The organism is Pseudomonas monsensis, assembly GCF_014268495.2.
Taxonomy (GTDB): Bacteria; Pseudomonadota; Gammaproteobacteria; order Pseudomonadales; family Pseudomonadaceae; genus Aquipseudomonas; species Aquipseudomonas monsensis.
Genome location: NZ_CP077087.1, coordinates 1,343,320 through 1,458,662, shown reverse-complemented (window position 1 = coordinate 1,458,662; position 115,343 = coordinate 1,343,320). Strand labels below are relative to the sequence as shown.

The window sequence follows — 115,343 nt, the reverse complement described above, 5'->3', positions numbered from 1 at the left end:
GGTCGAGCCGGCGGCATCACCGTTGACCATCACCGCGTTCATCACACCGTTGACGTTGGCGATCAGACGATCGGCCGGGATCAGCGTCGGGTGTACGCGCAGCTCGATACCGGCCGCAGTGCTGCGAGCCACACCGAGGTGCTTGATGCGGTAGCCCAGCGCTTCGGCGTAGTTCACGTCAGCGGTGGTCAGTTTGGTGATGCCTTCGGTGTAAGCCTTGTCGAATTGCAGCGGAATACCGAACGCGATCGACGCCAGAATCGTCAGCTTGTGCGCGGCGTCGATGCCTTCGACGTCGAAGGTCGGATCGGCTTCGGCATAACCCAGCGCCTGCGCTTCGACCAGCACGTCTTCGAAGGTACGGCCCTTCTCGCGCATTTCGGTGAGGATGAAGTTGCCGGTGCCGTTGATGATCCCGGCAACCCAGTTGATGCGGTTGGCGGACAGGCCTTCGCGGATCGCCTTGATCACCGGAATGCCACCGGCCACCGCCGCTTCGAACGCGACGATCACGCCTTTCTCGCGCGCCTTGGCGAAAATTTCATTACCGTGAACGGCAATCAGAGCCTTGTTCGCGGTGACCACATGCTTGCCATTCTCGATGGCCTTGAGTACCAGCTCGCGGGCAACGGTGTAGCCGCCCATCAGCTCTATGACGATGTCGATCTCAGGGTTCGTGGCCACTTCGAAGACATCGGTGGTAATCGCAATACCGGTCGTCTGGAACTGAGGCTTTGGCGTGCGCATGGCAATTTGTGCCACTTCGATCCCACGCCCGGCACGACGAGCAATTTCCTCGGCGTTGCGCTGAAGTACGTTGAAGGTACCGCCACCGACGGTCCCTAACCCACAGATGCCTACTTTGACCGGATTCACTGTGAACTCCCCATAAAACGGCCGACGCTGGGTCGGCCGGAAAACAACCGCGTGCTCGCGGCCCTCTATTGATGGCCCGGCGATGCTGCTGCCGGACCATGATCGTCAACGGCTGACCGTGACGATGCGAATTACTTCGCGCCCAAGGCCAGTTTGGCGACTTGTGGCGCCGGCTGGTAGCCCGGAATGACTTGTCCGTCGGCCAAAACGATGGCCGGTGTGCCGTTCACGCCGATCGACTGACCGAGGGCGAACTGCTTCGAAACCGGGTTCTCGCACTTGGCGGCCTTGATTTCCTTGCCATCGACCATTTTGTCCATGGCGGCTTTCTTGTCTTTCGAGCACCACACGGCTTGCAACTGCTCGTCACCCGGTGAGCCGAGGCCCTGACGCGGGAAGGCCACATAACGCACTTCGATGCCGCGCTTGTTCAGCTCGGGCACTTCGGCGTGCAGCTTGTGGCAGTACGGGCAGGTGGTGTCGGTGAACACGGTGATGTGCGATTTGGTCTCGCCCACAGCCGGGTACACCACAGTCTCGGCCACCGGGATGGCGTTGACCAGTTTGGAGATGCCCAGGCGTTCGGTCTTCTCGGTCAGGTTGACTGGTTTGCCGTCCTTGAGCTGGAACAGATAGCCCTGAACGATGTACTGGCCATCGGCGCTGGCGTATAGCACGCGGCTGCCCTTGAGCTTGACTTCATACATGCCCGGCAACGGGCTGGCGCTGATGCTTTCTACCGGAACCTCGAGTTCGAGTTTTTCCAGGCTTTGACGAATGGCTTTGTCGGCCGCGTCATCGGCGACGGCAAAGGTGCTGACCAACGCAATGGCTGCGGCGGCGAAAATCTGGGTCAGACGCATGAGAACTCCTGAAGGCGGACAAATGAAGCGGTCAGAACGCCCGTGCCGGAACACCGGGTCATAACCGTCCATCGTGCAAACCGGCAAAGCCTAACACATAAGGTCACGGTGGCCGAATGCGCCTGACACAAGACACTCAAGGCCAACTGACACACATTATTGTGGCGAGGGGATTTATCCCCTCACCACAGGTACACACTCCACCATTGGAGATTTCATCAGCCGCGCGGGTGGTGTTTGGCGTGCAGGTCCTGCAAACGGGCGCGGGCAACGTGAGTGTAGATCTGCGTAGTGGAAAGGTCGCTGTGCCCGAGCAACATCTGCACCACGCGCAAATCCGCGCCGTGATTGAGCAGGTGCGTGGCAAATGCGTGACGCAAGGTGTGCGGCGACAGCGACTTGCCAATCCCGGCGACCTTGGCCCAATGCTTGATGCGATGCCAGAAGGTCTGGCGGGTCATCTGTTCGCCGCGCTGGCTGGGAAACAGCACATCGCTGGGCCGGCCACCGAGCAGCTCGCTACGGCCATCGCGCATATAACGCTCGACCCAGACGATCGCCTCCTCGCCCATCGGCACCAGCCGTTCCTTGCTGCCCTTGCCCATCACCCGCAACACGCCCTGGCGCAGGTTGACCTGCTCCAGCGTCAGGCTCACCAGTTCGGTCACCCGCAGCCCGCAGGCGTAGAGCACTTCAAGCATGGCGCGGTCACGCTGGCCGATGGCTTCGCTCAGATCCGGCGCCTTCAGCAAGGCTTCCACGTCGGCTTCGGACAGGGATTTGGGCAGCGGTCGGCCAAGTTGTGGCATGTCGACGCGCAAGGTCGGATCGACACTGATCAGCTTTTCCCGCAGCAAATAGCGATAAAAGCCACGCACACCGGAGAGAAATCTCGCGGTGGAACGTGGTTTGTAGTTCTGCTCCAGACGCCAGGCCAAGTGGTCGAGGATCAATTCACGACCGGCGTTGATCAGCTCGAGGTTTTTCTCCTGCAGCCAGCCATTGAACAGCGCCAGGTCGCTGCGGTAGGCGCCGCGGGTGTTTTCCGACAGGCCCTTCTCCAGCCATAAAGCGTCGAGGAATTGGTCAATCAGCGGATGGTCAATAGCAGGCATGGGCGCTCAAGACACGCAACCTCGGGGATTGCGCGCAAATGTAGAGTGAACTGTAGGAATGGGCGCTAGTCTTTCATAGCCCGCTATTTCAAGGAACAGGGAGCTTCAATGAACGAGCAGCAAATTCTCTTGGCATTCGGCGGGATTGGCGCTGCTGCGCTGGGCTGCCAGTGGCTGGCGTGGCGCCTGAAGCTGCCGGCGATTCTGTTTCTGTTGCTGACCGGGATTCTCGCGGGACCGGTACTCGGCTGGCTCGATCCGCAGGAAATGTTCGGACCGCTGCTGATGCCTCTGGTGTCACTGGCGGTGGCATTGATCCTGTTCGAGGGCAGCCTGACCCTGCATCTGTCTGAATGGCGCGAGATCGGCAGCGTCGTGCATCGTCTGGTGACCATCGGCGCCCTCGCCACCTGGGCAGTGATCGCCGTCGCCACGCATTTTCTACTCGGTTTCGACTGGCTGCTCGCCATCCTTTTCGGCAGCCTGACACTGGTGACCGGCCCGACGGTGATCGTGCCGATGTTGCGGGTGGTGCGCCCCAAAGCGTCGATCGCCAACATTCTGCGCTGGGAAGGTATCGTCATCGACCCGATCGGCGCCCTGCTCGCCGTGGTGGTCTACAGCTTCATCATTGCCAGCGGCGAGGGCCAGGGACTCAAGCAGAGCCTGCTGACTTTCGGCGGCGTGATTCTCTGCGGCAGCGTGTTCGGGATTGTCGGTGGCTGGGTGCTCGGCACCATCATCCGTCGCCAGTGGCTGCCGGAGTATCTGCATAACCTCGCGTCGCTGGCGGCAGTGCTGGGGATTTTCATTGCAGCCAACCAAGTGATGCACGAGTCCGGCCTGCTGGCGGTGACGCTGATGGGCATGTGGCTGGCCAACATGAAGGGCGTGGATGTGCGGCACATTCTGCACTTCAAGGAAAACCTCAGTGTGCTGTTGATTTCCGGGCTGTTCATCTTGTTGGCGGCCCGTCTGGATCTGAATGCACTGATCGGCCTCGGCCCTTTGGTGCTGATCCTGCTGCTGGTGATTCAACTGATCGCGCGCCCGCTGAACGTACTGCTGAGTACCGCTGGCTCCAGCCTGAGCTGGCGCGAGCGCGCCTTGCTGTGCTGGATCGCTCCGCGCGGGATCGTGGCGGCGGCGGTGTCGGCAATTTTCGCGATTCGCCTGGACGAAGCCGGGCACGAGGGTGCGCTGCTGCTGGTACCACTGACGTTTGCGGTGATCATCGGCACCGTGGTTCTGCAGAGCGCCACCGCTCGGCCACTGGCCCGCCTGCTGAAGGTGGCAGAACCGGCGCCGAGTGGTTTCCTGATCGTCGGCGCCAACAGCCCGGCGCGGGCGCTGGGCAAATCACTGCAGCAACTGGGTAGCCGCGTGCTGCTGACCGATTCGAGCTGGGAAAACATTCGTGCGGCGCGCATGGAAGGTCTGCCGACCTACTTCGGCAATCCGGCCTCGCAGCACGCCGACGCACATCTGGATCTGGTCGGGCTGGGGCATCTGCTGGCGCTGTCGCCCTCCGGTGAACTCAACACCCTGGCGGCGATGCGCTTTCGCCACGACTTCGGCCATCAGCGGCTGTTTGGCCTGGCCAGCGGCCATGAAAGCCGTCGCAGCGACAAACACCGAGCGAGTCTGGAACATCGTGGCAATCAACTGGGCAGCGAGGCGTTGACCTACGCGAAACTGGCCAGCCAGATGGGCCAGGGGGCCGAGCTGTACAGCACGACGTTGACCGATGGTTTTGGCTGGGAGGATTACCGGGCGCTGCATGGTAATCGTGCGACTTTGCTGTTTATGCGCGATGACAGCGGGTGGGTGCATGTGGTGACGCCGGAGACTGCTTTGAAACCAGGATCCGGGTGGACGCTGCTGGCGTTGATTCAGCCTGAGGCCAGCAGCGCCTGACCTGACGCCTTCGCGAGCAAGCTCGCTCCCACAGGAAGTGTGTCGTTCACAGTTTTTATGTTCGACACGAACCCTGTGGGAGCGAGCTTGCTCGCGAACGGCTCGACTCTAATCTGGATCAGGCAGCAAACCCGGGCAGCACTGGCACCGGCCGCTTGTCATCATCAATGGCGACAAAGCTGAACTGTCCGTGGATTGCCTTCTCGCGGCCATCACAGCTCATGCTCTCGACAAACACTTCCACCTCGACCTTGAGGCTGGTATTGCCGACTTTGATCACCCGCCCTACCAACTCGACGATGGAGCCGGCCGGGATCGCGTGGTTGAAGTCGATGCGGTCGGTGGACACGGTCACCAGCGGCAACCGGCAGAAGCGCGTGGCGGTGATGAACGACACCTCATCCATCCAGGCGAGCGCCGTGCCGCCGAACAGGGTGTTGTGGTGGTTGGTGGTCGGCGGGAAGACAGCCTTGGTCACGCGGGTTACCGAGAGTTCGGTGCGGCGCTGGATTTCCTGGTCACGGGTGGTCATGGTTCTGGCCTGAAACAAAAAAGCTGTGGATAAATTGCGGGCAACAAAAAAGCAGCCCGTAGGCTGCTTTTTTCTGCATCGGAAGCTGGACTTAAGCCAGTTTTTCCTTGATGCGAGCTGCTTTACCCGACAGGTCGCGCAGGTAGTACAGCTTGGCTTTACGTACGTCACCGCGACGTTTAACAGCCATGCTGTCGATCTGCGGGGAGTAGGTCTGGAAAGTACGCTCTACGCCAACACCGTTGGAGATTTTACGCACGGTGAACGCACTGTTCACGCCGCGGTTACGCTTGGCGATTACAACGCCTTCGAACGCTTGCAGACGGGAACGATCGCCTTCCTTCACTTTCACCTGAACGACAATGGTGTCGCCCGGGGCAAAGGTAGGGATTTCTTTGGTCATCTGCTCTGCTTCGAGTGCAAGGATGATTTTGTTGGTCATGCTGTGCTCCTAAGGTAAATCGTCGGATCTACCATCGATACGTTGTTAACTATCGTCCCGCTCGCGGATGTATTCCTCGAGCAGCTTCTTCTCTTCTCCAGAAAGCGAGCGGCTTTCCAGAAGATCGGCGCGTCGTTCATAGGTCCTACCAAGGGACTGCTGTAAACGCCAACGCCGGATATGCGCGTGATTGCCACTCAGCAACACGTCGGGAACACGCTGATCCGCATACACCTCAGGTCGGGTGTAGTGCGGGCAATCCAGCAGACCATCCGTAAAGGAATCTTCCTCAGCGGAATCCGCATGCCCTAAAGCTCCAGGCAGCAGTCGTGTAACCGCATCGATCAGGACCATGGCCGGCAGCTCGCCGCCAGACAGTACATAGTCGCCAATCGACCACTCTTCATCGACATGAGCCTCAATAAAGCGCTCGTCAATGCCTTCATAGCGGCCGGCAATCAGGATCAGTGCATCCGATTGTGCCAGCTCGCGTACCGCCGACTGAGTCAGTTGACGGCCTTGGGGGGACAGGTAAATCACCTTCGCCGCCTCCCCGGCTGCTGCCTTGGCCTGAACCAGAGCATCTTCCAGGGGCTTGATCTTCATCACCATGCCCGGACCACCGCCAAACGGGCGATCGTCCACAGTGTGATGCCGATCCGTCGTGTAATCTCGCGGATTCCAACAGGTCAGCTGCAAGAGCCCCTGTTTGACCGCACGACTGGTGATGCCGTAGTCGCCAATGGCGGAAAACATCTCGGGAAACAAACTGATCACTTCTACGCGCAAATTAGCCACGTTTAGAAGTCCGCATCCCAATCCACCTTCATCTCGCCCGCTGCGAGGTCGACAGCCAACACGCATTGCTCCGTATAGGGCAACAGGCGTTCACGATCATCCAGGCTGCCAGCGCAAGGCTTGACTACCATTACATCATTGGCGCCGGTTTCCAGAAGATGATCGATTTTCCCCAGCAATTGCCCGAGGGTGTCGATGACCTTCAGACCTTCCAGCTGGTACCAGTAGTACTCGCCTTCGGTCAATTCAGCGAACAGGTTGCGCGGCACGCAGATCTCATAACCGGCCAGAAGACGAGCTTCTTCACGATCATCGAGACCCTTGAGCTTTGCGACCAGGAACTTATCGCTCCCGCGTCCACTGACCAGCTCGACCTGTTTGACATTGCCTTCGCGCTTGAGCGTCCAGGTTTTGTACTGCAACAGGTTTTCAGTCGGATCAGTAAAGGAATAAACCTTCACTTCGCCGCGAACGCCGTGAACAGAATAAATTTTGCCAATAACGATCAAATCATCGGCAACAGCAGGCGTCGCGTTCATATTGCTCAGGCCGCAGCCTTGGCAGATTCCTTCAACAACTGAGCAACGCGCTCAGAAGGTTGTGCACCAACGCTCAGCCAGTAGGCAACGCGCTCTTGGTTCACGGACAGACGGACTTCCTGACCACGGGCAACAGGGTTGAAGAAGCCAACCTGTTCTTTGTGGGAGCCGTCACGCGGGTTACGCGAGTCGGTTACGGTCAGGTGGTAAAACGGGCGCTTTTTGGAGCCGCCAAGGGCAAGACGGATTGTTAGCATGTGAACATCGTTCCTGTAGTCGGTGCTGCAAATCTAAATGCACAGCGGGCATGGGTGCCCGAAAGGCCGCATATTCTAAGGAATATCCGGACTTTTGCAAATGACTTTTTCCGGCGCCTATGGCATGCCGTGCAGATTTGCATAGAGAGCCGTCGATGAAAACGGCCAGTCAGCTCCCGCCGAGTGCGGGTTTGCTGTTGATCCTGCGTCCTTGCAGGGTCTGCGCCGGTGCGACGACCGGCGAAGTCTTAGTGTCCCGCCTCACCCATTTCACTCGCCATAAGCGAGCAGAATGGGTGAGACGGGGCACCTTACATTTTTGGCATGCCGCCGCCGGGCAACATACCGCCCATGCCGCGCATCATTTTTGCCATACCGCCTTTGGCGGTAAATTTCTTCATCATCTTCTGCATCTGCTTGTGCTGCTTGATCAAGCGGCCGATGTCCTGCACCTGGGTGCCGGAACCCATGGCGATCCGGCGTTTGCGCGAACCGCTGATCAGCTCAGGGTCACGGCGCTCGGCCGGGGTCATGGAATTGATGATGGCTTCCATCTGTTTGAACTGCTTCTCTGCAGCATTCTGGGCATTGCCCATCTGCGACAGGTTGACGCCGCCGATGCTCGGCAGTTTGTCCATGAGGCCGCCGAGACCGCCCATGTTCTTCATCTGTTGCAGCTGATCGCGGAAGTCTTCGAGGTCGAAGCCCTTGCCCTTCTTCAGCTTCTTGGCCAGCTTGTCGGCCTTGTCCTTGTCGAGCGTCGCTTCAGCCTGCTCGATCAGGCTGAGCACGTCGCCCATGCCGAGAATCCGCGAAGCAATACGCTCGGGGTGGAACGGATCGAGCGCTTCGCTCTTCTCGCCCATACCGATGAACTTGATCGGCTTGCCGGTGATGGCGCGCACCGACAGGGCGGCACCGCCACGGGCGTCGCCGTCGACCTTGGTCAGGATCACGCCGGTCAGCGGCAGCGCATCACCGAAGGCCTTCGCCGTGTTGGCGGCGTCCTGACCGGTCATGGCGTCGACCACGAACAGGGTTTCGACCGGGTTGATCGCGGCATGCAACGCCTTGATCTCGCCCATCATCTCTTCGTCGATGTGCAGGCGACCGGCGGTGTCGACGATGACCACGTCGATGAATTTCAGTTTGGCTTCTTTAATAGCCGCGCTGGCGATGTCGACCGGCTTCTGGCTCAGATCGGACGGGAAGAACGTCACGCCGATGTCGTTGGCCAGGGTTTCCAGCTGTTTAATAGCCGCAGGACGATAAACGTCCGCCGACACGACCATCACCGACTTCTTCTTGCGCTCTTTGAGGAAACGCGCGAGTTTGCCGGCGGTGGTGGTTTTACCGGCACCCTGCAGACCGGCCATCAGAATAACGGCTGGCGGAACGGCGCTCAGGTTCAAGTCTTCGTTGGCCGCGCCCATCAGGCTTTCGAGTTCGGCCTGGACGATTTTCACGAACGCCTGACCCGGCGTCAGGCTGCGCGACACCTCGGTGCCGACAGCGCGCTCCTTGACCGAATTGACGAAGTCCTTGACCACCGGCAGGGCGACGTCGGCTTCGAGCAACGCCATGCGCACTTCGCGCAGGGTGTCTTTGATGTTGTCCTCGGTCAGCTTCGCCTTGCCGGTGACATGGCGCAGCGTCTGCGAGAGACGGTCGGTTAAGTTTTCAAACATTGCGCGATCCTTTCAGGCCCTGTGTAGACCGGGATAATGGCGGCCCAGACCGGATTCAACTTGTGCTCGGCGAGCCTGCGGCGTGGGCAGGTCGCGGATTATAGCGAAGACTGCGGCCGGCGGACACCTCGCTGTCAGCTTCCTGAGTCTTTCGTGCCATGGCGGTTCTATGCCAAACTCAGCGCCTTTCGGGCTTGCCTAACAGGATTTATGCTCCCCTTGTCACCCAGTTTACTGACCACCCTCGCCGCCGCCCTTCTATATGCCGCTGCGACCCTTTATCAGAGCACCCGTCTGGCCACCGGCGCCAAGGCGAACAAGCGCCTGCTCGTTAGCCTCGGCGTACTCGCCGTGGTCGCCCATAGCGCCAGCCTGCTCACGCACCTGCTGACCCCGATCGGCCTGGGCCTGGATTTCTTCAGTGCCTCCAGCCTGATTGCCGCAGCGGTGATTGCCCTGACCCTGCTCGCCTGCTCGCGCATACCGGTGGAAAACCTGCTGGTGCTGCTGTTCCCGCTGGGCGCGGTGACCGTGCTGCTGGCGCAGTTCGCGCCGGCCGGCACCGTGCAGATCATTGATGAAGAGCCGGGCATCCTCGCGCACATTCTGTTGTCGATCCTCGCCTACGGCATGTTCACCATCGCGGTGTTTCAGGCTTTGTTGCTGCTGGTGCAAGATCACCAGCTCAAGCACAAGCACCCGTCCGGGCTGATCAAGAATTTCCCGCCGCTGCAAACCATGGAAAGCCTGCTGTTCGGCTTCCTCTGGGCTGGCTGGACGCTGCTGTCGCTGTCGCTGATTTCCGGCTGGCTGTTCGTCGAGAACCTGTTCGCCCAGCATCTGGTGCACAAGACCCTGCTGGCGTGCCTGGCCTGGGTGGTGTTCAGCGTGCTGTTGTGGGGCCGCAACCGTCTCGGCTGGCGTGGCCACAAGGCGATTCGCTGGACGCTCGCCGGTTTCTGCCTGCTGATGTTGGCGTACTTCGGCAGCAAACTGGTTCGTGAATACATCCTGCACATCTGACGGGCGGCATAAATGGACGGTTTGCCCATAGGGCCGATGCTTGCGGTATTTGTCCTGCTGGTTTTGTGGTCGGGGCTGTTTACCGCCGTCGAAATCGCGCAGCAACACCTGCTCGCGCAACGCGCCGCCTCGCGTGCCAGCGATAAGCCACTGGCGAAGCTGAGCTTCCCGCTCGACAGCCTGATCCTCTGCAACACCCTGTGCCGCGCCCTCGCGATGGTCATTGCCACGTTGCTGGCAATTTTTCTCTGTGAAGAAAACGGCCCTTGGGCGGCGTGCCTCGGTGCCGGTGCCATCCTGCTGGTGTTTGCTGATTACTTCCCGCGTACGGTTGCCCAACGCTACCCCGATGCCGTGCTCGCCTTCGGCAATACCCTGCTGGGCGTTCCGCTGAAGATCGTTTATCCGTTCGCCTGGCTGTTCAGCCGCCTCAGCGGCCTGTTGATGACGCCGTTTGTGCGCAAGGCCCAGGTGGTGCAACAGAGTGAAGATGAAGCGCCGGCCGACCGTTATGATGATCCGGAACACCCGGTCCGGGCACACCCGGTTGCGGGTATTCATGCGCTGGACAACATCACGGTCAACGACATTCTGGTGCCACGCAGTGACGTCGACGGCATCAACCTCGACGACTCGATCGAAGAAATCATCGAACAACTGCGGCATAACAAGCGCACGCGCCTGCCGGTGTTCCACAGCGACATCAATCAGGTCGAAGCGGTGCTCAATACCCGGCAGATCCGCCATTTGCTCAACGATGGCAGCCTGACCCGCGAAGCGCTGCTGGCCGCCAGTTATGAGCCGTACTTCGTGCCGGAAAGCACGCCACTGCAACTGCAATTATTGAACTTCCACAAGCAGCAGCGGCGCCTGGGCATGGTGGTGGATGAGTACGGTGAAGTGCTGGGCATCGTCACTCTGGAAGACATTCTCGAAGAGATCGTCGGCGAATTCGAAAGCGAGCACAGCCTCGACAACCCGCACATTCATCCGCAGGCGGATGGGCGGATGGTGATCGACGGCACCGCGTCAATCCGTGAGCTGAACAAATGCCTGGGCTGGCATTTGCCGAGCGATGGACCGAAGACGCTGAATGGTCTGGTGACCGAGGCGTTGGAGACGATTCCCGAGAGCGCGGTTTGCTTGAAGATCGGACGTTATCGCCTGGAGATTCTCGAGACCGAAGAGAACCGGGTGAGCAAGGTGTTGATCTGGCATACGAGCCTGGTGCCGGCCAAGATTTAAAGCTTTTATGGCGAGGGAGCTTGCGACCTCGCCACAGAATCACTGGACTGCAGATTGCGGTGATTTTTTATCCCTCTTGTTTGATCGTTAGCCCGCTTCCTATAATCAAGTCGCTTACCCAAGCACCGCCAAACCTCGTGCTTACCCCGCACCCGAAAGGTTTCGGCCATTTCCTCTGCATTCCGGCGACTGTTCCTACCTGAAACAGCGACCGCGCCTCATCCCACATCCCTGGGTGCTCGACCATAATAATTCGCTCCAATGGAGCTCATGACTGTCAGGGATCACCGCATGACAACCAGCACCGCTTACAGCGCCACCGCGCCTGCCCAACCGACCAACTCTGCCACACGCGTGGCCACGGCGAGTTTTATCGGCACGGCCATCGAGTTCTATGACTTCTACGTTTACGCCACCGCTGCCGCGCTGGTGATCGGGCCGGTGTTCTTTCCACAGACGTCCGGCACCGCGCAGATGCTCTCGGCGTTTCTCACGTTCGGCATCGCCTTCCTCGCCCGCCCTCTCGGCTCAGCGCTGTTCGGCCATTTCGGTGACCGTATCGGACGCAAATCGACGCTGGTCGCTTCTTTGCTGCTGATGGGTGTCTGTACGACGCTGATCGGCGTGCTGCCGGGCTACGCCAGCATCGGGGCCTGGGCGCCGATTCTGCTGTGCGTGCTGCGTTTCGGTCAGGGCCTGGGCCTGGGCGGCGAATGGGGTGGGGCGGCGCTGCTGGCGACGGAAAACGCACCGAAAGGCAAACGGGCGTGGTTCGGCATGTTCCCGCAGCTCGGCCCGTCGATTGGTTTCCTCGCCGCCAACGGCTTGTTTCTGACACTGGCCATGACCCTCAGCGATGAGCAATTCCGCAGTTGGGGCTGGCGGATTCCGTTTCTGCTCAGTGCGGCGCTGGTGATGGTCGGCCTGTACGTGCGCCTCAAGCTCCACGAAACCCCGGTGTTCGCCAACGCCATTGCCCGTCAGGAACGGGTGAAAGTGCCGCTGGTCGAGCTGTTCAGCCAGTATTGGGCGCCGACCCTGCTCGGTGCGGCGGCCATGGTGGTGTGCTACGCGCTGTTTTACATCTCGACCGTATTTTCCCTGAGCTACGGCGTGTCCACCCTTGGCTACAGCCGCGAGACGTTCCTAGGATTGCTGTGCTTTGCCGTGCTGTTCATGGCCGCAGCAACGCCGCTGTCCGCCTGGGCCAGCGACCGTTACGGGCGCAAACCGGTGCTGATCATTGGTGGCGTGCTGGCGATTCTTTCTGGCTTCCTGATGGAGCCGCTGCTGACTCAGGGCTCGACCTGGGGGGTGGCGCTGTTCCTGTGCATCGAGTTGTTCTTGATGGGCGTGACGTTTGCGCCAATGGGGGCGCTGTTGCCCGAGCTGTTTCCGACTCACGTGCGTTATACCGGCGCATCGGCCGCTTACAACCTGGGCGGAATCGTCGGTGCCTCGGCGGCACCGTTCTTCGCGCAGAAACTGGTGGCGATGGGCGGTTTGAGTTATGTCGGCGGGTATGTATCGGCGGCGGCAGTGCTTAGCCTGATAGCGGTGCTGTGCCTGAAGGAGACGCGTGGCAACGATCTGAATCAGGTTGCCTGACAGATCGCTATCGCGGGCAAGCCCGCTCCCACAGGGTTCTCAGTTGATCGCACATTTTGTGCACAACCAAAAAACCTGTGGGAGCGGGCATGCCCGCGATAGACACGCCTCGGTTTACAGCTCTACCACAACAGCCTGAGCAGCGCGGGTCGCCTTGGCTCGCGCAGCCTCGATCGACTCATCCCGCGCCAAGGCCACGCCCATGCGACGCTGACCATTGACCTCTGGCTTGCCGAACAGACGCAGCGCCGTATCCGGCTCGCTCAGCGCGGCGCCGAGGTTGGCGAAGGCAGTCTGGGTCGACTGCCCTTCCACCAGAATCACCGCCGAAGCCGAAGGGCCGAACTGACGGATCAGCGGCACCGGCAGGCCGAGAATGGCGCGTGCGTGCAGCGCAAACTGCGACAGGTCCTGGGAAATCAGGGTCACCAGACCGGTGTCATGCGGGCGCGGCGAAACTTCGCTGAACCACACCTGATCGCCCTTGATGAACAACTCGACGCCGAACAGACCACGACCACCCAGTGCTTCGGTGACCGCTTTGGCAACGCGCTCGGACTCGGCCAGGGCAATCGGGCTCATCGCCTGCGGCTGCCAGGACTCCTGATAGTCGCCCTTCTCCTGACGGTGACCGACAGGTGCACAGAACGTGGTGCCACCAATGTGGCGCACGGTCAGCAGGGTGATTTCGTAGTCGAAATCGATGAAGCCTTCAATGATCACCCGGCCCTTGCCGGCCCGGCCGCCTTCTTGCGCGTAATCCCAGGCTTTCTGCACATCATCGACGCTGCGCAGCAGGCTCTGGCCTTTGCCCGAAGAACTCATCACTGGCTTGACCACGCACGGGAAGCCCAGGTCCTCAACGGCTTTGCTGTAATCCTCGAAGGTGTCGGCAAAGTGGTACGGCGAGGTCGGCAGGTCCAGCTCTTCAGCGGCCAGACGACGGATACCTTCGCGGTTCATGGTCAGTTGCGCGGCACGGGCGGTCGGGATCACGGTGAAGCCTTCGGCTTCCAGTTCGACCAGGGTGGCGGTGGCGATGGCTTCGATTTCCGGCACGATGAAGTGCGGCTTCTCGGCCTCGATCACCGCACGCAGGGCAGCACCGTCGAGCATGTTGATCACGTGGCTGCGGTGGGCAACCTGCATGGCCGGCGCGTTGGCGTAACGGTCGACGGCAATCACTTCAACGCCCAGGCGTTGCAGCTCGATCACCACTTCCTTGCCCAACTCACCACAGCCACACAGCAATACGCGGGTCGCGGTCGGCGACAATGGAGTTCCGATACGGGTCATCTCAGGTCCTCAAAGAAGCGGATCATCGAGGAAAGCAACGCCAGACGCGCTTTCCATGGGGAGAAAGCGCGGCATTTTACATGAACCCGAGGGTTTGGCTTCAGCTGGCGACAGCCTGTTTGCGCTCGCGCCAGGCCATGATCAGCCAAACGGCGGTGACACCGGCGAACTTCGAGGCCAGCGCGGTGATGATCACCGGCGGAGTCATCAGGTCGATCATGCCGAAGAAGATGAAAGTATCAAGGGGAATGCTCAACGCCGAGCTGATCCACAAGCGGTCGCGCAGCGGGCGTTTGGTGATGCTGAACACCAGCCAGTCGATGATTTCGGACACCGCGAACGCGGTGGCGCTGGCCAAGGCAATGGATGGATCGGACGTCACGTAAGACAGCACCAGCGCCGCCAGCATCGCCACGAGGGCGCCGTGGCCGAAACGGGCCTGCACCATGTCGCGCAACACGAACACCAGGCCACCCCAGGCCGACCAGATGATGTCCAGGTGCGGCGCGGTGGAGAAGGCGAAATTGATCAGCACGACGCTGCTGATGTAGGCGATGAGGAAAATCATGGGGGGCGACCTGTCAGATTGGCGCACAGGTTACTTGACCGGCAAATCAAGAGCTACCCCCTCACCCCAGCCCTCTCCCCGAGGGGGCGAGGGGGAAAGGGAGCAGATCGGGGGCTTTTCAAACCTGAGTTCGACTCAATAGCTCAGGTCGGCGTATAGCGAAAGACACCTCGGTCAGTCCCTCTCCCCCTGGGAGAGGGTTAGGGTGAGGGCAACCACAAGCCGATCACGATTTCGAAGGGATCATCCACACCAACCCACTCGCCTTCGCCCGCTCATGACACAACCCCAGCACCACGCGGCGCTCGTCATTGGTCATGCGCCCCCAGCGAGTGATCTCCGCGACCGTACGCTGGCAGCCAGTACAAATGTCATCCTCATCCAGCGCACAAATATTCACGCATGGCGAAGCGACGGGTCTTTCGGGTGTGTTCATTCTTCTTGCTCAACCAGATCACGCGCGTAACGCTGTGCATTGTGCACATAGTGTGCGGCGCTGGCTTCGAGCATCTTCTTCTGCGGCTCAGTCAGCTCACGCACCACCTTGCCCGGCGAGCCCATCACCAGCGAACCATCAGGGATTTCCTTGCCTTCGCCAATCAGCGAATTGGCGCCGATGATGCAGTTCTTGCCGATCTTTGCGCCGTTGAGAATCACCGCGTTAATGCCGATCAGGCTGTAATCGCCAACGGTGCAGCCATGCAGCATGGCGTTATGACCGATGGTCACGCCGGTGCCGATGGTCAGCGGAAAGCCCATGTCGGTGTGCATCACCGTGCCGTCCTGAACGTTACTGTTCTTGCCGATCAGGATCAGTTCGTTATCACCGCGCAGCACGGCGTTGAACCAGACGTTGGCGCCCTCTTCCAGTCTGACCTTGCCCACCAGCACGGCATTGGGCGCGACCCAGCTCTGTGGATGGGTGTCGACACGGGCGTCGCCCAGGCGGTATTTCATCGTGTTTTTCCTCAGGGCCGGGCCATTCGAGCGATGGCTTCAGGGGTGTTTCACGTATTCAAAAATGTTTTGGGCGGTTGATGCAGGCTGATCCTGGCGTCATAGAGCAGGTTGATCAACTCGACGATCATGATCGCCGTCAGCCCCCAGATCTTGTACTCGCCAAACCGATAGCTCGGCACGTACCAGCTGCGCCCCTGGTAGTCGATGCGATGGGTGTGCTCGCGGGGATCTTTGCGGAAGAACTCGAGGGGGACAGTGAAAACGGCAGCAATCTCGGCGTCGTTGGCCAGGTACTCGACATAGTCGGGAATTACGCCGACATAGGGCGTGACCTTGATGCCATGCAAGGAGATCAGCGGGCTCAGGGGGCCAATGACTTGGACCAGTCCGGGGGGCAAGCCGATTTCTTCTTCGGCTTCACGCAGGGCGGTAAAGATCAGGTCCGGGTCCTCCGGATCGCGGCGTCCACCGGGGAAGGCGACTTCGCCGCCGTGGGTCGACAGCCCGCTGGCCCGCAGGGTCAGGACCAGTTCCGGCTCGTCACTGCGGGTGATCGGCACCAGCACGGCGGCCTCGGGGAAACGTTTATCGGTCTCCAGCGTGCGCGGTGTGTGGTTACTTACCCTATGCAGTAGCTCATCCAGCATGAGTGTTCTCGATCTGTGCCTTACCCTGCATCATGCACCAATCAATGCGCGTGCCCAAGCCCCCGAATCTCGCCATGTCGCGAAACGACAACTTGCCGACCGGCCTCGCTGCACGCCAAGATAGGCGCAGCATTCAGGAACCCGAGTATGAAATTTTGCAGCCAGTGCGGTAACCCGGTCACCCAGCGCATTCCCGAAGGCGATTCGCGGCTGCGATTTGTCTGTGACAGCTGTCAGACCATTCACTACCAGAACCCCAATATCGTCGCCGGGTGCGTACCGACCTGGGGCACGAAAGTGCTGCTCTGCCGCCGCGCCATCGAGCCGCGCCTCGGTTACTGGACCCTGCCGGCCGGCTTCATGGAGAACGGCGAGACCATCGAGCAGGCCGCCATCCGCGAAACCGCCGAGGAAGCCTGCGCCCGGGTACGCAACTTGAGTATCTACACCCTGATCGACGTGCCACACATCAGCCAGGTGCATGTGTTCTTTCGCGCCGAACTGGTGGATATGGACTTCGCCGCCGGCCCCGAGAGCCTCGAAGTGCAACTATTCGACGAAGCCGACATCCCCTGGGACGAGCTGGCTTTCCGCACGGTGGGGCGTACCTTAGAATGCTTCTTCGCTGATCGGCGCGCCGAAACCTACCCGGTTCGTTCCGAATCGATACCGCCGCTGACTCAGCCTGCGATCACCTGAGCTTCTATTAATAAAATATCTGCGTCACTCCCTGGGGAATTGTTTCAATGCGCTGGTTGTTTGCTCTGTTTTGCCTGTCGTTCGTCTCAGTCTCCCAAGCGTCTTTCGTGACCACCGTGACGCCGTCGAATAGCCCGATGATCGAAAAAATCCTGGTGCTCAAATCGGCGCATCAACTGCAACTGATTGCCGACGGCAAGCCGATCAAGACCTATCGCATTTCCCTGGGCAAGGGCGCGAAGAAGGGTCCGAAGCTGATTGAAGGCGACAAACGCACCCCGGAAGGTTTCTATTGGATCGACTGGCGCAAGGTCAGCGAAAAATTCAACCTGGCGATGCACATCTCCTACCCGAACATCAGCGATTCGGCGCGCGCCCGGCGTGAAGGTGTCGAGCCTGGCGGGATGATCATGATCCACGGCACCCCGGATTCGGAAGAAACCCCCGAAGACCTGTTCCACACCCTGGACTGGACCGACGGCTGCATCGCCATGCGCAACATGGACATGCGCGAAGTCTGGGGCCTGGTGCCGGACGGTACGATGATCGAGATTCGCCCGTAACCAGCAACCGCTGGTCACCCACAAAAAAATAAATCAAAAGATCGCAGCCTGCGGCAGCGCGTACAGGGTTGATACCACTTCCCACTGTAGGCGCTGCCGCAGACTGCGATCTTTTGCTTTTTGCACGCCACCTCTAATACCACTTCAAGACAACCCAGGCATAACCCGCCATTTCATTGGGCCACAGGTCAATTCCGTGCGTTGACATGGTATTCAAGTGGTATTAATTTCCGCCCCACAAGCGAGCCACAACAATCCAATACTCGCACCGGAAATGACCTGCATGAATGACCTCCAGGCCCTACGCCCGAATGACTCCCAGCCGACGCCGCTGTACCTGCAGCTGGCGCGCAATCTGGAAGCAGCGATCCATGCCGGGCAGTGGAAGGCCGAACAGGCGATGCCGTCAGAGCGCAACCTCAGCGAGCAGCTCGGTATCTCCCGGGTCACCGCCCGCAAGGCGCTGGAAGTGCTGCTCGATCAAGGTCTGATCCGCCGCCTGCAAGGTTCCGGCACCTTCATCACGCCGCGCCTCGAACAGCCGCTGTCGCGCCTTTCGGGCTTCAGCGAAATGCTCCGCCTCAAGGGGTTTGTACCCAGCTCGCAGTGGCTGGAGCGCGAAATCACCCTGCCGACCCACGAAGAACTGATCCGCCTGAGCCTGTCGCCGAACGACAAAGTGGCGCGCATGAAACGCCTGCGCAAGGCCGACGACACCGTGATGGCCATCGAAATGAGCACCCTGCCCGCCTCGATCATGCCCAAGCCGCAATTGGTCGGCGATTCGCTCTACGAATACCTCGACGGCATTGGCAAACCGATCGTCCGCGCCCTGCAGCACATCCAGGCGATCAACGCCTCGGACGAGTTCGCCGCATTGGTCGGTATCGCACCCGGCACCGCCATGTTGTTGATGACCCGGGTCGGCTACCTCGAAGACAACACGCCGATCGAAGTCACCGACACCTATTGCCGCAACGACTACTACGACTTTGTTGCAGAGCTTCGTCGATAAAAAGCTTCGTAGATCAAGAGCTGCGCCGCTGAGAGCGGCCCAAAGCGAGAACCGAAATGTCCGAAGACAACATCCTCACCGCTCACGGCTGGGTTCGCGGCCGGCTGATCCACGAACACGGCAAAGTCGTGTCGATCGAAGGCGTGCCCTGCGATCCGGCCGACAATGACCTGCCCTATCTGTTGCCGGGTTTTATCGACCTGCACGTTCACGGCGGTGGCGGCAAAGACATCATGGAAGGTGCCAGCGCCTTCGAAACCATCACCCGCACCCATGTGCGCTTCGGCACCACTTCGCTGCTGGCCACCACCATGACTGCGCCGAGCGCGGAGATCTCCAGCGTCCTCAAGGATGTCGGAACATTCTGCGAACAACGTCCGAAAGGTGCCGCCCGCGTCCTCGGCGTACACCTCGAAGGCCCGTACATCAATCCGGGAAAACTCGGCGCGCAACCGAACTTCGCCCACACCGCATTGATGGCCGAAGTCGAGGAATACCTGGCGCTGGCGCCAATCCGGGTGATCACCATCGCCCCGGAAATCGCCGGCCACGACGGATTGATTCGTGAACTGAGCAGCCGCGGCATCCGCATGCAGATCGGCCACACCCTCGGCAGCTACGAAGAAGGCGTCGCCGCCCTCGATGCCGGCGCGACCAGTTTCACCCATTTGTATAACGCCATGAGCCCGCTGCATCACCGCGAGCCGGGGATCGTCGGCGCCGCATTGGCCCACGCCAAATTCGCCGAGCTGATCCCGGACTTGCTGCACGTTCACCCCGGTGCGATCCGCGTGGCCTTGCGTTCGATCCCGTGCCTGTACTGCGTCACCGATTCGACCGCTGCCGCCGGCATGCCCGACGGTGAATACAAGCTCGGCAGCCACACCGTGACCAAATGCCTGGGCGGCGTGCGCCTGCCCGACGGCACGCTGGCCGGCAGCACCCTGACCATGGATCAAGCGCTGCGCAACCTGGTGAAGATCGGTTTGCCGATCGCCGAGGCCTCGCAACGCCTGTCGCAATTTCCCGCCGACTATCTCGGCATCACTGAACGCGGGCGCCTCGAACCAGGCGCCTGGGCCGACTGCGTGCGGCTGGATCGCTCACTCACACTGACCGCCGTCATGGTCGAAGGAGAAGACATTGACTTCAAAAATGCTTGAGGAGGCGCTGTCCTCGTTCGAGGCCGTGCAAGCCCAACTGCAACAGCTCGACCCGCAAATGATCGAAATTGCCGGGCGCCTGCGCCGTCAGCCGCCGCAAGTGGCAATGACTGTCGCGCGCGGCAGCTCCGACCACGCGGCGAGCTACTTCGCCTACCTGACCATGCAGCAACTTGGCGTCCCGGTGGCGTCGTTGCCGATGTCGGTGGTGACCATGCAGCAGGCGCCGTTGAAGGTCAGCGGTCAGGTCGCGTTCGCCTTTTCCCAGTCGGGGCAGAGCCCGGATCTGGTCAACAGCTTGCGTCTGTTGCGCAAGCGTGGCGCGTTAAGCGTGTCGATGGTCAACGCCGCCGATTCGCCACTGGAAGCGGCCTGTGAATTCAGCGTGCCACTGCTCGCCGGGACTGAAAGCAGCGTCGCCGCGACCAAAAGTTTTATCGCCACCCTCAGCGCCAGCGCTCGTTTGATCGCGCACTGGAAAGAGGACAACGAATTGCTCGAGGCCGGCAACGCCCTGCCTGAAGGCCTGCGCGAAGCGGCGAAACAGGACTGGAGCATGGCCATCGAAGCGCTGCGCGATTGCGAGCGTTTGATGGTCATCGGCCGTGGCGCCGGTTTTGCCATTGCTCAGGAAGCGGCGCTGAAATTCAAGGAAACCTCGGCGATTCAGGCCGAAGCGTTCAGCAGCGCCGAAGTCCGTCACGGTCCGATGGCGCTGATCGACGAACACTACCCGCTGCTGGTCTTCGCTCCGCGCGGTGCCGAGCAGGCCGGTCTGATCAGTCTGGCGGCGGAAATGCGCCAGCGCGGTGCACGTGTATTGCTCGCCGCGCCGGACGACGTCCTCGATCGCGACCTGACCCTGAGCCGCGCCGAACACCCGGCCCTCGATCCGATTCTGGCGATCCAGAGTTTCTACGTGATGGCCGCCGGCCTCGCCGTGGCCCGCGGCATGGACCCGGATCAGCCGCGCCATCTGAGCAAAGTGACCCGCACGCACTAAGTCCGAATGACTGCACACCTGATGAGACCGAGCCATGCACAACAACAATAAAGAGCTGACCCTCAGCGCCCCGCTCAGCGGCCCGGTGCTCACGCTCGCCAAAGTCCCGGACGCGGTATTCGCCAGTGGCGCGATGGGTGACGGCATCGCCATCGACCCGTTGAACGACACTCTGTATTCGCCGTGCGCCGGGCTGATCATCCACGTCGCGCGCACCGGGCACGCGTTGACAGTACGCGCCGACAACGGCGCGGAAATCCTTCTGCACCTGGGCCTCGACACCGTTGAACTGAACGGCGAAGGCTTCTCGATGCTGGTCAAGGACGGCACCCGTGTCAGCAAGGGGCAGCCGTTGTTGCGCTACGACCTGGACAAGGTCGGCCAGCAATGCAAAAGCCTGGTCAGCCTGTTGATCCTGACCAACAGTCAAGACTTCGAGGTTCGCCCGATCACCCTCAAAGCGGTGAAGGTCGGCGACCCGTTGCTGCACATCATTGCACGCAACAGTGCGGCAGCGAATGTTGAAGAACCTGGCGGGACTGAGGTGCATGGGCAGGTGTCGGTGGCGCATCGTGGCGGTTTGCATGCACGCCCGGCCGCGCTGATTCGGCAGACTGCGCAAGGTTTCAAAAGCCACTCGCAGTTGCACTTCGCCGGCAAATCGGCTCCGTGCAACAGCCTGATCGGTTTGATGGGCCTGGCGGTTGGCGAACAGGACGAAGTGCACGTCAGTTGTCAGGGGCCGGATGCCGAAGCGGCGTTGCAAGCGTTGCTCAGCGCCTTGGCCACGGCGCTGCCGGATGATCATCACGCGGCGGCGCCGGTCAGTGTTGCCACTCTTAAGCGCCCGCCCGAGGCTGGCGTGTTGCACGGTGTATGTGCTGCGCCGGGACTGGTCGCAGGGCCGCTGTTTCGCCTGAACACGATCAGTTTGCCGGCGGATGCGGGCAATCATGATCCGCTGCAGCAACAGCAGGTGCTCGACGCGGCGCTGAATCAGGTGCGCAGCGAAATCGACGCCACCCTCGCGCAAGCGAAAAAACACAAGAATGTCGACGAAGAGGCGATCTTCGCCGCGCATCTGGCGCTGCTCGAAGACCCGGCCCTGCTCGACGCTGCACAGCATTCCATCGTTCAAGGCGCAGCGGCGACTCACGCCTGGAGCCAGTCGATCGATGCCCAGTGCGAGGTGCTGCAACGCACCGGCAGCGCGCTGCTGGCCGAACGAGCCAATGACCTGCGCGACCTCAAGCAACGCGTGCTGCGCGCGCTGCTCGGCGAAGCCTGGCATTACGAGGTGCCGGCCGGCGCCATCGTCGCTGCGCATGAACTGACGCCGTCGGATCTGCTGCAACTCAGCGCCCAGGGTGTTGCCGGTTTGTGCATGGCCGCAGGCGGCGCGACGTCGCACGTGGCGATTCTGGCTCGCGGCAAAGGTTTGCCGTGCATGGTGGCTCTGGGTTCGGCACTGCTTGATCAGCCGCAAGGTCAACCGGTCGTGCTTGATGCCGACGGTGGTCGTCTGGAACTGTCCCCCAACGCTGAACGCTTGGCTGCAGTTCAGCAGGCGCAGATCGACCGCCAACAACGTCGCGACGCGCAACAAGCCAAGGCTAACCTGCCTGCCGAAACCCGCAATGGCGTGCACATCGAAGTCGTCGCCAATGTCGCCTCCAGCGGTGAAGCGGCAGATGCCTTTGCAAACGGCGCCGATGGCGTCGGCCTGCTGCGGACTGAGTTTTTGTTCGTCGATCGTCAGACCGCGCCGGATGTCGAAGAACAGCGTGCGGCCTATCAAGGCGTATTGGATGCGATGGGCGAACACTCGGTGATCATCCGCACCATCGACGTCGGCGGCGACAAGCAACTCGACTACCTGCCGTTGCCAATTGAAGCCAACCCGGTGCTCGGCCTGCGTGGCATTCGTCTGGCTCAGGCGCGCCCGGAAATCCTCGATCAGCAACTGCGCGCACTGCTGCAAGTCAGCCCGCTGCGCCGCTGCCGGATCCTGCTGCCGATGGTCACCGAAGTCGACGAACTGCTGCACATTCGTGAGCGCGTCGATGCGTTGTGCCTGGAACTGAACATCAGCCAGCGCCCGGAAATCGGCGTGATGATCGAAGTCCCCGCCGCCGCGCTGCAAGCCGAACAACTCGCCGAACATGCCGACTTCCTCTCGATCGGCACCAACGATCTGTCGCAATACACCCTGGCCATGGACCGCGACCATGCCGGCCTCGCCGCCCGGGTCGATGCCTTACACCCGGCGCTGCTGCGCCTGATCGCCATGACCTGCGCAGGCGCGGCAGTGCACAAGCGCTGGGTCGGCGTGTGCGGCGCCCTCGCCTCCGACCCGCTCGCGACGCCGGTACTGATCGGCCTGGGCGTGACGGAACTGTCGGTCAGCCCGGTGCAGATCGGTGAAATCAAGGACCGCGTGCGCCAGTTGCACGAGGCCGAATGCCAACGCCTCAGCCATGACCTGCTCAAACTGAACAGCGCCGCTGCGGTGCGTCACGCCTGCCACCAGCATTGGCCTCTGCACTAACAACAAGCTCTCTATAAAGAGCAGGGAGAAGCACCATGTATCAACTCTTCATCGAAGGCCTGCAGCGCCTCGGCCGTGCGCTGATGCTGCCGATCGCGATCCTGCCGATCGCCGGCCTGCTGCTGCGTCTGGGTGACACCGACCTGCTGAACATCGCGATCATCCACGACGCCGGTCAGGTGATCTTCGCCAACCTGGCGATGATCTTCGCCATCGGCATCGCCGTCGGTTTCGCCAAGGACAACAACGGCACCGCCGGCCTGGCCGGGGTGATCGGTTATCTGGTAATGATCTCCACGCTCAAGGTGCTCGACGCGAGTATCAACATGGGCATGCTCGCCGGGATCGTCAGCGGCCTGATGGCCGGCGCGCTGTACAACCGCTTCAAGGACATCAAGCTGCCGGAATACCTGGCATTCTTCGGTGGCCGGCGGTTTGTGCCGATTGTCACTGGCTTCGCCGCCGTCGGTTTGGGCGTGGTGTTCGGCTACATCTGGCCGCCGATCCAGCACGGCATCAACAGCTTCGGCAGCCTGATGATGGAAAGCGGCAGTATCGGCGCGTTCGTGTTTGGCGTGTTCAACCGCCTGCTGATCGTTACTGGCCTGCACCACATCCTCAACAACATGGCGTGGTTCGTGTTCGGCAACTTCACCGATCCAACGACCGGTGCTCTGGTGACGGGTGACCTGTCGCGCTACTTCGCCGGCGACCCGAAGGGCGGCCAGTTCATGACCGGCATGTTCCCGATGATGATCTTCGGCCTGCCCGCCGCGTGTCTGGCGATGTACCGCAACGCCCTGCCGGAGCGGCGCAAGGTCATGGGCGGGATCTTCCTGTCGATGGCGCTGACATCATTCCTGACCGGGGTGACCGAACCGATTGAATTCGCCTTCATGTTTTTGGCGCCACTGCTGTATCTGCTACATGCGCTGCTGACCGGGTTGTCGATGGCGATCACCAATGCGCTGAACATCCATTTGGGTTTTACCTTCTCTGGCGGCTTCATCGACATGGTGCTGGGTTGGGGGCGCTCGACCAATGGCTGGTTGGTGATTCCAGTCGGGCTGGCTTACGCCGTGGTGTATTACGCGGTGTTTGATTTCTGCATTCGTCGCTTCAATTTGAAGACGCCGGGTCGTGAGGATGTGGCGACGGCTGAAAAAGCGGTTTTCGCGGAAAACGAACGCGCCGGGGCTTACATCAAGGCACTCGGTGGTGCAGACAACCTTGTGACTGTCGGTGCCTGCACTACACGGTTACGACTGGAAATGGTGGATCGCAACAAGGCGTCCGATGCAGCCCTGAAAGCATTGGGTGCGATGGCCGTTGTGCGTCCGGGCAAGGGTGGCAGTTTGCAGGTGGTGGTCGGTCCGCTGGCCGACAGCATTGCTGATGAGATTCGCTTGGCGATGCCGGCCTTGGGGCGTGCGGTTCTTGCTGAACCTGTTGCGGTTGTCGAAGAGCCGAAAGCGGTTGTGGTCGCAGGCACCGAAGCTCAGCAATGGCTGAATGCGCTGGGTGGTGGCGACAACGTGCTGCAACTGGATTGCATTGCCATGAGCCGGATTCGCTTGCTGTTGGCGGATGGCAAGGCGTTGTCCGAGGCGCAGCTGAAAGAGCTGGGTTGTCAGGGTGTCAGCCAGTTGGAGGGTGGGGTTTGGCATTTGCTGGTGGGGGATAAGGCGGCGAGTTTGAGTGGAGCGCTGGAGGCGTTGGTCAATCGCAGCGAGGTCAGTGCCAAGGTCTGAGCCTTTACATCAGGCTCTACTCGAAACAACTGATACAAAAAACCCGGCGTTGGCCGGGTTTTTTCATGCTGCTCAAGTTCAGGGCATTCTTGCGCGCTGTTCCGCCTCGTAATGCCGAGTCTGGTACGGCATGAGCGCCTGAATCTTCAAACCCAGACTTTCCGTCAACCCCCAAGCAACCGCCAACTCGTCGCGGCGATTGCGTAATAAAACAGCTGGTTGAGAAACGACGTGTTGCTTGGGTGTTTTGGCGTTGAAAAGCTCGAGTGCATGGAGCGTTTCCAACACGCGACTATCCGATACACATGCGAAACGCGTAAATCGCTCCAGCAGATAAGCCGCTCGCCGCAGCTCGACTTCATCGCTGTGAAACTTGAGAAATGTTGATATCTCACTCTCAAGATCGGATTTTGAGTACCAGACCTCTTTGGCTGCATCGACCAGCGCCGTCCCATCCGCTTGATCCAGCGGTCTTCTGACCAACGTATCCAATGCCGAAGAAAGGACATGATCATCAAGAGAGTTCGACATCTGGTTCCTCCAGGTAGTCCTGCAAGATATTGAAGAGCACTGAGGCAGGTTGCTCTTTGTTGCCAACATATACATCAATTGCTTGCAATGCCAGACGCCGGAAATCACTCGTCAGAATGAAACCGGCTCTAAGAAGCGCCTTGATGTCCGCAACGTCGTGATCGGTAGCCCTGCCAAGTTTTGTAATTGCAATACCCACCGGAGCAGCGATGTGAATCTGGAGCGGGGACGTCTCCGGAAACTCAGTCATGGGAATACTTCGCACCCAGTAGTCTTCATGGATCGGGCCAAAACTAGTGTTGTATTGAAGGTCGTAGTTCAGCTCCATCACTCGAGCGGAGCGTTCGTCGATAAAAGGCTCCGGAACTTGAGCAAGAAGCGCTTGAAGGTCGAACCCTGGCGGAAGGCAAGCTTCATAAATCTCCGCATCGACATCCATGGAAATACGATGATTTGTGTAGAGATGTACGGCGCAACCACCAAAGACGATGATTTTGACTGCCCCCGGATCGGCATTTTCCTGCGCCAATTCTGCTTCGACTGATTTGAACATCGAAACCAATGCCTTCCCCAATGCAGTATTCGTGTTGATACGGGGAGTGACTACGGGCAGCAATTCCATTTTTGAACCTCAGAGTCATGTCGATGGCTAAAGCGACGCAACTTGTTGCCCTGCTCGCTGTTTGCCAGAGACAGATCAAGGTATGGATGCGACTTCCGAGGGACAACCTGAAAGAGTGGTAGGAAAATTCCCCGGTTTGATTGCGCTCTGAAGCTCGTCTGACGCCTGTTAATGCCTCATCGCTGGCAAGCCAGCTCCCACAAGGGAGTGCGTTTCAATTGTGGGAGCCAGCCTGCTGGCGATGAACGATGACGCGGACGTCAGGTTTGTGGGTCGACTCGATCCAGCGCTCGGTTTACCGCCAGTTCGGCGAGCATGACGATTTGCTGGATGCCTAATACCGTGCTGCGCTGCGAACCGCTTAGCTCATTGGCGAAGTTGCTGGCGGCGGTGCTTGCCGAGGCTAACGATTCGCAGGCGTGGGCGAGCAGGCTTTCGGTGTCGACCTCTGGGCGGACCATGAACATGGTGCTCGGTCGGCAGGGCTTTGCGGGTTCGGGGCACAGGTAGAAGTCGAGGGCGCGCTTGATGGCTTCGCGGTTTCGGGCCTGGTCTTCGGCGCGGAGGGCTTCTTCGAGTGGGGTGGTGGTTTCGTGGGGTGGGTCGGGGATCAGTTTGTCCAAAGTTCAACTCCTGCTACTGCAAGTGGGGATGCCATCGTTCGCCGGATCTCACGCGGCGAAGAGGTGGCAGCTATGTGCAGGGTGAGATCCACCGGAGCAGGCAACCGGCCAGACCGAAGTCTGCCCGCACACAGCCGCCATAAAACAGGCAGCAGATTGAGCTGGCGCCAATTATCGTGGTGTTGGCGCTAGTTGCAAGCATTCCGGGGATCTCACGCCCGGTCGCTGAATTGGCAGCGACAGACAAAGCCTAGAGAGCGGGCGTCCGACGGACAACCTGAAAACCTTGTGGGAACGTTCTGGTTATTCGACACATCATTAAACAACCAAAAACAAACCCTCACCCTAACCCTCTCCCAGAGGGAGAGGGGACTGACCGAGGTGTTTGGTGGATGTACGCCGACGTGAAATACCGAGTCGAATTCAGATTCTGAAACAGATCAAAAGCCCCTCACCCTCCCCTCACCCAGAGGAGAAGGGACTGACCGAGGTGTTTGGTGGATGTACGCCGACGTGAAATACCGAGTCGAATTCAGATTCTGAAACAGATCAAAAGCCCCTCCCCCCCCTCACCCAGAGGAGAAGGGACTGACCGAGGTGTTTGGTGGATGTACGCCGACGTGAAATACCGAGTCGAATTCAGATTCTGAAAAGCCCAGAAATCGGCCCCCTCTCCCTCGGGAGAGGGCTGGGCGGGCGGCGTTCCGATGAGGGGCGAATCCACCACAAAACCAACGCCGAACACCCGCTCTTCACCACTCAATAGGCCGAGTGTCAGCTCGCCTGCTCTTGATCTTGATCCACCGGCCCCGTCGGCAGGCTGAGTGGAGGGATTGATCCGGGGGTGGGAGCGCAGCGACCGTTCGACGAAGTCGAACACATCGAGAGGAGGTGCAGCGAAGCAAACCGGAGGCGATGCGCCCGGATCAATCCCGGAGCGAAGGAACCCCGAGCTTTAGCGAGTGGGCCGAACGTTGGGGCAAGCGTTTTTTGCTTACTTTTTTAGGCGCTCGGTACGTGTCAAGGTAACTGTCGCCTTGGTCTTACGGTTGCTAGTCCATTGCGCCCTTAATTTCAGGGCGCTCAGGATTTAAGTAAACGGCATCTGCCAGCTTCCAGTTGCGTGTGCGAGTGCTCCACCGGCTTGGGTTAGTTCGCCTGGCATCCTCATAAAGCTCTGCCCTGGCTTGTAATAGGGCGGTTGCTTTGCCCTCGTGCCGTTGGTTTGGCGTGACGTATTTCAGGGCACTGTGGCGGTGATCTTCGTTGTACCAATCGATGAAATTCTGCACCCAAAGCCTTGCATCAGTGACCGTATCAAATGGTTGATCCGGCCAAAGCGGGCAATACTTTGCGGTGCGAAAAAGTGCTTCGGCGTAAGCATTGTCATTGCTCACCCTTGGCCGACTAAAAGAAGGCTCTACGCCCAGCGCGACCATGCTTTCACGCAGCAAAGAACCTCTCATCACGTGTCCGTTATCTGAGTGCAACACCAGCGGACGACCTGCCGTCTGTTCGCGTAAACATCCCTTTCTGAGCAGTTCACAGGCGTGTTCGGCGCTCTCCACTTCGTGGACTTCATTGGCGACCAGTTTGCGACTGTAGACGTCCTTGACCATGTACCAGTAGAAAAAACGGCCCTTCACTGTGCTCGGCAACCAGGTGATATCCCAGCACCACACCTGATTGGGGCCATCAGCGCGATGCGTCGTCAGTACTCTTCGTTTTGGGGCTTTGGCCCGGCCGCGACGGACGTTTTGATTGGCGGCTTTCAACACACGATAAAACGTCGATTCCGAAGCTAGATAAATGCCTTCATCAGCCAGCTTAGGCACGATTTGGTGCGGGGTCAGGCTGGCGTAGCCAGCCTGATTGGCAGCATCCAGCACCGCTTGACGCTCCGTATCATTGAGCTTGTTAGCCGGAGCTGCACGTTGAGCCAGCTGTCGCCCGTCACATTCAGTGTGTTGCCAGCGTTGAACTGTGCGCAGGCTCAGACCCAGTTCATTGCAAGCGCGATATCGACGAGCGCCATTCAGCACTGCGTCGGCAATCAACTTCATGGCTTGCGTACGATCAGAGGCGTTGATCAGTCTTCCTTGTCCTTGCCCCAGATCGCATTGGCTTTTTTTCTGAGCTCCAGCAACGCCACCGCCTCTGCACGACTGGCATCAGACTGAATCAGTTGGCGCTCAAGTATTTTGATGCGCCGTTGCTCGGCCGTTTTTGAAGTTCGAGAGGTGAGATCAACAACGGGATTAGCGTTTTGGCATGCCACTCGCCACTGTTGGATTTGCTCAGGGTAAATGCCTTTGATTCGGCAGTATTGAGAGATCTCGACCTCGCTCAACGGCGCGGTTTCCATGACGGCATTGAATTTATCGGCGCTAGACCATTGGTCACTGGTCTTGCCGTTTCCCGGAACGATCAAGCCTTTATCTCTAGCCATTTGTCTCCAGTTTCGCAGTGACTGTGGCGTGAGATTGAGTGCAGCGGCAAGTTCCGCCACTGATCGATTGAGGGGCGGCATCATTTGCAGAACGACCCAATCTTTGAAGTCGTTGTCGTAGCGTTTGCCCATTTTGGACATGGTTATTCACCTTCGCCCTCTTGATTATTTGAGTCAATCAATAAGGGCGACAGGTAGCCTGACACGGAGGGCGCTTGTAAAAAAGTGAGTCGCCGTAAGGGCGAAACCGCCAGCCGCAGCACCCAAAAAAATGGATATTCACTCAGTCAACAAGAGCATGGTCGCCTATAAGGGCGCCATCGCCGGCAAGCCAACTCCCACAGTTAAATGAGTTAACCCCTCAAATCGTGGCCAACAAAAAACCCGCAGAATTTGCTTTCCGCGGGTTTACATTTTGCCTCTAGAAACTCATCTGCCACTGCCCGGTCAACGCTTGATTACGACTATTGCTACCCACCTCGGCGTTGTAACCAATACTCAGGGTTTGGCGTGCAGAGATCCCGACGTCCACACCTGCCCCGACTATCAGGCTGTCGCGATCCAAAGCACTGCCCTGGACATTGAACCCGGAGCCACCCAAAACAAAGGCCTGACGGGTTTCACTTTCTACGTCGCCGTAAGTGTGGCGCCAGCCAAGGCTACCCCTCGGCGTTACGCTGATACCGTTCTGCAACTGATTAAGCTGCGCCAGTCGCACGCCGAACGTGCTGCTGAAGTTATCCTGGGTCTGGGAGTCCACGGCCAACGCGGCCAAGCCGCCTTTTTCAGTGAACCCTTCGCGGTGATAACGCTGGTACCCCAGATTGGCGAATGGCTCGACGTTGAGCCGGCCACTGCCCAACAAATAGCCCAGTTCCGAAAAGGCTTGTTGGCTGTCGGCATCGTAGTTGCCTTTTGGCCGGTCGCTGAAGCCTTCGAATTCAACCGTTCGCTTATTATCTCCGTCATGGCCGCTGTAAGCCGCCCCCAGGCGTAACGCCAGAGGCCCATCCTGGCGCATGGCGTACGCGCCGACATGCCAACTGTGCAGCGTGCCCTCGAAGTTATGGCTGTCGAGGTCAGTCTTAGAATAACCACCGAGTACGCCCATGCGCCATTCGGGCGAAAGCGACCAATCCACGCCCAGCACAGTGCCAGCCGTTCGTTGCTCAAAACTGGAATTGCCCTGTTCGCCGTCGAGCTTGCCGTAGCTGCCAATGCCTTGCAGCCATACGCGGCCCGGTGCGCTTGGATCGTTCAGATTGCGAACAGTGTTCGCAACGTCAGTGGCCGCCAGAACTGGGGTCTGCGATGAATCAAGCCCCACCCGCAAGCCGCTATCGCTGCCCATTTGCTGCATCGCTGTACGCATGCTGGTCATTACCGACGAACTGGCGGCCAGTGTGGCGCTGCTCAAATTGGCATTGCTGCCAGCAGCGAGACTTTCGATGGCTGCACTAATGCCTGCAGCACCTTGAGAGATCGTCATGACAGCGTTATAAAGGACGTTGGACTTATCCCCATTGACCGGAAATCCAGACCCTGGAGGCCCGAAGATCGGGTCGAAATCGAGTGCAGGGCTTATCGTTTGGATACTTTCAGCGGCATGGATACCGTTCGCAGTTCGAGCATAACGACTAAGGTCCAGCTTATGAGGAACGTCCACGCGATTGAAGGCATCGCTGATCGTCTCTGCCGCTCTGACTTGATTGAAAAAACCTCCGGCAACAACCGAGGCCATACATACGGTGAAACGATGACGGGTAAGAAACATGCGAGAAATCCTTTTGTCGTTATGACTCGATCATCCTATATAGCGCTTTGGCATTACCAGCAAAAAGCAGGCAAAAAAAAACCGCTGAAATCACTTTCAGCGGTTCTTTTATCAGCGGCCAAAGACTCAGAAATCTTCCAGCCGCCACACCTCATAAGCCGGCGTCTCGTACGGATGACTGAGCTTCAACGCCGCCACAACAGCCACGATCAACTCATCCGCCACCACAAGCTCAACCTTCCATTCCTCAACCCGCTCAATATGCCCCGCCTCGCCAATGAACGGCTGACTGCCGTCCAACGGTCGAAACTGGCCAGACCCAAGCACCTGCCAAGCACAGTGGTCATAGTCACCGATCCGCCCACCACCGGCAGCGAACACAGCCCCTTTGACCACCTCGACATGACTGTCAGGAACAAAAAACGCCAGCTTGTACACAGGCCTTAGTTCACCCAGACGCGCGCGTTACGGAACATGCGCATCCAAGGAGCATCCTCGGTCCAGTCTTCCGAACGCCACGAGTTCTGCACCGCGCGGAACACACGCTCCGGGTGCGGCATCATGATCGTCACGCGACCGTCGCGGCTGGTGAGGCCGGTGATCCCGCGCGGCGAACCGTTCGGGTTGGCCGGGTAGGCTTCGGTGACCTTGCCGTGGTTGTCGACGAAACGCATCGCCACGCAACCCGACAGATCAGCTTCCAGCAGTGCTTCTTCGCTGGAGAACTCGGCATGCCCTTCACCGTGAGCGATGGCGATCGGCATACGCGAGCCGGCCATGCCCTGCAGGAAGATCGAGTTCGATTCCTGGATCTGCACCATCGCCACGCGGGCTTCGAACTGCTCGGAGCGGTTGCGCACAAAGTGCGGCCAGAACTCGCTGCCCGGAATCAGCTCGTGCAGGTTGGACATCATCTGGCAACCGTTGCACACGCCGAGGGTGAAGCTGTCGTTACGCTCGAAGAAGCCCTGGAACGCATCGCGGGCGCGGCTGTTGAACAGTGCCGATTTGGCCCAGCCTTCACCGGCGCCGAGCACGTCGCCGTAGGAGAAACCACCGCAGGCCACCAGACCTTTGAACTCGTTCAGGTCGACACGGCCAGCAAGAATGTCGCTCATGTGCACGTCGATCGCGTTGAAACCGGCGCGATCGAACGCGGCGGCCATTTCCACCTGACCGTTGACGCCCTGCTCACGCAGCACGGCCACCTGTGGGCGGATGCCTTTCTTGATGTAAGGCGCGGCGATGTCCTGGTTGACGTCGTAGCTCAGCTTGACGCTCAGGCCCGGGTTGTCTTCTTCCAGCAGCACGTCGAATTCTTGCTCGGCGCAGTCGGCGTTGTCACGCAGACGCTGGATCTGGTAGCTGGTCTCGGCCCACTGACGTTGCAGCAGACGACGCTGGCCTTCGAACACGGTGTCACCGTTGAAGGTGATATTGATCTGGCCATTGTTCATCGGCTGACCGATCACCGACACGCAGTCGCCCAGACCGGCCGCGCTGAATTGCGCGAGGATGTCTGGCGTTGCGTCCTGACGAACCTGGATCACGGCGCCCAGTTCTTCGTTGAACAGGATCGCAGCGATTTCTGCCGAGGACTCGGCAACGCTGTCGAGGTTCAGGCTCAGACCGCAGTGGCCGGCAAAGGCCATTTCCACCACGGAAGTCAGCAGACCACCGTCGGAACGGTCGTGGTAAGCCAGCAAGTGACCGTCGGCGTTGAGGCCCTGGATCACCGCGAAGAAGGCTTTCAGGTCTTCGGCGTCATCGACGTCCGGCGCGTGTTTGCCAAGCTTGCCGTGAACCTGCGCAAGGATCGAGGCGCCCATACGGTTCTGGCCGCGACCGAGGTCGATCAGGATCAGGTCGGTGGTGCCCTTGTCCATGCGCAGTTCCGGGGTCAGGGTCTGACGAATGTCAGCCACTGGCGCGAAACCGGTCACGATCAGCGACATCGGCGAGGTCACGGTTTTTTCTTCGCCGTTGTCGTTCCAGCGGGTGGCCATGGACATCGAGTCCTTGCCCACCGGGATGGTGATGCCCAGCTCAGGGCACAGTTCCATGCCGACCGCTTTCACGGTGTCGTACAGACGTGCGTCTTCGCCCGGGTGACCGGCAGCGGACATCCAGTTCGCCGACAGTTTGATGTCGGAGATCTTGTTGATGCGCGAAGCGGCAATGTTGGTCAGGGTTTCGCCGATGGCCATGCGGCCCGACGCCGGAGCGTCCAGCAGAGCCAGCGGAGTACGCTCGCCCATCGCCATCGCTTCACCGGTGTAGACGTCGAAGCTGGTGGCGGTGACCGCAACGTCGGCCACCGGAACCTGCCATGGGCCAACCATCTGGTCACGGGCCACGAGGCCGGTGATCGTGCGGTCGCCGATGGTGATCAGGAAGCTCTTGCTCGCCACGGCCGGGTGATGCAGAACGCGTTCGATGGACTCGGTGATGTCGAGGTTCGACGGATCGAAGTCATCGCCTAGTTCTGCTTCACGAACCACCGAACGGTGCATGCGCGGGGCTTTGCCCAGCAACACTTCCAGTGGCATGTCCACCGGGTTGTTGCCGAAGTGGCTGTCGGTCACGGTCAGTTGCGGTTCGGCGGTGGCTTCACCGACTACTGCAAACGGGCAGCGCTCGCGTTCGCAGATCGCCTGGAAGCGCTCGAAGTCTTCAGGGCCGACCGCCAGAACGTAACGCTCCTGGGATTCGTTGGACCAGATTTCGTGCGGGGCCATGCCCGGCTCGTCGTTTGGAATGTTGCGCAGTTCGAAACGGCCACCGCGGTCGCCGTCGTTGACCAGTTCCGGGAAGGCGTTGGACAGACCGCCCGCACCCACGTCGTGGATGAAGCTGATCGGGTTCTTGTCGCCCAGCTGCCAGCAACGGTCGATGACTTCCTGGCAGCGACGCTCCATTTCAGGGTTTTCACGCTGTACGGAAGCGAAGTCCAGATCTGCCGAGCTGGTGCCAGTGGCCATGGAAGAAGCGGCGCCGCCACCCAGACCGATGAGCATCGCCGGGCCGCCGAGCACGATCAGCTTGGAGCCGACCACGATCTCGCCTTTCTTGACGTGTTCTTCGCGGATGTTGCCCATGCCGCCGGCCAACATGATCGGCTTGTGGTAACCGCGAACCTCGTCACCGTGCGGGGTGCTGATCGACTGTTCGAAGGTACGGAAGTAGCCGGTCAGGGCCGGACGGCCGAATTCGTTGTTGAACGCGGCGCCGCCGAGCGGGCCCTCGATCATGATGTCCAGTGCGGTAACGATGCGCTCCGGCTTGCCGTACGGCACTTCCCACGGCTGTTCGAAGCCCGGGATTTGCAAGTTCGATACGGTGAAACCGGTCAGGCCGGCCTTTGGCTTGGCGCCGCGACCGGTTGCACCTTCGTCGCGGATCTCGCCACCGGAACCGGTGGATGCGCCCGGGAACGGGGCAATCGCAGTCGGGTGGTTGTGGGTTTCAACCTTCATCAGGATGTGCACCGGCTCCTGCACCGCGCCGTACTGGCGGGTTTCCGGATCCGGGAAGAAGCGGCCGGCGACGTTGCCGACGATCACCGAAGCGTTGTCCTTATAAGCAGACAACACGCCTTCGTTGTGCATCTGATAGGTGTTCTTGATCATGCCGAACAGGCTTTTTTCCTGGCTCTCGCCGTCAATATCCCAACTGGCGTTGAAGATCTTGTGGCGGCAGTGCTCGGAGTTGGCCTGAGCGAACATCATCAGTTCGATGTCGTGCGGGTTGCGCTTGAGACCGTTGAAGGCGTTGACCAGATAGTCGATCTCGTCTTCGGCCAGGGCCAGGCCCAGCTCGGTGTTAGCCTTTTCCAGCGCGGCGCGGCCGCCACCAAGGATGTCGATCGCGGTCAGCGGCTTCGGTTCGGCGTGGCTGAACAGACCGGCGGCCTGTTCCAGATTGCCCAGGACAATCTGGGTCATGCGGTCATGCAGCACGTCGGCAATCTGCTGCGCTTCGGTGTCGCTGAACTGGCCGGCCACGTAGAACGCGATGCCGCGCTCCAGGCGCTGGATCTTGCTCAGGCCGCAGTTGCGGGCGATGTCGCTGGCCTTGCTCGACCATGGCGAGATGGTGCCGAAACGCGGCAACACCAGAAACAGACGGCCGGTCGGCTCTTGTACCGGAACGCTTGGACCGTACTTCAGAAGGCGCGCAAGCACCTGCTGTTCGTCGCCGGTCAGGACGCCGGTGACTTCGGCGAAGTGAGCGAATTCAGCATACAGGCCACTGACAGCTGGAACCTTCTGGCTCAGTTGCTCAAGGAGTTTGCTGTGGCGAAAGGCAGAAAGGGCAGGAGCGCCGCGCAGGATCAACATCTTCGGGACAGCCTCGGGAAGGGGTGTGCTTTGAGGCCGTGCATTCTAGCCTAAACCGCCCTCAACATCACCCGAAACGCTACGCACGGTTGCACTCGGGTATCAATCTGTGTTTCTGCCTTTGAAGTCAGATTTATCGGCTGGGCAACGCCGGCTTATTTTTACTGTAACAAAATGCCCTTGAGCCCCATTTCTGCGGGGTTTCGTCCGGTTTTGTGATCTCTAGCAGACAAGCCCTTCACTGTCGAGATATGGCGCCCGCAGCCGTTTGCGTATACTGCGCAGATGTTTTTCCCAACGGCTTTGCGTCCGCGGTACGCCAAATGGCTGATCGCAACCGGACTCTTCCTGATGCTCGGTGGTTGTGTTGATAAACCCAACACACTCGAGCGCGTAAAGGAGGATGGTGTGCTGCGGGTGATTACCCGTAACAGCCCCGCCACCTACTTTCAGGATCGCAGCGGTGAAACCGGCTTCGAATACGAGCTGGTGAAGCGCTTCGCCGACGATTTGGGGGTCGAGCTGAAGATCGAGACCGCCGACAACCTCGACGACTTGTTCGACCAGATCGGTAAACCGAACGGCCCGGTACTGGCAGCGGCCGGCCTGGTCAGCAGTGAAGATCGCAAGAAGCAGGTGCGGTTCTCCCACGCCTACCTCGAAGTCACCCCGCAGATCATTTATCGCAACGGCCAGTCGCGGCCGACCGATCCCGGCGATCTGGTCGGCAAGAAGATCATGGTGCTCAAAGGCAGCACCCACGCCGAACAACTGGCCGAACTGAAAAAGAAATTTCCCGGTATCGAGTACGAAGAATCCGACGCGGTGGAAGTGGTCGATCTGTTGCGCATGGTCGATGAAGGTCAGATCGACCTGACCCTGGTCGATTCCAATGAAGTGGCGATGAACCAGGTGTACTTCACCAACATCCGCGTGGCCTTCGACCTCGGCGACGCGCGCAGCCAGAGCTGGGCAGTGGCCGCCGGCGAAGACAACAGCCTGCTCAACGAGATCAACGCCTACCTCGACAAGGTGCAGAAGAACGGCACCCTGCAGCGCCTGAAAGACCGTTATTACGGCCACGTCGATGTCCTCGGCTACATGGGCGCCACCACGTTCGCCCAGCACTTGCAGCAGCGTTTGCCCAAGTACGAGCAACACTTCAAGAACTACGCGAAAAAAGAGAAAGTCGACTGGCGCCTGCTGGCGGCCATTGGTTATCAGGAATCGCTGTGGCAACCGGCCGTCACGTCCAAGACCGGTGTGCGCGGGTTGATGATGCTGACCCAGAACACGGCGCAGGCGATGGGCGTGTCCAACCGCCTCGATCCGAAGCAGAGCATCATGGGCGGCGCCAAGTACCTGGCGTATATGAAGGATCAGCTCGACGATTCGATCAAGGAACCGGACCGCACCTGGTTTGCACTGGCGGCGTACAACGTTGGCAGCGGTCACCTCGATGACGCACGCAAACTGACGGCCAAGGAAGGGTTGAACCCGGATAAATGGCTGGATGTGAAGAAGATCCTGCCGCGCCTGTCGCAGAAGCAGTGGTACAGCAAGACCCGCTACGGTTACGCCCGCGGTGGCGAGCCAGTGCATTTCGTGGCGAACATCCGCCGCTACTACGACATCCTCACCTGGGTGACCCAGCCGCAGCTTGAAGGCGATCAGGTGGCCGAGGGCAATCTGCACGTGCCGGGGATCGACAAATCCAAACCGGCTCAAGAGCCTGCCCCGCTTTAACCAACACCCCAAATCAATTGTAGGCGTGAGCCTGCTCGCGCCTACAGGGGTTTTGTGTGGTTGCTTAGTGCTTGGCGGCAGCCAGAATCAGCGCTTTCATCTCGGACACAGCGGACTTGAAGCCGACGAACAACGCATGTGCCACCAGCGCATGGCCGATGTTCAGTTCGTTGATACCCTTGATCGCTGCCACGGCTTCAACGTTGTGATAGTGCAGGCCATGCCCGGCGTTGACGATCAGGCCCTGCGCCAGACCAAACGCCACACCGTCCGCCACCCGCTTCAATTCTTCAGCGACCTCGGTCGGTGTTTCGGCATCGGCATAACGCCCGGTGTGCAGCTCGATTGCCGGTGCGCCAACGCGCTTCGACGCGGCAATCTGACGCTCGTCGGCATCAATGAACAGCGACACTTCGCTACCCATCTTCGACAGACGCTCAACCGCTGCCTTGATGCGTTCCTCCTGCCCCGCTACATCCAGACCGCCTTCGGTGGTCAGCTCCTGACGGGTTTCCGGCACCAGGCAAATATGCGCCGGGCGGATGCGCTCAGCGAACGCCATCATTTCTTCGGTGACACCCATTTCGAAGTTCATGCGGGTCTGCAGCACGTCCTTGAGCAGCAAGACATCGCGTTCCTGAATGTGCCGGCGGTCTTCGCGCAGGTGCACGGTGATGCCGTCGGCGCCCGCCTCTTCCGCGTCCAGTGCCGCCTTGACCGGGTCCGGGTAGCGCGTGCCACGGGCCTGACGCAGGGTGGCGACGTGGTCGATGTTCACGCCAAGAAGAATGCGATTGCTGGTGGTCACGGGTGCGCTCCTGAAATGAGAGATTCGGCGCACAGCATACGGGGTGATCAGGGCTTGCGAAACAGTTCGCGGCTCACGAGCGGACGGCCGCCCAGATGCACCGCCAGTGCCTGACGCATCAAGCGCTTGGCGGCAGACAGTGCGCCGGGGGCGGACCAGTCGGCTTCGGCCATGGCCAGCAGCTCGGTGCCGTTGAACAGGCCTGGCTGCAACAGAAAGACTCGCTCAAGACCAGCATCGACTTGCAGACGATAGAGACCGTCTGGCGCGACAGACTCGCCATGGATGTCGGTGTTCAGGGCAAAGCCGTAACCGAGATCGTCGAGCAACCGCCACTCGAAGGAGCGCAGCAACGGCTCCAGCGGTCGGCCCTCGGCCAGAGCCAACAAGGTCGCCGCGTAATGATCGAACACGCCAGGGTGCGGATCTTCAGCCGGCAGCAGACGGATCAGCAATTCGTTGAGATAGAGGCCGCTGAACAGCGCCTCGCCGACCATCCAGGTCGCATTGCCGGCACTTTCCATGCGCCCGACATTCTTCAGTTCACCCTTGCCACGAAACTCCACTTCCAGCGGCACGAACGGCCGCGCCAACGTCCCGGCCTTGCCCCGTGCACTGCGCAACACCGCCCGCAGCCGCCCTTGCGGCGTGAGGAAATCCACCAAGGCGCTGGTTTCGCGGTAGGCGCGAGAATGCAAGACGTAGGCGGGTTGGGCGGGAGGTGGTGTTGAGGACATGGAGTTCTCATTGATAAAAACGCGGCTTTATATTCACCCCAAAAACCAATGTGGGAGCGAGCTTGCTCGCGAATTCGGTGTGACAGTCAACATCAATGCTGAATGTTACATCCTCTTCGCGAGCAAGCTCGCTCCCACAGTGGGTATCGGTGTTCTCTGGATCGGTGATTACAGGTCGCCGTAACCCAGCGAACGCAGTGCACGCTCGTCGTCGGACCAGCCGCCCTTCACCTTGACCCACAGGTTGAGCATGATCTTGGAGTCGAACAGCAGCTCCATGTCCTTGCGCGCTTCGGTGCCGATGCGTTTGATGCGCTCGCCCTTGTCGCCAATGATGATCTTCTTCTGCCCGTCACGCTCAACGAGGATCAGCGCGTGAATGTGCAGGGTTTTGCCCTGCTGCTTGAACTCTTCGATCTCGACGGTGATCTGGTACGGCAGCTCGGCACCCATCTGGCGCATGATTTTCTCGCGCACCAGTTCGGCGGCAAGGAAACGGCTGCTGCGGTCGGTGATCTGGTCTTCCGGGAAGAAGTGATCGTTCTCCGGCAGATGATCGGCAATGACCTTTTCCAGCGCTTCGAGGTTATGCCCGTGCTGCGCGGAAATCGGGATGATCTGCGCGTTCGGCAGCTGTTCCTGCAACCACGACAGGTGCGGCATCAGCTCGGCCTTGTCTTCGATGCGGTCGGTCTTGTTCAGCGCAACGATCAGCGGGCCGGTCACGTACTGCACGCGCTCCAGGACCATCTGGTCTTCTTCGGTCCACTTGGTGCGGTCGACCACGAAGATCACCACGTCGACGTCTTTCAACGCCGCCGAAGCGGTCTTGTTCATGTAGCGGTTCAGGGCCTTTTCGCCCCCCTTGTGCATGCCGGGGGTGTCGACGTAGATCGCCTGCACGTCACCCTCGGTCTTGATTCCGAGCATGTTGTGACGGGTGGTCTGCGGCTTGCGCGAGGTGATCGCCAGCTTCTGGCCGAGGATGTGGTTCAGCAGCGTCGACTTGCCGACGTTGGGACGGCCGACGATGGCAACGTAGCCACAGCGAGTTGCGTTTGTATCAGTCATTGCCATTCTCCACGCCCAGGGCAATCAGTGCTGCGGCGGCCGCTACCTGTTCGGCAATGCGACGGCTTACACCCTGACCCCGGCTTTTTTCATTCAGTAAGACCACTTCGCATTCGACGAAGAAGGTTCGGCAGTGCGGTTCACCCTGGATATCCACCACTTCGTAGCGTGGCAGTTCGCAACCACGCGATTGCAGATGTTCCTGCAGGCGGGTCTTGGGATCCTTGTTGGTGTCGACCAGCGTCAGGCCTTCGAACTCGCCAGCCAGCCAGGCCAGAACGCGTTCGCGCGCCATTTCCATGCCGGCGTCGAGATAGATCGCACCGATCAAGGCTTCGAGGGCATCGGCCAGAATCGACTCGCGACGGAAGCCGCCGCTTTTCAACTCACCGGATCCCAGTCGCAAGTAATCGCCAAGGTCGAAACCGCGCGCCAGTACGGCCAGCGTCTCACCTTTCACCAGGCGTGCGCGCAAACGCGACAACTGGCCTTCGCGGGCCAGCGGGAAGCGATCGAACAGCGCCTCGCCGGCGACGAAATTAAGGATGGCATCGCCGAGGAATTCCAGGCGCTCGTTGTTACGCCCGGCAAAGCTGCGGTGCGTGAGGGCCAGGAGCATCAGCTCCTGATCCTTGAAGGTGTAACCGAGCTGGCGCTCGAGACGGCTTAGAGAAACGCTCACGGTTTACCCACGCTGAGTTCGTGGCTGGATTCCACCGCCATCGCCGGGGTACGGCGCAGGCCTGGGACAATTAACGCTGTGTTCAAAAATGACGTCCTGAATATCGTGGCTTCATGCCCTGGCGCCGATTTGTGTCGACTCCAGAAATGCATTCGGCGCTGTGGTCAACAGCGCCGTGATTGATTACTTGATCAGGCCAACCCGCGAGAAATTCGGCAGGTGGCTGAGTTTCGGTTCCGGCCAGCTCATCCAGACAGCGAAGGCTTTGCCGACGATATTCTGGTCGGGAACCATGCCCAGCAGATCCTTGGGAATGTTCGGATCATCCCAGTAACGACTGTCGTTCGAGTTGTCGCGGTTGTCGCCCATCATGAAGTAGTGCCCGGCCGGCACTGTCCACGAACGGTCCGGGGTCGCGCGGTAGCGGCTCATTTCCTTGCGGATCAAGTGCTCGGCGGCACCGAGTTTTTCCTTGTAGAGCTCTGCGCTGCCCAGCGTGCCCGGCTCGGAGCCGACCAATTGCTCGGCAATCGACTCGCCGTTGACGAGCAGACGCTTGTCAGCGGTGTAACGCACCGTGTCGCCCGGCAGGCCGACTACACGCTTGATGTAGTTGACGTTCGGGTCGCTTGGATAGCGGAACACCATGACATCGCCACGCTGTGGATCACCGACTTCGATGATTTTCTTGTCGATCACCGGCAGGCGGATCCCGTAAGAAAACTTGTTCACCAGAATGAAGTCGCCAACGTCCAGGGTAGGTTTCATCGAACCGGAAGGGATCTGGAACGGTTCCACCAGGAACGAACGCAGCACCAGCACGATGAACAACACCGGGAAGAACGACTTGCCGTATTCAACCAGCAGCGGCTCTTTGTTCAGCTTTTCGACCACCACGGGTTCGGGCTGGCTGACACTGCCTTGATAAGAGGCAATGGCAGCACGCCGACGCGGCGCCAGGAACAGCAGATCGAGCAACGCCAACAGGCCGCAGACGAACACGGCGATGACCAGCAACAGCGGGAAATTTAGTGACATAGGACCTGACTATTCCAACCTGAGCACGGCAAGGAAGGCTTCTTGTGGAATTTCCACGTTGCCGACCTGCTTCATGCGTTTCTTACCGGCCTTTTGCTTCTCAAGCAGTTTCTTCTTACGGCTTACGTCACCGCCGTAGCATTTGGCCAATACGTTCTTTCTGAGCGCCTTGACGGTTGTCCGGGCGACGATCTGACCACCGATGGCGGCCTGGATCGCTACGTCGAACATCTGACGAGGAATCAGTTCTTTCATCTTCTCGGTCAACTGGCGACCTTTGAAGTGCGAGTTGTCACGGTGCACGATCAACGCCAGGGCATCGACCTTGTCACCGTTGATCAGCACGTCCAGTTTCACCAGATTAGCCGATTGGTAACGATCGAAATGGTAATCCAGCGAAGCATAGCCGCGGCTGGTGGATTTGAGACGGTCGAAGAAGTCCAGGACCACTTCGTTCATCGGCAGGTCGTAAGTGACCTGTACCTGATTGCCGAGGAACAGCATGTCGACTTGAACGCCGCGCTTCTCGATGCACAGGGTGATGACGTTGCCCAGGTGCTCCTGCGGCACGAGGATGTTGGCGCGCACGATCGGCTCGCGCATGTCCTCGATCGCCGAGACGTCTGGCAGCTTCGACGGGTTGTCGACGTAAATCGTTTCACCGGTTTTCAGCACCAGCTCGAAAATTACCGTCGGTGCCGTGGTGATCAGATCCAGGTCGTATTCGCGCTCGAGGCGCTCCTGGATGATCTCCATGTGCAGCATGCCGAGGAAGCCGCAACGGAAACCGAAGCCCAGGGCGTCGGAGCTTTCCGGGGTGTATTGCAGCGACGAGTCGTTGAGGGTCAGCTTCTGCAGGGCTTCGCGGAAGTCCTCGAAGTCGTCGGAGCTGACCGGGAACAGACCGGCGTAAACCTGTGGCTGGATGCGCTTGAAGCCGGGCAGTACCGGGACATCCGGGGTCGAACTCAGGGTCAGGGTGTCACCGACCGGTGCACCGTGAATGTCCTTGATGCTGGCGATGATGAAGCCCACTTCGCCGGCCTTCAGGTCAGCGGTGGCGGTGTGTTTCGGGTTGAACACACCGACGCTGTCGACCAGGTGCACCTTACCGGTGGACTTGACGAGGATTTTGTCGCCCTTCTTCACGCGGCCATGCCGCACACGCACCAGGGAGACAACGCCCAGGTAGTTGTCAAACCAGGAGTCGATGATCAGCGCTTGCAGCGGATCTTCGATATTGCCGGTCGGCGCAGGAATGGTGGCGACCAGACGCTCGAGCACTTCGTCGACACCCAGGCCCGTCTTGGCGCTGCAGGTGACGGCGTCGGTGGCGTCAATGCCGATGATCTTTTCGATCTCGTCTTTGACGCGATCAGGCTCGGCCTGTGGCAGGTCGATCTTGTTCAGCACCGGCATGACCTCGAGGCCCTGCTCGATGGCGGTGTAGCAGTTGGCCACGGACTGGGCTTCAACGCCCTGACCCGCGTCGACCACCAGCAAGGCACCTTCACACGCCGCCAGGGAACGGCTGACTTCGTAGGTGAAGTCGACGTGGCCCGGGGTGTCAATGAAGTTCAGCTGGTAGGTAACGCCGTCTTTGGCTTTGTAATAGAGGGTAACGCTGTGGGCCTTGATGGTGATCCCGCGTTCGCGCTCCAGATCCATGGAATCCAGTACCTGGGCTTCCATTTCACGCTCGGCCAGGCCACCGCACATCTGGATGAAACGGTCAGCCAGCGTCGACTTGCCATGGTCAATGTGGGCGATGATGGAGAAATTGCGGATATGACTCAAATCACTCACGGATCAACACTCAAAAAGGCTGCAGGCTTGGCCCGCCGAAAAATAGCCGGGAATTGTACCTGATACACGACGCAAGCGTCACGTTCGCCTGTCACCCGGATTGCATACGAAAACGCCCCTATCTGTCGACCGAGGCGTTTTCAAAGTCAAGGCACTGACAACAACAGGGCCATCAACCGGCCCGTCGCAGCAGCCAGACACCCGCCAGCCCACACACGCCGGCCGGCACCAGCACCGCGAACAGCGGCGAGAAACCGAATACCAGGCTTGAAGGCCCCAGCAGATCCTGAACGATGCGGAAGGTAAACCCGACCAGCACGCCGGTGAAGACCCGCTGGCCCAGGGTCACGGAACGCAACGGGCCAAAGATGAAGGAAATCGCCATCAGCACCAGGGCAGCGGTGACCAGCGGCTGCAACACCTTGACCCAAAATGCCAGCCAGTAACGACCGTTGCTCAGGCCCTGCTCGGCCAGATAGTGGATGTACCCCCACAGACCGCTGATCGACAGCGATTCAGGCGCCATCACTACGGTGCTGAGCAATTGCGGGCTCAGGGCAACATTCCAGCGTTCGGTCGGCGCATTCAGGACTTCAGTGCTGCGCTCATGAAACACAGTGGTCGCGACATCGGAGAGTTCCCAGTAAGTGCCGTCGAACTCGGCCTTTTTGGCAAAACTCGAACTCAGCAGATGACGCTCCTTGTCGAATTGATAACGGGTCACGCCATACAACAGGCCGTTGGGTTGCACGGCGTTGATGTGGATGAACTCGTCACCCTGACGGTGCCACATACCGTGCTTGGCGCTCTGCGCGTCGCCACTGCCCTGGGCCAGCGAGCGGTTGGCCTGGGCCATGCTCTCGGTGGCCGGCGCAACGTATTCGCCGATCAGCACGCCCGCCAGCATCAGGACGAACATCGGTTTCATCACCGCCCAGACGATGCGCCCGATGGACACACCGGCCGCACGCATGACCGTCAGTTCGCTGCTGCTGGCCAGACTGCCGAGGCCGATCAGACAGCCGATCAACGCCGCCATCGGCAGCATTTCGTAGAGACGGCGTGGCGCGGTCAGCAATACAAAGCTCAGGACATCGACCAGCGTGTAGGTTTCGCTGACATCGCCCATCTCGTCGATGAAGGCGAACAGCGTCGCCAGGCCCAGAATGATAGCCAGCACGGCGATGATCGCCACGAACACACTGCTGCCGATGTAGCGGTCGAGTTTAACCACGAGCCACCTCCAGCGCAGCGGAACGACGGCTGGCCAGCTTCAGGCGCAGAGGTTCCCAGTACAACAGGCCGAGGCCAATGACCAGGAAGATCGCGTGCACCCACCACAAGCCCAGGGCCGGCGGGAACTTGCCCTTTTCAAGGGCGCCGCGAGCGGCAATCAGGATGGTCAGGTAAGCCATATAAAGAAGAATCGCCGGCAGCAGCTTGAGGAAACGCCCTTGACGCGGGTTGACGCGCGACAGCGGCACCGCCATCAGGGTCACGATAAAGACCAGCAGTGGCAGGGACAGGCGCCATTGCAGCTCGGCCCTCGAGCGAATGTCATCGCTGCCCAGCAGAGTCGACGTCGCCATCGCATCGCGGTCTGTCACCTCTTCGCTGACTTCCGGCTTGGGCAACTGTACGCCGTAGGTTTCGTAGTGGATCGCCCGATAATCAGCCTGACCCGGGCTGCCGTCATAGCGGTAGCCATTGTCGAGAATCAGGTAACGGGTGCCATCCGGACGTGCTTCCTGACGACCCTTCTCGGCCACCAGCACGGAAATGCCGCGATCCTTCTGATCGGCACCGAGGTTTTTCTGCGAGATGAACACACTGCCGAGGTTGACGCGATCGTCGCTCAGGGTTTCGGTGTAGGTCACCCGGGTACCATCGCGCAGGGCCTGGAAGCGGCCCGGTTCGAGGGTATCGAATTCGGTCAGGGCGTCCTGCTTGTTCAGCAGCAACTGGAACTGGTTGGCGCCTTGCGGGGCCAGGCCCAGGCTCAGCCAGGCCACCACCAGCGCGACCAGCGTGGCCGGGAACAGGGTCATGCGAAACAGCTTCTGCTGGCTCATGCCGGTGGCCGAGAGCACGGTCATTTCGCTTTCCAGGTACAACCGACCGTAAGCCAGCAGGATCCCGAGGAACAGGCCCAGCGGCAGGATCAGCTGCAGAAAGCCCGGCAGGCGATAACCCATGATCAGGAACAGCGAGCCCGGATCGAGCTGGCCGGCAGCGGCCTGGGACAGGTATTTGATGAAGCGACCGCTCATGATGATGACCAGCAGCACGGCACTCACGGCGCTGAGGGTCAACAGGACTTCGCGGGACAGATAACGGAAGACGATCAAACCAGACACTCCAGGGTTGTCAGGCTAAGGCGGCCAAACAAGCAAACACTTCGACCGGCCCGCAACGCAGAGCCGTCGAAAAAAGATGCGGCATTATCCTGTGATTGAGGGCGCCTGTCACTGCGCACACTCATCCGCACGCGTAATACGTTGAAGATCGTACAACCGAGGGTTGTCAGGCGCGGGGAGCGAGGTTCAAACTGCGGCCCTTGTCGCAGGCTTTGGCCTGCGCCTCTTCTATCTATAAGCAGGCGGCTGCGGACACCGTCGAACGCCTGCGTGTTGACCATTCATTCAGGGATCCGGACATGGAACTGGTTGTAAAAAGCGTTAGCCCAGAAACGTTGAAAACCGCCACCCTGGTGGTTGCCGTCGGCGAAGGCCGCAAACTCGGCACCGCCGCCAGACAGGTCGACGAGTTGAGCGGTGGCGCGATCAGCGCCGTACTCAAGCGTGGCGATCTGGCCGGCAAGGTCGGCCAGAGCCTGCTGCTGCACAGCCTGCCGAACCTGAAAGCCGAGCGCGTGCTGCTGGTCGGCGTGGGCAAGGATGAAGAACTCGGCGACCGTCCGTTCCGCAAAATCGTAGCCGGCATCCTCAACACCCTCAAAGGCCTGGGCGGCAGCGATGCCGTGCTGGCGCTGGATGAAGTCATCGTGAAAAACCGCGACAGCTACGGCAAGACCCGTCTGCTGGCGGAAACCCTGGTGGACGGCAAATACACCTTCGACCAGTTCAAGAGCCAGAAAGCCGAACCGCGCGCCCTGAAGAAAATCACCCTGCTGACCATCAAGGCTGCTCAAGCCGAAGTGCAACGCGCCGTGAACCACGCCACCGCGATCGCCAACGGCATGGCCTTCACCCGTGATCTGGGTAACCTGCCACCGAACATCTGCCACCCGACGTTCCTCGGCGAACAAGCCAAGAACCTCGGCAAGGAATTCAAGGATCTGAAAGTCGAAGTCCTCGACGAGAAGAAGATCAAATCCCTGGGCATGGGCTCGTTCTACGCCGTCGGCCAGGGCAGCGCCCAGCCGCCGCGCCTGATCGTCATGCAGTACAACGGTGGCAAGAAGTCCGAGAAGCCATACGCACTGGTCGGTAAAGGCATCACTTTCGACACCGGCGGCATCAGCCTGAAGCCGGGCGCCGGCATGGACGAGATGAAATACGACATGGGCGGCGCCGCCAGCGTGTTCGGCACCCTGCGTGCCGTGCTTGAGCTGAAACTGCCGATCAACCTGGTGTGCATCCTCGCCTGCGCCGAAAACATGCCGAGCGGCAACGCTTCGCGTCCGGGCGACATCGTCACCACCATGAGCGGCCAGACCGTGGAAATCCTCAACACCGACGCCGAAGGCCGTCTGGTGCTGTGCGACGCGCTGACCTATTCCGAGCGCTTCAAGCCGCAAGCGGTGATCGACATTGCGACCCTGACCGGCGCCTGCGTCGTGGCACTGGGTGCACACACTTCCGGCCTGCTGGGCAACAACGACGAACTGATCGAGCAACTGCTCAGCGCCGGTAAAACCGCTGACGACCGCGCCTGGCAACTGCCGCTGTTCGACGAGTATCAGGAGCAACTGGACAGCCCGTTCGCCGACATCGCCAACATTGGCGGGCCGAAGGCCGGCACCATCACCGCCGCGTGCTTCCTGTCGCGCTTCACCAAGAACCTGAACTGGGCGCACCTGGACATCGCCGGCACCGCCTGGACCAGCGGCGGCAAGGACAAGGGCGCCACCGGCCGTCCGGTTCCACTGCTGACCCAGTACCTGCTGGACCGCGCCAAAGCCTGAAACCGATGACGTGCGGCGGCGTCACTGAACGGTGGCGCCGCCCGCACATCAGGAACCGTAATGACCAAAGTCGACTTTTATATCCTGCCCAGCGCCGATCCGTCCGCGCGCCTGGATTTTGCCTGCAAGCTCACCGAGAAAGCCTGGCGCATGGGCCACCGCATCTATCTGCATTGCAGCGATGTTGCCCAGCGTGATGATCTCGATGCGCGCCTGTGGGCGTTCAAGGGCGAAAGCTTCGTGCCGCACGGTCCCGCCGACAGCGAACCGGACGGCTTGATCGTATTGGGCCTGGGTGACGACTGCGGTCAACATCAGGACCTGCTGGTCAATCTCGACCTGAAAGTCCCGGCCTTCGCCAGCAAATTCGCCCGCGTGGCGGAGGTGGTGGTGGAAGATCCGACGATTCGCGCGGCGGCACGGGAGAGTTTCCGTTTCTACCGCGAACAGGGCTATCCTCTGCAAGACCACCGTTTACAGCGACTCTGAGTACGCCGATGGACACTCCAAAACCGCTGCAAAAGTCTGCGCACCTGCTGGACGATCTCGAATCGATCCGCCAGTTGCTCGGCGATGACAACCTGCAACCGCCGCTGCTGACCGATACGGTCGATGAAGGCGAACAGGAACAGATTCCGATGTTGTTCGACCCGGTCGTCAGCGAACCGCCAGCCGTCGAACCACCTCCCGCCCCCGTTGCACCCGCTGCACAACCTGCCGCGCCCGCTGCCAAGGGCCCGGACGCCCTGCTCCACCTGGACAGCGAACTGCGCGCCGCCGCGCAATTGATCATGCAAGACGTGATTGACGACTTCGCGCCGCACATCGAAACCGAAATCAAACGCCGCCTCGACGCGCGGATGGAACGGCTGCTCGCCGCAGCTACGAGCGGCAAGCTTTAAGCTGCAAGCCAAAGCTAAAGCCCAAACGTACCTGCCACCCTCCTCTTGCAGCTTGCGGTGGCTTGTAGCTTGCAGCTGTCCTCGCGGCTATACTTCCCGGCTTTTCCTGAATAAATGCCAATAGGGTCCCGCCGCGCATGGATAAGACCTACCAGCCGCACGCCATTGAAACTTCCTGGTACAACACCTGGGAGTCCGAGAACTATTTCGCACCGCAAGGCGCGGGCGATTCCTACACCATCATGATCCCGCCGCCGAACGTCACCGGCAGCCTGCACATGGGTCACGGTTTCAACAACGCGATCATGGACGCCCTGATCCGTTTCCGCCGCATGCAGGGTCGCAACACCCTGTGGCAGCCGGGCACCGACCACGCCGGTATCGCCACGCAGATGCTGGTGGAGCGTCAACTGGAAGCCACCGGCCAGAACCGTCATGACCTGGGCCGCGAAAAATTCCTCGAGAAAGTCTGGGAGTGGAAGGATCAGTCCGGTGGCAACATCAGCCGTCAGATCCGCCGCCTCGGTTCGTCCGTGGACTGGAGCCGCGAGCGCTTCACCATGGACGACGGTCTCTCGGAAGCGGTCAAAGAGGCCTTCGTGCGCCTGCACGAGGACGGCCTGATCTACCGCGGCAAGCGTCTGGTCAACTGGGACACCAAGCTGCACACGGCGATTTCCGACCTCGAAGTGGAAAACCACGACGAGAAAGGTTTCCTGTGGAACCTCAAGTACCCACTGGCCGACGGCGCGAAAACCGCTGAAGGCAACGATTTCCTGATCGTCGCGACCACCCGCCCGGAAACCATGCTCGGCGACTCCGCCGTCGCGGTTAACCCGAACGATGAGCGCTACAAAGCCCTGATCGGCAAGTTTGTCGAGCTGCCACTGCTTGGCCGCCGCATCCCGATCATCGCCGACGATTACTGCGACCCTGAATTTGGCACCGGCTGCGTGAAAATCACCCCGGCTCACGATTTCAACGACTACGAAGTCGGCAAGCGCCACAACCTGCCGTTGCTGAACATCTTCGACAAGAACGCCAACGTGCTGCCAGCGGCCCAGGTGTTCAACCTCGACGGCACGCTGAACGACAGCATCGACGGCAAGATCCCGGCTGAATTCGCCGGTCTCGAGCGTTTCGAAGCGCGCAAGCAGATCGTGGCTGCGTTCGACGCCGCCGGCCTGCTGGTCAGCGTCAACGATCACGCGCTGAAAGTGCCGAAAGGCGATCGCTCCGGCACCATCATCGAGCCGTGGCTGACCGACCAGTGGTATGTGTCGACCAAACCGCTGGCCGAGCCAGCGATTGCTGCCGTTGAAGACGGTCGCATCCAGTTCGTGCCGAAACAGTACGAAAACATGTACTTCTCGTGGATGCGCGACATCCAGGACTGGTGCATCAGCCGTCAGCTGTGGTGGGGGCACCGGATTCCGGCCTGGTACGACGAGTCGGGCAAGGTCTACGTCGGTCGCGACGAAGCCGAAGTGCGTGCCAAGCACAACCTCGGCCCGGACGTTGTGCTGCAACAGGACAACGACGTGCTCGACACCTGGTTCAGCGCGGGCCTGTGGACGTTCTCCACCCTCGGCTGGCCGGAAAAGACCGAGTTCCTGAAGAAATTCCACTCCACCGACGTGCTGGTGACCGGTTTCGACATCATTTTCTTCTGGGTTGCCCGGATGATCATGCTGACCATGCACCTGATCAAGAACGAGGACGGCACCCCGCAGGTGCCGTTCAAGACCGTCTATGTACACGGTCTGGTGCGTGATGGTCAGGGCCAGAAGATGTCCAAGTCCAAGGGTAACGTCCTCGACCCGCTGGACATCATCGACGGTATCGAGCTTGAAGCGCTGGTGCAGAAACGCACCTCGGGCATGATGCAGCCGAAAATGGCGAAGAAGATCGAGAAGCAGACCCGCGACGAGTTCGCCGACGGCATCGCCAGCTACGGCACCGACGCCCTGCGCTTCACTTTCTGCTCGCTGGCTTCCACCGGTCGCGACATCAAGTTCGACATGGGCCGCGTCGAAGGCTATCGCAACTTCTGCAACAAGATCTGGAACGCCGCGCGTTATGTTCTGGACAAGGGCGAAGACTGCGGCCAGAACGGCGAAGCCTACGAGCTGTCGCTGGCGGATCGCTGGATCATCTCGCAACTGCAACGCACCGAAGCCGAAGTGACCCGTCAACTGGATCAGTTCCGTTTCGACCTCGCCGCGCAAGCGCTGTACGAATTCATCTGGAACCAATACTGCGACTGGTACCTGGAACTGTCCAAGCCTGTGCTGTGGGACGAGAACGCGCCGGTTGAACGTCAGCGCGGCACCCGTCGCACACTGGTGCGCGTCCTGGAAGTTGCGCTGCGCCTGGCGCACCCGTTCATGCCGTTCATCACTGAAGAAATCTGGCAGCGCATCGCGCCGCTGGCCGGCATTCAGGGCAAGACGATCATGCTGCAAGCGTGGCCAGTGGCCAACGAAGAGCGCATCGATCCGGCCGCCGAAGACGACATCGAATGGCTGAAAGGCCTGATGCTCGGCACGCGTAACATCCGTGGCGAAATGAACATCGGCCCGGGCAAGCCGCTGCCGATCTACCTGAAGAACGTCAGCGCTGAAGACCAGCGCCGTCTGACCGAGAACGAAGCGCTGCTGAAGAAGCTGGCGCGTCTGGAATCGATCACCGTTCTGAAGGCTGGCGAAGAAGCGCCGCTGTCCGCGACCGCACTGGTTGGCGAGATGGAAGTGCTGGTGCCAATGGCCGGCCTGATCGACAAGGGCGCCGAACTGGCGCGTCTGGACAAGGAAATCCTGCGTCTGCAGGGCGAAGTCCAGCGCGTTGGCGGCAAGCTGTCGAACGCCGGTTTCGTTGACAAGGCCCCAGCCGAAGTCATCGAGAAAGAACGCGCCAAACTGGCCGAGGCTGAACAGGCTTTGGGCAAACTGGCCGAGCAACACGCGCGGATTGCCAGCCTCTAACTGGTAAATCGCATTAAAAAGGCGCGCCACCCGATCGGGTGACGCGCCTTTTTTATTGCCTACTTTCCTTCATCCACTGCCAATCCCTGTGGGAGCGAGCTTGCTCGCGAAGAGGCCGTATCAGGCGAAAGTGATGTTGACTGAGAGGACGCTTTCGCGAGCAAGCTCGCTCCCACAGAGATCGGTGGTGTTGCTGATATTGAGTTCGCAGCGGCTGGATGTGGGACAATACCCGCCACTTTCAGCCATACCCGAATCGACCACGCCCATGAACGCCCCCCGCACACCCAAACCTGCGCGCAAGAAGCCTGATTCCGCGACCCCGGCCAAGACCGTTGAGCCGCGTGAAAAGGCCAGCCTGCACCCGCGCAATCGCCATCAGGGTCGCTATGACTTCCCGGCGCTGATCAAAACCACGCCGGAACTGGCGAAGTTCGTGATCACCAACCCGTACGGCAAGGAAAGCATCGACTTCGCCAGCCCCGATGCGGTGCGCGTGTTCAACCGGGCGCTGCTCAAGGCGTTCTATGGCATCCAGCATTGGGACATTCCAGCGGACTACCTCTGCCCACCGGTGCCGGGTCGTGCCGATTATGTGCACTTCCTCGCAGATCTGCTGGCGAGCATGAACGACGGCAAGGTGCCGCGCGGTGCCATCGTCAATGTGCTGGACATCGGCATGGGCGCCAACTGCGTGTACCCACTGATCGGCAACAGCGAATATCGCTGGCACTTCCTCGGCTCGGAAATCGACCCGACCGCCGTGGCAGCCGCCAGAGCCATCGTTCAGTCCAACGATCTGAGCAAAGTGATCCAGCTGCGCCAACAGGAAAACCGCAAGCACATCCTGATCGGCTTGCTGGAGCCGGGTGAGCGCTTTGACCTGACCATGTGCAATCCGCCGTTCCACGCTTCGATGGAAGAAGCGACCAAGGGCAGCGAGCGCAAGTGGCGCGCACTGGGCAAGGCTGATCCGAAACGCAAGCTGCCGGTGCTGAACTTCGGCGGTCAATCGGCCGAGCTGTGGTGTGAAGGCGGCGAAGCACGGTTCGTGACGCAATTGATCGCCGAGAGCGCGAACTTCCAGCACAAGGTGCTGTGGTTCAGCACGCTGGTGTCGAAAGCCTCGAACCTGCCTGCCATCGAGACCGCGCTGAAAAAGGCCGGCGTGCTGGAAAGCCAGGTGGTGGAGATGTCGCAGGGCCAGAAGCAGAGCCGCTTCGTGGCTTGGACCTTCCAGACCAAGTCCGAACAGCAGATCTGGCGCCGCGAGCGCTGGGTTCGCTAAACATTGCATCGCCGGACACAAATCAATTGTGGGAGCGAGCTTGCTCGCGAAGGCAGTGTGTCAGTCAAAGTTGAATTGACTGATGCGCCGCATTCGCGAGCAAGCTCGCTCCCACAATGGCTTATGGTGCTCAGGAGTCGGCCATCAAATCACAGGCACAAAAAAACCGTGCCCGGATCGCTCCGGTGCACGGTTTTTTTATCGCTGCGTCTTACTTGTTCACAGCGTCGGTCAGGCCTTTGGCCACAACCAGCTTGATCACTTTCTTGGCAGGGATTTCGATGGCAGCGCCAGTCGAAGGGTTACGGCCAGTGCGGGCAGGACGCTCGGTCACTTTCAGCTTGCCGATACCTGGCAAGGTGATTTCGCCGCCGTTTTCCAGCTGATCGGCAACGATTTGGCCCAGTTGGTCCAGAGCGTTACGCGCGGTGGTTTTCGGCGCGTCGATAGCTTCAGCGATGTCGGCGATCAGTTGGTCTTTAGTAAGAGCCATGTAGTGTTCCTTCCCTATCAAATTCATATGGATTGCAGAGTGCAGTGTCAGCCATCGAGCCCGATCTTCTGGATCTGGCACCCTCGGCGATAACCACGACGAGTCGGGGTTATAGATGCCGAAATCAGGGTTTGGTTCGACCTGACAAATGCTGAATGCACGCTTAACGCAGTGACTTCGCGTAAGACCGGGCAAAACTAGCACAGAGACGGGGAAATATCCGCCTCTAGCTACCCATTTGGTCAGGTTTATTGCGCTAAATCGGTAAAAAACTGCATAAGGGCCGCCGCCCGCCCCGGATTTGCCCTTCACCCCGCGCCAAAACCAGTGGTTGCGGTACACTGGGCGCTTTTTCGGGGGAGCCTGCCCTCCTCCCTTCCAACAGCCGAGAAGCCCATGCCGATCCGTCATTGCATCGTCCACCTGATCGACAAAAAACCCGACGGCACGCCCGCAGTTCTGCACGCCCGTGACACTGAACTGGCCGAATCCGCAGCCATCGAGAACATGCTCGCCGACCTCAACGAGAGCTATAACGCCAAACAGGGCAAAGCCTGGGGTTTGTTCCATCCGGAATCCGGCGCGTTCCCGTTCAGCGGCTGGCTGAAGGAATACATGGACGGCGGCAAGGACTTCACCGCCTTCAGCAAAGTCGCGGTCGAACACCTGCAAAAGCTGATGGAAGAATCGAACCTGTCGGTCGGTGGCCATGTGTTGTTCGCCCACTATCAGCAAGGCATGACCGATTACCTGGCCATCGCCCTGCTGCACCACAGTGAAGGCGTGGCAGTGACCGACGAGCTGGACGTGACCCCGTCGCGCCACCTCGACCTCGGCCAGTTGCACCTGGCGGCGCGAATCAACGTCTCCGAGTGGCAGAACAACAAGCAGTCCAAGCAGTACATCTCGTTCATCAAGGGCAAGAACGGCAAGAAGGTCTCGGAATACTTCCGCGACTTCATCGGCTGCCAGGAAGGCGTCGACGGCCCGGGCGAGACCCGCACCCTGCTCAAGGCCTTCAGTGACTTCGTCGAAAGCGAAGATCTGCCGGAAGACGCCGCCCGCGAGAAAACCAAAACCCTGGTGGACTACGCCAGCAGCCAGGCCAAACTCGGCGAGCCGATGGGCCTGGAAGAGCTCTCGGAGTTGATCGACGAAGAACGCCCGAAAGCCTTCTACGACCACATCCGCAACAAGGACTACGGCCTGTCGCCGGAGATTCCGGCAGACAAACGCACTCTCAACCAGTTCCGCCGCTTCACCGGTCGCGCCGAAGGCCTGTCGATCAGCTTTGAAGCACACCTGCTGGGCTCGAAAATCGAGTACGACGAAGAGGCTGGCACCCTGGTAATCAAGGGCCTGCCGACGTCGCTCACCGATCAACTGAAGCGCCGCAACTGATGCTCGGCAATGTGCTGAAGAAGGTTGCTCTGGTTCTGCTGGTGGTCGTGGTCTATCAGAACTGGGGCAAGATCGAGCGGGTGTTCAACCCGTCGCAGATGGTTTCGGAGCAGACGCGGGCGCAGGCCAATGTTGTGCTCTACGCCACCGACTGGTGTGGCTACTGCAAGCAGACCAAACGCTTTCTCGACAGCAAGGGGATTCCATTCAAGGAGTTCGATATCGAGAAGGATGCCGAGGCGCGCAAGGCGTACGAGGCATTGGGTGGACGCGGGATTCCGTTGATCGACGTGAATGGCACATTGATTCGCGGATTCGACCCGGATGAAATTCTGGCGGCTTTGAAGTAACGCACACCCCTGTGGCGAGGGAGCTTGCTCGCTCGCCACAGGGTCGGTCGCTGTTACTTGGCTTCGATGCGGAAGCCGAAGCGCGGGAAGTGCACATGCACCACACCGCCACGCGGGTCTTCACGGCGCAGGATCAACTCCTCACGGCCGGCAAACAACAACTCGCCCACCACTGGATCCACCCCGTAATCGGTGGCGGCAATCGCCACTTGCTGCCCGGCCTTGAACCCGTTCGGGTCTGCAAACTGCTCATCCGGCAGCGCCGCCGGCGTCGAGCTACGCGCCACTTCCAGCGCCTCCTCGGCAGTCATCGCGCTTGCCGCACCATGACCGAAGCCCAGCACACGCCCGAGCCATGCCGCGACAGCCGGATAGTCATCGACCAACGGTGCGGTGACGTGCGTCGCCTTGAGGAACCAAAGGGGATGCGCCAGGGCGAAGTCGGCAATCGACGGCTCGCCGAACAGGAAGTCGCCCTGCTCGCGCTGCAACTGCTGCTCCAGGCGCGCCATGATCGTTGGCCACTGGTGCTTGGCCTGCTCGGCCGACAACCGGGTGGCGCTGCCGCCACTGAACAACCCGGCCCGATCAGCGATGAACGCCTTGATCGCTTCCGGCGGCAACTTGCCGAAACGCACCGCCACCGACTCCGGCTGGAACACCAGGCTGACGGCATGCTGGAAGACCACCGAATCAGCCCACGCTGCAAAACTGGCGCTGGTCATTTCCTGACCTTCCGGGAAAAACGCCGGCAGGGCTTTTTCCTGCTCCAGGCGACGCGCGATCAGCGAAGTGTCGCAGTAAATGTCGGCACCGATCTGCAGCACCGGGGTCTTGCGATAGCCACCGGTCAGGGCGGTCAGATCTGGCTTGGGCATTACCGGCGAGATGTGCACCGAACGCCAGGACAAGCCTTTGAACCCCAGCAGAAGGCGGGCCTTCTCGGCAAATGGAGAGGTCGGGTAATGATGGAGAATCAACTCGGACATGCTCGGCTCCGCCGCTCAGATAGTGAGCCAGCAGCTTAGCGTGCATTTGCTTAGCAGCCTACAGATCTGCCTGATGGGAACTGATCAGTCTGATTGATAAGACGCGACCAGGCATTCCTTGGCGCTCTTGCGCAGCTTTTTGATCAGCCGTTCCTGGCGCAAGGCGTCGCTCTTGTCGCGGCAACGCTCGGTGTAGACCAGTGCCATCGCCGGGCTGGAGAGGAAAAACCGTGCGCCTTTGCCGCTCTGATGTTTGGCAAAACGGCGCACCGGGTCGTCACTGATCCCGCAATACAACGAACCGTTGGCTGCGCGAACGAGATAGACGAACCAGGATTTGCTCACCGGTTCGGCAGTATCGACAGAATTTTCGCCAGGGCTGGTCACTTCGGGATCAAGACGTGTAGGAAACAGGCCGCGATCTTATCAGCGACTGGTCTGAAATGCCTTCAGCCCTTTCAACGCCTGCGCACGCACGGCGTTGCGTACCAAAGGCGTCCAGCCCAGCAGCAGGCCTTTGAAACCCAGGGCCTGGCGCGACCAGCGCCACAGGTCGAAATGATCATGATGCTCGCAGATCTTGCCGTCACGGAAGACGAAACGTGCCTGGATATCGTTGATCACCACGTTGCCGGTCTGACTGAACAGATACGTCGCCACCCAGTGCGCACCACCGCTGCGCTCATCGGCGCGGACATTGTCGAAGGTCAGCGAGAAGTCTTTGGCGCGGGTGGTGAGCATGCGCCACATGTCGCCGGCCTCACGCCCGCGCAACTCGCCGAACGCCGGGTCGCTGAACACCACGTCATCGGTGTAACAGGCGGCCATGGCTTCGGCGTCGAGGCGCTGGAAGGCCTGGTAGAAACGGGTGATCAGGGCGGCGTGGGCTTCGCTCATGGGCAAACTCCAAAATAGGTACAGAGTGCCAGCACCATAATCTGCAATGCGCAGAAACACTATCGGCATTCGTAAACCGAATACCACGCACGATCTTCAAGGCGCCCCAAAAACTGTGGGAGCGAGCTTGCTCGCGAAGAGGCCGGCACATTCAACATGATCTTTGCCTGAACCACCGTCTTCGCGAGCAAGCTCGCTCCCACATTGGATATCATTGGCCCCCAAAAAGGGTTACGCGTCAGATTTTTTCGCTTTGCACTTGCACGTACAGCGCCCGGCCCGCACCCAGCCCGGCAATGATCGCGCCGGTGCCGATGATCCCGAAAATCCAGCCCACCGCGTTCCAGCCACCGGTCCAGTCATGCACCACGCCGACCGCGAACGGCCCCATCGAGGCCAGGGTGTAGCCGAAGCCCTGGGACATGCTCGACAGGTTCGCCGCAACATGGGAATCGCGCGAGCGCAGCACGATCAACGTCAGGGCCAGGCTGAACGTGCCCCCCTGCCCCAGGCCCAGCAGAATCGCCCAGCCCCACAGGCCGTCGATCGGCGCATACAGACAACCGAACAAACCACCAAGGGTCAGGGCCATCACGATCACGATCGCCAGACGCTGATCCTTGCCGCGAGTCGCCAGCCACGGTGCCGCGAGGGAGCTGGCCAGTTGAATGATCACCGAACCGGACAACACCAGACCGGCCTGGGTCGGCGTCAGACCACGACCGATCAGGATCGACGGCAACCAGCCAAACACGATGTAGGCCAGCGACGATTGCAGGCCCATGTACAAGGTCACCTGCCATGCCAGCGGATCACGCAGCAGACCGCGCACACGATAGGCAACATTGTGCGCACCGTGTTTCTGCCCGACTTGCGGCAACCAGAACACTGCCGCAACCAGCGCCGGAATGACCCAGAAACCCAGGCCCATCGCCCAACTGTGATCGAAATGCTCACTCAACGGCACGCTGGACCCCGCCGCCATCGCCGCGCCCAGACACAGCGCCATGGTGTAGACACCGGTCATGGTCCCGGCGTGCCTGGCAAAGTCGCGTTTGACAATGCCTGGCAGCAATACCCCGACAATACCAATGCTCGCACCGCCCAATACACTGCCAGCAAACAGGCCGATCTCACCAAAGTTGCTGCGCAAAATGATGCCGCCGGCCAGCGTCAGCAGAATCCCCAACACCACCCGCTCGGCACCGAAGCGGCGCGCCAGAATCGGCGCGAGCGGTGCAAACAAACCGAGGCAGAGCACCGGCAACGTGGTCAGCAAACCGGCCTGAGCTGCCGACAAACCAAGGCTTTTCGACACGTCGCTGAGCAGCGGCGCCATGCTCGACAGCGCCGGACGCAGGTTCAGCGCCACCAGAATCAAGCCCAGCAGCAACAGCCATGGCCGGCGCACCAGCGGGTGGTTCTGCTGCACTTGTTCATCATCGGCTTCGGCGTCGATCAGCAGCTCTTCGAGTTCTGCCGTGCGCTTCGGGGTTGTGGATATCTCACTGCGTGACATGGTCTTCTCGGTTTCAAGGTTCATTGATCAACTGCCTCGACAAGGCTTTGGCCCGTTCCGGATCGCGTTGCTCGACCGCATCGAGCAGCTCGATGTGCAAGTCGAACACTTCCTGACGGCGCGGGACGATGTTCAGGGTCTGGCGCAATTGCGCGCCGACGATGCTGGAGAAATAGCGATACAGCTCGCTGAGGGTCGGGTTGTGCGCGGCGTCGACCAGACGGCGGTGGAACACCAGATCGCAAGCGATGTAGGTGTCGAGATCGCCGTGGTAGTGGCTGCCGCTGGTGCCAAGCGCCTCACGTAATGCGACGAGGTCCTCGTCGGTACGGCGCAACGCCGCCAGGCCGATGGCCTCGACTTCGAGGATATGTCGGGTTTCCCGTGCCTGATCGAGCGAGCAGCGCGACAAGGCTTTGAGCGTGTCGAGCGGATCAACCACGGCGCGCAAGTAACTGCCATCGCCCTGGCGAATCTCGATCAATCCGGAAAACGCCAGCACGCGCATGGCTTCGCGCACGGTGTTGCGGCTGATGCCCAGCTCGGCACACAGCTCCGGCTCGGTCGGCAGACGCTCGCCGACCTTCCAGGCACCGCTGTTGATGCGCTGGCGGAGTTGATCCAGGGCCTGATCGACCAAGGATCGTTTGATAAGTGGAGAAATGTCTGACATAGGATTCGCCCTTTCATCCAATCATAGGATGAATTTTCTGACATGTTAGTCAGACCCGTGTAGGACGGCAACCACCTAGGGTCAATCGGAGACACATGGAGCGGCATTTTCGATTGGTCAAAATTACCCTTTAAGGGTAATTTCAGGGACAGGGTTTTGGTTTCTTATGGAAAAGAACACACCCCATTATGAGCTGGCGGTAATCAAGGCTGAGGTGAGGCGGTTAGGTCAAAAAGCGTTCACAAAAGCTTCGGTCAAATCAGCGGAGAAGCTCGGCTTCAACCTCAGCGAAATGCTAGAGATCGTTTTCGAGCTACAAACCCGGATGTTGTACAAATCGATGACTACTTATGACGATCATCGAATCTGGCAAGACGTGTATCACATCAATTCACGAGATCAGGAGATTTACATCAAGGTGACCTACCGCCCCGGCGGCAGCCCACCGGCAATCTCCTTCAAGGAGAAAAACCCATGAAAACCCAGCAATGTGTCAGCTGCGGTGCACGTGAGGGAATGAGGCATTTCGAGGGTCGCGGAGAAACCCTGAGTGTCAAAGGCATGGAGCGCCGTGTAGACGATCTATCTGGTTGGGAGTGCCAGAAGTGCGGTGAAGTGGAATGGGATTTCGACACCGATAGTGCTGAGCGTTATTGTAATGCCGGTGACGAGTTGGTTCTCGCTGGCAGACAAATGATCGGCGCCGAGATGAAACGTATTCGACGCAAACTGCACCTGACGCAGAAAGAGACGGTGCAACTGCTCTCTGGTGGCGGGCATAACGCATTCTCTCGCTACGAACGCGGTGAGTTACTTCCACCCAAAGCATTGGTGCTGCTGATGCGTCTATTGGATCGTCATCCCTACATGCTCGTCGATATCCAGACCTTGGCTGAAGGCGCAGACCTGCGAGGTTTCACCCACACCGTGCACAAGGAACACGAAACCCTCACCGCTTCCTGACTCCAAAAAACAAACCCGGCACAAGGCCGGGTTTGATTTACGCAAAAACCATCAATGCAAAATCTGACTCAAGAACAACTTAGTCCGATCATTCTGCGGATTATCAAAGAAGTCATTCGGCGCCGCCTGTTCAACGATTTCGCCCTTGTCCATGAAGATCACGCGGTTGGCCACGGTGCGGGCGAAGCCCATTTCGTGGGTCACGCAGAGCATGGTCATGCCGTCTTCAGCCAGACCGATCATGGTGTCGAGCACTTCTTTCACCATTTCCGGGTCGAGCGCCGAGGTCGGTTCGTCGAACAGCATGATTTTCGGCTTCATGCACAGCGCGCGGGCAATCGCCACACGCTGTTGCTGACCACCGGACAGTTGCCCCGGAAACTTGTGCGCCTGCTCTGGAATGCGTACGCGCTCCAGGTAATGCATGGCGATTTCCTCGGCCTTGCGCTTGGGCATCTTGCGCACCCACATTGGCGCCAGGGTGCAGTTCTGCAAAATGGTCAGGTGCGGGAACAGGTTGAAGTGCTGGAACACCATGCCGACTTCGCGGCGGATCGCTTCGATCTGCTTGAGGTCGTTGGTCAGTTCCACGCCGTCGACGACGATGCGGCCCTGCTGGTGTTCTTCCAGACGATTGAGGCAGCGAATGGTGGTCGACTTGCCGGAACCCGATGGGCCGCACAGGACGATACGCTCGCCCTGTTTGACGTTGAGGTTGATGTCTTTCAGCACGTGGAACTGGCCGTACCACTTGTTCACGCCCTGCATCTGAATAATGCCTTCAGGACCTACAGGCTTTTTGATTGCTTCACTCATTTACAGAACTCCTAACGCTTGTGGCCAGTGTCGAGCTTGCGTTCCAGATGCATGGAATAGCGCGACATACCAAAACAGAAAATCCAGAACACCAGGGCGGCGAACACGTAGCCTTCGGTGGCCATGCCCAGCCATTTCGGATCGGCAGCGGCTTGCTTGACGCTGTTGAGCAGGTCAAACAGGCCGATGATGATCACCAGACTGGTGTCCTTGAACAGCGCAATGAAGGTGTTGACGATGCCGGGAATCACCAGCTTCAGGGCTTGCGGCAGAATCACCAGGCCCATCGCACGCCAGTAGCCGAGGCCCATCGCCGCAGCCGCTTCGTACTGACCTTTCGGGATCGCTTGCAGACCGCCGCGCACCACCTCGGCCACATAGGCCGACTGGAACAGAATCACGCCGATCAGCGCCCGCAGCAGTTTGTCGAAGTTCATGCCTTCGGGCAGGAACAGCGGCAGCATCACCGAGGACATGAACAGCACCGTGATCAACGGCACGCCGCGCCAGAATTCGATGAAGGTCACGCAGACCACACGAATCGCCGGCATGTTCGAACGGCGCCCCAGCGCCAGCACAATCCCCAGTGGCAAGGCCCCGGCGATACCGACCGTGGCGATCACCAGGGTCAGCATCAAACCGCCCCACTGGCTGGTCGCCACATTGCTCAGACCGAAACCGCCGTGCAGCAGGATGTAGGCAATGATCGGGTACAGCACCAGGAAGCTCAGCCCGTACACCGCTTTACGCGGGAAGCGCGAGATGAACAGTGGCGCCACGCCGATCACCGCCAGCCACACGGTCAGGTCCACGCGCCAGCGCAGTTCCGGCGGGTAGTAGCCGTACATGAACTGACCAAAACGCTGCTGAATGAACACCCAGCAGGCGCCGTCCTTGGTGCAATCGGCGCGAGTGGTGCCGACCCAGTTGGCATCGAGAATCGCCCAACTGAGAATCGGAGGAACCACCAGATAGATCAGGTAGAACGCGAACAGCGTCAGCAGGGTGTTGAGCCAGCTGGAGAACATGTTCGCGCGCATCCATGCCACCACACCGATGCTGCTGCTCGGTGGGGGCATGTCGGGTTTGAAAGTATGAGTACTCATGCGCTTTTCCTTACCGCTCGATCAGCGCAATGCGCTTGTTGTACCAGTTCATCAGCAGGGAAATGCTGATACTGATCGCCAGGTAAACGCTCATGGTGATGGCAATCACCTCGATCGCCTGACCGGTCTGGTTGAGCACGGTGCCGGCGAACAGCGAAACCATTTCCGGGTAACCGATACCGGCCGCCAGGGACGAGTTTTTCGCCAGGTTCAGGTATTGGCTGGTCAGTGGCGGAATGATCACGCGCAGGGCTTGCGGGATGATCACCTTGCGCAGGGTCGGACCGTTGCGCAGGCCCAGGGAGCGTGCCGCTTCGGTCTGGCCGTGGCTGACCGACTTGATCCCGGAGCGCACGATCTCGGCGATGAACGCCGCGGTGTACACGGTCAGGGCCAGCGTCAGGGCGAGCAATTCCGGGATCAGCACCCAGCCACCGACGAAGTTGAAGCCTTGCAGCTTCGGCATCTCCCAGTGCAGCGGGGCGCCGAAGATCAGCGCGCACAAGGCCGGGATCACCAGCATGATCGCCAGCCCCGTCCAGAACTTGTGGAACGGCACGCCGGTTTCTTCGAAGCGTTTGTTGGCCCAGCGGCACATCAGGACCGTGGCGATGATGGCCACGACGATGCTGATCACGAACGCCCAGAAGCCGTCGGCTGCCAGCGCGGCCGGCATGTTCAGGCCACGGCTGCTGACGAAGAAGGTGTCGCCGAAGTTGTGACTGTTGCGCGGCCCCGGCATGGTCAGGAACACCGCGAAATACCAGAACAGGATTTGCAGCAGCGGCGGAATGTTGCGGAACACTTCCACATACACGGTCGCCAGTTTGCTGATGATCCAGTTCTGCGACAGCCGCGCCACACCGATGATGAACCCGAGGATCGTCGCCAGGATCACGCCGATCACGGTCACCAGCAACGTGTTGAGCAGACCGATGACAAACACCCGGGCATAACTGTCCGCTTCGGTGTAGTCGATCAGGTGTTGAGCGATGCCGAACCCGGCACTGCGCTCCAGAAAGCCGAAACCGGAGGTAATGCCCCGGTGCTGAAGGTTGGTTTGCGTGTTGTCGAACAGGTACCAGCCCAGCGAGACCACCGCCACAACGGTGATGATCTGGAAGAGCCACGCACGCACTCGTGGATCGCTGAGGCTGAGCCTCTGCTTTGGTGCGCCGATTGAATTTTGCATGAAGTGCCCCGGAAGAAATGGAACAAGAACATCACCCGGCGGTTGGCCCGCCGGGCGATAGAACCATTAGCGCACTGGTGGTGCGTACTGAATGCCGCCGTTGTTCCACAGGGCGTTCAGGCCACGGTCGATTTCCAGCGGCGTGCTCTTGCCGAGGTTTTTCTCGAAGATTTCACCGTAGTTGCCGACTTGCTTGACGATCTGCACAACCCAGTCTTTCGGCAGCTTCAGGTCTTTACCGTATTCACCGTCAGCGCCGAGCATCCGCGCGACGTCCGGGTTCTTGGTCGACTTGGCTTCGGCTTCGACGTTCTTCGAAGTGATGCCGGCTTCTTCAGCGTTGAGCAGCGCGTAGCCAACCCAGCGCACGATGGCCAACCACTCGTCGTCGCCGTTACGCACGACCGGGCCCAGCGGTTCTTTGGAAATGGTTTCCGGCAGAACCACGTAGTCCTTCGGCGACGCCAGCTTGGAACGCTGGGCGAAGAGTTGGGATTTGTCCGAGGTCAGCACGTCGCAACGACCGGATTCCAGCGACTTGGCGCTTTCATCGGAGGTGTCGAAGGTGATCGGGGTGTATTTCAGACCGTTGCCACGGAAGTAGTCGGAAACGTTCAGCTCGGTGGTGGTACCGGCCTGGATGCAGATGGTTGCACCGTCCAGTTCCTTGGCACTCTTCACGCCCAGCTTGTTGTTTACCAGGAAGCCGATGCCATCGTAGTAGGTGATGAAGCCCGGGAATTTCAGGCCCATGCCTGCGTCACGCGAGCTGGTCATGGTGGTGTTGCGCGACAGGATGTCGATCTCGCCCGATTGCAGCGCGGTGAAGCGCTCCTTGGCGTTCAACTGACTGAACTTGACCTTGGTCGCGTCGCCGAATACCGCAGCGGCAACGGCACGGCAGACGTCAGCGTCGATGCCGAGGATCTTGCCGGTTGCGTCCGGAACCGAGAAGCCCGGCAGACCGTCGCTCACGCCACACTGCACGAAACCTTTCTTCTGCACGGCATCCAGGGTTGCACCCGCCTGAGCGAACCCGCTGACGCCGAGCACTGTTGCTGCAGTCACGATCGCCAGAGTGGATTTCAACATCTTCATTCAAACCTCCAGTTTTGCTCTTGTTGTGTCGGAGCTTGAGTCCAGTCGCACCCTTTTGAGGCGTTGTTGACCCGTGTTGGCTTTTTTTGGGGTCAACCGACGTAAGACCTTCGCTATGAGTCTAGTAGGAGAAAATCCACATCATGGACAACTCACTTCTCACCAATCGGCCGAACGGGCTGTAGCCCTTTCACGTTCGCTAAGCCCGTAGTGGCCATTGGCGAACATCCATCACCGGATTCGTTGCAATCCCGTCGCAAGTCGTACACTGATAGTGTTACCGCCGCGCGCAGGATGCTTCGTACAGAGTCCTCCAAAGCAAAGCCCGTACCACACCGCTTGCTTAAGCGATTGCGCGACAGGTCAATAGCAAAACTTGTAGCCTTGCGACATCTTCTTAACGGATCGACCGGGCGCGCACGCAAATCACGCACTCAATGAGCGCGCCCGCACACTATTGGAGCAGCCATGACCGAGCCCCTTATTCTTGAACCCGTCAAGCACGCAGACGCCTGCGTTATCTGGCTGCACGGCCTCGGCGCTGATCGCTACGACTTCCTGCCAGTGGCCGAAGCCCTGCAGGAAACCTTGCTGAGCACTCGCTTCGTCCTGCCGCAGGCGCCAACCCTGCCCGTCACCATCAATGGCGGCTATGCAATGCCGAGCTGGTACGACATAAAGGCCATGAGCCCGGCGCGGGCGATTGACCGCGAGCAACTGGAAGAATCGTCAGATCGCATCGTCAAACTGATCGACGTGCAGCGAGCTAGCGGAATAGACGCCTCGCGGATTTTCCTTGCCGGTTTTTCCCAGGGTGGCGCCGTAGTGCTGCACACCGCTTTCAGGAAATGGGAAGGCCCGTTGGGTGGCGTCCTTGCCCTCTCCACGTATGCCCCGACCTTTACCGACGAGATGGAGTTTTCCGCCAGTCAGCAGCGCATTCCCGCTCTGTGCCTGCACGGCCAGTTCGATAACGTGGTGCAGAACTCGATGGGGCGCAGTGCCTATGAGCATTTGGTGAAGCATGGTGTCACCGTGACATGGCAGGAATACCCAATGGAGCACGAAGTGTTACCCGAAGAAATTCGCGATATCGGCATCTGGCTGAGCGAGCGCCTGCGCTGATTCGGCCGCTTGGCGGACCGCTTTGATCATCCCACTACGCCGCGCCCGTTTCTTGCATTACACTGGCCGGCGTACATTCCTTAATCAATTGATGAGATGACCGTGCTCGAAGCACTCAAGAAAATGTTCGGTAAAAGCGAGGCTGAGCAGCTCGCGCCAGTTCCCAGTGCGCCGTCGCACGCCCCCGGCCCCCGCAGCGATGCGCCCAAGGCTGAACGTCCGGCTCCGGTAGCGATACCCGAGTCCGAGCCGCAATCTGCTATCGCCGCCGCACCTGTGCGCACCGAAGCACCGAAACCGGCCAGGCCGCGCCGCGAACCGAAGCCCAAGGCACCGGTCATTCCCTGGAAACTCGAAGATTTCGCCGTCGAGCCCCAGGAAGGCAAAACCCGCTTTCACGATTTCAAACTCGCTCCAGAACTGATGCACGCCATCCAGGACCTGGGGTTTCCGTATTGCACGCCGATCCAGGCGCAGGTGCTGGGTTTTACCCTCGCCGGCAAAGACGCCATCGGTCGGGCGCAGACCGGTACCGGCAAGACCGCCGCGTTCCTGATCTCGATCATCACTCAGCTGTTGCAGACACCGCCGCCGAAAGAACGCTACATGGGCGAACCCCGTGCGCTGATCATCGCGCCGACCCGTGAGCTGGTGGTGCAGATCGCCAAGGACGCCGCCGACCTGACCAAGTACACCGGCCTCAACGTGATGACGTTCGTGGGCGGTATGGATTTCGACAAGCAGCTCAAACACCTCGAAGCGCGGCACTGCGACATCCTCGTCGCTACCCCGGGCCGTCTGCTCGACTTCAACCAGCGTGGCGACGTGCACCTGGACATGGTCGAAGTGATGGTGCTGGACGAAGCCGACCGCATGCTCGACATGGGCTTCATCCCGCAAGTGCGGCAGATCATTCGCCAGACCCCACCGAAAAGCGAACGCCAGACCCTGCTGTTCTCCGCGACCTTCACCGAAGACGTGATGAACCTGGCCAAGCAATGGACCACCGATCCTGCGATCGTCGAAATCGAAGTCACCAACGTGGCCAACGAAAACGTCGAGCAGCACATTTACGCGGTAGCCGGTGCCGACAAATACAAACTGCTCTACAACCTGGTCAACGACAACGGCTGGGAGCGGGTGATCGTGTTTGCCAACCGCAAGGACGAAGTGCGCCGTATCGAAGAACGCCTGGTGCGTGACGGCATCAACGCCGCGCAACTGTCCGGCGACGTGCCGCAACACAAGCGCATCAAGACCCTGGAAGGCTTCCGCGAAGGCAAGATCCGCGTACTGGTGGCCACCGATGTCGCCGGTCGCGGCATCCACATCGACGGCATCAGCCACGTGATCAACTTCACCCTGCCGGAAGTGCCGGACGACTACGTGCACCGCATCGGCCGTACCGGTCGCGCGGGTGCCGACGGGGTGTCGATCAGCTTCGCCGGTGAAGACGACTCCTACCAGTTGCCGTCCATCGAAGAGAAGCTGGGCCGCAAGATCAGCTGTGAAACGCCACCGACGCATCTGCTGCGTGCGGTTGAGCGCAAGCGTCCACAGTAAGCGACGCCATTAAAAGAAGCGCAGCCGGCGACGGACTGCGCTTTTTTTTCGCCCGGCAGTTCATCAGGCGCTTGCTAGACAAAACTAAAAGTCCATAATGGACAAATTAGTTTACATCTAGACCGCGGAGCCTGACATGTCCAGTAAGCCCTACGTGATTGACCAAGCCGAGGCTCGTGCGCTGCTGGCGCGCATTGATGTGCCGCAGATCCTGCGCAAGCTGTTCCGCGATCTTGCCGCCGGCCATGCCGTGCAACCGGCGCAGCAACTGGTGGAATTCCCGCAGGGTGCCGGCGACTTCATCAATTATCTGGGCGTGCTGGCCGAGGACGGTGTGTACGGCGTGAAAACCTCGCCGTATATCGTTCGCGAGCAAGGTGCACTGGTAACAGCGTGGACACTGTTGATGTCGATGCACACCGGTCAGCCACTGCTGCTGTGCGATGCCGCTGAACTGACCACCGCACGTACCGCCGCGACCACGGCAGTGGCGGTCGATGCCCTCGCCCCGCTGGATGCGTCGCGACTGGCGATCATCGGCAGCGGCAAGGTTGCTCAGGCACATCTTCATTATGTGAAAGGCTTGCGCGACTGGCAGAGCATCAGCGTGTATTCGCCGAGCCTGTCGGAAGATGCGCGAACCCGGGCGCAGCTGAAAGCGATCTTCCCGGGCGTGAAAATTGCCGACAGCCGCGACACCGCCCTCGACGATGCTGACGTGATCATGCTCTGCACCTCGTCCGCCGGGCCGGTCATCGACCCGGCCACCTTGAGCAAACCGGCGCTGATCACCTCGATCAGCACCAACGCCCCGCGCGCCCATGAAGTGCCGCCGCAGAACCTGGGCGACATGCAGGTATTCTGTGACTATCGTCTGACCACGCCGGGTTCGGCCGGTGAGATGCTGATCGCGACCGAACAGCATGGCTGGAGCAAGGATTTGATCGTCGGTGACCTCGCCGACCTGCTCAGCGAGAAAGTGCCGCGCCCCGGTTACAACCGTCACGTATTTTTCCGTTCAATTGGTCTGGGCCTGGAAGACATCGCCCTGGCCAATGCGCTTTATCACTTGACCAACTAACACCCCAAATCCCCTGTAGGAGTGAGCCTGCTCGCGATAGCGCTTTTACATTCAACATTATCGTTGACTGATATACCGCTATCGCGAGCAGGCTCACTCCTGCAGGAGATCGCGAACTTCTCGATATCGCGTCCACCCCGGAGACATTCATGAGCCAGGCAGACTTCATCATCATTGGCGGCGGAATTGCCGGCGCTTCCACCGGTTTCTGGCTGTCGCCGCACGCCAAAGTGATCGTGCTGGAACGTGAGTCGCACCCGGCTTACCACTCCACCGGACGCTCGGCGGCGCTCTACACCGCCGCGTACGGAACGCCGCAGGTGCGCGCGCTGACCCTCGCCAGCCGTGAGTTTTTCGATCAGCCGCCGAGTGGCTTCTGCGAGCATCCATTGCTGACCCCGCGCGGCGAAATGACTGTCGATTTCACCGGCGACGCCGCTGAACTGAACAACCAGTACCTCAGCGCCAAAGCCACGGTACCGGAGATGCAATTACTCAGCGCCGACGAAGCCTGCGCCCGTCTGCCGATCCTGCGTCGGGACAAAGTCCATGGCGCGATCTACGACCCGACCGCCAGCGACATCGACACCGACGCTCTGCATCAGGGTTACCTGCGCGGCATCCGCCGCAACAACGGTGAAGTCCACACCGATTGCGAGGTACTGAGCCTGAGTCGCGACGCTGACGGCCAGTGGCAAGTGCAAACCAATAGCCAGACGTTCAGCGCCCCGATCATCATCAACGCCGCCGGCGCCTGGGCCGACAAGATCGGCGCATTGGCCGGCGCCCGCCCGCTGGGCCTGCAACCGAAACGCCGCGCCGCGTTTATCTTCGCCGGGCCCGAAGGCGTCGACATTCATCACTGGCCGATGCTGGTCAGCCTCGACGAATCGTTCTACATGAAGCCCGACGCCGGGATGTTCCTCGGCTCGCCAGCGAATGCCGATCCGGTCGAACCTCACGACGTGCAGCCGGAGGAGCTGGACATCGCCATGGGCATCTACCAGATCGAAGAAGCCACGACGCTGACCATCCGCCGCCCGACCCGGACCTGGGCCGGTTTGCGCAGCTTCGTCGCCGATGGTGACCTGCTCAGTGGTTTCGATCAGCAGGTGCCGGGGCTGTTCTGGGTCGCGGCGCAGGGCGGTTACGGTATCCAGACTTCACCGGCGATGGGCCAGGCCAGTGCGGCACTGGTGCGCGGTCAGTCGTTGCCGGAGCATCTGCAGCAGTTCGGCCTCAGCCGCGCCATGCTCTCCCCTTCACGGCTGCGCTGATGGCCCCTGCGGATGACGCGCCCAACGGATTGCGGCACACTCGCAGCGCCCCCGTGCACGGGGGCGCTGACGCCGCCTGGAGCTCAACAGTCATGACTGCCCCCGAATTCGATCCGGCACTGGATAACTTCCGTGCCATCGCCGACGCCATCGCCACGCTGTTCTTTCCCCACGCCGAAGTGGTGCTGCACGACCTGCGCACGCAAAAGGTCGACTACATCGCCAACAATCTGTCCAAGCGAGTGATCGGTGATGAGTCGTCGCTGGAAGACATGCTTAGCGAAGATGTCAGCGACCGCAACATCGGCCCGTACGAAAAGCTCAACTGGGACGGTCAGAAAATCCGCAGCCTGAGCACCGTATTGCGCGACAGCGAAGGTCTGCCGCTGGCGGTGCTGTGCATCAACCTGAATATTTCGCTGTTCGAAAATGCGAAGGCGGCGCTGGACCTGTTTCTGTCGCCGAGCAAACTGATCCCGCAACCGGACTCTCTGTTTCGCGATGACTGGCAGGAGCGCATCAACACCTTCCTCCACGCCTGGCTGCGCGAGCGGCAGCTGAGCCTGAATCTGCTGACCCGCGATCACAAACGCGAGCTGGTGCTGGCCCTGCACGCCGAGGGCGCGTTCAAGGGCAAGAGCGCGTCGAACTATGTGGCCAATGTGCTGAACATGGGGCGGGCGACGGTGTACAAGCACCTGAAGGAATTGAAGGGCTAGAGATCTGAATTGACAGTTGCGGCCCCATCGCTGGCAAGCCAGCTCCCACAGTTATTGAATCGAACACAGCGTTTGTGTCCACCCAAAAACCTGTGGGAGCTGGCTTGCCAGCGATAGCGGACGATCAGTCGCCGTAGATGTCGGACTTGAAATACTTCTCGGAAATTTTCTGATACTCGCCACTCGCACGAATCCCGTCGATGGCCGTGTTCAACTGGCTGACCAACTCGGCATTGCCCTTGCGCACCGCAATCCCGGCGCCCTCGCCCACATACTTCGGATCCTTCAGCTCCGGCCCGACAAACGCATAGCCCTTGCCGCGCGGCATCGACAGAAAGTCGTTCAACGGAATGGTGTCGGCAAAAATGGCATCGAGGCGTCCGGCCGCCAGGTCCATGTAGATTTCTTCGTTGTTGCTGTAGCGCTTGACGTTGATGCCCTTGGGTTCGAACACCTCGGTGGCATAACGGTCGGTGGTGGTGGCGCGCTGCACGCCGACGTTCTTGCCCTTGAGGCTGGCGTACTGATCATCGACGGTGGCGCCGTCCTTCATCACCAGCCGCGACGAAGTGAAATAGTACTTGTGGGTGAAATCCACCGACTTCTTGCGATCTTCGTTGATGGTCATCGACGACAGGGCCATGTCGATTTTCTTCACCTTGAGCGAAGGAATCAGACCGTCGAACTCACCCTCGACCCACACACACTTGACCTTCATCTGCGCGCACAGGGCATTGCCGATGTCGTAGTCGAACCCGACGATTTCGCCCTTGTCGGTTTTCGAGGCGAACGGCGGGTAAGCCGCTTCGATACCGATGCGCAGGGTTTGCTCGGCGGCGAACGCGCTGGTGCACGCCAACAGGCTCAGGGCCAGACCGGTGATGAGGGGGAATTTCTTCATGTTCGTTCTCTCGCGGGTTGTTGTTGGTTTGGCAAGATGAAGAAGAGCAGCTAGAAGCGGGGAGCTACGAGCGGCCAGACTGAAGCTGTTTTTTGTACTTGGAAATCCATATTGGACTCATAGGTACAAGTCGTCAATCAGGGAGAAGAGAGTGTCTGCGAGGTTTTTTGGTGTTGCAGATAGCCTCATCGCTGGCAAGCCAGCTCCCACAGTTTCAGTGGTGCGCAAAAAATATGTGCACGACGCAAAACCCTGTGGGAGCTGGCTTGCCAGCGATGGCGGATTCGAAGGCGCTAGAGGACTTATTTCTTCCAGCGATCGGCGGCGGCGTGATCGCTGTCACGCCCTTCGACCCAACGCGGGCCGTCGCTGGTGTTTTCTTTCTTCCAGAACGGCGCACGGGTTTTCAGGTAGTCCATGACAAAGGCGCAGGCATCGAATGCGGCCTGGCGATGGGCGCTGGCGGCGCCGACAAAGACGATCGGCTCGCCGGGCTCCAGCGCGCCGATGCGGTGCAGCACTTCCAGTTTCAGCAACGGCCAGCGCTGCTCGGCTTCTACAGCGATCTTGCCCAGGGCTTTTTCGGTCATGCCCGGGTAGTGCTCGAGGAACATCCCGGCGACATCGAGCCCATCGTTGAAGTCGCGCACATAACCGACAAAACTCACCACCGCCCCGACGCCGACATTGGCCGCATGCATCGCATTGACTTCGGCACCCGGATCGAACGGCGTGGCCTGCACACGAATCGCCATGCCTCAGCCTCCGGTCACGGTGGGGAAAAACGCCACTTCGTCGCCATCGACCACTGGCTCGTCGAGCTGGCAGAGATCCTCGTTGCGCGCACACATCAGGTTCTGCTCGCTCAACACCTCGGCGCCGTCACGTTGCGCGAGCAATGCGCGCACGTCATCGACAGTGGCGAAATCACCTTCGACCTTTACCGAATCAACCCCCAGCGCCTCACGGTAACGGGCGAAAAACTTCACGGTCAGGTTCATGGCTGCTCCGCCTGAAAGTGCCCGCTCTTGCCGCCGATTTTCTCCAGCAGACGTACGCTTTCGATGGTCATGCCGCGATCCACGGCTTTGCACATGTCATAGATGGTCAGCGCGGCGACGCTGGCAGCGGTCAGGGCTTCCATCTCGACGCCGGTCTGCCCGGAGAGCTTGCAACGGGCGACGATGCGCACGCTGTCATCGCCTTCAGCGCTGAGTTCGACTTTGACGCCGGTCAGCATCAACGGATGGCACAGCGGGATCAGATCGCTGGTCTTCTTCGCGGCCTGAATGCCGGCAATGCGCGCCACGGCAAACACGTCGCCCTTGGGATGGCCGCCGCTGACGATCATCTGCAGCGTTTCGGGGAGCATGCGCACCAGCGCTTGAGCCGTCGCTTCACGGAACGTCACGGCTTTTTCGGTGACGTCGACCATGTTGGCGCGACCTTGGGAATCGAGATGAGTCAGCACGGGGGCCTCCTTGAGGCAGCTGCAAGCGGCAAGCTACAAGCGGCAAGTTAAAAGCGCGGTAGGCAGGCGTCAGGAAAGCTCGCATTTAAACAGCCGAAAGCCGCAAGCTTCAAGCGGCAAGTGAAGTTCACTTGGACCACTTGCAGCTTGCGGCTTGGAGCTGCTCCTCTCAGAGGTGAGATTCGGCGTATTCGGCCAGGATCGAGCGAGGCACCCCTTGCAGGGTGATGTGCACACCGTTGGGGAAGTCCTTGAAGCGTTCGGTCAGGTAGGTCAGCCCGGAGCTGGTCGCGGACAGGTAAGGGGTGTCGATCTGTGCCAGGTTGCCCAGGCACACCACTTTGGAACCGGCGCCGGCCCGGGTGATGATGGTTTTCATCTGGTGCGGCGTGAGGTTCTGGCATTCGTCGATCAGGATCAGGCTCTGCTGGAAGCTGCGACCGCGAATGTAGTTGAGCGATTTGAACTGCAACGGCACTTTGCTGAGGATGTAGTCGACGCTGCCATGGGTGTTTTCGTCATCCATGTGCAAGGCTTCGAGGTTGTCGGTGATGGCGCCCAGCCAAGGCTCCATTTTTTCCGCTTCGGTGCCGGGCAGGAAGCCGATTTCCTGGTCCAGACCCTGCACGCTGCGGGTGGCAATGATGCGCCGATAACGCTTGCTGACCATGGTCTGTTCGATGGCTGCGGCCAGCGCCAGAATGGTTTTACCGGAGCCTGCGGCACCCGACAGGTTAACCAGGTGAATGTCCGGATCGAGCAACGCGTACAGCGCCAGACTCTGATAGATGTCGCGTGGCTTGAGCCCCCAGGCTTCCTGGTGCAGCAGCGGTTCCTGATGCAGATCGAGGATCAGCAGCTTGGCCTCGTCGATCTCCTTGATCCAGCCCACGAAGCCCTGTTCATCAATGATGAACTCGTTGATGTGCACCGCAGGAAGGTTGTCGATCAGTTGCACCTGGTGCCAGGTGCGACCGTGATCCTGACGGGTTTCGACCTTGCTGACGCGGTCCCAGAAGGAGCCGGTCATGTTGTGGTAGCCGTTGGGCAGCAAGGACACGTCATCGACCAGTTGGTCGGTGCTGTAATCCTCGGCATCAATCCCGCAGGCGCGCGCCTTGAGGCGCATGTTGATGTCTTTGGTAACCAGCACTACCGGTTTTTTCGGATCGCGAGTGTGCAGGTCGATCAGTTGGTTGATGATTTTGTTGTCGTTCAGATGCTCGGGCAGAATCAGACTCGATTCGGCCTGCTTGCTCATCAGAATTGACAGCAAGCCCTTCGGACCGCCCTTGCCACGCTGGATCGGTACACCCAGTTCAACGTCTTCCGGGGAAGCATCGCCCAGGGTCTTGTCGATCAGCCGGATGGCCTGGCGGCACTCGGCCGCGACGCTGTGATGCCCGCTCTTGAGCTTGTCCAGCTCTTCGAGCACGGTCATCGGGATCGCGACGTGGTGTTCTTCGAAATTCAGCAGGGCGTTTGGATCGTGAATCAATACGTTGGTATCGAGTACATAAAGGATTGGCTGGTTGGAAGAAGGGCTACGTCCGTGATCATCCATACTCGGTCACCTTTGTGGGAGCCATTCGACGCAATACCTCGGCGGTGCTGCGCCTCGAAGTGACTGCCGAATTCACCTGCGAAGCTCTTGTTCGAGGAGCAGATGAACTGCACACAAAATGGGTCTTGGGAGACGCCACCTGTGTTGCAGGTTTCGGCGGTCTGTCTTCGTAATACTCCAAAACCCATGACATAAAAAAGCACTTTGACGGTTTTTTTAAGTTTATTTTGCAAAGTGACGAAAAGCCCTTGGCGGACTCCCCCGACACCGTTAGAGTCGGAAGTCCGCCCGCATCGTTTTCTTCAAGAAAATCGCCCCAAGCCCAATGTTTCCGGGCTTTTTCCGCTTATCAGCGAAACGCGTCCTGACAATCTTCCCAGCCGATACCGCTTTGTGCGGTCTGCGTGATCAGCCACGGCAACGACGTCTTCACCGCATCCTGTTTCATGTTGAAATTGATCACCCCGTGCCGCCACAACAGCATCAGGGTCAGCACCCGCTGCGCACTCGCACTGCCCTTGAGTTTGCCGGCGCCGTCCTGTGCATCTATGTCCCACAAGGCCACTTGCAGGCCCTGGGTATTGAAGAAACCTTGTGCATCACTGCGGCGCTGCCCCTCCGGCGGCCGGAACAGCGGCACGTAGTTTTCCGGCAACTTGCTCTTCACCAGATCAGCACTGCGACGTACCGAGTCCTGCCAGTCCTGCCAATAGCTGTGGGAGCGGAACTCCCAGCCCTGCACGCCGACACACTGTTTCGAGAACTCTGCTTGCAGGTTGTTCACCGAGCGATCGGCCAGACGTGCCTGAATATCCTTGCCCAAGACAAAGAATGTCCCGCTCAGATTCGCCTTGCGCAGGTAGTCCGCGAGCCAGTCAGTGTTGTCCGGCTGGAGGTTTGCGGCGCTGTCGAAAGTCAGCAGAAACAGCCGGTCATGCATCTGGTCGCCATTGCGCTCGTAGTCTCCGAAACGATCGACTTCGCTGCTGGTCTGCGGCGACAGCGCGGCTTTGCGCATCAGTTCGTCGAGGTACTGCACATGGAAGATCCGGCTCGGTTCGGCCCATTTGGTGTAATAGCTGTCGTCACTGACCACAAACTTGGCAGCCTGCTCGCGCAGGGTCGGCAGGTCTTCGACGAGGAAACAGAACGACGCATCCTGATCGCAGCTTTGCTGGGCATAGTTGTAGTTGCTCAGCAGACGTTGCCACACGCGTTGGCGCAGGCTGTTGATCGCGTCGATATTGACCGTGCGCAGGCCCAGACGCTGGGCCAGTGCGGTTTCGTCCAGCGACTCGGTGCCGAGCAGGACTCGGGCGAACATCAGGATTTCCGCCCGTGACGCCACGTCGAACAAGGTCGGATTGCCGAGCTGTTCCGGCCAGGTACTGCGATCCAGCGTCGCAACATCGCCCGGTGCCGCTACGGCACCGAAGCTCAACAGCCACGCGGTGAAGAAAAGAACAATGCGCAAAGGGATGTCTCCATAACAAAACCCGCGCGGCACTATAGCTGATGTGCAAGGTTGAAGGACGCCGCCCTCACCCCAGCCCTCTCCCGGAGGGAGAGGGGGCCGATCTGTGTGGATTTCAAATTCAGCATTCAACTCAATAGCTCAGTTCGGCGTAAATCTACAGTCCTACGCGTTCAACTCCCTCGCCCTCCGGGAGAGGGCTGGGGTGAGGGAAAAATCCACCAGCCGTCGCAAATGCCGACCTTGGCACATACCTATAACCCCCATAGCTGGAGTCAACTCGGACAACCCCCTAGAATCGCCCCCACGATTAAAGGAGACGACTTCATGCTGATGGTGATTTCCCCCGCCAAGACCCTCGATTACGAAACACCGCCGGCGACCCAGCGCTTCACCCAGCCGCAATACCTCGATCACTCCCAGGAACTGATCCAGCAACTGCGCGACCTGACCCCGGCGCAGATCAGCGAATTGATGCACGTGTCGGACAAGATCGGCGGGCTCAACGCTGCGCGCTTCGGCAGCTGGACGCCGGCGTTCACCCCCGAGAACGCCAAGCAGGCGCTGCTCGCGTTCAAAGGCGACGTCTATACCGGTCTCGACGCGCAATCCTTCAGCGAAGCCGATTTCGACTATGCCCAAAGACACCTGCGCATGCTCTCCGGCCTCTATGGTCTGCTGCGTCCCCTGGACCTGATGCAAGCGTATCGCCTGGAAATGGGCACCAAACTGGCCAACGCCCGCGGCAAGGATCTGTATGCCTTCTGGGGCACACGCATCAGCGAATGGCTCAACGAAGCACTGGCCGAACAAGGTGATGACGTGCTGCTGAACCTGGCCTCCAACGAGTACTTCTCGGCGGTCAAGCGCAGTGCCCTGAACGCACGGATCATCAACACCGAGTTCAAGGACCTGAAGAATGGCCAGTACAAGATCATCAGCTTCTACGCCAAGAAAGCCCGTGGCCTGATGAGCCGCTTTGTGATTCAGGAACGCATCAACGATCCAGCCGCCCTCAAACAGTTCGATGTACAGGGCTATCGCTACAGTGCCGAGCAATCGAAAGTGGACAATCTGGTGTTTTTGCGCGACCACGCTCCGGAATAAAGCATGCCGGTTGCACGACGCTTTCTATAAAGAGTCGTGCAGCTCGCACGATGTCAAAAATCCCCCGCCGCATTTCGCCACTTTATTGGCGCCATAAAATCGTCCCCTCAAATTCTAATTTTAGTTTCACTCGACAGCCCCGCTTTTTTTCAGTAGTGGCACGTAAATTTTTTTACGGTAGTGGCACAAAACTATCTAGCGCGATTACACACCGATTAATAAAGGCCCAAGTCGAAAGTGCTATCAATTTGCGACCAGTGCCATCTTTATCAATATTTCAAAAAATTTCAGTTTTCGCGATGAGCGGGTAGGAACTATGTCCAAATGCATAGCTCATACCACCGGTAACGATTATCGCCGAGTTTGTACGAGATAACTTACGCAGTGCAGAAAACCATGTAACCAAGTTGTCACGGCAACTTGCCTAGATGGTTGACTCAACTGGACAACAAACGAAGGACAGGAGATACGCACCATTAATATCCCCTACAAGGCCATGGCCGCCCCCCTATAAACGTGCTCGCAAGAGCACCCAACCGCTTGATTTACGGGACTTTTCTCCTGTCATCAAGCGTGTAAGACGATTGCACGAGACTCTTCTGAAGAGAAGAGCGGCTGCATAACAGGGCAAGTCATAACAACAAGGCCTGTTTACGCACATCTTGAGTGCACCTATTTAGACACTCGAAACTTAGTCTGCCTGCACACGGCATTGTGGCGCCTGTATGCCGCACTTTCGAGTGCACTAGTGTCCGCTGCACACCATTAACTCCGGCCATCTAATGGCTTGATAAAACACAGAGGTAATTGCGATGCGCATCAGCATATTTGGTTTGGGTTACGTTGGCGCTGTCTGTGCCGGTTGCCTGTCTGCACGGGGCCATGACGTGGTTGGCGTCGATGTTGCCAAAGACAAGATCGACATGATCAACGCCGGCAAGTCGCCGATTGTCGAACCGGGCCTGGGCGAACTTCTGGAGCAAGGTATCCAGACCGGTCGTCTGCGCGGTACGACCAACTTCGCCGAAGCGATTCGTGACACCGACCTGTCGATGATCTGCGTCGGTACACCAAGCAAGAAGAACGGCGACCTGGAACTGAACTACATCGAAGCGGTGTGCCGCGAGATCGGTTTCGTGCTGCGTGAAAAATCCACCCGCCACACCATCGTGGTTCGCAGCACCGTGCTACCGGGCACCGTCGCCAACGTGGTGATCCCGATCCTCGAAGACTGCTCGGGCAAGAAGGCCGGCGTCGACTTCGGCGTCGCGGTCAACCCGGAGTTCCTGCGCGAATCCACCGCCATTGCCGACTACGACCTGCCACCGATGACCGTTATCGGCGAATTCGACAAGGCTTCGGGCGACGTTCTGCAATCGCTGTACGAAGAACTCGACGCACCGATCATCCGCAAGGACATCGCCGTTGCCGAGATGATCAAGTACACCTGCAACGTCTGGCACGCGACCAAAGTGACCTTCGCCAACGAGATCGGCAACATCGCCAAAGCCGTCGGCGTCGATGGCCGTGAAGTGATGGAAGTGGTCTGCCAGGACAAGACCCTCAACCTGTCCCAGTACTACATGCGCCCAGGCTTCGCCTTCGGCGGTTCGTGCCTGCCGAAAGACGTGCGTGCCCTGACCTACCGCGCCGGTTCGCTGGACGTCGAAGCGCCGTTGCTCAACTCGCTGATGCGCAGCAACGAATCGCAAGTGCAGAACGCCTTCGACATCGTTGAAAGCCACGACAAACGCAAAGTCGCCCTGCTCGGCCTGAGCTTCAAGGCCGGCACCGATGACCTGCGCGAAAGTCCGCTGGTGGAACTGGCCGAAATGCTGATCGGCAAGGGCTACGACCTGAGCATCTACGACAGCAACGTCGAGTACGCCCGTGTGCACGGCGCGAACAAGGACTACATCGAGTCGAAAATCCCGCACGTGTCGTCCCTGCTCAACTCGGACTTCGATTCGGTGATCGACAACTCCGACGTGATCATCCTCGGCAACCGCGACGAGAAATTCCGCTCGCTGGCCCAGGAAGCGCCGCATGGCAAGCAGGTCATCGACCTGGTGGGCTTCATGTCCAAAGCCACCAGCGCCGGTACACGCACCGAAGGTATCTGCTGGTAAAGCAGCGCCAAGCGACAAGCCTCGGGCTGCAAGCCAAAGCGTTTCACTTGCAGCTTGAGGCTTGCAGCTCGAAGCCTCTCTTACCTTGGATGACGTCGATGACCAAGCTCAAACATTTCTTTCTGCAATCCGCCGGCTGGCTGTTGTTTTTAAGCCTGCTGATGGGCCTGGCCTTGATGCTGCCCGCGTCCACATTCGACTCCGAGTCGAAGGACTTTATTTTCCTGATTGGCGCCGTGGGTATCTGGCGCTACTCGATGGGTGCAACGCACTTTGTGCGCGGCATGATTTTTCTCTACCTCGTTTACCCGCACCTGCGCCGCAAAGTGCGCAAGCTGGGTAAAGCGGCGGACCCGTCGCATGTGTTTCTGATGGTCACCAGTTTCCGTATCGACGCGCTCACCACGGCGCAGGTCTACAGCTCGGTAATCCGCGAAGCCATCGACTGCGAACTGCCGACCACCGTGGTCTGCTCGATCGTGGAAATGTCCGATGAGCTGCTGGTGAAAGCGCTCTGGGCGCGGATGAATCCGCCAGACCGCGTGAAGCTCGACTTCGTGCGCATTCCCGGCACCGGCAAGCGCGATGGCCTGGCCTATGGTTTCCGCGCGATCTCCCGTCACCTGCCGGACGACCGCGCCGTGGTGGCCGTGATCGACGGCGACACCGTGCTCGGCGAAGGCACTGTGCGCAAGACCGTGCCGTGGTTCCAGCTGTTCGGCAACGTCGGCGGCCTGACCACCAACGAGTTCTGCGAAGTGCGCGGCGGCTACATCATGAGCGAATGGCACAAGCTGCGTTTCGCCCAGCGCCACATCAACATGTGTTCGATGGCCCTGTCCAAGCGCGTGCTGACCATGACCGGTCGTATGTCGGTGTTCCGCGCCACCGTGGTGACCAACCCGGAATTCATCGCCGACGTCGAAAGCGACTCGCTGCAACACTGGCGCCTGGGCCGTTTCAAGTTTCTCACCGGCGACGACAAGTCGAGCTGGTTCAGCCTGATGCGCCTGGGTTACGACACCTTTTACGTACCGGATGCGGCGATCAACACCGTTGAACACCCGCCGGAAAAGAGCTTCATCAAGGCCAGCCGCAAACTGATGTTCCGCTGGTACGGCAACAACCTGCGCCAGAACTCGCGAGCGCTGGGCCTGGGGGTCAAACGCCTCGGCGCCTTCACCTCGGTGGTGCTGTTCGACCAGCGCGTGTCGATGTGGACCTCGCTGCTGGGCCTGACCGTGGCAATCATCGCCAGCTTCAAGTACGGCGGCGCGTTCATCCTCGCCTACCTGCTGTGGATCGGGATCACCCGCCTGATTCTGACCCTGCTGCTGTCGTGCTCGGGTCACCGGATCGGCCCGGCCTATCCCGTGATTCTGTATTACAACCAGATCGTCGGTGCGCTGGTGAAGATCTACGTGTTCTTCCGCCTCGACCAGCAATCCTGGACGCGCCAACCCACTTCCCTGACCCGTGATCTCGCCAGCTTTCAACGTTGGTTCAACACCTGGTCGTCTCGGACCATGACCTTCTCCGCCGGCAGCATTTTCGTCGCCGTGCTGCTGATGATGGTCTGACCTGCCCCTATTGAATTAACAAGGAAATCGCCCCCATGAATACCGCCGTCAACGCCAACGTAGTGCATGAATCCGAAGCCCAGCGCCAGCACGCCCGCGTGAAAATCCCGGCCAAGCTGCGGTTCTTCGGCCCCGACCGGACCCCGCTCGAAGCACGGGTCCTCGACCTGTCCGCCGGTGGTCTGGCGTTCAACGCCGGGCAAATGCCCCTGACCATTGGCCAGGTGTACAAGGCACGCCTGCAATTCGTCATCGACAACCTCGGCATCGGCATGGACGTTGAACTGCAAGTGCGCTCCTTCGACCGCCAGACCGGCCGCGCCGGTTGCCAGTTCCAGAACCTCGAGCCGCAGGATATTTCCACCCTGCGCCACCTGATCACGTCGCACCTGGCTGGCGACATCGTCAGCATCGGCGAAGTGCTGGCGACCCTGCAGCGCGACAACTTCACCAAGGCGCGCAAGGTCAAGGACGGCGGCAGCGGCATGACCCCGTTCGGGCGTCTGAAAGCGGTGACCTTCAGCGCCGGCATTTTCGCCATCGGCCTGGTGGCGTTCGGTTTCGTGTTCAAGTCGGTATACGGCATGTACTTCGTCAGCCACGCGCAGGCCGGTCTGGTCAGCGTGCCGGGGATGAACATCACCATGCCGCGTGACGGCACCGTGCAGAGCCTGGTCAAGTCCGACGGCGTAGCGGCCAAAGGCGCACCGCTGGCGACCTTCAGCACCAGCATGCTCGACGTGCTCAAGGGCCATCTGGACGAAGATCAGTTGCAACCGGCCAAGGTTGAAGAGCTGTTCGGCAAGCAAATGACCGGCACCCTGACCTCCCCTTGCGATTGCACCGTAGCCCAGCAACTGGTGGCTGACGGTCAGTACGCGAGCAAGGGCGACGTGATTTTCACCCTGGTTCCGCGCAACACCCAGGCCACCGTCGATGCGCGCTTCTCCTATCGCCAGTTCGGCGACGTGCGTCCGGGTACTTCGGTGAGCTTCCAGATCGCCGGCGAAGACCAGACCCGCACCGGCAAGATCGTCAGCAGCACCAGCCTGAAAAGCGCCGACCTGTCCTCCGACATCCGCGTGCAGATCCAGCCGGACCAGCCGCTGGACAGCAGCTTCGCCGGCCGCCCGGTGGAAGTGAACAGCGACCGTGGCCCGAACCTGAACTGGCTGATCGACAAAGCCATGGCTGCCGGTCTTTAAGTCGAGGACATGCCTGTGACCTTTTTTCTGAGAACACCACAATCCCTGTGGGAGCTGGCTTGCCAGCGATGGGATCAATGCGGTCTAGCTGAAAAACCGAGTCGCCTGAATCGCTGGCAAGCCAGCTCCCACAAGGGATCAGTGTGCGCGTTGGCATTGGCAGTCAGTCTGGCCGGTTGCGCCGGTCTGCCCGATCAACGCCTGGCCAACGAAGCGCTCAAGCGGGGCGACACCGCCACCGCCGCGCAGAACTACCGAGCCCTGGCAGATCTGGGTTACAGCGAGGCGCAAGTCGGCCTCGCCGATATCCAGGTCGACAGCCGCGACCCCGAGCAGATCAAACAGGCCGAAGCGACTTACCGCGCCGCCGTCAGTGTTTCGCCGCGTGCTCAGGCGCGTCTCGGCCGCTTGCTGGTGGCCAAGCCGGGTTCCACTGAAGCCGAGCACCACGAAGCCGAAAGCCTGTTGAAAAAAGCCGCCGCCCATGGCGAAGGCAATACGTTGATCCCGCTGGCGATGCTGTACCTGCAATACCCGCACAGCTTCCCCAACATCAACGCCCAGCAACAGATCGACCAGTGGCGCAAATCCGGTTACCCGGAAGCGGGTCTGGCGCAAGTGCTGCTGTATCGCACCCAGGGCACCTACGACCAGCACCTGGATGACGTGGAAAAGATCTGCAAAGCCGCGCTCAACACCACCGACATCTGCTACGTCGAACTGGCCACGGTCTATCAGAAACGTGCCCAGCCGGAGCAACAGGCCGAGCTGATCAAGCAAATGCAGGCCGGTTACAGCCGTGGCACCGTCACTGCGCAGCGTGTCGATTCGGTGGCCCGTGTACTGGCCGATTCGACCCTGGGCAAGACCGACGAGAAGACCGCGCAATCGCTGCTCGAACCGATCGCCCCGGGCTATCCGGCGTCGTGGGTGACCCTCGCGCAACTGCTCTACGACTTCCCGGAACTGGGCGACGTCGATCAGATGATGCAGTACCTGGACAACGGCCGCGCCGCCGACCAGCCGCGCGCCGAGCTGTTGCTGGGCAAGCTCTACTACGAAGGCAAACTGGTGCCGGCCGACGCGAAAGTCGCCGAGGAACATTTCCAGAAAGCCGTTGGCCGCGAGGTTGCCGCCGACTATTACCTCGGCCAGATCTATCGCCGTGGTTACCTGGGCAAGGTCTATCCGCAGAAGGCCCTCGACCATCTGCTGACCGCTGCGCGCAACGGCCAGAACAGCGCCGATTTCGCCATCGCCCAACTGTTTTCCCAAGGCAAGGGCACCCAGCCCGACCCGGTCAACGCCTACGTCTTCAGCCAATTGGCCAAGGCGCAGAACACCCCGCAAGCCGATGAACTGGCGACCACCCTCGCAGCGCAATTGCCGCCCGAGCGTCTGGCCGAAGCCCAACGCCTGCTGCAACAGGAACAGGCCAGCCGTGGCGCCCTGAATCAGAACACGCTGCAACTGCACGCCCTGCAAGAAGAAGACGGCGAGGAATCCCTATGAAGTTGAATCCCTTTGTGAAGGCCGGCATTGGCCTCACGTTCGCGCTGATCTGGTCTTGCCCGACACTGGCCGCGATCACTGAATCGAAGAACTTCGGCCTGGAAGTGAAAATCACCGGCCAGTCCGAAGACGACCGCGACCTCGGCACCGCCAGTGGCGGCGACGTCAACGGCTTGGGCCTCGACCTGCGTCCGTGGGTCTACGGCGAAAGCGGTGCGTGGAGCGCCTACGCCATGGGCCAGGCCGTGACCTCGACCGACATCATCGAAACCGACACCCTGCAACAATCCGACGGTGAACAAGCCACCGACAACGGTGATCGCAAAACCAAGAAAAACTATCTGGCGATGCGCGAATTCTGGGTTGGCTACAGCGGCCTCACCCCATACCCGGGCGAGATGCTCAAGTTCGGTCGCCAGCGCCTGCGCAATGACGACGGCCAATGGCGCGACACCAATATCGAAGCGCTGAACTGGACCTTCGACACCACCCTGCTGCGTGCCAACGTCGGCGTCGCCGAGCGTTTCAGCGAATACCGCACCGACCTCAAAGAGCTGGCGCCGAAAGACAAGGATCGCCTGCACGCCTACGCCGACGCCGCTTACCAGTGGACGCCAGGGCAATGGGTCGGCATTCGCGGTCATCACACTCACGATGACGGCAAACTCGATTACGCCGAGCCGGGCGTCCCGCGCGACTCGCTGGATAAAACCCAGAACGGTGACATCAGCTGGCTCGGCCTGACCGCCGACAGCGACGCCTACAACTGGCGCAACACCAACACCGTCAACTATTGGGGCAGCATCACCGGCATGAGCGGCGACCGTGACACGGTCAACGCCCTCAACGCCGATGGCTCGCGCCCGGCACAAGCCAAGCGCAGCGAAGACGTCAACGGCTGGGCCACCGACATCGGTGTGCGTCTGCGCATTGATCCGCAATGGCAAGTCGGCGGTGCCTATGCCCGCGCCAGCGCCGATTACGAGCAGAACGGTCTGGAGAGCAACCGCTCCAACTACACCGGTACCCGCTCGCGGGTGCACCGTTTCGGCGAAGCCTTCCGTGGCGAAATGAACAACATGCAGACCGCCACCCTGTTCGGTTCCTGGATGGTCAACGACGAGTACGACGCCAGCCTGATCTACCACAAGTTCTGGCGTGTCGACGGCAACAAGCCGGTCGGCAGCAACGGCATCAATGCGGTGGAAAACAACACCGACGACGCCACCGGCGCGATTCTTTCCAGCACCTCGCTGCCGCTTGAAGACGGCAACAAGGACCTCGGTCAGGAGATGGACCTGGTCGTCACCAAGTACTTCAAGCAAGGCTTGTTGCCGGCCGCCCTGAGCCAGTCGATCGACGAGCCGTCGGCCCTCGTGCGCTTCCGTGGCGGTGTGTTCAAGCCGGGCGATGCCTACGGCAAGCAGGTTGATTCGTACATGCACCGCGCGTTCATCGACGTGATCTGGCGCTTCTGATGCAAACCGCCAAGGGAGTGCCCGACATGATCAGCACCAGGACAGGCTCACTCAGCCTGCTGGCCGGCGCGATGCTGCTGGCCAGCGCCAGCGCCTTCGCGACTGTGGAACCGCTTAAGCCGGTGACCACCGCGAAAGAGCTGCAACAAGCCAAGACCTACACCGTCAGCAGCGCACCCACCGAGGCGCTGAATCTGGCCGCGCCGAAACTGCCGGACATTTCCGGCTACACCGCCGAAGCCGCCGCCGCGAAAATCGTTCGCAGCAAAGCAGGCAAAGTCAGCGTGCGCCGGATGATGCAGGAAGACGCGCTGAAGGACTTCATCGGCGGCGACAACAAGATGGCCGAATGGGTGGTGCGTCAGCACGGCATCCCGCAGGCGATCTTCGTCGACGACGGTTACCTGAACCTCAAGGATCTGGCGCAGAAACTGCCCAAGCAGTATTTCAGCGAGACCTCGCCGGGCGTGTACTTGTCGAAGTTGCCGATCGTGGTCGGCCGCAAAGGCATCCTCGAAATCGACGGTCAGACCCAGGAACTGCGCCTGTCGCAAGAGGCCGGTGCATTCATGGTCAACGACGGCCAACTGTTTGTGCGTGACACCAAAGTCACCGGCTGGCGCGAAAAGGACAACGGCCCGGCAACGTTCCGTTCGCCGAAGGAATTCCGTCCGTTCCTGCTGGCCTGGGGTGGCACCGAGACCTACATCGTCAACAGCAAGATGGCCAGTTTCGGCTACGCCAACAGTAAGTCGTACGGGGTGAGTATTTCCCAGTACACGCCGAACATGGCCAAGGTGCTCAAGCGTCCCGAGCCGACCGGCTGGATCGTCGGTTCCGAGTTCTCCGACATGTGGTACGGCTTCTACTGCTACGAGACCCGCGACTTTGTGGTCAAGGGCAACACCTACAAAGACAACATCGTCTACGGCATCGACCCGCACGACCGTTCCCACGGTCTGATCATTGCCGAGAACACCGTCCACGGTACGAAGAAGAAGCACGGGATCATTATTTCCCGTGAGGTCAACGACAGCTTCATCTTCAACAACAAGAGCTTCGACAACCACCTCTCGGGCCTGGTGATCGACCGTAACAGCGTCAACAACATCATTGCCTACAACGAGATCTACAAGAACCACACCGACGGCATCACGCTCTACGAGTCCGCCGACAACCTGCTGTGGGGCAACAAGGTCATCAGCAACAAGCGCCACGGCATCCGCATTCGTAACAGCGTGAACATCCGCCTGTACGAAAACGTCGCCATGGCCAACGGCCTGACCGGCGTCTACGGCCACATCAAGGACCTGACCGACACCGACCGTGACATCAAGCTCGACCCGTTCGATGCCCAGGTGTCGCTGATTGTGGTTGGCGGTGAACTGGCGGCCAACGGCAGCGGCCCGCTGTCGATCGACTCGCCCTTGAGCGTCGAGCTGTATCGCGTGTCGATGCTGGCGCCGACCAAATCCAGCGGCATCAGCTTCAACGGCATCCTCGGCGAGCGCCAGGATGAAATTCTCGACCTGCTGGTGCGCCAGCAGAAAGCCGTGCTGATCGACCCTGTCGAACGCCAGACCGAAATGCAGGACTGAGGATAATTTTATGCACCCACACTTGATCAGATTACTCAGCCTGTCGGCCCTGACCGTGGGCATTCTGGCGGCCAGCAACGGCGCCCGTGCGGACGAAGTGAAAGCGCCCGAGTTCACCGCCGAACCGTGCTGCAACCTGTGCCCGGCCGCGCATGACGCGAAGAACTACACCACGCGTTATCAGCAGAACTTCACCACCCTGGTGCAGGCGCAGGGCGACTGGCTGTTCCGCACACAAGAAGACTTGCGCACCGAGTTCAACACCACCCCGGCCGGTTACAAACGCCTGCAACAGCTGCACGATGCGTTCAAAGCCAAAGGCGTCGAACTGGTGATCGTTTACCAGCCGACCCGTGGCCTGGTGAACCGCAACAAGCTCAACCCGCAGGAAAAAGCCGCGTTCGATTACGAGAAAGCGCTGGGCAACTACAAGACCATGCTCGGGCGTTTCGCGCAGATGGGATACGTGGTGCCGGACCTGTCGCCGCTGACCAACGAGTCGCTGCCGGACACCCTGCCCGCTCACGATTTCTACTTCCGCGGCGACCAGCACTGGACCCCATATGGCGCCCAGCGCACGGCGAAAATCGTCGCCGAGAAGGTCAAGCAGATTCCGGCCTTCGCCGACATTCCCAAGCGTGAATTCGAGACCAAGCGCTCCGGGCGCATGGGCAAGACCGGCACCCTGCACAACATGGCCGGGCAACTGTGCGGCACCAGTTACGCGATCCAGTACATGGACCAGTTCACCACCGAGCCGAAAGGCGAAGCCGGTGACGGCGACCTGTTCGGGGATTCCGGCAACCCGCAAATCACCCTCGTGGGCACCTCGCACAGCGGCAAGAACTACAACTTCGCCGGCTTCCTCGAAGAGGCGATCGGCGCCGACATTCTCAACGTCGCCTTTCCCGGCGGCGGCCTGGAAGGTTCGATGCTGCAGTACCTGGGCAGCGACGAATTCCAGAAGACCCCGCCGAAAATTCTCATCTGGGAATTCTCGCCGCTGTACCGCCTCGACCAGGAAACCATCTATCGCCAGATGATGTCCCTGCTCGACAACGGCTGCGAAGGCAAAGACGCGCAAATGTCCGCCAGCACCACGCTCAAGCCGGGCGGCAAACAGGAACTGCTGGTCAACAGCAAAAACCTGAACCTGCAGAACAGCAGCCATCAGGTCGACATCCGCTTCGCCGACCCTTCGGTGAAAACCCTGCAAGCCACCCTCTGGTACATGAACGGTCGCCACGAGGACATCAAGATCGAGAAACCGGAAACTTCCGACACCGACGGTCGTTTCGCCTTTGAGCTGCGCACGGACGAAGACTGGGCCTCGCAAAACCTGCTGGCCGTCGAAGTCCAGGGCCCGGAAGCGGGCACCGCGCCACAAAAAGTCGAAGCGAAAATCTGCAAACGCAACGTATTCCCGGGCGCTGGGCAACAAACCGCTCAGGTCGGGCAATGAGGTCTGCTATGCGAAATCGAACGATCAAACACTTGCTTGCACCATCCCTGCTGACCCTGGCGATGTTCGCCGGGGCCACTCAGGCCGCCGCGCCACTGCGTCCGCCGCAGGGCTACTTCGCCCCGGTGGATAAATTCAAGACCGGCGACAAGAGCGAAGGCTGTGACGCGATGCCAACGCCCTACACCGGACCGCTGCAATTTCGCAGCAAATACGAAGGTTCGGACAAGGCCCGCGCGACACTGAACGTGCAGTCGGAAAAAGCCTTTCGCGACACCACCAAAGACATCACCACGCTGGAACGCGGCACCGCCAAACGGGTGATGCAGTTCATGCGCGACGGTCGCCCGGAGCAGCTCGATTGCACGCTGAACTGGCTGACCGCGTGGGCCAAGGCCGATGCGTTGATGTCGAAAGACTTCAACCACACCGGCAAGTCGATGCGCAAATGGGCGCTGGGCAGCATGGCCTCTTCGTACATTCGCCTGAAGTTCTCTGACTCGCATCCGCTGGCGCAGCATCAGCAGGAAGCGCAGTTGATCGAGGCGTGGTTCAGCAAAATGGCCGATCAGGTGGTCAGCGACTGGGACAACCTGCCGCTGGAAAAAACCAACAACCACTCGTACTGGGCCGCGTGGTCGGTGATGGCCACCGCCGTCGCCACCAACCGCCGCGACCTGTTCGACTGGGCGGTGAAGGAATACAAGGTCGGAGTCAATCAAGTCGACGCCGACGGCTTCCTGCCGAACGAACTCAAGCGCCAGCAACGCGCCCTCGCCTATCACAACTACGCCCTGCCGCCGCTGGCAATGATCGCCAGTTTCGCCCAGGTCAACGGTGTCGACTTGCGTCAGGAAAACAACGGCGCGCTGAAACGTCTGGGTGATCGGGTGCTGGCCGGGGTGAAAGACCCGGATGCATTCGAGAAGAAGAACGGTAAAGAGCAGGACATGACCGACCTCAAAGAGGACATGAAATTCGCCTGGCTCGAACCGTTCTGCACGCTCTACACCTGCCCGCCGGATGTGATCGAGAAGAAGCACGGCATGCAACCGTTCAAGACCTTCCGCCTGGGTGGCGACCTGACCAAGGTCTACGACCCTTCGCATGAAAAGGGCAACAAAGGCTCATGAAGCAAAAGCCCCTCACCCTAGCCCTCTCCCGGAGGGAGAGGGGACTGACCGAGGTGCTTTTGAGAAATCCGCCGACCTGAAATATCGAGTCGATCTCAGTTGAAAAACAATCGAGATCAGACTGCAAGGAAACACCGAGTTGATCTCAGGCTTTGAAAAAACGAGATCAGGCTGCAAGGAAATACCGAGCCGATCTCCATTTTTGAAAACCATGGAGATCAGGCTCCCTCTCCCTCCGGGAGAGGGCGGGGGGTGAGGGAGCTTTCAAGGCCCTGCACAACCCTGACAGCAACACCGTTTCACCCCTCCACTACCACGGGGGGTTTGGGGGGGCTTTGGCCCTTGACTGTTGGTTCAAACATGGAGAGATCGGGATGGTATTTTCATCCAACGTGTTCCTGTTTCTGTTCTTGCCGATCTTTCTCGGCTTGTACTACTTGAGCGGGCAACGCTATCGCAACCTGTTGCTGCTGATTGCCAGCTACGTGTTCTACGCGTGGTGGCGGGTGGACTTCCTGGCGCTGTTCGCCGGCGTCACCCTGTGGAACTACTGGATCGGCCTGAAAGTCGGTGCCGCCGGCGTGCGCACCAAACCGGCACAACGCTGGCTGCTGCTTGGCGTCGCGGTCGACCTGTGCATCCTCGGCTACTTCAAGTACGCCAACTTCGGCGTCGACAGCATCAACGCGATGATGACGTCGGTCGGTCTTGAGCCGTTCATCCTCACCCACGTGCTGTTGCCGATCGGTATTTCGTTCTACATCTTCGAGTCGATCAGCTACATCATCGACGTGTATCGCGGCGACACCCCGGCCACCCGCAACCTGATCGACTTCGCGGCGTTCGTGGCGATCTTCCCGCACCTGATTGCCGGCCCGGTCCTGCGTTTCCGCGACCTCGCCGACCAGTTCAACAACCGCACCCACACCCTCGACAAGTTCTCCGAGGGCTGCACGCGGTTCATGCAGGGTTTCATCAAGAAGGTGTTCATTGCCGACACCCTCGCCGTGGTCGCCGACCACTGCTTCGCCCTGCAAAACCCGACTACCGGTGATGCCTGGCTCGGCGCGCTGGCGTACACCGCGCAGCTGTATTTCGACTTCTCCGGTTACAGCGACATGGCCATCGGCCTGGGCCTGATGATGGGTTTCCGCTTCATGGAAAACTTCAAGCAGCCGTACATCAGCCAGTCGATCACCGAGTTCTGGCGCCGCTGGCACATCAGCCTGTCGACCTGGCTGCGTGACTACCTGTACATCACCCTCGGCGGCAACCGTAAAGGCACGCTGATGACCTATCGCAACCTGTTCCTGACCATGCTCCTCGGTGGTCTGTGGCACGGTGCGAACATCACTTACATCGTCTGGGGCGCCTGGCACGGCATGTGGCTGGCGATTGAAAAAGCGCTGGGCCTGAACACCTCGCCGCGCAGCCTCAACCCGATCCGCTGGGCGCTGACCTTCCTGCTCGTGGTCATGGGCTGGGTGATCTTCCGTGCCGAGAACCTGCACGTTGCCGGGCGCATGTACGGCGCGATGTTCAGCTTCGGCGACTGGTCGCTGTCGGAACTCAATCAGGCCAGCCTCACCGGTCTGCAAGTGGCGACGCTGGTGGTGGCTTACGTGACGCTGGCGTTCTTCGGTCTGCGTGATCTGTACACCAACCAGCCGCCGGCCAAGAGCAAACCTGAAGTCAACGTCGAGGCCAACGGCCCTGCCACCGCCACGCCAGGAATGATCAAAGCCGCCCCTGGCGAAAACCCGGCGAACATCCACGAGCCTGGCTACACCGTCGGCGTCGAAGCCCAGGTGCAACCGGCTTACTGGACGGCGGACTGGTCGCGCTACGTGATGCGCGGGCTGATCCTGCTGCTGTTCATCGCTTCGATTCTCAAACTTTCGGCGCAAAGCTTCTCGCCGTTCCTTTACTTCCAGTTCTGAGGGATCTGACATGACCCGCTCATTACGCATCTTCTACATCGCCCTGTTCCTGGTGACCTTGTTGGTCCTCGGTCTGTGGTCGGTTCGCAGCTTCTTCGGTTTCAGCACCAACGCCGACGCGACGGTGCTCAACGGCCGCTGGACCAAGGCTGTGGAAACCCACTACGACGACCAGTTTCCGATCAAGCGTCTGGGCACCAACCTCTGGGCCGCGCTGGATTTCAAACTGTTCAACGAGGGTCGTCCGGGCGTGGTGCTCGGTCGCGATCAGTGGTTGTACAGCGACGAGGAATTCAACCCGATCGTCAACGAAGAGCTGAACCTGCAAGGCAACTACGCGCTGGTTGAAGGCGTGCGCCAGACCCTGAAAGAGAAAGGCGTGAAACTGGTGATGGCGATCGTGCCGGCCAAGGTTCGTCTGTACCCGGAGCATCTGGGCGAAGTGAAACCGGCGAGCATTCACGAAAACCTTTATGAGGATTTCCACCACCGCGTCGCGGCGGACAAGATCCTTGCTCCTGACCTGCTCAAGCCACTGCAACAGGCCAAGCACAATGGTCAGCAAGTGTTCCTGCGCACCGACACCCACTGGACGCCGGAAGGCGCCGAGATTGCCGCCAACACTCTGGCGAAAACCATCGCCGACAAGTTCCCGCTCAGCGGCGAGCCACAGCGCTTCGTTACCACGCCGGCGGAGAAGGTCACGCACAAGGGCGACCTGCGTCTGTTCCTGCCGCTCGATCCGCTGTTCGAAAACCTGATGCCGGCGCAAGAGCCGCTGCAAAAGCGCAACACCGTGGCCGCCGAGCAACCTGCCGGTGACGACGCGCTGTTCGCCAGCAATGAGGTGCCGGTGGCACTGGTCGGCACCAGTTACAGCGCCAACCCCAACTGGAACTTCGTCGGTGCGCTGAAACAAGCGCTGCACAGCGACGTGGTGAGCTACGCCGAAGACGGCCACGGCCCGATCCTGCCGATGCTCAGCTACCTGAAAAGCGATGACTTCAAGAACAGCCCGCCACAGGTGCTGATCTGGGAGTTTCCTGAACGTTATCTGCCTGTGAACAACGAAATCGGCGACGCCGACCCGCAGTGGGTCGCAGAGCTCAAACAAGCCGGTGCTCGCCAACAAAACGTAGCTATCAACACTAAATCCGAGACGCCCGATCGGGCGCAAAACTGAAAGAGAGGTACACCATGACTTTCACTACTACTCCTCGTCGTCTCGCTAAAAGCTTCGCACTGGTTGCTGGCCTCAGCGTGCTTTCCGTCCCTGCCTTTGCCGGTGGCGACGCCGCGCTGTACGGCCCGACCGCACCGAAAGGCTCGACCTTCGTGCGGGTCTACAACGCCAGCAACGCTGAAGTCAGCGCGACTGTCGGCAGCACTAATCTGAGCGACGTTGCGCCACTGGCCAGCAGCGATTTCAGCTTCATGCCGGGCGGTGACTACAGCGCCAAAATCGGCAGCCAGACCCTGCCGGTGAAACTCGCCGGTGACCACTACTACACCCTGGTCAACAACGCGTCCGGCGCGCCGCAACTGATCGAAGAACCGCCGTTCAAGAACAAGCAGAAATCCCTGGTGCGCGTGCAGAACCTCAGCGACAAGCCGCTGACCCTGAAGACCGCCGACGGCAAGACCGACGTGGTGCCGAACGTAGCGGCCAAGGGCCGTGGCGAACGTGAAATCAACCCGGTGAAAGTCAGCCTGGCGCTGTATGAAGGCGACAAGAAAGTCGGCGACGTGAAACCGGTCGCCCTCGAGCGCGGTGAAGCCGCAGTGCTGTACGTCACCGGCAGCGGTAGCAGCCTGTCGCCAGTCTGGGTGAAACGCCCGGTGTCGACGCGCTAACAATTTTTCCTGACTGACGCATATCCCCTGTGGGAGCGAGCTTGCTCGCGAAAGCGGTCTGACATTCAACAGATGTGTCGACTGATACGCCGCCTTCGCGAGCAAGCTCGCTCCCACAATGATCGGGTTGTCAGCTCGGATACGAGACAAAAACAAGAGTGAAACGACACATCGTTCGTGCCTCTAACCCAATTGATTTTTATGGAGTAACAACATGATTCCGGTGATCTTGTCAGGTGGTAGCGGTTCGCGTCTGTGGCCGCTTTCGCGCAAACAATTCCCTAAACAATTCCTCGCCCTGACCGGCGAACACACGCTGTTTCAGCAAACCCTCGAACGCCTGGTGTTCGAAGGCATGGATACGCCGATCGTGGTCTGCAACAAGGATCACCGCTTCATCGTCAACGAGCAGTTGGCCGCTCGCAATCTGGAAACCCAGCGCATCCTGATGGAGCCATTCGGCCGCAACACCGCGCCAGCGGTGGCGCTGACCGCGATGATGCTGGTCAATGAAGGTCGCGACGAACTGATGCTGGTGCTGCCGGCCGACCACGTTCTCGATGATCAGAAAGCCCTGCAACGCGCCCTGGCGCTGGCCACCGTCGCCGCCGAAAACGGCGAAATGGTGCTGTTCGGCGTGCCGGCGACCAAACCGGAAACCGGTTACGGCTACATCAAGTCCACTGCCGATTCGCTGCTGCCCGAAGGCGTCAGCCGCGTCTCGCACTTCGTCGAAAAACCCGACGTCAAACGCGCCACCGAGTACGTCGAATCCGGTGGCTACTACTGGAACAGCGGCATGTTCCTGTTCCGTGCCAGCCGCTTCCTCGAAGAGCTGAAAAAGCACGATCCGGACATCTACGACACCTGCCTGCTGACCCTGGAGCGCAGCGTTCAGGATCCGGACACCATCACCTTCGACGAAGCCACCTTTGCCTGCTGCCCGGACAACTCCATCGACTACTCGGTGATGGAAAAAACCCAGCGTGCCTGCGTGGTGCCGCTGACCGCCGGCTGGAGCGATGTCGGTTGCTGGTCGTCGCTGTGGGAAGTCAACGAAAAAGACGCCAACGGCAACGTCAGCAAGGGCGACGTGGTCATCCAGGACAGCAAGAACTGCATGATCCACGGCAATGGCAAGCTGGTGTCGGTGATCGGCCTGGAAAACATCGTCGTGGTCGAAACCAAGGACGCGATGATGATCGCCCACAAGGACAAGGTTCAGGGCGTCAAACAGATGGTCGCAACCCTCAACGAACAGGGTCGCAGCGAAACCCAGAACCACTGCGAAGTCTATCGTCCGTGGGGCTCGTACGACTCGGTGGACATGGGCGGGCGCTTCCAGGTCAAGCACATCTCGGTGAAACCGGGCGCATGCCTGTCGCTGCAGATGCACCACCACCGCGCCGAACACTGGATCGTGGTCAGCGGCACCGCCGAAGTGACCTGCGATGACAACGTGTTCCTGCTCTGCGAAAACCAGTCGACCTACATCCCGATCGCCTCGGTGCACCGCCTGCGCAACCCGGGCAAGATCCCGCTGGAGATCATCGAAGTGCAATCGGGCAGCTACCTGGGCGAAGACGATATCGAGCGGTTCGAAGATATCTACGGTCGCTCCACCCCGGTTGAACGCGGCGTGTCGGTGAAAACCATCGCGCAGTAAAACGTCCGGCAACACAAAAAGCCCCCGCCCGCCCCATTGCGTCCCCTATCCGCAACGGGTCGGGCGGGGGCTTTTGTTCACCTAGCCGTAGGTCGACCCTCGACGAGGGCGCCTGGCTTCTCCGTCTCTGCTGTCCAGGTAATCGACCGCCTGCACAACGTCCGGTGCAGACGACACAAAGGCTGCATTAAACGCTTGCTGGACGAACGAACTCAGCCCTGCCGATTGATCCGGGACCGGTGCTCGCTGCGGTGCAGCAAATGTTTGCTGGAGCGTCTGAAAAGACGCTCTCGGCACATCCACGGTCGCAGACATCAGCACATTGGCAGGCGCACTCATCTGCTTGTACTGAACGCGCGTCTGCGCCTCTGAGGCCACCATGATGTTACTCATCGCGACAGAGGCCGCGCCGACAATTTGCAGCGCAGGATTTGCCGTGTGCATCAGCATTTTTCCGCTGAATTTAATGGTGGTGGCGACAGCCCCCCGCCTGGCGGCAAGTACTTGTGGGTCTTCGACAGGACTGTTGAAAATGTCCGACATCGGGCCCATGACCTGACTTGCAGTTTTTTCACCGAACACCGTACTGATGCCGGCCGAAAGCACCTCGCCGCCGTGATACATCACGGGCCCCGACGGCGGTGAAGTCTGGGTTTTCACGGCGGCCCTTACGTGAGCCTGGTGGGTGTTGAGCAGCGAATCGCTGGAGGCTCCAAGCCTGGCCAGTTCCACGGGAATTTCCCGTCGGTAATCCTGCACCCTGGGGTCTGGATTGTCGGCAAAATAATTGCGCACCGGTTGCATGCCGGCGGCCTGCACCGGGTTTACCAGTTTTTGCTTGCCCATATCGTGATAGGTCCGATCGTGAGGTTTCTTCTCTAGCGTGTTCGGATTACGCCCGTCACTGTCGCCGTAGACCAGCGGGTTGTTGCGCATCGCTCGATAACGGTTATGCCCATCAATAGCGCCCGCCGGATCCGGATTCAACCAGCGCTGCAACCAGGACAGGTAATAACGGTATCCGTAGTAATAAAGGCCGGTGGCATCGCGTTCCTTGGCGCAATAACGAACCGTTCGATAACTGACCTGCACCTCTTCACTCCACGCTGTCGCGCCGAACGGATAAAAATGCTCGCGGCTGACCACCGCTGCACTGGCGTCCAGTTCCAGCCCCATCGACCCCAAGTGATCGCTGAAACTGTAGCGGCAGTGGTCGTTGACACCCGAAGGTGGCGCCGTGTCCCAGTGCAGGATCCGTACGTGATTAAGACCGGTCTGAACCGTGATGACCTGCAACACCTCACCGGTGCCACTGTCCGTGCGCAACTCCAGTGCTGGCAGATAACGCACCTGCGCAACGACACGGCGGGCATTGGTCTGCAGCCAACGTATCTTGCGCCCCCGCTGTGCGTTGCCGTCATACAGGTAGACTTCGCGATCGTCCGCAGCGCTTTCGCGTTGCACTATCGCCACCGAATCCAGCTGATTGCGCCCATTCCAGTGCACCAGACGCCCTTGATCCAGCATGCGTAAATTGCCCCGTGCGTCGAACGCCGCCGCGATCTGCGCCTCGTCGGGCGGCACGCCATTGCGCCACGGCAGGCAGCGGTTGCTGTAACGCGCCGCTTGCAGTTGATGGCCATGATTTTGTGCGCCCACGTGGGTCAATTCGAGCAGGTTGCCGCCGGCGTCATACCGGTAGTTTTGGGTGTAATTGGCGATTGCCGCCGGCCCGGCACTGGCAGCGCCTGCTTCCCACCCGGTGGCCGCACAGATCTGGTAGAGGCTGTCATAGTAAAAGCGACTGACCGGGTCGATGCGCTGATTGGCGAAGTAGCGCACAGGCAGCGCCTTGTCTTCGATGCTCAGCACGTTGCCCGTCAGGTCATAGGCGTAGACCCAATGTTGCACGACTTCACCCGTGGCTCTGCTGGCCTTTCGTTGCTGCAGACGACCGTCCTCGGGTCGATAGCTCAGGGTAGTCAGCACCCCGTTGCCCGCGACTTCCTGCACAACCAGCCCGTCAGCGTTGTAGCGGATATCACTGACCAGCGTTGTCAAACCCGCGTGCGCCTGCAACTGCACGTGAATGGCCCGCAGGCGCCCAGCGATGGTCAACTCGAAACCCTGCCGATTGCCACACGCATCAACCTGTTCGAGGACATGGCCAAGCGCCCCGAAACGCCAGCCAGTCGTCGCGCCTTCGCCGGGTTCCAGCAGTTGCTCACGTTGATTGATCGGCTCCGGCCAATCCGGGTTAACCGGCTCCAGCGTGAAATGTCGGGTGTTCTGCAGACATTGGCCACCCAACGCATAAGCGTCGAATAGCAGGCTACCCAGCGGATCGTCGTGGCGAATCAACTGACCGCACTGGTTATGCAGCTCACCGACACCAGGCTCGCCGTAGATAAAACGCTCGGCGCAGCGTCGCGGTGCTCCCGCATCGGCTTCGAAAACGGCAACCGGGCGTAACAATAAGTCATGTTCAACTTCGCGCAGGGTGCCCCGACTGTCCCAACTCAACAGCACTTCATCGCCCAGCCCCTGCAAGACGACCTGCGTACCGGCATCGACGCTGTCCGAATGCAATACCTGACCACTCAATGTGTAAACCATCGTCAGGTTGGCAGGCGCCAGCGGATCGCTCATCTGCAGCAACCACAACCGCGGATCCCATTGCTCGACTGCATGCCCGGCCGCATTAAAGCCAGTGCGGTTGATGCGGGTTTGCGCAGACGTGCCCTCCACCTCACGCCAATAATCGACCGCACGCACAGACAGCCCTCGCGGGTCGTTGGCCGAAAGTCGCGGTGTTTTGCTGTGCATGCTCATAAGTCCGCTCCGCACGACGACGGCGTCCTGTCTGCGGTCATCTGAACAGCCGAACACATGGGAGGCTACTGTCAGAAATTACAGTGCCGACCAACGGTAGGAAGGTTTGCTCGACGAATGTCCATTCCCGCCCCCCTTAGGTAGGATGGTGTTCACGAATTCAAGGAGTATTCCGACATGTTCATCGGCGTCCTGCTGATCATCACCTGGCTGGTCCTGTTGCTGCGGTACCCGGCCAAGGCTGTGCCGGTGTCCGTGGCCGCTGCTGTCGGTCTGGGCCTGGTGGCGGTGTGGGTGGTGTGGCTGGACAACCGCGAGATCAAGCAACTGGCGCGGCTGGAGATGCGCATCACCTACGCGCCTGAACAATGCCCGGCGGATCGTCCACTGCAACTGAAAATGAACAACGGCAACGATGTCCCGCTGACCGAATTGCGCTGGCGCATCGCTGCCTACGCACCGGGCGACACGGTCAATCTGGCCGACAACCAATACACCGCCCCGCGCTATCGCGGCCCTGGCGAATTGCAGGCGGGCGGCAGTTGGGAAGATTGCCTGCCGATGCCACCGCTGCGCCCCGGATATCGCCCGCAAACCCTGGAGTTTCGCTCCGAGCGATTGCAGGGTAGTTTCTCCGACTGATCCCCTCCTCCACTGTTAGCACAAGGAATGCGCCATGCCCGTTGCGTTGATTACCGGTTGTTCCAGCGGCATCGGCCGCGCACTCGCCGACGCCTTCAAAGCCGCCGGTTTCGAAGTCTGGGCCAGTGCGCGCCGGGCCGAAGACGTAGCGACTCTGGCCTCGGCCGGCTTCACCGCCGTGCAACTCGACGTCAATGACGCGATGGCACTGGAGCAATTGAGTGAGCGCATCAACCAGCAACACGGCGGCCTCGACGTGCTGATCAACAATGCCGGTTACGGCGCGATGGGGCCGTTGCTCGACGGCGGCGTGCCGGCCATGCAGCGCCAGTTCGAAACCAACGTGTTCTCGATTGTCGGTGTCACCCGCGCACTGTTTCCCGTGTTGCGCCGGGCCAAAGGCCTGGTGGTGAATATTGGCAGCGTGTCGGGGGTGCTGGTCACGCCGTTTGCCGGTGCGTACTGCGCTTCAAAAGCGGCGGTGCATGCGTTGAGCGATGCCTTGCGCATGGAACTCGCGCCGTTCGGTATTCGCGTGATGGAAGTGCAGCCAGGGGCGATCCAGTCGAGCTTCGCCAAGAATGCCGGGCATGAGGCGGAGCAGTTGATCAACGAGCAATCGCCGTGGTTTCCCGTGCGCGAAGGTATTCGCGCACGGGCCAAGGCTTCACAGGACAAGCCGACGCCGGCCCGTGAGTTTGCTGCCGAGTTGTTGAAGGCTGTGCAACAGAGCAAACCGCCTCGGTTGGCGCGAATCGGCAATGGCAGCCGGGCGTTGCCGTTACTGGCGACGCTGCTGCCAAAGGGCTTGCTGGAATCAACGCTGATGAAGCGCTTCGGCCTGCACGGCAAGCTCTGATCCCGGGGATAGCCCGTTCACCGCTGCATGGCAATGAAGCGTCCGGGTCAGCGTGGCGCGGCCATGAGGTTGGGCAGGGATTCGAACTCAGGCGCTTGTCCCGCCGCTGCCGGGTAGAGCAGCTGGATCGAAATCGGCAGTTCCTTGCCCGGCTCCAGCAGATACTGGTCACCCGGTGGCGTCACCAATTCGATGATGCCCTCGGTTGCATCATGCACAACATCGAGCCAGGGTTGGGTGTAGATTTTCGTGCCCGCCGGTAACCCTGCACTGGAAAATTTCCACTGACTGAATGGCTGGCTGTTGGACGTGACCTTAACGTCGTAACTGTAAATCCAGCCGCCCGAGGCATCCTGCCACTTTGCGGCGAATGCCTGTCGCGTTGAAATAGCCTGCTCTGCACCCGTCTGAACGAACACCGGCCAATAGCCATCCTCATACTCTGGCTGGTAATAAACCATGCCGATTACTTCGGTAACTTTCGACAGTTCGACATCGCGATCCGTTGTGAAGGTAAGTGTTCGTCTTGGGTTCCAGCCGGTAACTTGCGGCTCAGTAATAGTCAGGTTGCTGTAACCGGATGAGTGGCTCAAGGTTGCGCCCGACTGGGGCATTGACGCATGCAAAAAAGTGGCGCCATGGTAAGTCCTGAACTGCAGGCGCGAGCCCACGGGTGGGGGTGTACCATCGGTTTCAAGAGTAAAGCCGAGCGTCACCGGTTCGCCGGCAACAATACGGCTGACAGAATTATCCATCCTGATTTCAATCACTTCCATTATCTGAAACTTCCATTTTAAAAATAATAAACAACACTACATCCGCCTAACATTGAACAATGCCAGTCCGGGTGAAAAGTTGACTAATTAACGCCATCGACAGATGACAGGAAGAACACTAACACATCAAAAACGCAGTAAACACAAATTCAACAGATACTTACAATCAACCAACTCAAACAACTATCGTTAGTTACTTAAAACAATAAGCATTACTCGCGAAGACTCCCTTCCTCGCGAGTAACTTCTTATTCCAACGGACTGACCACCACTGTGCACGTAATCCCTGCCGCCAACAAAACGCCCTCCGGCACTTGATCAATGTGAATCCGCACCGGCACTCGCTGCGCCAGACGCACCCAGTTGAACGTCGGGTTCACATCGGCGATCAATTCACGGCTCTCCGGGTTGTCGCGGTCGTAGATGCCGCGCGAGATGCTTTCCACATGGCCCTTCAAGACTTCGCCGCTCATCAGTTGCATGTCGGCCTTGTCACCCACACGCACATGCGGCAGTTTGGTCTCTTCGAAGAAGCCGTAAACCCAGAACGAATTCATGTCGACTACGGCCATCTTCGCCTCGCCGATACGCGCATAGTCACCGCGATGCACATTGAGGTTGGTCACGTAGCCGTCCACCGCCGCGCGCACTTCGGTACGTTTGAGATTGAGTTCGGCCGCCTCGAGCTGCGCCTGCGCGTGTTGATAGTCAGCCAGTGCCGAATCGGCGATGTTGCTGGCGTCGTCGCGGTTTTCCTTGGAGATCACCAGATTGTCGAGGTCGGCGCGGCGATGGGCGTTGACCTTGCGCATTTCCCAGGTGGCCTTGCGCGAGGCGACCAGCGACTGCGCCTGCTTCACTGCGATGCGGTAGTGCTCGGGATCAATCTGCATCAGCAAATCGCCCTTCTTCACCAACTGGTTGTCGCGCACCGGCACGTCGATTACTTCACCGGTGACGTCGGCAGCGACATTGATGATGTCCGCACGCACCCGACCATCGCGGGTCCACGGGGTGTTCATGTAGTGCTCCCACAACGAGCGACCGATCCACAGCGCCAGGGCCAGCACCAGCAGGGTCGCGAGCAGGCTGAAAAACTTTTTCATCAGGGCCTTCTTCAGAGATAGAGAGTCAACGATAAACAGTCAGCGCCATCGCGCCGAACAAACAGGTAAACAGGCTCAGGCGCAGCAGCGCCGGGTGCCAGAAGAAGCGGTACAGGTCGAACCCCGAGAGGAACCGGTCCAGCGCCCAGGCCAGCGCCGCAGCGATGAAAAACATCAGGGTCATGGTCGGCATGTACACGCCGTGGAAGGCGATTTCACGAGGCATGGGCAAGTCCTTCGGGCTTGGCGACGGCGTAGGCCGCGAGTGGGGATTGCGGGTCGAGCAACGAGGTGCGGATAAAGTGCAGGTAGCTCTTCACCCGACGCAGGGCCGAGGTGTCGAAGTGCGGCGCGAACGGCTCGTCGGTGGCGGCAACCCGGCTGATCGCGTGATCGACCGCCACCAGTGCGCGCTCCAGATTGCTCTGGTTCGGTTGCAGGAACAGTCGCACCAGCGCCCGGCCCATCACGCGGATCGCCTGGCGCCACGGCTGCGATTCGGCATAGGCCGGGTGCACCGGCAGAATCGCCTGCTCCTTGCGTAACTCGATGATCGCGTGGCCGACTTCGAGCACCACGAACATCCAGCGCAGCAGGTTCTTTTGCACGGTCGGCTGCCCGGCGGCGAGCCCATACGCCTGATGCAGCAAATCGCGGGTGCGGCTCTCGAAACTCGACGCCAGGCCCTTGAGCTTGCCGCTGATCGCATACACCACCTGACCGCGCAGATCCTGCTCCAGCCGCCGCCATAACCAGCGACTGTTCGGCGGCAGAATAATTGCGCCCGCTGCCGCGCAGACCAGCATGCCCATGACCATCGCGATGTAGTCGTTGATAAAGGTGTAGGGGTTGTAGACGGTCAGATTGTCCGGCACCGAACCGGTGCTGAAGAAGATCAGCAGACCGAGGCCGACCCCGGCGTACTGCGGCCGCGAAGTGAGGAACGAACCGAGTACGATCACCGGTGCGAGCATCATGCACAGCAGCGCAAAACCGTCGATCCACGGGAAGATGAAAAACATCTCGACGAAGCCGATCAACGCACCAAGGAAGGTGCCGCACGCCATCTGGAACGCCATGCGTTTCGGGTTGGGTGTGGCGGCAGACAAGCCTACGGTGGCGGCGGCAATCAACGTCATGGTCGCGCCGCTCGGCCACGCGGTGGCAACCCAGTAACTGCCCAGCACGATCAGGATGAACGAGGCGCGAATCCCCGAAGCCGCAGCGGCCCACCAGTTGGTTTGCGGGGTGAACGGCTCGTCCCAACGCTCGCGTTCGTGGTGGTGATCGGCCAGCGACGCGTGGGTCTGGGCGTAACTGTGCAGGTCGTCGACAAAGCGATAGAGCAGTTCGTACGCGGTGTGGAAATCCAGTTGCTCGGCGTCGCTCGGTTCGCGCTCCTGAAAGATGGCGCGCAAGGTTCGCACCCGCGTCGGCAGGCCTTCCTTGTAGGTCGCCAGCGCCATCGCCAGGCGTGCGGCGTCGGGGCTGGTCAGGGCACGGCCGCTGAAACCGTCGAGCACTTCGGCCAGGTCCTGCAGGCCCGGTCTGATCGCAGCCACCACGTGCTCTTCGCCGTTGCCGCGCAGGCGTTCGAGCAACTGATGCAAGGCGTTGAAGCGTGTGGTGATGCCCATGAACTCGCTGTTCAAGCGACTGAGGCGACCGTTGCGCCGACGCATGTGCGGGTCTTCGAACACCGTCACGCTGCGCAACCCTTCCAGGCCCACCGCTTCGGCGATGAAGCGCACGTTGCTGGCTTCGAAGGCCTCGGCCTTGCTGCGTCCGCGCAAGCCATCGGTGACGAACAGGGCAAACACGCCGAAGCGCTGATACAAGGCGTTGCGCATCGCCGCACTGGCGGTTTGCGGCAGAATTGCGGCGCTGATCACGGTCGAGCAGAGAATCCCCAGCGAGATCTCCAGCACGCGCCACACGGCGGCCATGAACGCGCCGTCCGGGTGCGCCAGCGCCGGCAACCCGACCATCGCGGCAGTGTAGCCGGCGAGGACAAAACCGTAGGCGCGGAAGTTACGGCAGCGCGCGGCGCCGGCCGAGCAGATCCCGACCCAGATCGCCAGCGCCCCCAGGAACAGTTCGGTGTTCTGCGCGAACAGCGCGATCAGCGTGACCATCATGGCCGACCCGGCCAGGGTGCCGAGGAAGCGATAGAAACTCTTGGCAAACACCTGCCCGCTCTGCGGCTGCATGACGATGAACACCGTAATCATCGCGGTGCGCGGCTGTGGCAGTTCCAGACGCATCGCCAGCCACAGCGTGAGGAACGCGGCGAGCAATACCTTGAAGATGTAGACCCAGGTCACGCCATCGCTGCGTGCCCAGTCGAAAAAACCACGGCGCCATTCCAGGGCGTAGAGCCAGCGCAAAGGTGCGGGCAAGGGAGTCATGAATTCTGCTCAGAAAAGTCGGGTCGGACCGGGATCCTGTGGGAGCGAGCTTGCTCGCGAATGCGGTGAGTCAGGCAACCAATGTGCTGGCTGACACTCCCTCTTCGCGAGCAAGCTCACTCCCACAGGTTGTGTGTTCAACGCAGGAGAACCGGGGTTTTCGGGGCCTGGGTTTGCTCGGCAGTCGGTACATCGTTGCCAGCCCCGAGACCGCCACCCAGCGCCGTCACCAGCTCGGCATGCGCCGTTAACCGCGCCGCCTGCACCTGCTGCTGCACTTGTTGCTGCTTGAACAGCAACGTCTGCGCATTGAGCACGTTGAGGTAATCGGTGAGGCCACGCTGATAGGCAATCATCGCGATGTCGTAGGTCTTCTGCGCCGTGGCCACCGACTCGGCGGCAAAGCCTTGCTGCTTGTCCATCGACTCGCGGCGGATCAACTGGTCGGAAATGTTCTTCAGCGCATTCACCAGCGTCTGGTTGTAATGCGCCACGGCGATGTCATACCCGGCAGATGCCTCACCCAGTTCGGCACGCAGCCGCCCACCGTCGAAAATCGGCAAGGAGATCGCCGGGCCGACGTTGTAGTTGAGTTTCTTGCCGGTCAAAAACTCCAGTGCCCCACCGCCGGTGGCCATGTAGCCGAGGCTGCCGACCAGATCGACGTTGGGATAAAACCCGGCGTGCGCGACGTCGATCCCGCGCGCCTGCGCTGCCACCTGCCAGCGACTGGCAACCACGTCCGGGCGCTGCCCCAGCAACTCGGCGGGCAATGCCGACGGCAATTTCAACGCAGCCCCCAGCGACAGCGTCGGCCGCAGCAACTGCGCGCCCTCGCCCGGGCCTTTACCCGCCAACGCAGCGATCTGGTTGCGGCTCAGGGCGATTGCTTCGTCCAGTGCATCGAGTTGCCGATGGGTTTCCGGCAACGGCGTTTGCGCCTGGCTGACTTCGAAGTGCGTACCGATGCCGCCATCCAGACGTTTCTGCGCGAGGTCGAGAATCTGTTGCTGCTGCTTGAGCGTCGCGGCGACGATGTCGCGCTGGGCGTAATGCAGCGACAACTCGATGTAGGCGCGCACGATGTTGTTCTGCAATTCCAGTTGCGCCAGCCGCGCTTCGGCCGCGCTCATGTGCGCCAGGTCGACAGCCCGCTCGCTGCTGTTGCTTTCACGGCCCCACAGATCGAGGGCGTAGCTGAAACCCAACGCCGCGTTGTTGTCCCACGTCGTGGTATTGGCCAGCTCACCCGGCCCATAGAACTGATCGGTTGGCCAGTTGTGCCGTTTGAGGGTTGACTCACCCTTGATCTGTAGCGACTCGGCGGCTTCGGCGACACCGGCCATGGCTTTGGCCTGACGCACCCGCGCGGCGGCCATGGCCATGCTCGGGCTGCCTTGAACGGCAAGGTCGATCCAGCGGTTCAGTTGCGGGTCGCCGTAGGCTTGCCACCATTGTGCGGTGGGCCAGTGGGCGTCACGGGCGGCGTGGGCGATGGCGTCATCGGTGACCAGCGCACTGGCCTCCAGCGCCTTGTCCTGAGGGGCAATTCCTTCGGTTGAAATGCAGCCGCTGAGACCCAGGGAAAAAGCCAGAACACTGAGCGGTAAAAGCGCTCTGTTGATGCGACGCGGCACAGCTGCGAATTCCTGAAAGAGGGGGAAAAACCAAAACCTGTGGGAGCGAGCTGGCTCGCAAAAGCGGCACCTCGATTGAACTGACCAACCGGCGTATCCGTCCCGATTCCCACAACGGCGCAATTCTAGGGGGACGTCCCAACGGCGATAAGCTGGGAATCCTGTGAATCTTTGTTACCGTTAACGAGATAATCCCTTGGTCGGGGGTCTCAGCCCCTGAAACTTCGTGTCACAATTTGCCATCTCCCTTGAGAGCACCCCATGGACACTTTGCAAAACATGCGCGCCTTCAGTTGCGTGGCCGAAGCGGGCAGCTTCACCGCTGCCGCCGTGCAACTCGACACCACCACCGCCAACGTCTCGCGCGCGGTCTCCAACCTGGAAGCCCATCTGCAAACCCGCCTGCTCAACCGCACGACCCGGCGCATCGCCCTGACCGAAGCCGGTAAACGCTACCTGCTGCGCTGCGAACAGATCCTGGCCTATGTCGAAGAAGCCGAAGCGGAAGCCAGCGAAGCCCACGCGCGGCCGGCCGGGCAATTGAAAGTGCACACCATGACCGGTATCGGTCAGCACTTCGTCATCGACGCCATCGCCCGCTACCGCAAGACCCACCCGGACGTGACCTTCGACCTGACCATGGCCAACCGCGTGCCGGACCTGCTCGATGAAGGCTATGACGTGTCCATCGTGCTGGCCCGCGAACTGCCAGACTCAGGCTTCGTCTCGCAACGCCTGGGCATCACCTACAGCATCGTCTGCGCCTCGCCGGCCTACGTGAAAGCCAACGGCTGCGCGCAAAAGCCCAGCGACCTGCTCAACCACGCCTGCCTGCGCCTGGTCAGCCCGGTGATCCCCTTGGAAAAATGGGCCTTCGACGGCCCGGAAGGCCAGGAAATGGTCACCATCAACAGCTCGCCGTTTCTGGTGAACTCGGCCGATGCGATGAAAACCGCGATCACCAGCGGCATGGGCGTTGGCGTGCTGCCGGTGTACGCGGCGATCGAAGGTTTGCGTAACGGCACGTTGGTGCGGGTCATGCCGAACTACCGCTCGCAAGAGCTGAACCTGTATGCGATCTACCCGTCACGGCAATATCTGGATGCGAAGATCAAGACGTGGGTTGAATACCTGCGCGGGTCGTTGCCGGAGATTCTGGCGGCGCATCAGGCTGAACTGGCGGCCTACGAATTAAGCGGCAGCCTCGCCGGCGCGCGTGTCGCCAACTGATTTTCAACACACCGCTTTCACTGCAGGCGCTGCCGCAGGCTGCGATTTTTTGTCCTTGATGTTTAATCGCAGCCTACGGCAGAGCCTACAGAAACGGCGATTTCGCGGATGTTTCCGACAGGTTTTGCAGGTTGTCCGTCGGAAGTGCGGTGGCTAGGATTTGGGTGTCGCTGACGCATCAGCGACCGGGTCTGGAAAACCCGATTTCAACTACCAAAGCTCATGGCATACTGCGGCGCTTTTTAGCTCGCAATGTTATGGCGGCTGTGCGCGGGAGGCCCTAGGGCCTGCCGGTTTTGGCTAAGTTGACCGGTTTTTCCAGTCCGCGCACAGTTGCCACCCTTTCGCCTGGAAAACGAAAAGTGGCAGCTTCAACTCAACTTGCCACGAGTATGTTTCCTATGTTCAAACCAACGCCTAATCCACCTGAAACCGACGACACCACCCCCTACGAATTCCCCGGCTCAAAGAAATTCCACGAAGCCGCCGAACGCGCCCTCGACCACTACCTCAAACCCAACGCCCTCACCCTGCGCTTTCACAAGCCCAGCACGATGTTCCAGGTCGCCCCCGATCAGGACAACGAAAGCCTGCTGGTCCACGCCTGCGAATCCCTGGCACAGGCCAGCCTCATGACCAGCGACATCGCCGCCTACATTGAGCTGCCGCAACGGCGGACGATCCTGGCGATCCAGCAAATCATCATGCTCGCCGAACTGGCGGTGAATCGGGTGCTGGATAACCACGAAATCCCCCAACCTCCGCCACACAGCTAAAAGCCCCTCACCCTAACCCTCTCCCGGAGGGAGAGGGGACTGACCGAGGTGTTTGGGAGAATGACGCCGACGTGCGATACCGAATCGAATTCAGATCTTGAAAAGCCCACAAATCGGCCCCCTCTCCTAGGGGAGAAGGGACTGACCGAGGTGTTTGGGAGAATGACGCCGACGTGCGGTACCGAATCGAATTCAAGTCTTGAAAAGCCCACAAATCGGCCCCCTCTCCTAGGGGAGAGGGGACTGACCGAGGTGTTTGGGAGAATGACGCCGACGTGCGATACCGAATCGAATTCAGGTCTTGAAAAGCCCACAAATCGGCCCCCTCTCCTAGGGGAGAGGGCTGGGGTGAGGGGGTAGATTCACCGCAAAATAAAAGCCCTCACCCTGTGCTCTCACAAGCCCAGCACGATGTTCCTGGTCGCCCCCCGATCAGGACAACGAAAGCCTGCTGGTCCACGCCTGCGAATCACTGGCGCAAGCCAGCCTCATGACTAGCGACATCGCCGCCTACATTGAGTTGCCGCAACGGCGGACGATCCTGGCGATCCAGCAAATCATCATGCTCGCCGAACTGGCGGTGAATCGGGTGCTGGATAACCACGAAATCCCCCAATCCCCGCCACACAGCTAACCCCCCTGTGGGAGCGAGCCTGCTCGCGAAGGCGTCAGCACATTCAACCTTGAAGGTGCCTGACACAGCGTTTTCTCGAGCAGTTTCGCCCCCACACCTATCCACTGTCCGCCTTTATTTCGAGCCACCGCTCACGCCACGCCTTGAGACTTTCGGCTCCCATTAGGCTCTGTACGAAATCATCTGAAACTCATTTGAACCCAGCAAACGCCGGGAGTCAGTAAAGTCCGCGTCCATCAACGGCAGGAGCCCACGATGGCCAAACGGTACGAACTCCCCGACGCAGCCTGGGATTTGGTTGCAGACATCTTCAGTGAACCCCGCCGTAACAGACGCCCACGGGCAAATGATCGGCTGATGCTCAACGGCGTGCTCTGGGTGCTCTGCTCGGGTGCTGCCTGGCGCGACATGCCCGAGCGCTTCAGCCCATGGTCGACGGTCTATCAGCGCTTTCGTGACTGGCGCAATCGCGGGACGTTCGAGCAGATGCTTGCGGCTTCATATCAGGTTGAACGAGCAAGGATTAATTGATCTGGAGACCTGGATGCTTGACTCCACGGCGGTACGCGCAACTCTTCTGGTGCTGGGAAAAAAGGGGGCCTGAAGAACCGCAAGACCACGCCCTCGGTCGAAGCCGGGGCGGCCCGACGACGAAGATCCATATGCTGTGCGACGCCAATGGCGTACCGCTAAACCTTTTACTGTCAGATGGGCAAGCCAGCGACATTACCTATGCGCAACCGCTGCTGGATAACGCTTACATCCCGAGTTTGCGCGGTCGCCCGCGCAAATGCTGTCGCTGGTTGCTGGCTGATAAGGGCTATGACGCCGAAGCGTTGCGTCGCTACTGCGACCGCTATCGGATGCAGCCGGTAATCCCGCTACGCACGATGAAGCGCAAACTCAAGCCGGGATTACCGAGACTGTTTGATCGCCCCAAGTGTCGGCAGCGCAACATCATCGAGCGCATGTTCGGCTGGTTGAAGGAGAGCCGTCGCATCGTTACGCGCTTCGACAAACTCGCAAAAAGTTATGCGGCGATGGTCTCTCTGGCTTGTGCCATGCGGTGTTTGAGTCAGTACTTTTTGTACAGAGCCTAGCTATCTCCTTTGATATTCCATTAATACTAAAAGTGACTTAATACATATTTTTAATAGCCAAACGACATAGCCAACCTGTCATATATGACAGTTACCAAGCCCAGCATTGCAGTGAACAATAAGCCCGCACCAGTGTACAAACTTCCTATTTAAAAAGCTCATTCCTCAACAAAGGCAGATAAAAATGGCTACGACATTTGAAAAAGAAACAACACAAGGTATTGGCAATGCAACCGGAACCGGTGTATTCCACACGAAGATTGAACTGCCAGAAGTGCGAGTATTTGTCATCGCATTCCCAGAGGAAGTGGTCTACTGCAATCTATACAAAAGAGTAAACGACACCTTTGACGGAAGTTCGCTGAGCCTACAATTCCAAAGTAATATAAAAAATGGCAGACACTTCTTCACCGCGGACAGCCCAATCGATTTTATTAAATACACTGACTCAGCGTTCGAAGGCCCCTCGTATGTGGGTATCAAAAACGGAAAGGGTTATGTGGACATCACATTTGATCGACAAGCGGGCACACTTTCCGCTCACATCTTCAATGTCGACCTCGTACGGGAAGAAGGCTATGACGAACTTAATCTCAATGTAACCATTGAAGCCTCAGGACTTGAAGAGGTAAATATTCAAAAGTCCTGATATCACTCGTTATCATTTTTCGAACCAGTTCGCATCAACGGGCGCGCGGCAACGCGAGCCCCTTCTACTACACTTGAGAGAATGTTAGCTTGCTTGGCAATCCAGTCCCGCCGAGCCCAAGCCCAATGAAAAAAACAGTCCTGGCCTTCAGCCGCATCACCCCCCCAATGATCGAGCGCCTGCAACACGACTTCGACGTCATCGTCCCCAACCCGAAAAACGGCGACATAAACGCCCAATTCAATGAAGCCCTGCCCCACGCCCACGGCCTGATCGGCGTCGGCCGCAAACTCGGCCGCGCGCAACTGGAAAGCGCGACAAAACTGGAAGTGGTCTCAAGTGTGTCGGTGGGCTACGACAACTACGACCTCGACTACTTCAACGAACGCGGGATCATGCTCACCAACACCCCGGACGTGCTCACTGAAAGTACCGCCGACCTTGCCTTCACCCTGATCATGAGCAGCGCCCGCCGCGTCGCTGAACTCGATGCCTGGACCAAGGCCGGCCAATGGCAAGCCAGCGTCGGCGCGCCATTGTTCGGCTGCGACGTCCACGGCAAAACCCTCGGTATCGTCGGCATGGGCAACATCGGCGCGGCCGTCGCCCGCCGTGGCCGCTTCGGTTTCAACATGCCGATTCTCTACAGCGGCAACAGCCGCAAGACCGAACTGGAACAAGAACTCGGCGCGCAATTTCGTAGCCTCGACCAGTTACTGGCCGAAGCTGACTTCGTCTGCCTGGTGGTGCCGCTCAGCGACAAGACCCGTCACCTGATCAGCCACCGCGAACTGGCGCTGATGAAACCGGGCGCGATCCTGGTCAACATCTCTCGCGGCCCGGTGGTCGATGAACCGGCCTTGATCGAAGCCCTGCAAAACAACCGCATCCGTGGCGCCGGCCTCGACGTCTACGAAAAAGAACCGCTGGCCGAATCGCCGCTGTTCCAGCTGAAAAATGCCGTGACCCTGCCGCACATCGGCTCAGCCACCCATGAAACCCGCGAAGCCATGGCCAACCGCGCCCTCGCCAACCTGCGCAGCGCCTTGCTCGGCGAACGCCCGCAGGATCTGGTCAACCCGCAAGTCTGGCGCGGCTAAGCGCTGAAACCACAACGGGCAGGCGCTGCGAAACATCTGCCCGTTGTTCCCTTCCGTTGCCTCAGGCCAGTTTGCCAGCAGCGGATACCGGCGCCACCCGCGGTTTGCGAAACACCAACACGTTGCCCAGCATCACCAGCACCAGCCCGACCAGCGCCGGCGCGGTCCACTGGTAACCTTCTGCGAACGCCGAAACGTTCAGTGCCACCACCGGGAACAGCACCGTGCAGTACGCCGCACGCTCCGGGCCCATGCGCCCGACCAGCGTCAGATAGGCCGTGAAGCCGATCACCGAACCCGGAATCACCAGATACAGCAATGCGCCGACGTAGCGTGGCGACCAGTCCATGTCGAACGGAATGCCTTTGACCAGGCACCACACCGAGAGCATCGCCGCGCCATAGGCCATGCCCCAGGCGTTGGTGGTCAGCGGCTTGAGGCCGGCCTTCTGCTGCAGGCTCGAGAGCATGTTGCCCGCCGAGAAACACAAGGTGCCGCACAGCGCCAGACCGAGGCCGAGCAAGGTTTGCGGGCTGGCTTGATGGCCCGCCAGTTCCGGCCAGAACAACATGCCCAGACCGAACAGCCCCAGCGCCCCCCCCATCAGCACGTTACGTGCAATGCGCTGGCCGAAGAACACCCGCGCATTCAGGGCGTTCCACAACGTTGCGGTGGAAAACACCACGGCCACCAGACCGCTGGGAATCCACTGGCTGGCGGTCAGGAAGCACATGAAGTTGACGCAGAACAGGCACAGCCCCTGCGCCACGCAGATCAGATGCCCACGACGGTTCATCGGTTGCAGACGACGGCTGAGCAACAACAATATAAACAGCACCAGTGCGGCGAGGCCGAAGCGATAGACGATCGACACCGGAATCGCGACCACGCCCAGTTGCCATTTCAGGGCAATCCAGGTGGTCCCCCAGATCAGCACGGTCAGCAGATACAACGACAGATTCATGGCAAATACTCCCTGATGCGACACAGCAAAACGCTTTTGCGTGGCGAGCGAGCTTGCTCGCCACAGGGTTTGCGCTTAATTGAGCGTCAGGGTGCTGCAACACGGGTCAAGGCACTTGCATAATCTTGCGCTTTTGTCTGACGGCAGGCTGGCAGCGCGAAGGCTACGGAGTAGGATGCAAGGCGTTGAAGAGAACCGATCATGGCAGCCATTGATACCCTGCAAGTCTTTCAAGCACTAAACAGTTCGCCGAACGCACGCCTCGTGCACAGCGCCGAGCTCGGTGACGGCTTGTCTGCCGCTTTGTGGACCAACCACCACGATGCGCAGGATTATGAAGCGCCGAGCCACCACACGTTGTCCTGCTACATCGCCGGAGGCACCGGCACCTTTCGTCGTGATCAACCTGGTCAAAAAGGCGGGCCGGACAAATTGTGCATCCTGCCGGCCGACCATGAATCGGGCTGGGTGATCAATGGCGATATCCGCCTCGCGCATCTGTATTTCAGCGCCGAACAATTTGCCCTCGGTTGCGTGACCCTGCTTGATCGCGAGCCTCGGGAAATGCAACTGCGCGAGCAAACCTTTCTCGAAGACCCGCAACAGGCTCAACGCTTCCGACAGTTGCTGACGCTGAACTGGGACGAGCCCGGCGAACGCTTATTGACCAGCAGCCTGGCCCATGAACTGATCAGCCATACCTTGCTCAGCCAGGTGGATGCGCGTCAGGGCCTGCGTTTGAAGGGCGGGCTGGCAGCGCATCAGCGTCGGCAACTGGTGGAGCTCATCGACAGTCAGTTGGCCGAGCCGATCAGCCTGGGGCAACTGGCCGGGTTATGTGCGCTGTCGGAATACCACTTTGCGCGGATGTTCCGCACCAGTTTCGGCCTACCGCCGCATCAGTATGTGTTGGCGCGACGTTTGAGTCGGGCACGGGAATTGTTGCGCGCGACGGCGTTGCCGTTGGGCGAGATTGCGCTGGCGTGCGGGTTTGCTAGCGCGAGTCATTTCACCAATCGGTTCAGGCAGGTTCTGGGCGGGACGCCGGGTGAGTATCGGCAAGCGTTTTTGCGTTGAACCCTCCTCCCCTCACCCCAGCCCTCTCCCGGAGGGAGAGGGGGCCGATTGGGGGACGCTCAAGCATTACGCCGATCTGAAAGTGCGGTTCTGAATCCAGAATCGATTCGATGTTTCAGGACGACGTATCACGCAACACACCTCGGTCAGTCCCCTCTGAGGGAGAGGGGACCGATTGGGGGAGGCTCAAGCATTACACCGACCTGAAAGTACTTTTCTGAATCCATAACCGATTCGATGTTTCAGGTCGACGTATCGCGCAACACACCTCGGTCAGTCCCCTCTGAGGGAGAGGGGGCCGATTGGGGGAGGCTCAAGCATTACGCCGACCTGAAAGTGCTGTTCTGAATCCATAAGCGACTCGATGTTTCAGGTCGACGTATTGCGCAACACACCTCCGTCAGTCCCCTCTCCCTCCGGGAGAGGGTTAGGGTGAGGGGCTTTTGATTTTGCCTTAAAACTCCAGGGTGCTGGACAGCGAAACCTGCCGCGCATCACCCATCGACACAAAGAACCGGCTCGCCGCCGAGGTGTAATAGGTGCGATCAAACAGGTTCTTCACGTTGAGCTGGAACTTGACCTTCTGCCCTTCGACCTTGGTGTCGTAAGTGGCGAACGCGTCAGCCACGGTATAGCTCGGCAGGTCGAAATCATTCACCGCGTTGCCCGCGCGCTCGCCGACATACCGCGCCCCGGCGCCGACACGCAATTGATCGCCGCCGATCACGCTGCCGAAGTCATACACCGCCGACAACGAGCCGGAATTCTTCGCCACGTTTTGCAGGCGCTTGCCTTTGTAGTCCGGGTCTTCGGTGACTTCGGCATCGGTATAGGCATAACTGCCGATCATGCTCCAGCGGTCGCTGAGCTGTCCGGTCAGGTCCAGTTCCAGGCCGCGGGAACGCACTTCGCCGGCCGCGCTGTAGATCGTGGTCGGGCCTTCCGAGTTGGCCACCAGCACATTGCGTTTCTTGATGTCGAACAGGGCGATGTTGCCGGTCAGGCGCCCCGGTATATCCAGCCGCGCCCCCAGCTCCCACGACTTGGCTTCTTCTGGCGCAATGCTGCCGTCGAGCACGGTGCTGCTGCCGCTCAACGGGGCGATGGTCGAGTTGGGTTTAAACGACTCGGTATAGCTGCCGTAGAACGACAACTCGTCGGTGTAGCGATACACCAGACCGGCGCGCGGTACGAACTTCTGTCCATTGCTGTCAGTGTTGGCCTTGAACGGCACGCCTTTGCCGGCGTACTGGTCGTACTCCTGGAAGCGCCCGCCGGCGACCAGAATCCACTGATCATCAAGATGAATCGAGTCCTGCATGAACACCGAATCACTGCGCAGCAAATCAGTCTGGGCGCTGTCCGCCGGGCTGACCGTGGTGCCTTCCACTTCGCGGCCATACACCGGGTTGGTGTAGCTGAAGGTGCTCAGGCTTTTCTGACGGATCAGGTCAGCACGATAGATCTTGCGGTACTCGTCATCGACACCGAACACCAGATCATGCTGCATGCCCAGCACATTGACCTTGCCTTCGAGGCTGGCGGTGGTGAAGCGGTCGGTGCTGATCGCCCCATGCGTGCCGTCCATGCTGCGGGTCAGCGTGCCTTTCTTGGTGTCGATCGCGGTCACGCGCACCTGACTGGCGTCGTAGGTTTCGCGGTTCCAGCTGTAGCCGAAGTGAGCTTTCCAGTCGTCGGTGAGCTCGTGGTCGGCTTCGAAATGATAAAGGTCCGAACGGCCTTCCATGTCGTTGAACGGCTCGTCGAGGCGCTGCTTGCGCGAGATGTCCAGCGGGTGGTTGGTGCTCGGATCGATCAACGTGCCACGGTCGAACGGGGTGAGAAATTCGCGATGCTCGTAGCCGAACGACAGTTGGGTGCGCTCGCCGAACCAGGCCAGCGACGGCGCGATCAGGGTCTCGCGGTGGGTACCGTAATTGCGCCAGTAATCTTCGTCTTCGTGATCGAGCACCAGCCGGTAGGCCAGGCCGGATTCACCCAGCGCACCGGTGCTGTCGAAGGTACCGCCACTGCCATTCTTGCCGTCGCCGTAGGTCGAGCCGCGCAGGGTCAGGGCGTTGTATTGAGTCAGTTCAGGTTTCTTGCTGACCAGATTGACCACGCCGCCCGGGTCCTGAATCCCGTACAACAACGAGGCCGGACCCTTGAGCACTTCGACCCGATCGACCGTGGCGTTCATGCCCCGCCCCTGAACGATCGGCATGCCGTCGCGCATGATCGAGCCATTGCGGTTATCGCCAAAGCCGCGAGTCATCACCGAATCCTGGGTGCTGCCCAGCGTGTTGCCTTGGGTGATGCCGCTGACATTCGCCAGGGCGTCGTCGAGATTGCGCGGGGTCTGATCGCGGATGACCTGCGCCGGGATGACGTTGACGGTCTGCGGGATTTCCTGCAGCGAGGCCGAGGAACGCATCACCGAACTGGTTTCCGGTGGCTGGTAGCTCAGCGGATCGTCGCGCATCGAGGTAATGGTAGTGGCGCCAAGGTTCAGCGTGCCGGCGGTGGGTTGTGGTTCCAGCGCCAGGGTGTGGCTGTCGGTACGACGGAAGTTCAGCCCGGAACCGGCGAGCAGCCGTTGCAGCGCTTGTTCGGCACTCATTTGGCCATTCACCGCCGGCGCATTGAAGCCATACGGTGCTTCGTCGGTGTACACCACGCTTTGCCCGGTGACACGGGTAAAGTCGCTCAAGGCTTGCGGCAGCGGTTTGGCAGCCAAGGCGAAAGTAAACGGCTGTTGCGCCGGGCTGCTGACGGCTTCAGCCGCCAGCGCCACGCTCATCGGCAGCAATGCCAATGCGGAAAAACTCAACGCCGAAACGCCTAACCACTGTTTGACCGAACCCGATTTTGCCCTGGACTTCATTGCTCAATGACCTGTGTAGAACCGCAACGGATGCGAATGACTCGCAGTTTCAGTCACTACACGGATGGGCCTGTGGTTTACCTCACCCCCATTCTGAAAATATTTTCAAAAATTGTGTTGGCGGATCTGGCTTGCGCGCGACCAGACCGAAAGCCTCAGCGCAAAATAATCAGATGTCCCAGCACCTGATGCTGCTCAAACCCCAACACCCCTTGCAGCGAACTCAACACCGCCTGCGGGTCCTTGCTCGGAAAACTGCCGCTGATCTTGCGTGCCGCCAGCTCATCGTCGAGCAGCACAATCCGCCCCGGGTAATAGCGCCGCAAATCCTGCACCACATCGGCCAGCGTGGTTTTGTAATACGTCAGCCAGCCCTGACGCCAGGCCAGTTGCGCTTCGCTGTCCACCGCATGCCATTTTTGCGCAGCGCCCTGGCCATAGGCGACTTGCTGGCCGGCGGTGAGAATCTGTTGCTCGCCCTCACGCTGCGCCGTCACCCCGACTCGCCCGGACAACACCGTGACCTGCGCGCCGTGAGGTTGCAGACGCACTTCGAATTGCGTGCCAAGCACCCGCGCCTCGCCCTGCTCGGCCTCGACCACAAACGGAGCGCCCGTATGGGTAACGCTGAAAAAACCGGCACCACGGCGCAACTGCACATGCCGCTCG

The 115,343-nt window shown here is 60.0% G+C and carries 99 protein-coding genes and 3 pseudogenes (2 of these 102 only partly in view); 48 read left to right on the top strand and 54 right to left on the bottom strand.

The window, feature by feature from the left end; all coding sequences use genetic code 11:
• The 3 genes from HV782_RS06210 to xerD form a co-directional block, all read right to left on the bottom strand.
• Positions 1-876 carry the 5' portion of a homoserine dehydrogenase gene (locus HV782_RS06210; protein ID WP_123464955.1) on the bottom strand. It extends 429 nt beyond the left edge of the window, so the window shows 876 of its 1,305 coding nt (coding positions 1-876); the start codon lies at positions 874-876; its stop codon lies off the left edge, out of view.
• 131 nt (positions 877-1,007) lie between these two features.
• A complete protein-coding gene (gene dsbC / locus HV782_RS06205) occupies positions 1,008-1,739 on the bottom strand; it encodes a bifunctional protein-disulfide isomerase/oxidoreductase DsbC (protein WP_064120585.1) in 732 nt (243 codons plus the stop codon).
• A 218-nt stretch (positions 1,740-1,957) separates the two neighbouring features.
• On the bottom strand, positions 1,958-2,854 hold the full coding sequence (gene xerD, locus HV782_RS06200) for a site-specific tyrosine recombinase XerD (RefSeq protein ID WP_128615256.1): 897 nt from the start codon (positions 2,852-2,854) through the stop codon (positions 1,958-1,960).
• Positions 2,855-2,962: 108 nt separating this feature from the next.
• Between xerD and HV782_RS06195 the strand changes: the two genes are divergently transcribed.
• Positions 2,963-4,771 (top strand): cation:proton antiporter, encoded by a 1,809-nt coding sequence (locus HV782_RS06195; RefSeq protein ID WP_186745043.1) that lies wholly within the window; start codon positions 2,963-2,965, stop codon positions 4,769-4,771.
• 118 nt (positions 4,772-4,889) lie between these two features.
• Here HV782_RS06195 and HV782_RS06190 read toward each other — a convergent pair whose 3' ends face one another.
• The 6 genes from HV782_RS06190 to ffh all read right to left on the bottom strand — a co-directional run bounded on the left by HV782_RS06190 (position 4,890) and on the right by ffh (position 9,027).
• Positions 4,890-5,303 carry an acyl-CoA thioesterase gene (locus HV782_RS06190; RefSeq protein ID WP_041063151.1) on the bottom strand — a complete coding sequence of 138 codons (414 nt, stop codon included), beginning with the start codon at positions 5,301-5,303 and terminating at the stop codon, positions 4,890-4,892.
• Between the two features lie 91 nt (positions 5,304-5,394).
• Entirely contained in the window at positions 5,395-5,745 is a 351-nt protein-coding gene (gene rplS, locus HV782_RS06185) for a 50S ribosomal protein L19 (RefSeq protein WP_003175895.1), read from the bottom strand.
• 45 nt (positions 5,746-5,790) lie between these two features.
• Positions 5,791-6,543, bottom strand: a complete 753-nt coding sequence (trmD, locus tag HV782_RS06180) for a tRNA (guanosine(37)-N1)-methyltransferase TrmD (protein ID WP_090281920.1) — start codon at positions 6,541-6,543, stop codon at positions 5,791-5,793.
• 2 nt (positions 6,544-6,545) lie between these two features.
• Positions 6,546-7,082 (bottom strand): ribosome maturation factor RimM, encoded by a 537-nt coding sequence (gene rimM, locus HV782_RS06175; protein WP_085688896.1) that lies wholly within the window; start codon positions 7,080-7,082, stop codon positions 6,546-6,548.
• Positions 7,083-7,087: 5 nt separating this feature from the next.
• Complete coding sequence (rpsP, locus tag HV782_RS06170; RefSeq protein WP_003198088.1) at positions 7,088-7,339, bottom strand: 30S ribosomal protein S16; 252 nt, start codon at positions 7,337-7,339, stop codon at positions 7,088-7,090.
• 311 nt (positions 7,340-7,650) lie between these two features.
• Positions 7,651-9,027, bottom strand: coding sequence for a signal recognition particle protein (ffh, locus tag HV782_RS06165; protein ID WP_123464947.1), 1,377 nt, complete (start codon positions 9,025-9,027; stop codon positions 7,651-7,653).
• A gap of 210 nt (positions 9,028-9,237) precedes the next feature.
• Here ffh and HV782_RS06160 point away from each other — a divergent pair, with 210 nt between their 5' ends.
• The 3 genes from HV782_RS06160 (at position 9,238) to HV782_RS06150 (ending at position 12,903) form a co-directional block, all read left to right on the top strand.
• Positions 9,238-10,050, top strand: coding sequence for a cytochrome C assembly family protein (locus HV782_RS06160; RefSeq protein WP_123464945.1), 813 nt, complete (start codon positions 9,238-9,240; stop codon positions 10,048-10,050).
• A 12-nt stretch (positions 10,051-10,062) separates the two neighbouring features.
• On the top strand, positions 10,063-11,295 hold the full coding sequence (locus HV782_RS06155) for a transporter associated domain-containing protein (protein ID WP_186745041.1): 1,233 nt from the start codon (positions 10,063-10,065) through the stop codon (positions 11,293-11,295).
• 291 nt (positions 11,296-11,586) lie between these two features.
• Positions 11,587-12,903 carry an MFS transporter gene (locus HV782_RS06150; protein WP_128615563.1) on the top strand — a complete coding sequence of 439 codons (1,317 nt, stop codon included), beginning with the start codon at positions 11,587-11,589 and terminating at the stop codon, positions 12,901-12,903.
• A 114-nt stretch (positions 12,904-13,017) separates the two neighbouring features.
• Here the strand turns inward: HV782_RS06150 and purT are convergent, their stop codons facing one another.
• The 5 genes from purT to HV782_RS06125 all read right to left on the bottom strand — a co-directional run bounded on the left by purT (position 13,018) and on the right by HV782_RS06125 (position 16,374).
• Positions 13,018-14,199, bottom strand: a complete 1,182-nt coding sequence (gene purT / locus HV782_RS06145; RefSeq protein WP_016986367.1) for a formate-dependent phosphoribosylglycinamide formyltransferase — start codon at positions 14,197-14,199, stop codon at positions 13,018-13,020.
• Positions 14,200-14,299: 100 nt separating this feature from the next.
• Positions 14,300-14,767 (bottom strand): VUT family protein, encoded by a 468-nt coding sequence (locus HV782_RS06140; RefSeq protein ID WP_128615564.1) that lies wholly within the window; start codon positions 14,765-14,767, stop codon positions 14,300-14,302.
• Positions 14,768-14,993: 226 nt separating this feature from the next.
• Positions 14,994-15,203, bottom strand: coding sequence for a DUF1289 domain-containing protein (locus HV782_RS06135; RefSeq protein ID WP_186745031.1), 210 nt, complete (start codon positions 15,201-15,203; stop codon positions 14,994-14,996).
• The gene (locus tag HV782_RS06130; protein ID WP_186745029.1) at positions 15,200-15,724 is read right to left on the bottom strand and encodes a gamma carbonic anhydrase family protein; all 525 of its coding nucleotides are present in this window, start codon (positions 15,722-15,724) and stop codon (positions 15,200-15,202) included. The genes HV782_RS06135 and HV782_RS06130 overlap by 4 nt, the downstream gene beginning before the upstream one ends.
• A 50-nt stretch (positions 15,725-15,774) precedes the next feature.
• Positions 15,775-16,374: a CoA pyrophosphatase gene (locus tag HV782_RS06125; RefSeq protein ID WP_186745027.1), complete on the bottom strand. Its 600-nt coding sequence runs from the start codon at positions 16,372-16,374 to the stop codon at positions 15,775-15,777.
• 147 nt (positions 16,375-16,521) lie between these two features.
• On the opposite strand from HV782_RS06125, the gene HV782_RS06120 reads away from it, so the two are divergent.
• From HV782_RS06120 to nagE, 7 genes are all read left to right on the top strand, one after another.
• Positions 16,522-17,073, top strand: coding sequence for an NUDIX hydrolase (locus tag HV782_RS06120; RefSeq protein WP_123464928.1), 552 nt, complete (start codon positions 16,522-16,524; stop codon positions 17,071-17,073).
• A 47-nt stretch (positions 17,074-17,120) separates the two neighbouring features.
• Positions 17,121-17,636 carry a L,D-transpeptidase family protein gene (locus HV782_RS06115; protein WP_123464926.1) on the top strand — a complete coding sequence of 172 codons (516 nt, stop codon included), beginning with the start codon at positions 17,121-17,123 and terminating at the stop codon, positions 17,634-17,636.
• 283 nt (positions 17,637-17,919) lie between these two features.
• Positions 17,920-18,651: a GntR family transcriptional regulator gene (locus HV782_RS06110; RefSeq protein WP_128615566.1), complete on the top strand. Its 732-nt coding sequence runs from the start codon at positions 17,920-17,922 to the stop codon at positions 18,649-18,651.
• Between the two features lie 56 nt (positions 18,652-18,707).
• On the top strand, positions 18,708-19,814 hold the full coding sequence (gene nagA, locus HV782_RS06105) for an N-acetylglucosamine-6-phosphate deacetylase (RefSeq protein WP_123464922.1): 1,107 nt from the start codon (positions 18,708-18,710) through the stop codon (positions 19,812-19,814).
• Positions 19,795-20,817: an SIS domain-containing protein gene (locus HV782_RS06100; RefSeq protein WP_186745025.1), complete on the top strand. Its 1,023-nt coding sequence runs from the start codon at positions 19,795-19,797 to the stop codon at positions 20,815-20,817. Before nagA ends, HV782_RS06100 begins: the two co-directional genes overlap by 20 nt.
• Positions 20,818-20,851: 34 nt before the next feature.
• Complete coding sequence (ptsP, locus tag HV782_RS06095) at positions 20,852-23,365, top strand: phosphoenolpyruvate--protein phosphotransferase (protein WP_186745023.1); 2,514 nt, start codon at positions 20,852-20,854, stop codon at positions 23,363-23,365.
• A gap of 35 nt (positions 23,366-23,400) precedes the next feature.
• On the top strand, positions 23,401-25,116 hold the full coding sequence (gene nagE, locus HV782_RS06090) for an N-acetylglucosamine-specific PTS transporter subunit IIBC (protein WP_186745021.1): 1,716 nt from the start codon (positions 23,401-23,403) through the stop codon (positions 25,114-25,116).
• 78 nt (positions 25,117-25,194) lie between these two features.
• Here nagE and HV782_RS06085 read toward each other — a convergent pair whose 3' ends face one another.
• The 7 genes and pseudogenes from HV782_RS06085 to purL form a co-directional block, all read right to left on the bottom strand.
• Positions 25,195-25,647: a hypothetical protein gene (locus tag HV782_RS06085; RefSeq protein ID WP_128615569.1), complete on the bottom strand. Its 453-nt coding sequence runs from the start codon at positions 25,645-25,647 to the stop codon at positions 25,195-25,197.
• Entirely contained in the window at positions 25,631-26,269 is a 639-nt protein-coding gene (locus HV782_RS06080) for a DUF6036 family nucleotidyltransferase (protein WP_186745019.1), read from the bottom strand. The genes HV782_RS06085 and HV782_RS06080 overlap by 17 nt, the downstream gene beginning before the upstream one ends.
• A gap of 260 nt (positions 26,270-26,529) precedes the next feature.
• Complete coding sequence (locus HV782_RS06075; protein WP_186745017.1) at positions 26,530-26,892, bottom strand: DUF6124 family protein; 363 nt, start codon at positions 26,890-26,892, stop codon at positions 26,530-26,532.
• Between the two features lie 1,052 nt (positions 26,893-27,944).
• Positions 27,945-29,473, bottom strand: a protein-coding gene (locus tag HV782_RS06070; protein ID WP_225931082.1) for an IS3 family transposase whose coding sequence is annotated in 2 segments (ribosomal slippage) — positions 27,945-29,032 and positions 29,032-29,473 — 1,530 coding nt in all. Because the reading frame shifts where the segments join, the coding sequence is not laid out codon by codon here.
• Between the two features lie 289 nt (positions 29,474-29,762).
• Positions 29,763-30,851, bottom strand: a pseudogene (locus tag HV782_RS06065) (autotransporter outer membrane beta-barrel domain-containing protein); the annotation flags it as partial.
• A 390-nt stretch (positions 30,852-31,241) separates the two neighbouring features.
• Complete coding sequence (locus HV782_RS06060) at positions 31,242-31,553, bottom strand: YqfO family protein (RefSeq protein ID WP_186745462.1); 312 nt, start codon at positions 31,551-31,553, stop codon at positions 31,242-31,244.
• Between the two features lie 5 nt (positions 31,554-31,558).
• Complete coding sequence (purL, locus tag HV782_RS06055) at positions 31,559-35,455, bottom strand: phosphoribosylformylglycinamidine synthase (protein ID WP_186745465.1); 3,897 nt, start codon at positions 35,453-35,455, stop codon at positions 31,559-31,561.
• A gap of 285 nt (positions 35,456-35,740) precedes the next feature.
• Between purL and mltF the strand changes: the two genes are divergently transcribed.
• Positions 35,741-37,201, top strand: a complete 1,461-nt coding sequence (gene mltF, locus HV782_RS06050; RefSeq protein WP_123464908.1) for a membrane-bound lytic murein transglycosylase MltF — start codon at positions 35,741-35,743, stop codon at positions 37,199-37,201.
• Positions 37,202-37,265: 64 nt separating this feature from the next.
• On the opposite strand, the gene pdxJ is transcribed toward mltF, so the two are convergent.
• From pdxJ to lptF, 8 genes are all read right to left on the bottom strand, one after another.
• Positions 37,266-38,009: a pyridoxine 5'-phosphate synthase gene (gene pdxJ / locus HV782_RS06045; RefSeq protein ID WP_128613873.1), complete on the bottom strand. Its 744-nt coding sequence runs from the start codon at positions 38,007-38,009 to the stop codon at positions 37,266-37,268.
• Positions 38,010-38,056: 47 nt separating this feature from the next.
• Positions 38,057-38,746: a DNA repair protein RecO gene (gene recO, locus HV782_RS06040; protein ID WP_123464903.1), complete on the bottom strand. Its 690-nt coding sequence runs from the start codon at positions 38,744-38,746 to the stop codon at positions 38,057-38,059.
• A gap of 168 nt (positions 38,747-38,914) precedes the next feature.
• A complete protein-coding gene (gene era / locus HV782_RS06035) occupies positions 38,915-39,817 on the bottom strand; it encodes a GTPase Era (RefSeq protein ID WP_064586098.1) in 903 nt (300 codons plus the stop codon).
• Positions 39,810-40,499, bottom strand: a complete 690-nt coding sequence (gene rnc / locus HV782_RS06030) for a ribonuclease III (protein WP_123464899.1) — start codon at positions 40,497-40,499, stop codon at positions 39,810-39,812. Before rnc ends, era begins: the two co-directional genes overlap by 8 nt.
• Positions 40,500-40,682: 183 nt before the next feature.
• Positions 40,683-41,537 (bottom strand): signal peptidase I, encoded by an 855-nt coding sequence (lepB, locus tag HV782_RS06025; protein ID WP_123464897.1) that lies wholly within the window; start codon positions 41,535-41,537, stop codon positions 40,683-40,685.
• Between the two features lie 9 nt (positions 41,538-41,546).
• On the bottom strand, positions 41,547-43,343 hold the full coding sequence (gene lepA / locus HV782_RS06020) for a translation elongation factor 4 (RefSeq protein ID WP_085608162.1): 1,797 nt from the start codon (positions 43,341-43,343) through the stop codon (positions 41,547-41,549).
• 172 nt (positions 43,344-43,515) lie between these two features.
• On the bottom strand, positions 43,516-44,577 hold the full coding sequence (gene lptG / locus HV782_RS06015) for an LPS export ABC transporter permease LptG (protein WP_128613869.1): 1,062 nt from the start codon (positions 44,575-44,577) through the stop codon (positions 43,516-43,518).
• The gene (lptF, locus tag HV782_RS06010; protein WP_186745467.1) at positions 44,570-45,691 is read right to left on the bottom strand and encodes an LPS export ABC transporter permease LptF; all 1,122 of its coding nucleotides are present in this window, start codon (positions 45,689-45,691) and stop codon (positions 44,570-44,572) included. The genes lptG and lptF overlap by 8 nt, the downstream gene beginning before the upstream one ends.
• 308 nt (positions 45,692-45,999) lie before the next feature.
• On the opposite strand from lptF, the gene HV782_RS06005 reads away from it, so the two are divergent.
• The 5 genes from HV782_RS06005 to rlmF all read left to right on the top strand — a co-directional run bounded on the left by HV782_RS06005 (position 46,000) and on the right by rlmF (position 52,664).
• Positions 46,000-47,490 (top strand): leucyl aminopeptidase, encoded by a 1,491-nt coding sequence (locus HV782_RS06005; protein ID WP_123464891.1) that lies wholly within the window; start codon positions 46,000-46,002, stop codon positions 47,488-47,490.
• Between the two features lie 60 nt (positions 47,491-47,550).
• Positions 47,551-47,979 (top strand): DNA polymerase III subunit chi, encoded by a 429-nt coding sequence (locus HV782_RS06000; protein WP_123464889.1) that lies wholly within the window; start codon positions 47,551-47,553, stop codon positions 47,977-47,979.
• Positions 47,980-47,987: 8 nt separating this feature from the next.
• Positions 47,988-48,392, top strand: coding sequence for a DNA polymerase III subunit chi (locus tag HV782_RS05995; RefSeq protein ID WP_128614613.1), 405 nt, complete (start codon positions 47,988-47,990; stop codon positions 48,390-48,392).
• Between the two features lie 137 nt (positions 48,393-48,529).
• The gene (locus tag HV782_RS05990; RefSeq protein WP_186745478.1) at positions 48,530-51,376 is read left to right on the top strand and encodes a valine--tRNA ligase; all 2,847 of its coding nucleotides are present in this window, start codon (positions 48,530-48,532) and stop codon (positions 51,374-51,376) included.
• Between the two features lie 268 nt (positions 51,377-51,644).
• Positions 51,645-52,664 carry a 23S rRNA (adenine(1618)-N(6))-methyltransferase RlmF gene (gene rlmF, locus HV782_RS05985; RefSeq protein ID WP_123464883.1) on the top strand — a complete coding sequence of 340 codons (1,020 nt, stop codon included), beginning with the start codon at positions 51,645-51,647 and terminating at the stop codon, positions 52,662-52,664.
• A 211-nt stretch (positions 52,665-52,875) separates the two neighbouring features.
• On the opposite strand, the gene HV782_RS05980 is transcribed toward rlmF, so the two are convergent.
• Positions 52,876-53,157 carry an HU family DNA-binding protein gene (locus tag HV782_RS05980; RefSeq protein WP_003221909.1) on the bottom strand — a complete coding sequence of 94 codons (282 nt, stop codon included), beginning with the start codon at positions 53,155-53,157 and terminating at the stop codon, positions 52,876-52,878.
• A gap of 396 nt (positions 53,158-53,553) precedes the next feature.
• On the opposite strand from HV782_RS05980, the gene yejK reads away from it, so the two are divergent.
• Both yejK and HV782_RS05970 read left to right on the top strand, forming a co-directional pair.
• Positions 53,554-54,558, top strand: a complete 1,005-nt coding sequence (gene yejK / locus HV782_RS05975; RefSeq protein WP_123464881.1) for a nucleoid-associated protein YejK — start codon at positions 53,554-53,556, stop codon at positions 54,556-54,558.
• Positions 54,558-54,908 carry a glutaredoxin family protein gene (locus tag HV782_RS05970; protein ID WP_128614614.1) on the top strand — a complete coding sequence of 117 codons (351 nt, stop codon included), beginning with the start codon at positions 54,558-54,560 and terminating at the stop codon, positions 54,906-54,908. Before yejK ends, HV782_RS05970 begins: the two co-directional genes overlap by 1 nt.
• Positions 54,909-54,961: 53 nt before the next feature.
• Here the strand turns inward: HV782_RS05970 and HV782_RS05965 are convergent, their stop codons facing one another.
• From HV782_RS05965 to HV782_RS05945, 5 genes are all read right to left on the bottom strand, one after another.
• Positions 54,962-55,897 carry a glutathione S-transferase family protein gene (locus HV782_RS05965; RefSeq protein ID WP_186745480.1) on the bottom strand — a complete coding sequence of 312 codons (936 nt, stop codon included), beginning with the start codon at positions 55,895-55,897 and terminating at the stop codon, positions 54,962-54,964.
• An 84-nt stretch (positions 55,898-55,981) separates the two neighbouring features.
• The gene (locus tag HV782_RS05960; RefSeq protein ID WP_123464875.1) at positions 55,982-56,284 is read right to left on the bottom strand and encodes a GIY-YIG nuclease family protein; all 303 of its coding nucleotides are present in this window, start codon (positions 56,282-56,284) and stop codon (positions 55,982-55,984) included.
• 39 nt (positions 56,285-56,323) lie between these two features.
• Positions 56,324-56,794, bottom strand: a complete 471-nt coding sequence (locus HV782_RS05955; protein WP_123464873.1) for a nuclear transport factor 2 family protein — start codon at positions 56,792-56,794, stop codon at positions 56,324-56,326.
• 238 nt (positions 56,795-57,032) lie between these two features.
• Positions 57,033-58,337, bottom strand: a complete 1,305-nt coding sequence (locus HV782_RS05950; protein ID WP_186745482.1) for a CynX/NimT family MFS transporter — start codon at positions 58,335-58,337, stop codon at positions 57,033-57,035.
• Complete coding sequence (locus HV782_RS05945) at positions 58,327-58,986, bottom strand: FadR/GntR family transcriptional regulator (RefSeq protein ID WP_123464869.1); 660 nt, start codon at positions 58,984-58,986, stop codon at positions 58,327-58,329. The genes HV782_RS05950 and HV782_RS05945 overlap by 11 nt, the downstream gene beginning before the upstream one ends.
• A gap of 166 nt (positions 58,987-59,152) precedes the next feature.
• Here HV782_RS05945 and HV782_RS05940 point away from each other — a divergent pair, with 166 nt between their 5' ends.
• Together HV782_RS05940 and HV782_RS05935 are read left to right on the top strand one after the other, a co-directional pair.
• The gene (locus HV782_RS05940) at positions 59,153-59,464 is read left to right on the top strand and encodes a type II toxin-antitoxin system MqsR family toxin (RefSeq protein ID WP_186745484.1); all 312 of its coding nucleotides are present in this window, start codon (positions 59,153-59,155) and stop codon (positions 59,462-59,464) included.
• A complete protein-coding gene (locus HV782_RS05935; RefSeq protein WP_128614618.1) occupies positions 59,461-59,949 on the top strand; it encodes a type II toxin-antitoxin system MqsA family antitoxin in 489 nt (162 codons plus the stop codon). The genes HV782_RS05940 and HV782_RS05935 overlap by 4 nt, the downstream gene beginning before the upstream one ends.
• A gap of 51 nt (positions 59,950-60,000) precedes the next feature.
• On the opposite strand, the gene HV782_RS05930 is transcribed toward HV782_RS05935, so the two are convergent.
• The 4 genes from HV782_RS05930 to HV782_RS05915 form a co-directional block, all read right to left on the bottom strand.
• Positions 60,001-60,765, bottom strand: coding sequence for an amino acid ABC transporter ATP-binding protein (locus tag HV782_RS05930; protein WP_003221897.1), 765 nt, complete (start codon positions 60,763-60,765; stop codon positions 60,001-60,003).
• Between the two features lie 11 nt (positions 60,766-60,776).
• Positions 60,777-61,871 (bottom strand): amino acid ABC transporter permease, encoded by a 1,095-nt coding sequence (locus tag HV782_RS05925; protein WP_128614619.1) that lies wholly within the window; start codon positions 61,869-61,871, stop codon positions 60,777-60,779.
• 10 nt (positions 61,872-61,881) lie between these two features.
• The gene (locus HV782_RS05920; protein WP_123464863.1) at positions 61,882-63,063 is read right to left on the bottom strand and encodes an amino acid ABC transporter permease; all 1,182 of its coding nucleotides are present in this window, start codon (positions 63,061-63,063) and stop codon (positions 61,882-61,884) included.
• Positions 63,064-63,129: 66 nt separating this feature from the next.
• The gene (locus tag HV782_RS05915; RefSeq protein WP_095050968.1) at positions 63,130-64,161 is read right to left on the bottom strand and encodes an amino acid ABC transporter substrate-binding protein; all 1,032 of its coding nucleotides are present in this window, start codon (positions 64,159-64,161) and stop codon (positions 63,130-63,132) included.
• 468 nt (positions 64,162-64,629) lie between these two features.
• On the opposite strand from HV782_RS05915, the gene HV782_RS05910 reads away from it, so the two are divergent.
• The 5 genes from HV782_RS05910 to HV782_RS05890 all read left to right on the top strand — a co-directional run bounded on the left by HV782_RS05910 (position 64,630) and on the right by HV782_RS05890 (position 69,926).
• The gene (locus HV782_RS05910; protein WP_186745487.1) at positions 64,630-65,286 is read left to right on the top strand and encodes an alpha/beta hydrolase; all 657 of its coding nucleotides are present in this window, start codon (positions 64,630-64,632) and stop codon (positions 65,284-65,286) included.
• Between the two features lie 96 nt (positions 65,287-65,382).
• Positions 65,383-66,849, top strand: coding sequence for an ATP-dependent RNA helicase RhlB (gene rhlB / locus HV782_RS05905; RefSeq protein ID WP_186745489.1), 1,467 nt, complete (start codon positions 65,383-65,385; stop codon positions 66,847-66,849).
• Between the two features lie 136 nt (positions 66,850-66,985).
• Positions 66,986-67,930 carry an ornithine cyclodeaminase family protein gene (locus tag HV782_RS05900; protein WP_186745491.1) on the top strand — a complete coding sequence of 315 codons (945 nt, stop codon included), beginning with the start codon at positions 66,986-66,988 and terminating at the stop codon, positions 67,928-67,930.
• Positions 67,931-68,079: 149 nt separating this feature from the next.
• Positions 68,080-69,207 carry an NAD(P)/FAD-dependent oxidoreductase gene (locus tag HV782_RS05895; RefSeq protein WP_186745494.1) on the top strand — a complete coding sequence of 376 codons (1,128 nt, stop codon included), beginning with the start codon at positions 68,080-68,082 and terminating at the stop codon, positions 69,205-69,207.
• A gap of 92 nt (positions 69,208-69,299) precedes the next feature.
• Positions 69,300-69,926, top strand: a complete 627-nt coding sequence (locus HV782_RS05890; protein WP_123464853.1) for a helix-turn-helix transcriptional regulator — start codon at positions 69,300-69,302, stop codon at positions 69,924-69,926.
• A gap of 124 nt (positions 69,927-70,050) precedes the next feature.
• On the opposite strand, the gene HV782_RS05885 is transcribed toward HV782_RS05890, so the two are convergent.
• The 6 genes from HV782_RS05885 to HV782_RS05860 form a co-directional block, all read right to left on the bottom strand.
• Positions 70,051-70,827: an ABC transporter substrate-binding protein gene (locus HV782_RS05885; protein ID WP_123464852.1), complete on the bottom strand. Its 777-nt coding sequence runs from the start codon at positions 70,825-70,827 to the stop codon at positions 70,051-70,053.
• Between the two features lie 302 nt (positions 70,828-71,129).
• Positions 71,130-71,582, bottom strand: coding sequence for a molybdopterin synthase catalytic subunit MoaE (moaE, locus tag HV782_RS05880; protein WP_016771590.1), 453 nt, complete (start codon positions 71,580-71,582; stop codon positions 71,130-71,132).
• Positions 71,583-71,585: 3 nt separating this feature from the next.
• Positions 71,586-71,828: a MoaD/ThiS family protein gene (locus HV782_RS05875; protein ID WP_016985014.1), complete on the bottom strand. Its 243-nt coding sequence runs from the start codon at positions 71,826-71,828 to the stop codon at positions 71,586-71,588.
• Positions 71,825-72,298, bottom strand: coding sequence for a cyclic pyranopterin monophosphate synthase MoaC (gene moaC, locus HV782_RS05870; RefSeq protein WP_186745497.1), 474 nt, complete (start codon positions 72,296-72,298; stop codon positions 71,825-71,827). The genes HV782_RS05875 and moaC overlap by 4 nt, the downstream gene beginning before the upstream one ends.
• 169 nt (positions 72,299-72,467) lie before the next feature.
• The gene (locus tag HV782_RS05865) at positions 72,468-73,862 is read right to left on the bottom strand and encodes a PhoH family protein (RefSeq protein ID WP_128614819.1); all 1,395 of its coding nucleotides are present in this window, start codon (positions 73,860-73,862) and stop codon (positions 72,468-72,470) included.
• A gap of 349 nt (positions 73,863-74,211) precedes the next feature.
• Entirely contained in the window at positions 74,212-75,336 is a 1,125-nt protein-coding gene (locus HV782_RS05860; protein WP_186745499.1) for a polysaccharide deacetylase family protein, read from the bottom strand.
• Positions 75,337-75,663: 327 nt separating this feature from the next.
• Here HV782_RS05860 and yaaA point away from each other — a divergent pair, with 327 nt between their 5' ends.
• From yaaA to HV782_RS05795, 13 genes are all read left to right on the top strand, one after another.
• On the top strand, positions 75,664-76,443 hold the full coding sequence (gene yaaA, locus HV782_RS05855) for a peroxide stress protein YaaA (RefSeq protein WP_186745501.1): 780 nt from the start codon (positions 75,664-75,666) through the stop codon (positions 76,441-76,443).
• An 812-nt stretch (positions 76,444-77,255) separates the two neighbouring features.
• Positions 77,256-78,572, top strand: a complete 1,317-nt coding sequence (locus tag HV782_RS05850; RefSeq protein WP_123464844.1) for a nucleotide sugar dehydrogenase — start codon at positions 77,256-77,258, stop codon at positions 78,570-78,572.
• 98 nt (positions 78,573-78,670) lie between these two features.
• A complete protein-coding gene (gene alg8, locus HV782_RS05845) occupies positions 78,671-80,152 on the top strand; it encodes a mannuronan synthase (RefSeq protein ID WP_177490524.1) in 1,482 nt (493 codons plus the stop codon).
• 35 nt (positions 80,153-80,187) lie between these two features.
• Positions 80,188-81,357, top strand: coding sequence for an alginate biosynthesis protein Alg44 (locus HV782_RS05840; RefSeq protein ID WP_123464840.1), 1,170 nt, complete (start codon positions 80,188-80,190; stop codon positions 81,355-81,357).
• Between the two features lie 9 nt (positions 81,358-81,366).
• Complete coding sequence (algK, locus tag HV782_RS05835; protein WP_186745503.1) at positions 81,367-82,869, top strand: alginate biosynthesis TPR repeat lipoprotein AlgK; 1,503 nt, start codon at positions 81,367-81,369, stop codon at positions 82,867-82,869.
• Positions 82,866-84,347, top strand: a complete 1,482-nt coding sequence (locus tag HV782_RS05830; protein ID WP_186745505.1) for an alginate export family protein — start codon at positions 82,866-82,868, stop codon at positions 84,345-84,347. The genes algK and HV782_RS05830 overlap by 4 nt, the downstream gene beginning before the upstream one ends.
• A gap of 26 nt (positions 84,348-84,373) precedes the next feature.
• Positions 84,374-85,945 (top strand): mannuronan 5-epimerase AlgG, encoded by a 1,572-nt coding sequence (gene algG, locus HV782_RS05825; protein WP_186745507.1) that lies wholly within the window; start codon positions 84,374-84,376, stop codon positions 85,943-85,945.
• Positions 85,946-85,955: 10 nt separating this feature from the next.
• Positions 85,956-87,407 carry an alginate O-acetyltransferase gene (locus tag HV782_RS05820; protein ID WP_186745509.1) on the top strand — a complete coding sequence of 484 codons (1,452 nt, stop codon included), beginning with the start codon at positions 85,956-85,958 and terminating at the stop codon, positions 87,405-87,407.
• 8 nt (positions 87,408-87,415) lie between these two features.
• Positions 87,416-88,540, top strand: a complete 1,125-nt coding sequence (locus tag HV782_RS05815) for a mannuronate-specific alginate lyase (RefSeq protein WP_186745511.1) — start codon at positions 87,416-87,418, stop codon at positions 88,538-88,540.
• 374 nt (positions 88,541-88,914) lie between these two features.
• Positions 88,915-90,480, top strand: coding sequence for an MBOAT family O-acyltransferase (locus HV782_RS05810; RefSeq protein WP_186745513.1), 1,566 nt, complete (start codon positions 88,915-88,917; stop codon positions 90,478-90,480).
• A gap of 10 nt (positions 90,481-90,490) precedes the next feature.
• Complete coding sequence (locus tag HV782_RS05805; protein ID WP_186745515.1) at positions 90,491-91,663, top strand: alginate O-acetyltransferase; 1,173 nt, start codon at positions 90,491-90,493, stop codon at positions 91,661-91,663.
• Between the two features lie 14 nt (positions 91,664-91,677).
• Positions 91,678-92,334 carry an alginate O-acetyltransferase AlgF gene (locus HV782_RS05800; RefSeq protein ID WP_123464827.1) on the top strand — a complete coding sequence of 219 codons (657 nt, stop codon included), beginning with the start codon at positions 91,678-91,680 and terminating at the stop codon, positions 92,332-92,334.
• Between the two features lie 214 nt (positions 92,335-92,548).
• A complete protein-coding gene (locus HV782_RS05795; protein ID WP_123464825.1) occupies positions 92,549-94,000 on the top strand; it encodes a mannose-1-phosphate guanylyltransferase/mannose-6-phosphate isomerase in 1,452 nt (483 codons plus the stop codon).
• An 81-nt stretch (positions 94,001-94,081) separates the two neighbouring features.
• Here HV782_RS05795 and HV782_RS05790 read toward each other — a convergent pair whose 3' ends face one another.
• Positions 94,082-96,832, bottom strand: a complete 2,751-nt coding sequence (locus HV782_RS05790) for an RHS repeat domain-containing protein (protein ID WP_186745517.1) — start codon at positions 96,830-96,832, stop codon at positions 94,082-94,084.
• 177 nt (positions 96,833-97,009) lie between these two features.
• On the opposite strand from HV782_RS05790, the gene HV782_RS05785 reads away from it, so the two are divergent.
• Both HV782_RS05785 and HV782_RS05780 read left to right on the top strand, forming a co-directional pair.
• A complete protein-coding gene (locus tag HV782_RS05785) occupies positions 97,010-97,474 on the top strand; it encodes a multidrug transporter (RefSeq protein WP_186745519.1) in 465 nt (154 codons plus the stop codon).
• A 34-nt stretch (positions 97,475-97,508) separates the two neighbouring features.
• Positions 97,509-98,333: an SDR family oxidoreductase gene (locus HV782_RS05780; RefSeq protein WP_186745521.1), complete on the top strand. Its 825-nt coding sequence runs from the start codon at positions 97,509-97,511 to the stop codon at positions 98,331-98,333.
• A 47-nt stretch (positions 98,334-98,380) separates the two neighbouring features.
• On the opposite strand, the gene HV782_RS05775 is transcribed toward HV782_RS05780, so the two are convergent.
• From HV782_RS05775 to HV782_RS05755, 5 genes are all read right to left on the bottom strand, one after another.
• The gene (locus HV782_RS05775; RefSeq protein WP_123464817.1) at positions 98,381-99,109 is read right to left on the bottom strand and encodes a hypothetical protein; all 729 of its coding nucleotides are present in this window, start codon (positions 99,107-99,109) and stop codon (positions 98,381-98,383) included.
• 248 nt (positions 99,110-99,357) lie between these two features.
• Entirely contained in the window at positions 99,358-100,215 is an 858-nt protein-coding gene (locus HV782_RS05770; protein ID WP_123464815.1) for an efflux RND transporter periplasmic adaptor subunit, read from the bottom strand.
• A gap of 25 nt (positions 100,216-100,240) precedes the next feature.
• Positions 100,241-100,441, bottom strand: a complete 201-nt coding sequence (locus tag HV782_RS05765) for a DUF1656 domain-containing protein (protein ID WP_015096751.1) — start codon at positions 100,439-100,441, stop codon at positions 100,241-100,243.
• A complete protein-coding gene (locus HV782_RS05760) occupies positions 100,431-102,623 on the bottom strand; it encodes an FUSC family protein (RefSeq protein WP_186745523.1) in 2,193 nt (730 codons plus the stop codon). The genes HV782_RS05765 and HV782_RS05760 overlap by 11 nt, the downstream gene beginning before the upstream one ends.
• Before the next feature lie 137 nt (positions 102,624-102,760).
• The gene (locus HV782_RS05755; RefSeq protein WP_123464811.1) at positions 102,761-104,260 is read right to left on the bottom strand and encodes an efflux transporter outer membrane subunit; all 1,500 of its coding nucleotides are present in this window, start codon (positions 104,258-104,260) and stop codon (positions 102,761-102,763) included.
• 261 nt (positions 104,261-104,521) lie between these two features.
• Between HV782_RS05755 and HV782_RS05750 the strand changes: the two genes are divergently transcribed.
• The 6 genes and pseudogenes from HV782_RS05750 (at position 104,522) to HV782_RS05725 (ending at position 109,749) form a co-directional block, all read left to right on the top strand.
• Positions 104,522-105,490 carry a LysR family transcriptional regulator gene (locus HV782_RS05750; protein ID WP_103305180.1) on the top strand — a complete coding sequence of 323 codons (969 nt, stop codon included), beginning with the start codon at positions 104,522-104,524 and terminating at the stop codon, positions 105,488-105,490.
• Positions 105,491-105,891: 401 nt separating this feature from the next.
• On the top strand, positions 105,892-106,266 hold the full coding sequence (locus HV782_RS05745; protein ID WP_128616143.1) for a DUF6124 family protein: 375 nt from the start codon (positions 105,892-105,894) through the stop codon (positions 106,264-106,266).
• A 393-nt stretch (positions 106,267-106,659) separates the two neighbouring features.
• A pseudogene (locus HV782_RS05740) lies at positions 106,660-106,900 on the top strand (DUF6124 family protein); the annotation flags it as partial.
• 255 nt (positions 106,901-107,155) lie between these two features.
• Positions 107,156-108,000 (top strand): annotated as a pseudogene (locus tag HV782_RS05735) (IS5 family transposase).
• 184 nt (positions 108,001-108,184) lie between these two features.
• On the top strand, positions 108,185-108,649 hold the full coding sequence (locus HV782_RS05730) for a hypothetical protein (protein WP_123464807.1): 465 nt from the start codon (positions 108,185-108,187) through the stop codon (positions 108,647-108,649).
• 125 nt (positions 108,650-108,774) lie between these two features.
• Positions 108,775-109,749 carry a 2-hydroxyacid dehydrogenase gene (locus HV782_RS05725; protein ID WP_186745525.1) on the top strand — a complete coding sequence of 325 codons (975 nt, stop codon included), beginning with the start codon at positions 108,775-108,777 and terminating at the stop codon, positions 109,747-109,749.
• Positions 109,750-109,810: 61 nt separating this feature from the next.
• Here HV782_RS05725 and HV782_RS05720 read toward each other — a convergent pair whose 3' ends face one another.
• Entirely contained in the window at positions 109,811-110,713 is a 903-nt protein-coding gene (locus tag HV782_RS05720) for a DMT family transporter (protein WP_186745527.1), read from the bottom strand.
• Positions 110,714-110,914: 201 nt separating this feature from the next.
• On the opposite strand from HV782_RS05720, the gene HV782_RS05715 reads away from it, so the two are divergent.
• Positions 110,915-111,790, top strand: a complete 876-nt coding sequence (locus HV782_RS05715) for an AraC family transcriptional regulator (protein ID WP_186745529.1) — start codon at positions 110,915-110,917, stop codon at positions 111,788-111,790.
• Positions 111,791-112,244: 454 nt separating this feature from the next.
• On the opposite strand, the gene HV782_RS05710 is transcribed toward HV782_RS05715, so the two are convergent.
• Positions 112,245-114,674 (bottom strand): TonB-dependent siderophore receptor, encoded by a 2,430-nt coding sequence (locus HV782_RS05710; protein WP_186745532.1) that lies wholly within the window; start codon positions 114,672-114,674, stop codon positions 112,245-112,247.
• 155 nt (positions 114,675-114,829) lie between these two features.
• Positions 114,830-115,343, bottom strand: the 3' portion of a protein-coding gene (locus tag HV782_RS05705) for a FecR family protein (RefSeq protein ID WP_186745535.1). 476 nt of this gene lie beyond the right edge of the window; only the last 514 of its 990 coding nucleotides appear in the window; its start codon lies off the right edge, out of view — the gene reads right to left on this strand; it ends in the stop codon at positions 114,830-114,832.

Coding starts and splice junctions, on each gene's coding strand:
- recO (WP_123464903.1), bottom strand. CDS start 38,746: ATGTCCTCAACACCACCTCCCGCCCAACCCGCCTACGTCTTGCATTCT.
- HV782_RS05940 (WP_186745484.1), top strand. CDS start 59,153: ATGGAAAAGAACACACCCCATTATGAGCTGGCGGTAATCAAGGCTGAG.
- HV782_RS05945 (WP_123464869.1), bottom strand. CDS start 58,986: ATGTCAGACATTTCTCCACTTATCAAACGATCCTTGGTCGATCAGGCC.
- HV782_RS05765 (WP_015096751.1), bottom strand. CDS start 100,441: ATGCCTCGTGAAATCGCCTTCCACGGCGTGTACATGCCGACCATGACC.
- HV782_RS05935 (WP_128614618.1), top strand. CDS start 59,461: ATGAAAACCCAGCAATGTGTCAGCTGCGGTGCACGTGAGGGAATGAGG.
- nagE (WP_186745021.1), top strand. CDS start 23,401: ATGTATCAACTCTTCATCGAAGGCCTGCAGCGCCTCGGCCGTGCGCTG.
- algK (WP_186745503.1), top strand. CDS start 81,367: ATGCCTGTGACCTTTTTTCTGAGAACACCACAATCCCTGTGGGAGCTG.
- purT (WP_016986367.1), bottom strand. CDS start 14,199: ATGACCCGTATCGGAACTCCATTGTCGCCGACCGCGACCCGCGTATTG.
- HV782_RS05885 (WP_123464852.1), bottom strand. CDS start 70,827: ATGAAGAAATTCCCCCTCATCACCGGTCTGGCCCTGAGCCTGTTGGCG.
- HV782_RS05920 (WP_123464863.1), bottom strand. CDS start 63,063: ATGCAAAATTCAATCGGCGCACCAAAGCAGAGGCTCAGCCTCAGCGAT.
- HV782_RS05895 (WP_186745494.1), top strand. CDS start 68,080: ATGAGCCAGGCAGACTTCATCATCATTGGCGGCGGAATTGCCGGCGCT.
- HV782_RS05800 (WP_123464827.1), top strand. CDS start 91,678: ATGACTTTCACTACTACTCCTCGTCGTCTCGCTAAAAGCTTCGCACTG.
- HV782_RS05815 (WP_186745511.1), top strand. CDS start 87,416: ATGCGAAATCGAACGATCAAACACTTGCTTGCACCATCCCTGCTGACC.
- HV782_RS05995 (WP_128614613.1), top strand. CDS start 47,988: ATGGACACTCCAAAACCGCTGCAAAAGTCTGCGCACCTGCTGGACGAT.
- HV782_RS05850 (WP_123464844.1), top strand. CDS start 77,256: ATGCGCATCAGCATATTTGGTTTGGGTTACGTTGGCGCTGTCTGTGCC.
- HV782_RS06160 (WP_123464945.1), top strand. CDS start 9,238: ATGCTCCCCTTGTCACCCAGTTTACTGACCACCCTCGCCGCCGCCCTT.
- dsbC (WP_064120585.1), bottom strand. CDS start 1,739: ATGCGTCTGACCCAGATTTTCGCCGCCGCAGCCATTGCGTTGGTCAGC.
- HV782_RS05925 (WP_128614619.1), bottom strand. CDS start 61,871: ATGAGTACTCATACTTTCAAACCCGACATGCCCCCACCGAGCAGCAGC.
- HV782_RS05775 (WP_123464817.1), bottom strand. CDS start 99,109: ATGGAAGTGATTGAAATCAGGATGGATAATTCTGTCAGCCGTATTGTT.
- HV782_RS05805 (WP_186745515.1), top strand. CDS start 90,491: ATGACCCGCTCATTACGCATCTTCTACATCGCCCTGTTCCTGGTGACC.
- moaE (WP_016771590.1), bottom strand. CDS start 71,582: ATGGCGATTCGTGTGCAGGCCACGCCGTTCGATCCGGGTGCCGAAGTC.
- HV782_RS06085 (WP_128615569.1), bottom strand. CDS start 25,647: ATGTCGAACTCTCTTGATGATCATGTCCTTTCTTCGGCATTGGATACG.
- HV782_RS05745 (WP_128616143.1), top strand. CDS start 105,892: ATGTTCAAACCAACGCCTAATCCACCTGAAACCGACGACACCACCCCC.
- HV782_RS05715 (WP_186745529.1), top strand. CDS start 110,915: ATGGCAGCCATTGATACCCTGCAAGTCTTTCAAGCACTAAACAGTTCG.
- rimM (WP_085688896.1), bottom strand. CDS start 7,082: ATGAACGCGACGCCTGCTGTTGCCGATGATTTGATCGTTATTGGCAAA.
- ffh (WP_123464947.1), bottom strand. CDS start 9,027: ATGTTTGAAAACTTAACCGACCGTCTCTCGCAGACGCTGCGCCATGTC.
- HV782_RS06195 (WP_186745043.1), top strand. CDS start 2,963: ATGAACGAGCAGCAAATTCTCTTGGCATTCGGCGGGATTGGCGCTGCT.
- ptsP (WP_186745023.1), top strand. CDS start 20,852: ATGCACAACAACAATAAAGAGCTGACCCTCAGCGCCCCGCTCAGCGGC.
- HV782_RS05795 (WP_123464825.1), top strand. CDS start 92,549: ATGATTCCGGTGATCTTGTCAGGTGGTAGCGGTTCGCGTCTGTGGCCG.
- HV782_RS05770 (WP_123464815.1), bottom strand. CDS start 100,215: ATGAAAAAGTTTTTCAGCCTGCTCGCGACCCTGCTGGTGCTGGCCCTG.
- HV782_RS06000 (WP_123464889.1), top strand. CDS start 47,551: ATGACCAAAGTCGACTTTTATATCCTGCCCAGCGCCGATCCGTCCGCG.
- HV782_RS05820 (WP_186745509.1), top strand. CDS start 85,956: ATGCACCCACACTTGATCAGATTACTCAGCCTGTCGGCCCTGACCGTG.
- HV782_RS05980 (WP_003221909.1), bottom strand. CDS start 53,157: ATGGCTCTTACTAAAGACCAACTGATCGCCGACATCGCTGAAGCTATC.
- HV782_RS05915 (WP_095050968.1), bottom strand. CDS start 64,161: ATGAAGATGTTGAAATCCACTCTGGCGATCGTGACTGCAGCAACAGTG.
- HV782_RS06150 (WP_128615563.1), top strand. CDS start 11,587: ATGACAACCAGCACCGCTTACAGCGCCACCGCGCCTGCCCAACCGACC.
- HV782_RS05840 (WP_123464840.1), top strand. CDS start 80,188: ATGAATACCGCCGTCAACGCCAACGTAGTGCATGAATCCGAAGCCCAG.
- HV782_RS06115 (WP_123464926.1), top strand. CDS start 17,121: ATGCGCTGGTTGTTTGCTCTGTTTTGCCTGTCGTTCGTCTCAGTCTCC.
- rpsP (WP_003198088.1), bottom strand. CDS start 7,339: ATGCTAACAATCCGTCTTGCCCTTGGCGGCTCCAAAAAGCGCCCGTTT.
- HV782_RS05730 (WP_123464807.1), top strand. CDS start 108,185: ATGGCTACGACATTTGAAAAAGAAACAACACAAGGTATTGGCAATGCA.
- nagA (WP_123464922.1), top strand. CDS start 18,708: ATGTCCGAAGACAACATCCTCACCGCTCACGGCTGGGTTCGCGGCCGG.
- alg8 (WP_177490524.1), top strand. CDS start 78,671: ATGACCAAGCTCAAACATTTCTTTCTGCAATCCGCCGGCTGGCTGTTG.
- era (WP_064586098.1), bottom strand. CDS start 39,817: ATGACTGATACAAACGCAACTCGCTGTGGCTACGTTGCCATCGTCGGC.
- algG (WP_186745507.1), top strand. CDS start 84,374: ATGATCAGCACCAGGACAGGCTCACTCAGCCTGCTGGCCGGCGCGATG.
- HV782_RS06110 (WP_128615566.1), top strand. CDS start 17,920: ATGAATGACCTCCAGGCCCTACGCCCGAATGACTCCCAGCCGACGCCG.
- HV782_RS05760 (WP_186745523.1), bottom strand. CDS start 102,623: ATGACTCCCTTGCCCGCACCTTTGCGCTGGCTCTACGCCCTGGAATGG.
- rlmF (WP_123464883.1), top strand. CDS start 51,645: ATGAACGCCCCCCGCACACCCAAACCTGCGCGCAAGAAGCCTGATTCC.
- HV782_RS05930 (WP_003221897.1), bottom strand. CDS start 60,765: ATGAGTGAAGCAATCAAAAAGCCTGTAGGTCCTGAAGGCATTATTCAG.
- HV782_RS05875 (WP_016985014.1), bottom strand. CDS start 71,828: ATGAACCTGACCGTGAAGTTTTTCGCCCGTTACCGTGAGGCGCTGGGG.
- HV782_RS05720 (WP_186745527.1), bottom strand. CDS start 110,713: ATGAATCTGTCGTTGTATCTGCTGACCGTGCTGATCTGGGGGACCACC.
- HV782_RS05790 (WP_186745517.1), bottom strand. CDS start 96,832: ATGAGCATGCACAGCAAAACACCGCGACTTTCGGCCAACGACCCGCGA.
- purL (WP_186745465.1), bottom strand. CDS start 35,455: ATGTTGATCCTGCGCGGCGCTCCTGCCCTTTCTGCCTTTCGCCACAGC.
- HV782_RS05900 (WP_186745491.1), top strand. CDS start 66,986: ATGTCCAGTAAGCCCTACGTGATTGACCAAGCCGAGGCTCGTGCGCTG.
- HV782_RS05780 (WP_186745521.1), top strand. CDS start 97,509: ATGCCCGTTGCGTTGATTACCGGTTGTTCCAGCGGCATCGGCCGCGCA.
- HV782_RS06190 (WP_041063151.1), bottom strand. CDS start 5,303: ATGACCACCCGTGACCAGGAAATCCAGCGCCGCACCGAACTCTCGGTA.
- HV782_RS06135 (WP_186745031.1), bottom strand. CDS start 15,203: ATGAACACACCCGAAAGACCCGTCGCTTCGCCATGCGTGAATATTTGT.
- HV782_RS06155 (WP_186745041.1), top strand. CDS start 10,063: ATGGACGGTTTGCCCATAGGGCCGATGCTTGCGGTATTTGTCCTGCTG.
- yejK (WP_123464881.1), top strand. CDS start 53,554: ATGCCGATCCGTCATTGCATCGTCCACCTGATCGACAAAAAACCCGAC.
- HV782_RS06125 (WP_186745027.1), bottom strand. CDS start 16,374: ATGCTGGATGAGCTACTGCATAGGGTAAGTAACCACACACCGCGCACG.
- HV782_RS06080 (WP_186745019.1), bottom strand. CDS start 26,269: ATGGAATTGCTGCCCGTAGTCACTCCCCGTATCAACACGAATACTGCA.
- HV782_RS05965 (WP_186745480.1), bottom strand. CDS start 55,897: ATGTCCGAGTTGATTCTCCATCATTACCCGACCTCTCCATTTGCCGAG.
- lepB (WP_123464897.1), bottom strand. CDS start 41,537: ATGTCACTAAATTTCCCGCTGTTGCTGGTCATCGCCGTGTTCGTCTGC.
- rhlB (WP_186745489.1), top strand. CDS start 65,383: ATGACCGTGCTCGAAGCACTCAAGAAAATGTTCGGTAAAAGCGAGGCT.
- HV782_RS05710 (WP_186745532.1), bottom strand. CDS start 114,674: ATGAAGTCCAGGGCAAAATCGGGTTCGGTCAAACAGTGGTTAGGCGTT.
- HV782_RS06005 (WP_123464891.1), top strand. CDS start 46,000: ATGGAACTGGTTGTAAAAAGCGTTAGCCCAGAAACGTTGAAAACCGCC.
- HV782_RS05865 (WP_128614819.1), bottom strand. CDS start 73,862: ATGGATGATCACGGACGTAGCCCTTCTTCCAACCAGCCAATCCTTTAT.
- HV782_RS05890 (WP_123464853.1), top strand. CDS start 69,300: ATGACTGCCCCCGAATTCGATCCGGCACTGGATAACTTCCGTGCCATC.
- HV782_RS05750 (WP_103305180.1), top strand. CDS start 104,522: ATGGACACTTTGCAAAACATGCGCGCCTTCAGTTGCGTGGCCGAAGCG.
- HV782_RS05810 (WP_186745513.1), top strand. CDS start 88,915: ATGGTATTTTCATCCAACGTGTTCCTGTTTCTGTTCTTGCCGATCTTT.
- rplS (WP_003175895.1), bottom strand. CDS start 5,745: ATGACCAACAAAATCATCCTTGCACTCGAAGCAGAGCAGATGACCAAA.
- HV782_RS05785 (WP_186745519.1), top strand. CDS start 97,010: ATGTTCATCGGCGTCCTGCTGATCATCACCTGGCTGGTCCTGTTGCTG.
- HV782_RS06120 (WP_123464928.1), top strand. CDS start 16,522: ATGAAATTTTGCAGCCAGTGCGGTAACCCGGTCACCCAGCGCATTCCC.
- yaaA (WP_186745501.1), top strand. CDS start 75,664: ATGCTGATGGTGATTTCCCCCGCCAAGACCCTCGATTACGAAACACCG.
- xerD (WP_128615256.1), bottom strand. CDS start 2,854: ATGCCTGCTATTGACCATCCGCTGATTGACCAATTCCTCGACGCTTTA.
- mltF (WP_123464908.1), top strand. CDS start 35,741: ATGTTTTTCCCAACGGCTTTGCGTCCGCGGTACGCCAAATGGCTGATC.
- HV782_RS06140 (WP_128615564.1), bottom strand. CDS start 14,767: ATGATTTTCCTCATCGCCTACATCAGCAGCGTCGTGCTGATCAATTTC.
- HV782_RS05970 (WP_128614614.1), top strand. CDS start 54,558: ATGCTCGGCAATGTGCTGAAGAAGGTTGCTCTGGTTCTGCTGGTGGTC.
- HV782_RS05950 (WP_186745482.1), bottom strand. CDS start 58,337: ATGAACCTTGAAACCGAGAAGACCATGTCACGCAGTGAGATATCCACA.
- HV782_RS05990 (WP_186745478.1), top strand. CDS start 48,530: ATGGATAAGACCTACCAGCCGCACGCCATTGAAACTTCCTGGTACAAC.
- HV782_RS05725 (WP_186745525.1), top strand. CDS start 108,775: ATGAAAAAAACAGTCCTGGCCTTCAGCCGCATCACCCCCCCAATGATC.
- HV782_RS05830 (WP_186745505.1), top strand. CDS start 82,866: ATGAAGTTGAATCCCTTTGTGAAGGCCGGCATTGGCCTCACGTTCGCG.
- HV782_RS05955 (WP_123464873.1), bottom strand. CDS start 56,794: ATGAGCGAAGCCCACGCCGCCCTGATCACCCGTTTCTACCAGGCCTTC.
- HV782_RS05910 (WP_186745487.1), top strand. CDS start 64,630: ATGACCGAGCCCCTTATTCTTGAACCCGTCAAGCACGCAGACGCCTGC.
- HV782_RS06130 (WP_186745029.1), bottom strand. CDS start 15,724: ATGAAATACCGCCTGGGCGACGCCCGTGTCGACACCCATCCACAGAGC.